116 protein-coding genes, 7 tRNA genes, 2 riboswitches and 1 other annotated feature (1 of these 126 running past the window's edge) are annotated in these 102,690 nt (G+C 45.7%); of the genes, 100 read left to right on the top strand and 23 right to left on the bottom strand.

The annotated features are described in order from the left end of the window. Positions 1 to 82: 82 nt before the first annotated feature. The 7 genes from GJB59_RS03795 to GJB59_RS03765 all read left to right on the top strand — a co-directional run bounded on the left by GJB59_RS03795 (position 83) and on the right by GJB59_RS03765 (position 746). Positions 83 to 155: transfer RNA gene (locus GJB59_RS03795), tRNA-Thr, on the top strand. A 56-nt stretch (positions 156 to 211) separates the two neighbouring features. Continuing rightward, a tRNA-Glu gene (locus GJB59_RS03790) sits at positions 212 to 286 on the top strand. Positions 287 to 294: 8 nt separating this feature from the next. After that, positions 295 to 370: transfer RNA gene (locus tag GJB59_RS03785), tRNA-Val, on the top strand. A gap of 20 nt (positions 371 to 390) precedes the next feature. Then, positions 391 to 474: transfer RNA gene (locus GJB59_RS03780), tRNA-Tyr, on the top strand. 11 nt (positions 475 to 485) lie between these two features. Continuing rightward, positions 486 to 560: transfer RNA gene (locus GJB59_RS03775), tRNA-Gln, on the top strand. Between the two features lie 10 nt (positions 561 to 570). Continuing rightward, positions 571 to 643, top strand: a tRNA-Lys gene (locus tag GJB59_RS03770). A gap of 30 nt (positions 644 to 673) precedes the next feature. Then, positions 674 to 746 (top strand) — tRNA-Ala (locus tag GJB59_RS03765). A 69-nt stretch (positions 747 to 815) separates the two neighbouring features. On the opposite strand, the gene GJB59_RS03760 is transcribed toward GJB59_RS03765, so the two are convergent. Beyond that, positions 816 to 1,895 carry a citrate synthase/methylcitrate synthase gene (locus GJB59_RS03760; protein ID WP_142827628.1) on the bottom strand — a complete coding sequence of 360 codons (1,080 nt, stop codon included), beginning with the start codon at positions 1,893 to 1,895 and terminating at the stop codon, positions 816 to 818. A gap of 103 nt (positions 1,896 to 1,998) precedes the next feature. On the opposite strand from GJB59_RS03760, the gene GJB59_RS03755 reads away from it, so the two are divergent. The 32 genes from GJB59_RS03755 (at position 1,999) to flgL (ending at position 31,217) form a co-directional block, all read left to right on the top strand. Further along, positions 1,999 to 2,880 carry a LysR family transcriptional regulator gene (locus GJB59_RS03755; protein ID WP_142827627.1) on the top strand — a complete coding sequence of 294 codons (882 nt, stop codon included), beginning with the start codon at positions 1,999 to 2,001 and terminating at the stop codon, positions 2,878 to 2,880. A gap of 15 nt (positions 2,881 to 2,895) precedes the next feature. After that, positions 2,896 to 3,459 carry a GNAT family N-acetyltransferase gene (locus GJB59_RS03750; RefSeq protein WP_142827626.1) on the top strand — a complete coding sequence of 188 codons (564 nt, stop codon included), beginning with the start codon at positions 2,896 to 2,898 and terminating at the stop codon, positions 3,457 to 3,459. A 70-nt stretch (positions 3,460 to 3,529) separates the two neighbouring features. Continuing rightward, complete coding sequence (rocF, locus tag GJB59_RS03745) at positions 3,530 to 4,438, top strand: arginase (RefSeq protein WP_142827625.1); 909 nt, start codon at positions 3,530 to 3,532, stop codon at positions 4,436 to 4,438. 193 nt (positions 4,439 to 4,631) lie between these two features. Continuing rightward, positions 4,632 to 5,195, top strand: a complete 564-nt coding sequence (sigW, locus tag GJB59_RS03740) for an RNA polymerase sigma factor SigW (protein ID WP_142827624.1) — start codon at positions 4,632 to 4,634, stop codon at positions 5,193 to 5,195. Positions 5,196 to 5,207: 12 nt separating this feature from the next. Further along, positions 5,208 to 5,843 (top strand): anti-sigma factor family protein, encoded by a 636-nt coding sequence (locus tag GJB59_RS03735; RefSeq protein ID WP_142827623.1) that lies wholly within the window; start codon positions 5,208 to 5,210, stop codon positions 5,841 to 5,843. Positions 5,844 to 5,945: 102 nt separating this feature from the next. Next, positions 5,946 to 6,782: a diadenylate cyclase CdaA gene (gene cdaA, locus GJB59_RS03730; protein WP_142827622.1), complete on the top strand. Its 837-nt coding sequence runs from the start codon at positions 5,946 to 5,948 to the stop codon at positions 6,780 to 6,782. Then, on the top strand, positions 6,775 to 7,752 hold the full coding sequence (locus GJB59_RS03725) for a CdaR family protein (RefSeq protein ID WP_142827621.1): 978 nt from the start codon (positions 6,775 to 6,777) through the stop codon (positions 7,750 to 7,752). Before cdaA ends, GJB59_RS03725 begins: the two co-directional genes overlap by 8 nt. 98 nt (positions 7,753 to 7,850) lie before the next feature. After that, positions 7,851 to 9,200 carry a phosphoglucosamine mutase gene (gene glmM / locus GJB59_RS03720; RefSeq protein ID WP_142827620.1) on the top strand — a complete coding sequence of 450 codons (1,350 nt, stop codon included), beginning with the start codon at positions 7,851 to 7,853 and terminating at the stop codon, positions 9,198 to 9,200. Between the two features lie 886 nt (positions 9,201 to 10,086). Further along, positions 10,087 to 11,889, top strand: coding sequence for a glutamine--fructose-6-phosphate transaminase (isomerizing) (gene glmS, locus GJB59_RS03715; RefSeq protein ID WP_142827619.1), 1,803 nt, complete (start codon positions 10,087 to 10,089; stop codon positions 11,887 to 11,889). 286 nt (positions 11,890 to 12,175) lie between these two features. Further along, positions 12,176 to 12,994 (top strand): STAS domain-containing protein, encoded by an 819-nt coding sequence (locus GJB59_RS03710; protein WP_142827618.1) that lies wholly within the window; start codon positions 12,176 to 12,178, stop codon positions 12,992 to 12,994. Positions 12,995 to 13,376: 382 nt separating this feature from the next. Continuing rightward, a complete protein-coding gene (locus tag GJB59_RS03705; RefSeq protein ID WP_142827617.1) occupies positions 13,377 to 14,795 on the top strand; it encodes a purine-cytosine permease family protein in 1,419 nt (472 codons plus the stop codon). 70 nt (positions 14,796 to 14,865) lie between these two features. After that, complete coding sequence (locus GJB59_RS03700) at positions 14,866 to 15,342, top strand: SRPBCC family protein (RefSeq protein ID WP_425325250.1); 477 nt, start codon at positions 14,866 to 14,868, stop codon at positions 15,340 to 15,342. 200 nt (positions 15,343 to 15,542) lie between these two features. Continuing rightward, entirely contained in the window at positions 15,543 to 16,694 is a 1,152-nt protein-coding gene (locus GJB59_RS03695; RefSeq protein WP_142827615.1) for a GAF and HD-GYP domain-containing protein, read from the top strand. Then, positions 16,691 to 17,035 (top strand): DUF3307 domain-containing protein, encoded by a 345-nt coding sequence (locus GJB59_RS03690; RefSeq protein ID WP_142827614.1) that lies wholly within the window; start codon positions 16,691 to 16,693, stop codon positions 17,033 to 17,035. The genes GJB59_RS03695 and GJB59_RS03690 overlap by 4 nt, the downstream gene beginning before the upstream one ends. A gap of 11 nt (positions 17,036 to 17,046) precedes the next feature. Further along, positions 17,047 to 18,870, top strand: coding sequence for an adenylate/guanylate cyclase domain-containing protein (locus GJB59_RS03685; protein WP_142827613.1), 1,824 nt, complete (start codon positions 17,047 to 17,049; stop codon positions 18,868 to 18,870). Between the two features lie 106 nt (positions 18,871 to 18,976). After that, positions 18,977 to 19,432, top strand: a complete 456-nt coding sequence (gene fliW, locus GJB59_RS03680) for a flagellar assembly protein FliW (protein WP_142827612.1) — start codon at positions 18,977 to 18,979, stop codon at positions 19,430 to 19,432. 3 nt (positions 19,433 to 19,435) lie between these two features. Beyond that, the gene (gene csrA, locus GJB59_RS03675; RefSeq protein ID WP_142827611.1) at positions 19,436 to 19,660 is read left to right on the top strand and encodes a carbon storage regulator CsrA; all 225 of its coding nucleotides are present in this window, start codon (positions 19,436 to 19,438) and stop codon (positions 19,658 to 19,660) included. A 173-nt stretch (positions 19,661 to 19,833) separates the two neighbouring features. Next, on the top strand, positions 19,834 to 20,979 hold the full coding sequence (locus tag GJB59_RS03670) for a flagellin N-terminal helical domain-containing protein (protein WP_142827610.1): 1,146 nt from the start codon (positions 19,834 to 19,836) through the stop codon (positions 20,977 to 20,979). 429 nt (positions 20,980 to 21,408) lie between these two features. Continuing rightward, positions 21,409 to 21,585 (top strand): YjfB family protein, encoded by a 177-nt coding sequence (locus GJB59_RS03665; RefSeq protein ID WP_142827609.1) that lies wholly within the window; start codon positions 21,409 to 21,411, stop codon positions 21,583 to 21,585. A 153-nt stretch (positions 21,586 to 21,738) separates the two neighbouring features. Continuing rightward, on the top strand, positions 21,739 to 22,479 hold the full coding sequence (locus GJB59_RS03660) for a glucosaminidase domain-containing protein (RefSeq protein WP_142827608.1): 741 nt from the start codon (positions 21,739 to 21,741) through the stop codon (positions 22,477 to 22,479). Between the two features lie 129 nt (positions 22,480 to 22,608). Next, the gene (gene flaG / locus GJB59_RS03655) at positions 22,609 to 22,953 is read left to right on the top strand and encodes a flagellar protein FlaG (RefSeq protein ID WP_142827607.1); all 345 of its coding nucleotides are present in this window, start codon (positions 22,609 to 22,611) and stop codon (positions 22,951 to 22,953) included. Positions 22,954 to 22,971: 18 nt separating this feature from the next. Then, on the top strand, positions 22,972 to 24,453 hold the full coding sequence (fliD, locus tag GJB59_RS03650; protein ID WP_142827606.1) for a flagellar filament capping protein FliD: 1,482 nt from the start codon (positions 22,972 to 22,974) through the stop codon (positions 24,451 to 24,453). Continuing rightward, positions 24,453 to 24,839, top strand: coding sequence for a flagellar protein FliT (locus GJB59_RS03645; protein ID WP_142827605.1), 387 nt, complete (start codon positions 24,453 to 24,455; stop codon positions 24,837 to 24,839). The genes fliD and GJB59_RS03645 overlap by 1 nt, the downstream gene beginning before the upstream one ends. Before the next feature lie 21 nt (positions 24,840 to 24,860). After that, entirely contained in the window at positions 24,861 to 25,238 is a 378-nt protein-coding gene (fliS, locus tag GJB59_RS03640; protein ID WP_142827604.1) for a flagellar export chaperone FliS, read from the top strand. Positions 25,239 to 25,669: 431 nt separating this feature from the next. Further along, positions 25,670 to 26,467 (top strand): flagellar motor stator protein MotA, encoded by a 798-nt coding sequence (gene motA / locus GJB59_RS03635; RefSeq protein WP_142827603.1) that lies wholly within the window; start codon positions 25,670 to 25,672, stop codon positions 26,465 to 26,467. Beyond that, complete coding sequence (gene motB / locus GJB59_RS03630) at positions 26,457 to 27,221, top strand: flagellar motor protein MotB (RefSeq protein WP_142827602.1); 765 nt, start codon at positions 26,457 to 26,459, stop codon at positions 27,219 to 27,221. Before motA ends, motB begins: the two co-directional genes overlap by 11 nt. 10 nt (positions 27,222 to 27,231) lie before the next feature. Beyond that, positions 27,232 to 27,657, top strand: a complete 426-nt coding sequence (locus GJB59_RS03625; RefSeq protein ID WP_142827601.1) for a flagellar basal body-associated FliL family protein — start codon at positions 27,232 to 27,234, stop codon at positions 27,655 to 27,657. 112 nt (positions 27,658 to 27,769) lie between these two features. After that, entirely contained in the window at positions 27,770 to 28,195 is a 426-nt protein-coding gene (locus GJB59_RS03620) for a flagellar protein (RefSeq protein ID WP_185960025.1), read from the top strand. A 33-nt stretch (positions 28,196 to 28,228) separates the two neighbouring features. Further along, complete coding sequence (gene flgM, locus GJB59_RS03615; protein ID WP_142827599.1) at positions 28,229 to 28,498, top strand: flagellar biosynthesis anti-sigma factor FlgM; 270 nt, start codon at positions 28,229 to 28,231, stop codon at positions 28,496 to 28,498. 30 nt (positions 28,499 to 28,528) lie between these two features. Continuing rightward, a complete protein-coding gene (locus GJB59_RS03610; protein ID WP_142827598.1) occupies positions 28,529 to 29,014 on the top strand; it encodes a flagellar protein FlgN in 486 nt (161 codons plus the stop codon). Positions 29,015 to 29,039: 25 nt separating this feature from the next. Then, on the top strand, positions 29,040 to 30,308 hold the full coding sequence (flgK, locus tag GJB59_RS03605; protein WP_142827597.1) for a flagellar hook-associated protein FlgK: 1,269 nt from the start codon (positions 29,040 to 29,042) through the stop codon (positions 30,306 to 30,308). 27 nt (positions 30,309 to 30,335) lie between these two features. Continuing rightward, complete coding sequence (gene flgL / locus GJB59_RS03600; RefSeq protein WP_142827596.1) at positions 30,336 to 31,217, top strand: flagellar hook-associated protein FlgL; 882 nt, start codon at positions 30,336 to 30,338, stop codon at positions 31,215 to 31,217. A 362-nt stretch (positions 31,218 to 31,579) separates the two neighbouring features. Here the strand turns inward: flgL and GJB59_RS03595 are convergent, their stop codons facing one another. Continuing rightward, entirely contained in the window at positions 31,580 to 32,422 is an 843-nt protein-coding gene (locus tag GJB59_RS03595; RefSeq protein ID WP_142827595.1) for a flagellar hook-basal body protein, read from the bottom strand. Between the two features lie 14 nt (positions 32,423 to 32,436). After that, positions 32,437 to 33,273, bottom strand: a complete 837-nt coding sequence (locus GJB59_RS03590) for a flagellar hook-basal body protein (protein WP_142827594.1) — start codon at positions 33,271 to 33,273, stop codon at positions 32,437 to 32,439. A 223-nt stretch (positions 33,274 to 33,496) separates the two neighbouring features. Beyond that, positions 33,497 to 33,583, top strand: a riboswitch (cyclic di-GMP riboswitch). Positions 33,584 to 33,663: 80 nt separating this feature from the next. On the opposite strand from GJB59_RS03590, the gene flgB reads away from it, so the two are divergent. From flgB to GJB59_RS03440, 30 genes are all read left to right on the top strand, one after another. Beyond that, positions 33,664 to 34,065, top strand: coding sequence for a flagellar basal body rod protein FlgB (flgB, locus tag GJB59_RS03585; RefSeq protein ID WP_142827593.1), 402 nt, complete (start codon positions 33,664 to 33,666; stop codon positions 34,063 to 34,065). A 5-nt stretch (positions 34,066 to 34,070) separates the two neighbouring features. Continuing rightward, positions 34,071 to 34,526 (top strand): flagellar basal body rod protein FlgC, encoded by a 456-nt coding sequence (flgC, locus tag GJB59_RS03580; protein WP_142827592.1) that lies wholly within the window; start codon positions 34,071 to 34,073, stop codon positions 34,524 to 34,526. A 49-nt stretch (positions 34,527 to 34,575) separates the two neighbouring features. Then, positions 34,576 to 34,872 (top strand): flagellar hook-basal body complex protein FliE, encoded by a 297-nt coding sequence (gene fliE, locus GJB59_RS03575; RefSeq protein WP_142827591.1) that lies wholly within the window; start codon positions 34,576 to 34,578, stop codon positions 34,870 to 34,872. A gap of 7 nt (positions 34,873 to 34,879) precedes the next feature. Continuing rightward, positions 34,880 to 36,520: a flagellar basal-body MS-ring/collar protein FliF gene (gene fliF, locus GJB59_RS03570; RefSeq protein WP_142827590.1), complete on the top strand. Its 1,641-nt coding sequence runs from the start codon at positions 34,880 to 34,882 to the stop codon at positions 36,518 to 36,520. A gap of 11 nt (positions 36,521 to 36,531) precedes the next feature. Continuing rightward, a complete protein-coding gene (gene fliG / locus GJB59_RS03565; RefSeq protein ID WP_142827589.1) occupies positions 36,532 to 37,545 on the top strand; it encodes a flagellar motor switch protein FliG in 1,014 nt (337 codons plus the stop codon). Beyond that, complete coding sequence (locus GJB59_RS03560; RefSeq protein WP_142827588.1) at positions 37,538 to 38,335, top strand: FliH/SctL family protein; 798 nt, start codon at positions 37,538 to 37,540, stop codon at positions 38,333 to 38,335. Before fliG ends, GJB59_RS03560 begins: the two co-directional genes overlap by 8 nt. Next, positions 38,316 to 39,632, top strand: coding sequence for a flagellar protein export ATPase FliI (gene fliI, locus GJB59_RS03555; protein ID WP_142827587.1), 1,317 nt, complete (start codon positions 38,316 to 38,318; stop codon positions 39,630 to 39,632). Before GJB59_RS03560 ends, fliI begins: the two co-directional genes overlap by 20 nt. Beyond that, a complete protein-coding gene (gene fliJ / locus GJB59_RS03550; protein ID WP_142827586.1) occupies positions 39,619 to 40,104 on the top strand; it encodes a flagellar export protein FliJ in 486 nt (161 codons plus the stop codon). Before fliI ends, fliJ begins: the two co-directional genes overlap by 14 nt. A gap of 4 nt (positions 40,105 to 40,108) precedes the next feature. Then, complete coding sequence (locus tag GJB59_RS03545) at positions 40,109 to 41,464, top strand: flagellar hook-length control protein FliK (protein WP_142827585.1); 1,356 nt, start codon at positions 40,109 to 40,111, stop codon at positions 41,462 to 41,464. Positions 41,465 to 41,480: 16 nt separating this feature from the next. Beyond that, complete coding sequence (gene flgD, locus GJB59_RS03540) at positions 41,481 to 41,936, top strand: flagellar hook assembly protein FlgD (RefSeq protein ID WP_142827584.1); 456 nt, start codon at positions 41,481 to 41,483, stop codon at positions 41,934 to 41,936. Positions 41,937 to 41,978: 42 nt separating this feature from the next. Further along, positions 41,979 to 42,761: a flagellar hook-basal body complex protein gene (locus GJB59_RS03535; RefSeq protein WP_142827583.1), complete on the top strand. Its 783-nt coding sequence runs from the start codon at positions 41,979 to 41,981 to the stop codon at positions 42,759 to 42,761. Positions 42,762 to 42,809: 48 nt separating this feature from the next. Beyond that, entirely contained in the window at positions 42,810 to 43,025 is a 216-nt protein-coding gene (locus GJB59_RS03530) for a flagellar FlbD family protein (protein ID WP_142827582.1), read from the top strand. 13 nt (positions 43,026 to 43,038) lie between these two features. After that, positions 43,039 to 44,022: a flagellar motor switch protein FliM gene (gene fliM, locus GJB59_RS03525; protein ID WP_142827581.1), complete on the top strand. Its 984-nt coding sequence runs from the start codon at positions 43,039 to 43,041 to the stop codon at positions 44,020 to 44,022. Beyond that, complete coding sequence (gene fliY / locus GJB59_RS03520; RefSeq protein WP_142827580.1) at positions 44,012 to 45,067, top strand: flagellar motor switch phosphatase FliY; 1,056 nt, start codon at positions 44,012 to 44,014, stop codon at positions 45,065 to 45,067. The genes fliM and fliY overlap by 11 nt, the downstream gene beginning before the upstream one ends. 26 nt (positions 45,068 to 45,093) lie before the next feature. Further along, positions 45,094 to 45,741 (top strand): flagellar biosynthetic protein FliO, encoded by a 648-nt coding sequence (locus tag GJB59_RS03515; protein ID WP_142827579.1) that lies wholly within the window; start codon positions 45,094 to 45,096, stop codon positions 45,739 to 45,741. Then, positions 45,738 to 46,427: a flagellar type III secretion system pore protein FliP gene (gene fliP, locus GJB59_RS03510; RefSeq protein ID WP_142827578.1), complete on the top strand. Its 690-nt coding sequence runs from the start codon at positions 45,738 to 45,740 to the stop codon at positions 46,425 to 46,427. Before GJB59_RS03515 ends, fliP begins: the two co-directional genes overlap by 4 nt. Before the next feature lie 16 nt (positions 46,428 to 46,443). Beyond that, positions 46,444 to 46,713, top strand: a complete 270-nt coding sequence (gene fliQ, locus GJB59_RS03505; protein ID WP_142827577.1) for a flagellar biosynthesis protein FliQ — start codon at positions 46,444 to 46,446, stop codon at positions 46,711 to 46,713. A 6-nt stretch (positions 46,714 to 46,719) separates the two neighbouring features. Next, positions 46,720 to 47,499 carry a flagellar biosynthetic protein FliR gene (gene fliR / locus GJB59_RS03500; RefSeq protein ID WP_142827576.1) on the top strand — a complete coding sequence of 260 codons (780 nt, stop codon included), beginning with the start codon at positions 46,720 to 46,722 and terminating at the stop codon, positions 47,497 to 47,499. Continuing rightward, entirely contained in the window at positions 47,500 to 48,588 is a 1,089-nt protein-coding gene (gene flhB, locus GJB59_RS03495; RefSeq protein ID WP_142827575.1) for a flagellar biosynthesis protein FlhB, read from the top strand. Between the two features lie 22 nt (positions 48,589 to 48,610). After that, the gene (gene flhA, locus GJB59_RS03490; protein ID WP_142827574.1) at positions 48,611 to 50,650 is read left to right on the top strand and encodes a flagellar biosynthesis protein FlhA; all 2,040 of its coding nucleotides are present in this window, start codon (positions 48,611 to 48,613) and stop codon (positions 50,648 to 50,650) included. Next, positions 50,647 to 51,768: a flagellar biosynthesis GTPase FlhF gene (gene flhF / locus GJB59_RS03485; protein WP_142827573.1), complete on the top strand. Its 1,122-nt coding sequence runs from the start codon at positions 50,647 to 50,649 to the stop codon at positions 51,766 to 51,768. Before flhA ends, flhF begins: the two co-directional genes overlap by 4 nt. Further along, positions 51,761 to 52,630, top strand: coding sequence for a MinD/ParA family protein (locus GJB59_RS03480; RefSeq protein WP_142827572.1), 870 nt, complete (start codon positions 51,761 to 51,763; stop codon positions 52,628 to 52,630). Before flhF ends, GJB59_RS03480 begins: the two co-directional genes overlap by 8 nt. A gap of 36 nt (positions 52,631 to 52,666) precedes the next feature. Then, positions 52,667 to 53,425 (top strand): FliA/WhiG family RNA polymerase sigma factor, encoded by a 759-nt coding sequence (locus GJB59_RS03475; protein ID WP_142827571.1) that lies wholly within the window; start codon positions 52,667 to 52,669, stop codon positions 53,423 to 53,425. Between the two features lie 36 nt (positions 53,426 to 53,461). Next, on the top strand, positions 53,462 to 53,893 hold the full coding sequence (locus GJB59_RS03470; RefSeq protein WP_142827570.1) for a DUF6115 domain-containing protein: 432 nt from the start codon (positions 53,462 to 53,464) through the stop codon (positions 53,891 to 53,893). Continuing rightward, a complete protein-coding gene (locus GJB59_RS03465; protein ID WP_142827569.1) occupies positions 53,894 to 54,331 on the top strand; it encodes a YaaR family protein in 438 nt (145 codons plus the stop codon). It begins immediately after the preceding gene. A 20-nt stretch (positions 54,332 to 54,351) separates the two neighbouring features. After that, the gene (locus tag GJB59_RS03460; protein WP_142827568.1) at positions 54,352 to 54,702 is read left to right on the top strand and encodes a PilZ domain-containing protein; all 351 of its coding nucleotides are present in this window, start codon (positions 54,352 to 54,354) and stop codon (positions 54,700 to 54,702) included. Positions 54,703 to 54,850: 148 nt separating this feature from the next. Further along, positions 54,851 to 55,624, top strand: a complete 774-nt coding sequence (locus tag GJB59_RS03455; RefSeq protein ID WP_142827567.1) for an arylamine N-acetyltransferase family protein — start codon at positions 54,851 to 54,853, stop codon at positions 55,622 to 55,624. Positions 55,625 to 55,642: 18 nt separating this feature from the next. After that, positions 55,643 to 56,314 carry an HAD family hydrolase gene (locus tag GJB59_RS03450; protein WP_142827566.1) on the top strand — a complete coding sequence of 224 codons (672 nt, stop codon included), beginning with the start codon at positions 55,643 to 55,645 and terminating at the stop codon, positions 56,312 to 56,314. Positions 56,315 to 56,348: 34 nt separating this feature from the next. Further along, positions 56,349 to 56,813: a hypothetical protein gene (locus tag GJB59_RS03445; RefSeq protein ID WP_142827565.1), complete on the top strand. Its 465-nt coding sequence runs from the start codon at positions 56,349 to 56,351 to the stop codon at positions 56,811 to 56,813. 86 nt (positions 56,814 to 56,899) lie between these two features. Further along, positions 56,900 to 57,535, top strand: coding sequence for an NUDIX hydrolase (locus GJB59_RS03440; RefSeq protein WP_142827564.1), 636 nt, complete (start codon positions 56,900 to 56,902; stop codon positions 57,533 to 57,535). 64 nt (positions 57,536 to 57,599) lie between these two features. Here the strand turns inward: GJB59_RS03440 and GJB59_RS03435 are convergent, their stop codons facing one another. Further along, complete coding sequence (locus GJB59_RS03435) at positions 57,600 to 57,971, bottom strand: DUF3899 domain-containing protein (RefSeq protein ID WP_142827563.1); 372 nt, start codon at positions 57,969 to 57,971, stop codon at positions 57,600 to 57,602. A gap of 135 nt (positions 57,972 to 58,106) precedes the next feature. Between GJB59_RS03435 and GJB59_RS03430 the strand changes: the two genes are divergently transcribed. The 4 genes from GJB59_RS03430 to GJB59_RS03415 all read left to right on the top strand — a co-directional run bounded on the left by GJB59_RS03430 (position 58,107) and on the right by GJB59_RS03415 (position 63,144). Continuing rightward, positions 58,107 to 59,756 carry a peptide ABC transporter substrate-binding protein gene (locus GJB59_RS03430; protein WP_142827562.1) on the top strand — a complete coding sequence of 550 codons (1,650 nt, stop codon included), beginning with the start codon at positions 58,107 to 58,109 and terminating at the stop codon, positions 59,754 to 59,756. 358 nt (positions 59,757 to 60,114) lie between these two features. Further along, on the top strand, positions 60,115 to 61,044 hold the full coding sequence (locus GJB59_RS03425; protein WP_142827561.1) for an ABC transporter permease: 930 nt from the start codon (positions 60,115 to 60,117) through the stop codon (positions 61,042 to 61,044). After that, complete coding sequence (gene opp3C / locus GJB59_RS03420; protein WP_142827560.1) at positions 61,041 to 62,099, top strand: oligopeptide ABC transporter permease; 1,059 nt, start codon at positions 61,041 to 61,043, stop codon at positions 62,097 to 62,099. Before GJB59_RS03425 ends, opp3C begins: the two co-directional genes overlap by 4 nt. Before the next feature lie 13 nt (positions 62,100 to 62,112). Then, positions 62,113 to 63,144 carry an ABC transporter ATP-binding protein gene (locus GJB59_RS03415; protein ID WP_142827559.1) on the top strand — a complete coding sequence of 344 codons (1,032 nt, stop codon included), beginning with the start codon at positions 62,113 to 62,115 and terminating at the stop codon, positions 63,142 to 63,144. Positions 63,145 to 63,270: 126 nt separating this feature from the next. On the opposite strand, the gene GJB59_RS03410 is transcribed toward GJB59_RS03415, so the two are convergent. From GJB59_RS03410 to GJB59_RS03395, 4 genes are all read right to left on the bottom strand, one after another. After that, the gene (locus GJB59_RS03410; RefSeq protein WP_142827558.1) at positions 63,271 to 64,041 is read right to left on the bottom strand and encodes a LamB/YcsF family protein; all 771 of its coding nucleotides are present in this window, start codon (positions 64,039 to 64,041) and stop codon (positions 63,271 to 63,273) included. Continuing rightward, positions 64,038 to 65,015 (bottom strand): 5-oxoprolinase subunit C family protein, encoded by a 978-nt coding sequence (locus GJB59_RS03405; RefSeq protein WP_142827557.1) that lies wholly within the window; start codon positions 65,013 to 65,015, stop codon positions 64,038 to 64,040. The genes GJB59_RS03410 and GJB59_RS03405 overlap by 4 nt, the downstream gene beginning before the upstream one ends. Next, on the bottom strand, positions 64,999 to 65,697 hold the full coding sequence (gene pxpB / locus GJB59_RS03400) for a 5-oxoprolinase subunit PxpB (RefSeq protein ID WP_142827556.1): 699 nt from the start codon (positions 65,695 to 65,697) through the stop codon (positions 64,999 to 65,001). The genes GJB59_RS03405 and pxpB overlap by 17 nt, the downstream gene beginning before the upstream one ends. A gap of 199 nt (positions 65,698 to 65,896) precedes the next feature. Continuing rightward, positions 65,897 to 66,694, bottom strand: coding sequence for a transporter substrate-binding domain-containing protein (locus GJB59_RS03395; protein ID WP_425325251.1), 798 nt, complete (start codon positions 66,692 to 66,694; stop codon positions 65,897 to 65,899). Between the two features lie 233 nt (positions 66,695 to 66,927). Here GJB59_RS03395 and GJB59_RS03390 point away from each other — a divergent pair, with 233 nt between their 5' ends. From GJB59_RS03390 to GJB59_RS03380, 3 genes are read left to right on the top strand one after another with little or no spacing between them, the layout of a single operon-like run. Further along, positions 66,928 to 67,551, top strand: a complete 624-nt coding sequence (locus GJB59_RS03390) for a TetR/AcrR family transcriptional regulator (protein ID WP_142827554.1) — start codon at positions 66,928 to 66,930, stop codon at positions 67,549 to 67,551. 11 nt (positions 67,552 to 67,562) lie between these two features. Next, positions 67,563 to 68,480, top strand: coding sequence for an ABC transporter ATP-binding protein (locus GJB59_RS03385; RefSeq protein ID WP_142827553.1), 918 nt, complete (start codon positions 67,563 to 67,565; stop codon positions 68,478 to 68,480). Next, positions 68,480 to 70,084: an ABC transporter permease gene (locus GJB59_RS03380; protein WP_142827552.1), complete on the top strand. Its 1,605-nt coding sequence runs from the start codon at positions 68,480 to 68,482 to the stop codon at positions 70,082 to 70,084. The genes GJB59_RS03385 and GJB59_RS03380 overlap by 1 nt, the downstream gene beginning before the upstream one ends. A 55-nt stretch (positions 70,085 to 70,139) precedes the next feature. On the opposite strand, the gene GJB59_RS03375 is transcribed toward GJB59_RS03380, so the two are convergent. After that, positions 70,140 to 70,832: an LrgB family protein gene (locus tag GJB59_RS03375; protein WP_142827551.1), complete on the bottom strand. Its 693-nt coding sequence runs from the start codon at positions 70,830 to 70,832 to the stop codon at positions 70,140 to 70,142. Positions 70,833 to 70,834: 2 nt separating this feature from the next. After that, positions 70,835 to 71,209 (bottom strand): CidA/LrgA family holin-like protein, encoded by a 375-nt coding sequence (locus GJB59_RS03370; RefSeq protein ID WP_142827550.1) that lies wholly within the window; start codon positions 71,207 to 71,209, stop codon positions 70,835 to 70,837. 474 nt (positions 71,210 to 71,683) lie between these two features. Between GJB59_RS03370 and brnQ the strand changes: the two genes are divergently transcribed. Beyond that, positions 71,684 to 73,054, top strand: a complete 1,371-nt coding sequence (brnQ, locus tag GJB59_RS03365) for a branched-chain amino acid transport system II carrier protein (protein ID WP_142827549.1) — start codon at positions 71,684 to 71,686, stop codon at positions 73,052 to 73,054. Between the two features lie 104 nt (positions 73,055 to 73,158). Here brnQ and GJB59_RS03360 read toward each other — a convergent pair whose 3' ends face one another. Further along, positions 73,159 to 73,821, bottom strand: coding sequence for a GntR family transcriptional regulator (locus tag GJB59_RS03360; RefSeq protein ID WP_142827548.1), 663 nt, complete (start codon positions 73,819 to 73,821; stop codon positions 73,159 to 73,161). A gap of 179 nt (positions 73,822 to 74,000) precedes the next feature. Here GJB59_RS03360 and GJB59_RS03355 point away from each other — a divergent pair, with 179 nt between their 5' ends. Together GJB59_RS03355 and GJB59_RS03350 are read left to right on the top strand one after the other, a co-directional pair. Beyond that, positions 74,001 to 74,357, top strand: a complete 357-nt coding sequence (locus GJB59_RS03355; RefSeq protein WP_185960024.1) for a SpoIIAA family protein — start codon at positions 74,001 to 74,003, stop codon at positions 74,355 to 74,357. A gap of 34 nt (positions 74,358 to 74,391) precedes the next feature. Beyond that, entirely contained in the window at positions 74,392 to 74,748 is a 357-nt protein-coding gene (locus GJB59_RS03350; protein WP_142827546.1) for a SpoIIAA family protein, read from the top strand. Positions 74,749 to 74,801: 53 nt separating this feature from the next. Here GJB59_RS03350 and GJB59_RS03345 read toward each other — a convergent pair whose 3' ends face one another. After that, positions 74,802 to 75,002 carry a hypothetical protein gene (locus GJB59_RS03345; protein ID WP_142827545.1) on the bottom strand — a complete coding sequence of 67 codons (201 nt, stop codon included), beginning with the start codon at positions 75,000 to 75,002 and terminating at the stop codon, positions 74,802 to 74,804. A 118-nt stretch (positions 75,003 to 75,120) separates the two neighbouring features. Between GJB59_RS03345 and GJB59_RS03340 the strand changes: the two genes are divergently transcribed. The 7 genes from GJB59_RS03340 (at position 75,121) to GJB59_RS03310 (ending at position 82,681) form a co-directional block, all read left to right on the top strand. After that, on the top strand, positions 75,121 to 76,314 hold the full coding sequence (locus GJB59_RS03340) for a class I SAM-dependent rRNA methyltransferase (RefSeq protein WP_142827544.1): 1,194 nt from the start codon (positions 75,121 to 75,123) through the stop codon (positions 76,312 to 76,314). A gap of 132 nt (positions 76,315 to 76,446) precedes the next feature. Beyond that, on the top strand, positions 76,447 to 76,758 hold the full coding sequence (locus GJB59_RS03335) for a DUF3817 domain-containing protein (protein WP_142827543.1): 312 nt from the start codon (positions 76,447 to 76,449) through the stop codon (positions 76,756 to 76,758). Between the two features lie 134 nt (positions 76,759 to 76,892). After that, positions 76,893 to 78,110, top strand: coding sequence for an MFS transporter (locus GJB59_RS03330; protein WP_185960023.1), 1,218 nt, complete (start codon positions 76,893 to 76,895; stop codon positions 78,108 to 78,110). A gap of 60 nt (positions 78,111 to 78,170) precedes the next feature. Further along, the gene (locus tag GJB59_RS03325) at positions 78,171 to 78,731 is read left to right on the top strand and encodes a GNAT family N-acetyltransferase (RefSeq protein ID WP_142827542.1); all 561 of its coding nucleotides are present in this window, start codon (positions 78,171 to 78,173) and stop codon (positions 78,729 to 78,731) included. A gap of 27 nt (positions 78,732 to 78,758) precedes the next feature. Further along, positions 78,759 to 80,498 (top strand): ABC transporter ATP-binding protein, encoded by a 1,740-nt coding sequence (locus GJB59_RS03320; protein WP_142827541.1) that lies wholly within the window; start codon positions 78,759 to 78,761, stop codon positions 80,496 to 80,498. 62 nt (positions 80,499 to 80,560) lie between these two features. Next, entirely contained in the window at positions 80,561 to 81,322 is a 762-nt protein-coding gene (locus GJB59_RS03315; protein WP_142827540.1) for a MerR family transcriptional regulator, read from the top strand. Between the two features lie 519 nt (positions 81,323 to 81,841). Beyond that, positions 81,842 to 82,681, top strand: a complete 840-nt coding sequence (locus GJB59_RS03310) for an endonuclease/exonuclease/phosphatase family protein (protein ID WP_142827539.1) — start codon at positions 81,842 to 81,844, stop codon at positions 82,679 to 82,681. 45 nt (positions 82,682 to 82,726) lie between these two features. Here GJB59_RS03310 and GJB59_RS03305 read toward each other — a convergent pair whose 3' ends face one another. Together GJB59_RS03305 and queF are read right to left on the bottom strand one after the other, a co-directional pair. Beyond that, the gene (locus GJB59_RS03305; protein WP_142827538.1) at positions 82,727 to 83,377 is read right to left on the bottom strand and encodes a queuosine precursor transporter; all 651 of its coding nucleotides are present in this window, start codon (positions 83,375 to 83,377) and stop codon (positions 82,727 to 82,729) included. A 12-nt stretch (positions 83,378 to 83,389) separates the two neighbouring features. Continuing rightward, on the bottom strand, positions 83,390 to 83,884 hold the full coding sequence (queF, locus tag GJB59_RS03300) for a preQ(1) synthase (protein ID WP_142827537.1): 495 nt from the start codon (positions 83,882 to 83,884) through the stop codon (positions 83,390 to 83,392). A 97-nt stretch (positions 83,885 to 83,981) separates the two neighbouring features. After that, positions 83,982 to 84,029, bottom strand: a riboswitch (PreQ1 riboswitch). A gap of 255 nt (positions 84,030 to 84,284) precedes the next feature. On the opposite strand from queF, the gene GJB59_RS03295 reads away from it, so the two are divergent. From GJB59_RS03295 to GJB59_RS03280, 4 genes are all read left to right on the top strand, one after another. Then, positions 84,285 to 85,220 (top strand): phosphotransferase family protein, encoded by a 936-nt coding sequence (locus tag GJB59_RS03295; protein ID WP_142827536.1) that lies wholly within the window; start codon positions 84,285 to 84,287, stop codon positions 85,218 to 85,220. Between the two features lie 94 nt (positions 85,221 to 85,314). Beyond that, entirely contained in the window at positions 85,315 to 85,842 is a 528-nt protein-coding gene (locus tag GJB59_RS03290) for a TraR/DksA C4-type zinc finger protein (RefSeq protein WP_142827535.1), read from the top strand. An 87-nt stretch (positions 85,843 to 85,929) separates the two neighbouring features. Further along, entirely contained in the window at positions 85,930 to 86,292 is a 363-nt protein-coding gene (locus GJB59_RS03285; RefSeq protein WP_142827534.1) for a nuclear transport factor 2 family protein, read from the top strand. A gap of 56 nt (positions 86,293 to 86,348) precedes the next feature. Continuing rightward, positions 86,349 to 86,747, top strand: coding sequence for a thiol-disulfide oxidoreductase DCC family protein (locus GJB59_RS03280; protein ID WP_142827533.1), 399 nt, complete (start codon positions 86,349 to 86,351; stop codon positions 86,745 to 86,747). 276 nt (positions 86,748 to 87,023) lie between these two features. Here the strand turns inward: GJB59_RS03280 and GJB59_RS03275 are convergent, their stop codons facing one another. Beyond that, positions 87,024 to 88,217 (bottom strand): DUF3238 domain-containing protein, encoded by a 1,194-nt coding sequence (locus GJB59_RS03275; protein WP_142827532.1) that lies wholly within the window; start codon positions 88,215 to 88,217, stop codon positions 87,024 to 87,026. Positions 88,218 to 88,540: 323 nt separating this feature from the next. On the opposite strand from GJB59_RS03275, the gene GJB59_RS03270 reads away from it, so the two are divergent. Next, complete coding sequence (locus tag GJB59_RS03270; RefSeq protein WP_142827531.1) at positions 88,541 to 89,410, top strand: STAS domain-containing protein; 870 nt, start codon at positions 88,541 to 88,543, stop codon at positions 89,408 to 89,410. A 13-nt stretch (positions 89,411 to 89,423) separates the two neighbouring features. On the opposite strand, the gene GJB59_RS03265 is transcribed toward GJB59_RS03270, so the two are convergent. Further along, positions 89,424 to 89,927 (bottom strand): metallophosphoesterase family protein, encoded by a 504-nt coding sequence (locus GJB59_RS03265; protein WP_142827530.1) that lies wholly within the window; start codon positions 89,925 to 89,927, stop codon positions 89,424 to 89,426. 158 nt (positions 89,928 to 90,085) lie between these two features. On the opposite strand from GJB59_RS03265, the gene GJB59_RS03260 reads away from it, so the two are divergent. The 5 genes from GJB59_RS03260 to GJB59_RS03240 all read left to right on the top strand — a co-directional run bounded on the left by GJB59_RS03260 (position 90,086) and on the right by GJB59_RS03240 (position 92,747). Beyond that, positions 90,086 to 90,370, top strand: coding sequence for a hypothetical protein (locus GJB59_RS03260; protein ID WP_236015385.1), 285 nt, complete (start codon positions 90,086 to 90,088; stop codon positions 90,368 to 90,370). Positions 90,371 to 90,434: 64 nt separating this feature from the next. Further along, positions 90,435 to 90,965 carry a dihydrofolate reductase family protein gene (locus GJB59_RS03255; protein WP_142827529.1) on the top strand — a complete coding sequence of 177 codons (531 nt, stop codon included), beginning with the start codon at positions 90,435 to 90,437 and terminating at the stop codon, positions 90,963 to 90,965. Positions 90,966 to 91,236: 271 nt separating this feature from the next. Then, the gene (locus GJB59_RS03250; RefSeq protein WP_142827528.1) at positions 91,237 to 91,860 is read left to right on the top strand and encodes a cell wall hydrolase; all 624 of its coding nucleotides are present in this window, start codon (positions 91,237 to 91,239) and stop codon (positions 91,858 to 91,860) included. Positions 91,861 to 91,960: 100 nt separating this feature from the next. Further along, entirely contained in the window at positions 91,961 to 92,308 is a 348-nt protein-coding gene (locus GJB59_RS03245) for an ASCH domain-containing protein (RefSeq protein ID WP_142827527.1), read from the top strand. Positions 92,309 to 92,315: 7 nt separating this feature from the next. Further along, entirely contained in the window at positions 92,316 to 92,747 is a 432-nt protein-coding gene (locus tag GJB59_RS03240) for a hypothetical protein (RefSeq protein ID WP_142827526.1), read from the top strand. A 604-nt stretch (positions 92,748 to 93,351) separates the two neighbouring features. Here GJB59_RS03240 and GJB59_RS03235 read toward each other — a convergent pair. The 3 genes from GJB59_RS03235 to GJB59_RS03225 all read right to left on the bottom strand — a co-directional run bounded on the left by GJB59_RS03235 (position 93,352) and on the right by GJB59_RS03225 (position 96,382). Further along, on the bottom strand, positions 93,352 to 94,161 hold the full coding sequence (locus GJB59_RS03235; RefSeq protein WP_142827525.1) for a carbohydrate ABC transporter permease: 810 nt from the start codon (positions 94,159 to 94,161) through the stop codon (positions 93,352 to 93,354). 81 nt (positions 94,162 to 94,242) lie between these two features. Then, a complete protein-coding gene (locus tag GJB59_RS03230) occupies positions 94,243 to 95,118 on the bottom strand; it encodes a carbohydrate ABC transporter permease (protein ID WP_142827524.1) in 876 nt (291 codons plus the stop codon). A gap of 4 nt (positions 95,119 to 95,122) precedes the next feature. Next, the gene (locus tag GJB59_RS03225; RefSeq protein WP_142827523.1) at positions 95,123 to 96,382 is read right to left on the bottom strand and encodes an ABC transporter substrate-binding protein; all 1,260 of its coding nucleotides are present in this window, start codon (positions 96,380 to 96,382) and stop codon (positions 95,123 to 95,125) included. 214 nt (positions 96,383 to 96,596) lie between these two features. Continuing rightward, positions 96,597 to 96,807: a binding site (T-box leader), on the top strand. Between the two features lie 120 nt (positions 96,808 to 96,927). On the opposite strand from GJB59_RS03225, the gene trpE reads away from it, so the two are divergent. Further along, positions 96,928 to 98,280, top strand: coding sequence for an anthranilate synthase component I (gene trpE, locus GJB59_RS03220; protein WP_142827522.1), 1,353 nt, complete (start codon positions 96,928 to 96,930; stop codon positions 98,278 to 98,280). Further along, complete coding sequence (locus GJB59_RS03215; protein WP_142827521.1) at positions 98,277 to 98,876, top strand: anthranilate synthase component II; 600 nt, start codon at positions 98,277 to 98,279, stop codon at positions 98,874 to 98,876. The genes trpE and GJB59_RS03215 overlap by 4 nt, the downstream gene beginning before the upstream one ends. 87 nt (positions 98,877 to 98,963) lie before the next feature. Here the strand turns inward: GJB59_RS03215 and GJB59_RS03210 are convergent, their stop codons facing one another. Then, positions 98,964 to 99,818 (bottom strand): dimethylarginine dimethylaminohydrolase family protein, encoded by an 855-nt coding sequence (locus tag GJB59_RS03210; RefSeq protein ID WP_142827520.1) that lies wholly within the window; start codon positions 99,816 to 99,818, stop codon positions 98,964 to 98,966. A gap of 150 nt (positions 99,819 to 99,968) precedes the next feature. Between GJB59_RS03210 and GJB59_RS03205 the strand changes: the two genes are divergently transcribed. Continuing rightward, complete coding sequence (locus tag GJB59_RS03205; RefSeq protein WP_142827519.1) at positions 99,969 to 100,391, top strand: GNAT family N-acetyltransferase; 423 nt, start codon at positions 99,969 to 99,971, stop codon at positions 100,389 to 100,391. A gap of 39 nt (positions 100,392 to 100,430) precedes the next feature. Here GJB59_RS03205 and GJB59_RS03200 read toward each other — a convergent pair whose 3' ends face one another. Next, a complete protein-coding gene (locus tag GJB59_RS03200; RefSeq protein WP_142827518.1) occupies positions 100,431 to 100,814 on the bottom strand; it encodes a nucleotide excision repair endonuclease in 384 nt (127 codons plus the stop codon). Positions 100,815 to 100,908: 94 nt separating this feature from the next. After that, positions 100,909 to 101,556 carry an SDR family oxidoreductase gene (locus GJB59_RS03195; RefSeq protein ID WP_142827517.1) on the bottom strand — a complete coding sequence of 216 codons (648 nt, stop codon included), beginning with the start codon at positions 101,554 to 101,556 and terminating at the stop codon, positions 100,909 to 100,911. A 131-nt stretch (positions 101,557 to 101,687) separates the two neighbouring features. Here GJB59_RS03195 and GJB59_RS03190 point away from each other — a divergent pair, with 131 nt between their 5' ends. Continuing rightward, a complete protein-coding gene (locus GJB59_RS03190) occupies positions 101,688 to 101,969 on the top strand; it encodes a DUF6509 family protein (RefSeq protein ID WP_142827516.1) in 282 nt (93 codons plus the stop codon). 42 nt (positions 101,970 to 102,011) lie between these two features. Here GJB59_RS03190 and GJB59_RS03185 read toward each other — a convergent pair whose 3' ends face one another. Next, positions 102,012 to 102,690, bottom strand: partial view of a SurA N-terminal domain-containing protein gene (locus tag GJB59_RS03185; protein ID WP_142827515.1) — the 3' portion only. 35 nt of this gene lie beyond the right edge of the window; only the last 679 of its 714 coding nucleotides appear in the window; its start codon lies off the right edge, out of view — the gene reads right to left on this strand; the stop codon is at positions 102,012 to 102,014.

Genomic DNA, 102,690 nt, shown 5'->3' with positions numbered 1-102,690 from the left:
TTGGGGGTCTCCCCCTGTGAGAGTAGGACGTCGCTGGGCTATTCTATGTTTATTTTTTTGTCCCTAATGATTCTTTTACCTTGCTTCCATAGCTCAGCAGGTAGAGTGCTTCCATGGTAAGGAAGAGGTCACCGGTTCGAATCCGGTTGGAAGCTTTTGTTTTCTTTTAGGAGTTTCTGAGCAGAAAGTTAAGCATACTTATTTTAATCACGGCCCCTTGGTCAAGCGGTTAAGACACCGCCCTTTCACGGCGGTAACACGGGTTCGAATCCCGTAGGGGTCACCAATTTTCATGGAGGATTAGCTCAGCTGGGAGAGCATCTGCCTTACAAGCAGAGGGTCGGCGGTTCGATCCCGTCATCCTCCACCATTTTTTCGTTAAGTGCATACGGTGGGGTAGCGAAGTGGCTAAACGCGGCGGACTGTAAATCCGCTCCTTCGGGTTCGGCAGTTCGAATCTGCCCCCCACCACCAGTTTTTATTTTTGGGGTATAGCCAAGCGGTAAGGCAACGGGTTTTGATCCCGTCATGCCCTGGTTCGAATCCAGGTACCCCAGCCATTTTTACTATGAGCCATTAGCTCAGCTGGTAGAGCATCTGACTTTTAATCAGAGGGTCGAAGGTTCGAATCCTTCATGGCTCATTTTTCAAATTCCTTGCGCCTGTTCAGCGCGGGGCCTTAGCTCAGCTGGGAGAGCGCGTCGCTGGCAGTGACGAGGTCAGGGGTTCGAGCCCCCTAGGCTCCATTGTTCCATGTGTATTTGTACTATCCATGTGTAAAAAAGCCGTATCCATAACCTGGATACGGCTTTTTTTTAGTTTCCGATATATTCGGACTGAGGTCGGAAAATGACATTGTTCTCTAGCTGCTCCAGCGCATGGGCCGTCCATCCGACTATGCGGGCAATGCTGAATGTCGGGGTAAATAGTTGGGTAGGCATGGCAATTGACCGCATGATGGCAGCGGCATAAAATTCCACATTCGTATAAAGTGCACGTCCCGGTTTGCGTACGGTCAGCTGTTTGATGATGCGGCTCTCGGCAACAGTTGCCAAATCCAGCCATGGATCTTCTCCTTCAAGCTCGAGGCATTTTTTGCGTAGTATGACAGACCGGGGATCTTCTGTCCGGTAGACCCGGTGGCCAAAGCCCATGATTTTCTCTCCACGGTCCAATTTCTCTGTAATGATCGCGTCGATGCGGTCTTCGGTTTTCATGCTATCCAGCAGATCGATGACGCCGGATGGTGCCCCTCCGTGAAGGGGACCTTTCATCGTGCCAAGCGCCGAGGTCACTGCAGAGACAAGATCGGATTCGGTGGAAATGGTAACGCGTGCTGCGAATGTCGAAGCGTTCATGCCATGTTCCATGGTCAACTTCAAATAGGTTTCGAGAGCTTCAATCTGCGCATTGGTCGGTTCCTGTCCGTTGATCATCCAAAGGTAGTTGGCGGTGTGACCAAAATCTTCTCTTGGTTCAATTGGCATCTGTCCGTTTTGAATCCGGTAAAAAAGAGCAGTCATTACTGGCAGTGCAGCTGTCAGTGTAATAGCTTGTTCCGCGGAAGGCAGGGTTTTGAACTTAGCATCTGGATATGCGGATACCAGCGTCCGCATAGCATCCATCAAAGAGCTTTCTTTTGGCAGCAGCTGAGCGATTTTGATTATATGCGCTGGCAGTTTGCGGGAATGGATCAATTGCTGCTGCAAACCTGTCAGTTGCGCAGCAGCGGGCCACTGCCCATGCCAAAGAAAATAGGCAGTTTCTTCAAAAGACTTGCCATGAATTACTTCTTCTACCAGCTGTCCCCGGTAGCGCAGTTCTCCCCGGTCTCCATCTACTGAAGCAATCGCTGTCTGAACCGCGACTACACCTTTTAATCCTTGCTGAAACATAAAAATTCCTCCTTTTCTTCTAGTTTACTCTCCTGATTTGATAAAAAAAATTAAAGATATATAATTGAAGCAATTAAGAATAGTAATTGAAATGGGGGATGTCATGGAAGTCCAGTGGTTAAGAACCTTTGTGGACGCTGCAGAAACCTTAAATTTCAGAATGACTTCGGAACGCTTGATGATGTCACAGCCGAGCGTAACCGTCCATATTCGTTTGCTGGAGGAAAGCCTTGGCCTTTCATTGTTCAAACGCAGCCATAACCGTGTATCGCTGACAGAGGAAGGACGGCATTTTAGAGAACGGGCTGCACACGTGCTGGAACAGCTGGATACTAGTGTCGAAGAGCTTCATTCTTTCGCGCAGGGCTACCGGAAAAAATGGATATTGGCGATTTCTCCTTTGATGGCGGAAACGATTCTGCCTTATGTGCTGAAATCGTTTATAGGAGAGCATCCGGAAGTGGAATTGGTGATTCGCGTAGAAGAATCGGAGCACATCGAAGCGTTGGTCGAATCCGAACAGGTGTCAGCTGGAATCTCAGCCCTGCCTTCAATAGGAAAAGATATCACTCAACACATTGTGTACGAAGATCAGCTGCTGTTCATCCTGCCGCGGGATGCCTACGATGATGAAACCGGCCCGGCTATTTCAGTAGAGTGGGCATTGCGGAATTCGGTCTTGTTTACACACCATCACCCGGTATTCTGGGAGGAACTTTTAGGAAAGCTGCGGCTTCATGTACCGGGTATCCGGACCATGAAAGTGACACAGGCACACATTGCCAAACGGTTTATCCAAGAGGGCTTGGGTGCTTCGTTTTTGCCGAAGTCGATGGTTCGGCGAGAGTTGGTTGAAGGGAGACTTATGGAGGCACATTTCGACTTATTTCCCTTGCCTGTAGTTTCCACTTATTTTTTGGCAAAAACGATGGGCCGTCTTGAGGAAGATTTTCTGCGGCGCATTCAAACGGTATACTTTACTTAAAAAGGAGAGATCGGGATGATTATTGAATCAGATGACATTCGTTTGCGTTTATTGAAGAGGGACGATTTTGAAGCGTTATGGGCTTTGTATACTCCGAAAATATTTGAGCACATGCTCAACAAAGTCGAAGTTTTCGAAGACATGGTTGAATGGTTGGAAGCAGGTTTGAACCAGTCCAATGTACTTATTTTTGCCGTGGAAAACCCTCAAACGGGTGATATTCTTGGAACAACACGCATATATGCAATTGACGAGACCAATAAAAGCTGTGAGATCGGTGCTACTTTTTATGCGCAGTCGGCTCAGCGGACGCATGTCAATACGGCGGTTAAAAGGGCATTGCTAAGTTATTGTTTTGAAGAGCGCGGCATGATCCGGGTCCAATTCAAAACGGATGCTGATAATGTTCCCTCACAGAAGGCCATTGAGCGCATCGGGGCTGTCAAAGAAGGCGTGCTGCGCAATGAACGCATCCGCTCAACAGGTATGCCGCGAGACGCAGTGGTCTATTCAATCATCGACCGGGATTGGCCGAAAGTGAAAAAAGATCTTGCGAAGAAAGTGAATAAATATACCTGATTTTGTGCGGTTGAGCCAAAGAGACCTTAGCGGTTACAATGAATCTATCTTGCTAAGGGGGTATAAAATAATGAATAAATTAAACATATCTATTATTGGGGTTCCAATGGACCACGGGCAAAATCGCCGCGGCGTCGACATGGGGCCAAGTGCTATTCGCTACGCTGGTGTCGTAGACCGCATTGAAGAATTGGGGCACACAGTTTCCGACGAGGGAGATATCCAAATCGGCCAGGCAGACGGCAGTGTCGATACATCGACAAACCTGCGTAATTTGAAAGCGATTACGGAAGCGACAGAAGCACTTGGCGATAAAGTATTCGAAGTGGCAGAAGCGGGCAATTTTCCATTGGTTCTCGGCGGAGACCACAGCATTGCAATCGGCACGCTTTCCGGGATTTCTGAACGCCACGAAAATCTGGGCGTTATCTGGTATGACGCACATGCGGACATGAATACCAGCGATACTTCGCCATCAGGCAATATCCACGGCATGCCGCTTGCAGCAAGCTTTGGGCTCGGCCATGAAAAATTGACGAATATCCGTGGCTATTCACCAAAAGTGAAACCTGAAAACATCGTCATCATCGGTGCGCGTTCAGTAGATCCAGGTGAACGCCAGCTGATCAAAGAATTAGGCATCCGCGTTTACAGCATGCATGAAATCGACAAAATGGGCATGAACGCCGTAATCGAAGATTCAATCCGCTATTTGAAAGAAGAGCGCAAGACGGATGCAGTCCATCTGTCGTTGGATCTTGATGGCATCGATCCAATGTACACACCAGGCGTTGGTACACCGGTCCCGGGCGGCATCAGCTACCGCGAAAGCCATTTGGCGATGGAAATGCTTTTTGATGCAGGCATTATCACTTCTGCTGAATTTGTGGAAGTCAATCCGATTTTGGATGAGAAAAACCGGACAGCTGATGTAGCGGTTGCGTTGATCGGTTCATTATTCGGCGAAAAATTATTGTAATCAAAGACAGGCGAAAGCCTGTTTTTTTTTGTGCTGTTAAACAGGAAACTTTTTCCGGTGAAAAACGTTACAAAATTTAGTTGGATTTATTTGGGTATTGTCTGATACGATAGAATAAGAAAAAATAATTGAAACTTTTAGAGACAAGGGACGTATATAAAGTACAGCCGCATAGGCGGAGGGAAATGAGATCATGGATGCGTTAGTCAATAAACGAATAGCTAAGGTACTAAAAGGCGATCAGAACGCATTCGCCGAAATCGTGGAGCTTTACCAACACCAGTTGTATCAGATCTGCTACCGGATGCTTGGCAACAAGCAGGAAGCGGAAGATATCGCTCAGGAAGCTTTTATGCGCGCTTATGTAAATATCCACACGTTTGATCAGAACCGGAAATTTTCGACATGGCTGTACCGCATCGCCACCAATCTATGCATCGACCGGATCCGCAAGAAAAAGCCGGATTATCACCTGGATGCTGAAGTGCGTGGAACGGAAGGCTTGAACATGTATTCGAAAATTGCCAATGATGATGAGCTTCCAGAAGAAGAATTGATGCGGATGGAAGTTCAGGAGCGGGTACAGTACGAAATCAGCCGCTTGCCAGATAAGTACCGTGCCGCTATTGTATTAAAGTATATTGAAGAATTGCCGCTGGCGGAAATCAGTGAAATCCTGGATTTGCCGCTGGGTACGGTGAAGACGCGTATACACCGAGGGCGAGAAGCTCTTCGCAAGCAATTGAGCAATTTGTAGGAGGCGAGCGCGATGAATGCGTGTCCAGAAAACGTAATTCATCTTATGGACGATTACCTTGATGGGGATATCAGTCCAAGCGATGAAAAAAAGCTAAAAGAACACCTGGAAAGCTGCAGTGATTGCAGAAAGCAGTATCAGGCATTAAGCAAAACCATTGCATTTGTCCAAAGTGCATCACATATACAGGCACCTTCCGATTTTGTCCAAAAGACCATGGCAAGGCTGCCAAAAGAAAGACAGCGGGCAGGTGTCCAGCGCTGGTTTAGAAGACATCCAATGCTGGCAGCTGCAGCCATTTTTTGCATACTGATGAGTGCAGCGTTATTTACAAATTTCAATGACGATCAGCAGTTTTCGTTTACCAAACAGCCCAATTTGATGGTGGAGGGCCAGACAGTTGTGGTGCCTGAAGGCCAGACAGTAGTCGGCGACTTGACTGTACGCAATGGCGATCTGCGTGTGGAAGGCGAGCTTCAAGGAAATGTGACAATCGTCAATGGCCAGTACATGGCATCGAGCGGTGTCATTACCGGTGAAATTGAGGAAATCGACAAAGCATTCGAATGGTTGTGGCACTCCATTAAAAACAGCTTTAAAGATGCAGCCGCTATTTTTGATGGAGACGACAGCCAAACTGCAGAGTAAACCCATCCTCTCCTAAAGGATGGGTTTTTTCTATGAAGGCAAGCCCAATTCACTTATGCTATACTGAATGTATATGCAGATGTAGAAAAGCGAGGGTTGCAGATGCCTTTTTTGGAGAGTTTAACAGACCAAACACCACTCGAACTTCTAGGAAATATTATTGATATTTTATTAGTTTGGTTCGTTATTTATAAATTGATCACCGTCATCAAAGGAACGAAGGCCGTTCAGTTGCTGAAAGGGATCTTTGTTATTATCATTGCCCGCCTCGTGACGCAGGCACTCAACCTGGAAACATTGGGCTGGATCATGCAGCAGGTGCTGGAATGGGGCTTCCTGGCCATCATCATCATCTTCCAGCCCGAATTGCGCCGGGCACTGGAACAGCTCGGCCGCGGCAAACTGTTCTCCAGCAGTACGCTGAATGAAGAGTCTGAACGCAACCGGCTGATTGAGGCCATGTCCAAGTCTGTCAGCTATATGGCGAAACGGCGAATTGGGGCGTTGGTATCGATTGAACGTGAAACCGGTTTGAGCGAATACATCGAGACCGGCATTCCGATGAACTCGGATATTACATCGGAGCTGCTGATCAATTTGTTCATTCCGAATACGCCGCTGCACGATGGAGCGGTAATTGTCCAAAAAAATCGGATTGCGGCAGCGGCCTGCTATTTGCCGCTGTCTGAAAGTCCATTCATTTCAAAAGAGCTGGGAACGCGCCACCGTGCAGCTCTCGGCATCAGTGAAGTGACCGATGCCATCACGATTATCGTATCAGAAGAAACAGGCGCCATCAGCTTGACGGCGAATGGCGATTTGCACCGCAATTTATCACTTGAAGACTTTGAAGTGAAGCTGCGCCGAATCTGGTTTGGGGCGGCACAGCAGGAAGCCGCTCCTTCCTGGTGGAATTGGAGGGGGAAAAAGAATGGATAAGATGATGGACAATCGCTGGTTTTTGCGCATTACAGCGCTGCTGTTAGCCTTTCTTTTATTCTTTTCCGTGCAGGCGGAAGACAGTTCCACGGGGACGACAGACGCCGGCCGGACATCAGAAGTGATCGAAGATGTGGAACTTGAGGTCTATCACGATAACAGCCTGATGGTCAGCGGTGTACCGAGCACGGCAGATCTGCATTTGAACGGTCCTGTCAGCAGTGTGCAGACTGCCCGCCAATTGGAAGACTTTACGCTTTTTGTGGATTTGCGCAATTTGCCGATGGGCGAGCATCAAGTCCCGATTCAAACGGAAAATCTGTCCGAACAATTGAATATTCGGGTCGATCCGGCATTCGTTAACGTTGTGATCGAAGAGCGGGTATCGCAGGAGTTCCGCATCGATCCGGAAATAAATGAACGGATGCTGGCGGATGGTTTTATTCTGGAAAGTGTCGCTGTCGATCCGGAAACCGTGACGGTAACCGGTCCGAAAAGCGTAATCGACGCCATCAGCTTTGTTAAAGCAACGGTTTCTGGGGAGCAGGGAGTGAAGGAATCTTTCACGACCGCAGCCCGGGTCCGCGTCTTAGCAGAAGATTTGACAAAGCTGGAAAATGTAGAAATTGAACCTCAGGAAGTAGAAGTTGATATAGAAGTCGTTGAATACAGTAAGATGGTGCCGGTAAGGCTTGAACCAACGGGTGAAGCCCGCGCAGGCATCACCATTACCGACTGGAGCACCGCAACTGAAGAAATCCGCGTTTTTGGACCGGAAACCGTAGTGGATGAACTGACCGAATATGTGGTCGAAGTGGACGCTTCTACTGTCACGGCTGAGGATACCACGGTGGAAGTGGAGCTGGAAGTTCCTTCTGGTGCTTCTGCAGTATCACCGGGGCAAGTCACAGTGGAAGCTGAAACGATTGTCGATGAATCCGTACAGGTTCCTGAAGATCTTGGAAACTAAAGTACAGTAATTTCAGGCATAATGGCAATGAAATGATAAAAAAGCGAAAGCTTAACTAAAACAATCAGAAGCAAATGATTGAAGGAGCGAAAAGTAGAATGGGAAAATATTTTGGAACAGATGGAGTACGGGGAGTTGCCAATACAGAGCTGACACCTGAACTGGCTTTTAAATTAGGGCGCATTGGCGGATATATTTTAACAAAAAGTGCAAAAGACAAACCGAAAGTGCTGATTGGCCGCGATACACGAATTTCAGGTGAAATGCTGGAAGGCGCTTTAGCTGCCGGACTGCTTTCTGTTGGAGCGGAAGTAATGCGCCTTGGCGTCATCAGCACACCCGGCGTTTCTTATTTGACACGTGTGATGAGTGCTGAAGCAGGCGTTATGATTTCTGCCTCACACAATCCTGTAGAAGACAACGGCATCAAATTCTTCGGTTCAGATGGCTTTAAATTGTCAGATGCGCAGGAAGCTGAAATTGAAGCCTTGCTAGATAGCAATGAAGATTTATTGCCGCGCCCGACCGGCGGCGACCTCGGCAGCATTACGGATTACTTTGAAGGCGGCCAGAAATACTTGCAGTACTTGAAGCAGTCAGTTGATGAAGAATTCGACGGCATCCATGTGGCGCTTGATTGTGCACACGGTGCGACGTCTACACTGGCTACGCATGTATTTGCGGATCTGGATGCAGATATCACCTCAATGGGTGCTTCACCGAATGGCTTGAACATCAATGCTGGAGTAGGTTCGACTCATCCTGAGAAATTGGCGGAGCTGGTAGTTGCCAAAAATGCAGATATCGGATTGGCTTTCGACGGCGATGGCGATCGCTTGATTGCAGTAGATGAAAAAGGCCAAATCGTAGATGGCGACCAAATTATGTATATTTGTGCCAAGCACTTGCATTCAGAAGGCCGCTTGAAAAAAGATACGGTGGTTTCGACTGTCATGAGTAATATGGGCTTCTATAAGGCACTGGAAAACCACGGCATGAAGAGCAACAAGACCGCTGTCGGCGACCGTTATGTAGTGGAAGAAATGAAGAAAAACGGCTATAATCTGGGCGGCGAACAATCTGGCCACATTATTTTCCTTGATTACAATACAACAGGTGACGGCTTACTGACAGGCTTACAGCTTGTTAACATCATGAAAATTACAGGCAAGAAGTTGTCTGAGCTGGCATCTGAAATGACGATTTTCCCGCAAAAACTTGTGAACATTCGCGTGACGGATAAACATGCAGTGACAGACAACGCTAAAGTGGCAGCTGTCATTGCGGATGTCGAGACAGAGATGAACGGCAACGGCCGCGTGCTTGTGCGTCCGTCCGGTACAGAGCCATTGGTGCGTGTTATGGTCGAAGCGGCTTCTGCGGAAGACTGTGAAAACTATGTGGAACGCATCGCAGAAGTTGTGCGCAGTGAAATGGGCTTAAACTAATCAAATACAGCAATCTGAAGGCCGTAAGCATGTTTGCTTGCGGTCTTTTTTATATTGTGAAGAAGTCGGTGTATTCTGCTCTTTCTTCTAAGTGTTGTATAACTTATAATGAATGAAAAAAAGTGTATTTATCAGTAAGATATGCAGCGAAACAGCAGAGGCTCACGAAAGTTTGCAGGAAAGCGCAGCTGTTTTGCGGAATATCCACAATGAAAAATTATTAGTTCAACTTATATAGTTGGTCTTCCTATATATGTTGAACTAAAGAATCTAGCTTTTACCCAACGCTTCGGATGCTTTGGGCATAGCTCCGGCAAGAAGCCGAGCAAAGAGCGCCCGTCTTCTTGCTTCGCCTAGCCCCTGGGCGCGCCGGCGCTAAGAGATAGCGTGAATTCGAAGTGAGCCTCTGTTTTCTCACTGGAATCATAAAGGATTTGTGGAATATCAACAGGCGAAGATCATTAGTTCAACTTATATAATACGAGAAATAAATAATAGTAAAAGGAAAAAGAACCAATTAACGGAAAAATGTGATGATATATACCTAAATAACTATCTGCTTTAATTGACGGGATTGTGTGAAAGCTGTATGATGATAAAGTCGGTTTATGACCGCAGCAAAAGGGGGATAGTAGTGAGTGCGAGGAAAACAATTATAGCGCCTGTACTGAAGAAATCGGACGGACCAGTCATCTTCAGTAGACGAGGAGAAGGATTATCGAGATTTCGGCGGATACCTTCCGGCCGCGAAGCCCGGTCGTTATGTCCATTCTTAAAACAGTCGAGCGATCGATTGGACAACAAGATGGATGGGCTCAAGCAGAAGTGTTTGAGGAATTAAGCAAACACTTATTTTGATTTTTTAAAAAAATGGAGGAATTACATTATGTGTGGAATTGTTGGATATATTGGAGAAAACGACTCGAAGGAAATTTTATTGAAAGGGTTGGAGCGCTTGGAATACCGCGGTTACGATTCAGCAGGAATTGCTGTACGCAACGGCACGGGCGTTACGGTCTTTAAAGAAAAAGGACGCATTGCAGATTTGCGCGGCGTCGTGGAAGAAGAAGTGACAGGCTCTACAGGAATCGGCCATACACGCTGGGCAACTCACGGCAAACCGAACCGCGTCAATGCTCACCCGCATCAGAATACATCTGACCGCTTTACGATCGTTCATAACGGCGTGATTGAAAACTACCATCACATTCAGCGCGATTACTTGGCTGGCGTGGAAATGGAGTCGGACACAGATACGGAAATCATCGTTCAGTTGATCGGCAAATTTGTTGAAGAAGGCCTAACAACACAGGATGCTTTCAGCAAAGCTCTTACCTTACTGAAGGGTTCGTATGCGATTGCATTATTGGACGCGGAAGAAGAACAGACGATTTTCGTAGCAAAAAACAAAAGCCCGTTGCTTGTAGGACTTGGCGAAGATTTCAATGTTGTAGCATCTGATGCAATGGCTATGCTTCAATTGACAGACCAGTTTGTTGAATTGATGGATAAGGAAATTGTCATCGTCCGCAAAGACAGCGTGGAAATTTTGACATTGGATGGACAGACAGTTAGCCGCCTTCCATTCACTGCAGAAATTGACATGAGCGATATTGAAAAAGGGACTTACCCTCACTACATGCTGAAGGAAATTGACGAGCAGCCAGCGGTTGTCCGTAAAATTGTTCAAGCATACCAAAACGAAAATGATAAATTGACCATCAAACCGGAAATCCTGGACGCCATGCAGGCTGCTGACCGCATCCACATCATTGCAGCTGGAACAAGCTATCACGCAGGATTGATCGGCAAAGAGTATATCGAGAAATTAGCTGGTATTCCGGTTGAAGTTCACGTTTCAAGCGAATTCGGCTATAACATGCCATTGCTTTCTGAAAAACCTTTGTTCATCTTCATCTCCCAATCAGGAGAAACAGCGGACAGCCGCCAGGTATTGGTGAAAATCAAAGAGATGGGCCATGCTTCATTGACCATCACAAACGTAGCAGGATCCACGTTGTCACGCGAGTCTGACCATACATTATTGTTGTATGCAGGCCCTGAAATCGCAGTTGCTTCAACGAAAGCCTATACAGCGCAATTGGCTGTATTGTCTATCTTGGGCGCAGTAACTGCAGAAGCACGCGGCATCGACATCGGCTTTGACTTGGTTCAGGAGCTGGGAATCGTTGCGAATGCCATTCAGGCGCAAGTCGATTCGAAAGAGGAAATGGAGCAAATCGCTACAGACTACTTGTCTACAACACGCAACTGCTTCTTTATCGGCCGCGTCATGGATTATTTCGTTGGGCTTGAAGGTTCATTGAAATTGAAAGAGATTTCATACATCCAGGCAGAAGGCTTTGCTGGAGGCGAACTGAAGCACGGAACAATCGCGTTGATCGAAGAAGGCACCCCGGTTATCGCGCTTGCAACGCAAGAGTCGGTTAATTTGAATATCCGCGGAAATGTCAAAGAAGTAGCGGCACGCGGTGCACACACGTGCATCATTTCAATGGAAGGCTTGCAGGAAGAAGGCGATAGCCTGGTCCTTCCGAAAGTCAACGAATTGCTGTCACCGCTTGTATCGGTCATCCCGATGCAGCTGATCAGCTATTACGCAGCGCTTCACCGCGACTGTGACGTTGATAAGCCGCGTAACCTTGCGAAATCGGTAACAGTTGAATAAATAATAAGCCAGCTTCTGGTTTTAAAAAATGCCCCTTTGGATTTTCATCCGAAGGGGCATTTTTATGTCTTAAAATAATTCAAATAAAAGGTCAATGACTAGCCAATTGGCTTTAAAAAGATATGGATAAAATGTTTTTAAAATAGCTGAAGCATTTATTGCTTTTGTTTTGAGTTGTGTAAAAAAACATTTTCATAAAGATTCAGTTGAAATACTTCTTTGGCAGTTATCCTCGCCCATGCCAAATGGTATAATTAATTCAACATAAAGAAAAAGGGTGAAATGGATGTCTTCGTTAAAAGGCTTTTCCCAATACATAAGTGAAAATGCTGACCTCTTGTCGGCAGAAGTGGTCGAATCAGTTGTACAGGAAATGGAACTAAACATTCCCGAGTGGGAAAAAGAGCAGGCTGTCTGCATGTACGTGGAACTTATCGGATTTTTCGGCCAGTCTCTACTCGGGGGAAATCGCATTGAAGTTCCAGAGTCTTTAATTGAGTGGAGCAAAAAGAACGCAGAAATGCAGGTGGCTTCGGGAGGCAAGATTTCTGAAATCGTCATTCGCTATCCGGTGACGCGGCAGATCTTCTCGGAGATTTTCACGCGCCTCAGCCTGCAGTTCGGACTGTCTGTCGTGGAAAGCGCCAAATCCATTAAGGGCATCAACGCATTCTTGGATGTCAGCTTGAATGAAACCTTTTATGCCTTTGAGCGTTTTTCGGAAAGATACCAGGCTGAGAAACAAGTAGAACTGCTCAATCTGTCAGCACCGATTGTGCCGGTACTCGAAGATGTCGTGGTGCTGCCGCTTGTCGGTGTCATTGACAGCTACCGGATTGCCCATATCCTGAACAATGTCATCCCGAGAGTGGCAGAGAAGAATGTCAACCATGTGGTGATTGATTTTTCGGGTGTGCTGACCATTGATGATCACATTGCACAGTCTATCCAGCAGATCGGCGGGACATTCAAATTGATGGGGATTCATGTAGTCATCGCCGGATTGCGTCCGGACCTGGTCCAAACCATTGTTCACAGTGGAATTGATATGCTCGATGCAGACGTCTATGCAACGGTCAAACAGGCGCTTGAAAGCTTAAAGTAGGTTTAGAACTAGAGCCATCCGAGCAGCACACACTGCTCGGATGGCTCTTTTAAGTGGAAATATGGAAGGATATTACCTTCAAAAAATCAATCCATTAAATGGCTGGAAACTGTGTCGTTGGAATGAGTCGACGCAGAATGCAACAGCTCTTTAGAATGTTATGTTAAAATAGGAAAGTATGAGATTCTTTCTATTCAGTTCTATGCATGAATGGAAAAGACCTGCTTTTTTTGTCTTTGGTAAATCGAGTATAAGCTTTTCGCCTCCCTCACATCTTCAGAACGACTTTCTTCTATCTGCCTCAGCAAACGAACGGGAACAGGCCAAGCCTGCAAAGATTCCCAAAGGACAATGAAAACTGAATAGGAAAGGAATTGATCCAATGAGATCTGATATTACTGCAGATCAAGAGTTAATCGAAAAGAAACAAAATCGTGGAGACGAAACAACCGGCGACTACACGTTTGACCGAGTCCCGCGGGAAGAACGAAAAATGGGCTGGCTGAGCATCACCAACATCACCTTCGGCATCGCGACCGCCATTTTCTATTTCCAGATGGGGAGCGTTATGGCGCTGCAGTTCGGGGCCGCCAATGCCATCATTTCAGCCATCTATGCCATTATTGTCGCAGGCATACTTGGCAGCATCGTTGTTTACTTATCGGCCAAGTCCGGTATGAACGTCAATTTACTCTCCCGCGGAGGGTTCGGTTACATCGGAGCCTCATTAACCTCCTTAATCTACGCATCGAACTTTATCATGTACTGCGCATTTGAAGGCATGATCCTGGTCGCTGCTGTCCATGCTTATTTCCCCGCCATCCCCATGTGGCTCCTCATTGTCGTGTTTGGTTCAGTGGTCATTCCATTAAACTGGTTCGGCATTAAACAATTGGATAAACTGCAGAAATGGTCGCTGCCCGTGTTTGCGATTTTCCTGATAGCGGCAATTGTCGTCGCCTTCAACACCACATCAGAATATGACGGCAGCTTCTGGACTTATATGCCGGAAGGCGTCCAAATCGGCGGTACAGCCTTGCTGCTGTGCATCGGTATGCAGCACGGCATCATGGGACTGACTGCGCTGATCGCTTCTGATTACGCGCGTTTCCTGAGGCCGAAAGATTTAAAAGTAGGCTCAATCGCCATCGGGTTTATTCCCCAGATTTTCTGTTTTGGGGTTATGGGCGGCCTCGGCATCTGGTTCGGCGTAACGCTCGGCGAATCAAATCCGGGCATCTACATCGTCGTCCTGCTCGGGCTTGGAGGTGTGCTGTTTACGATGCTGACACAAATCCGCATCAACATCACCAATATCTACAGCAGCTCGCTGTCCCTGTCGAGCTTTTTTGAAAACATGTTCGGCTTTACGCCGGGCCGCCGCTTTTGGGTAGTGGTGGCAGGTGTCGTTGCGATGATTCTCATGCTAGGGGGCATCGTCGACCACCTGGATACGGCGATGACCTTCCAAGGGGTTGCGCTCATGAGCTGGGCATCGATTCTGGTGACGGACGCATTGGTCGTCAAGAAATGGCTGAAGATCGGTCCGGGCTATTACGAATCACGGCAGAAAAACCTGTATAAATGGAATCCGGTCGGTGTTGTGGCATTGATGGTTCCGACTGCCATCGGAACCATCGCAGCACTCGGCTATATGGGCGCGTTCCTGCAAAGTACAGCTGCATTCTTCGCCTTGATTTTGGCATCGATTTTGACCGTTGTTTTGGCAATCGCTACAAAAGGCCGTTACTATATTAGAAAAGAAGCAACCGATATTCCGAAAGAGGATTGGATTGCCTGAGAAAACGTTCTGAGGTAAAGTAAAAGCAACAACAACGTGTACTTCATTCCATTCAGAAAGGATGATCGAGTTGACGACTTCTATAGTAACTTTATCGATGGCGCGGCGTTTCAACGCCAGTGACAAAGCAGTTTACGAAGCGTGGACCAATCCCGAATTGATGAAGAAATGGCTGTTTACGCAAGAAGACACCAACCAGGTGGCAAAGAATGCTTTACGTGTGGGCGGAAGCTGGGAAATCGTCGATCGCCGCGAAGGCGTGGATTACCGGGCACTCGGCGAGTATCTGGAATTAAAGCCGCCGCATAAACTGATGTTCTCTTTTAAGATGCCGCAGTTCAATGACCTGGAAGACCGGGTCACCGTCTGGATTTCTATGGTGCAAAACAGCTGCGAAATGGCGTTTGTCCAGGAAATTGTCGTGCCGCATGAAGAAGGCTGGACGGAAGAAGACATCAAAAAAACCGGCGAAGAATACAGCAGCCAAAGCAAAGAAGGCTGGAGTATGATGTTTGAGAATTTAAAGCAGCTGGTGGAAAAAGAATAACAGGAAAACCGCAATTTCTCGAAATGGGAGAGATTGCGGTTTTTTGTTTGATTAATATGAATGTCAAATTGAGTAAAAAGAAATAAATTAATCTGGGTAATATTGCATAATTTCCTATTCCGAGCTATGATCGACAAGAAACAATAAAACTAGCATAAAAATAAATCATTTTTATTATTATAAGCTATCGGAGGAAGTCCATGACGCAACTAAAGGATTTGGAATCCAAAGTTCAAGAGCTGGTGACCTTACTGGAAGCCTCGAAGCAATTGAATTCAAATTTGGAAATGGGCGAGGTTCTTGAAAGCATCCTGCTGCAGATGGTGCAGGTAGTAGGAGCGGAAGCAGGAACCTTGTGGGTGCTGAACAAAGACCGGCAAACGATCAAAGCGGCTGCGGCATATGGAGCCTCCGCATCGAATATCCTCAACATCGAATTGGGAATGGACGAGGGTATTGTCGGCAAAGTGATCGGAACGGGTGAGGCCCAGCTGATCGAAAACGTAGCGGCCAACCCAGACTGGGCGAACCGGGTCGATCATTCCAGCGGCTTTGTGAGCAAGTCGATGATCACGGTTCCATTGGCGGTTAAAGGAAAGGTGCTTGGTGCGCTTCAGCTGCTCAATAAAAAAGACATCGCCTTTTTCTCGGAACAGGATATCAATCTCGCGGTGGCACTCGCCAATCAATCGGCGTTGGCACTCCACAACAGCCAAATGTACGAGGAACTGCAGCGCATGCTGCTGAGCATGATCCGGACGTTAGCGAAGGTATTGGATGCAAGAGATCCCTATACAGCGGGCCATTCAGAGCGGGTGGCGAAATATTCGCTGTGGATTGCCCAAAAACTTGGGCTCGATGCGCAGGACTGTGAAGAGCTGTATAAAGCGGCATTGCTGCACGATATCGGGAAAATTGGCATACCGGATGCCATACTCCGGAAGCCTTCGGGACTAACAAATGAAGAGTTTGCAGCCATCAAGCAGCACACGGTCATCGGGGCGGACATCCTGTCCAATATGGAACCGAAAGACGCCATGGTACCTGCGATTAGAACTGCCTTGTCCCATCACGAGCGGCTCGACGGCACCGGCTATCCGCATGGTTTGGCCGGCGCAGAAATCCCGTTTTTCGCCCGAATCGTTGGTGTAGCTGATGCGTTTGATGCCATGACCACTGCACGTTCCTACAGCAAAGGATTGTCTTTCGAGCTTGGAGCCGAAGAACTGGTCCGCTGCCGGGAGAAGTTATTCGACGGCAAAGTGGTTGATGCATTCGCAGAAATTCTCGTTGAATGCGATTACCGATTAGATGAATACGAAGAGCAACAAGGAAGAGGCTACAAGTTATGAATCAGTTTGACGTATTATTAATCGGCCATCTAATTGGCGATTTTCTCTTGCAGACGAGTTGGATGGCCAAATACAAGGCAACCAAATGGCTGCCGTTATTGATGCATGTTTCAGTTTACACAGCCGTGATTGCCGTACTTGGCATCCTCTCAGGGGGACTGTCCCTGCCGGCACTGGCCATTATTTTTTTCGGCCATATTATTTTGGACCGCAAAACCTTTGTCATGTTTTGGGTGCAGCGGGTCCAGACAGCTAAAGGACCGGAAAAGGGTTGGCTGTCCATTGTGGCTGACCAGATATTCCATATCATTCTGCTTGCCATTGCCATCGCGATTTCCTAGGAGTGAACAACATGAAAGCTAAGACGTACGTGCTTGAAAAAGAATATGCACTGGACCGTAAAACCGCATGGCAGCTGCTGGCGGACAACAACCGCATGAATTTGTATATCGGCCTGTTCCCGGTAAGCTTCAGCCCGGCTAAACAAGAGGGTGCGGAAGTGTTTTACCGGGAAGCCCATGCCAAAGTGCTGGGACTCGTGCCCATCTCGTGGCAGGAATTCCCGTTCCAGTGGCAGGAAAACGAAAGCTATACCGTTGAACGCCGCTACCTGTCAGGACCGATGAAGCATTACACATTAAAAGTTGAACTGTTTGACAATGGGGAGAGTGGTACGCGGGTCAAGCTGACGGCGGATTTTGTGCCGCTCAATCCATTTGGCTATGCAGCTATCTGGGCAACCGGACTGCCGGCTGTCAAAAAAATTATGCGGTATTTGGACGATTATTTAGCGTCTGGTACAAAGGATATTTTCGAAGCGCCGCAAAAACCGGTGACGTCCAAAATCAATCTGTCGGAACTCGATCGGCTTTCGGGTCTGCTTGCCAAAACGCCTGTTAATGGCGAGTATGTGGAATTGTTGCACCGGTATTTAGCTGACAAAGGCGACCACGACGTCGCACAAATCGAGCCGGTACAGCTTGCTAGACTATGGAATGCTGAGTTGGACGATGCTCTTCGCGTGTTGTTGTACGCAACAAAAGCCGGCTTGCTGAACCTCAGCTGGAACGTCATTTGCCCGAACTGCCGCGTTTCAAAAGTGGAACACAATTCGCTGTCAGAGCTGGAGCAAGAGTTTCACTGTGATCTGTGTGGTGTGAACTACGATGCCAATTTTGATCAGTATGTGGAGCTGAATTTTTCCATCCATCCAAGCGTGCGCCAAGCTTATGCCGAAGTGTATTGCATCGGCGGCCCGATGATCACACCGCATGTCAAAGCGCAGCAGGTCATCCAAAAAGGCAAAACCGTGAGCTTTGCGATTCCTAAGGGTGAAGATGCCCTGCGTTTGCGTGTGCTTCAAGCCAATCATAGAGTCGCAATAGATAAAGAGGCAGAAGCTACCCAGCTCCTGTATTCAGATTTGGGTTGGTCACAGGATGCAGTATCGGGGAATGGCGATGTCGTCATGACAAACTCAAGTAATGCAGACATTGTCGTCGCTTTGGAGCATTCGGACTGGAACAAACAAGCCGTAACAGCAGCTAAAGTTACGGCAATGCAGGAGTTCAGGGATTTGTTTTCGTCTGAAGTGCTGTCGCCGGGCCAGAAAATCGGCATCGATCACGTGACAATTTTGTTTACTGATTTAAAAGGCTCGACGTTGATGTACGAAACGATCGGCGACTCGAGTGCTTATGGCCAGGTCCGCAATCATTTTGATTTTTTGACCGGACATATCAAAACAAATTCCGGCAGCGTCGTGAAAACAATTGGCGACGCCGTTATGGCGGTCTTTCACAAACCGGAAGATGGATTAAAGGCAGCATTGGATATCCAGAAAAACCTGGCGGAATTCAATCGTACGGCCAATGAAGACCTCGTATTGCGGATCGGTTTGTACAGTGGACCGGCCATTGCCGTGAATTCCAACGACCGCCTCGATTATTTTGGGCGGACTGTCAACATTGCGGCGCGCATCCAGGGGCAGGGCGAAGGGGGCGACGTCATCATCAGCCGCGGGGTATTGGCGCAGCCAATGTCAGCGGGATTGCTGACGGACGTGGAGTTGGAACTAGAAGAGTTTGGGGCTGTCTTGAAGGGAATCGATGGCGCTGTAGATTTGGTGCGGATTCGGTTAAGAGAGAACTTAGTGATCGAGAAGAATGCGGGTTGAATAGTTTCCAATAGATGGAGCGAATTAAAAATTGATTGTTAATAAATGCCTGTTGAGATATCTTTATCTTAAGAGGCATTTTTTTGTTAAGGAAAGGGAGTAGGGCATGAAAGTTCAAACAGAGCAATTCGGTGAAGTGGAACTGGGGCAAGAACGTGTCATCACGTTTGATAAAGGAATTCCGGGATTTGAAGAGTATAAGGAATACGTATTGATTCCGGCGGACGCAGAAGGCGAATCTCCATTCTTTTTCCTGCAGTCGGTAGAGGCAGTGGAAGTCAGTTTCTTCCTGGTCGATCCGTTTACGTTTTTCAAGGATTATGACATCAAGCTGGAAGAGCAGATGGTCGAGCGGCTGCAGTTGGAAGATCCGGCAGATGCTATTGTGCTGACGACAGTTTCTGTTAAAGGCGATATCAGCGGAGCGACGACGAACTTGAAAGCGCCGTTGGTCATCAACAATAAGAAGCAAAGCGGCATGCAGATTGTGTTGAACAACAAAGACTACCAGATCAAGCAGGCTTTATTCCAGAGCGGCGACACCGCTGCAAGGCAGGTGTAGAGAATGTTAGTATTGGGACGTAAAAAAGGCGAAACAATCATCGTCAATGACGACATTGAAATCACGGTTACCTCTATAGAAGGCGACATGGTGCGGATCGGCATCAACGCGCCGAAGCAAGTGACCATCCACCGGAAAGAAGTGTACCTGGAGATTCAGGAAGAAAACAAGCAGGCAACGTCGAACGTCATCAACTTGAGTGACTTCCTGAGCATGCGGAAGAAATAGAGCGAAAGCCTGCAGATTTTGCAGGCTTTTTACGTGATTAAAAATAAAAAAGAAAAACTTTCAAAAAACACTAAACATTTGTTAAACCCCTCCGATATAACTTATGTAAGGCAGTTCAAAAGGATTTGGGCGCTTGCAAAAAACAAAAAAACATTACACGGAGGTAATACACAATGATCATCAACCACAATATCGCAGCACTTAACACACACAGACAAATGGGCTCAGCTCAAAGCGCACAAATGGACAGCATGGAGAAATTGTCTTCAGGACTTCGCATCAACAGCGCGAAAGATGATGCAGCAGGTCTTACAATTTCTGAAAAAATGCGCGGACAGATTCGCGGATTAGAGCAAGCTTCAACTAACGCTCAAGACGGTATTTCGTTGATTCAAACTGCAGAGGGTACATTGAATGAAACTCAGGATATTCTTCAGCGTATGCGTGAACTAGCGGTTCAATCTGCCAACGATACAAACACAGATACAGATCGTAACGAGATCCAAAAAGAAGTAACTGAATTGGCTTCTGAAATCACAAGAATTGGCAATGATACTGCATTCAATACTAAGGATTTGTTAAACGGCGATTTTAAAGCTACTTTCCAAATCGGTGCAAACTCTGGTCAAAATCTTTCTATCTCAATCGGTGATATGCGTTCAGAAGCTCTTAAAGTAGGTACGGATTACACAGCTACAAGCGATACGTTGATTGCTTATACAAATGCTGCAGGAGATGCTTCTACAGCAACGTTCATGACAGCTGCTGAAGTTGAAACCGAAACAGCAGCAGCGGCAACCACTGCAAGAACGGCTGCTACTACAGCAAGAGCAGCAGCAGATGCTGATACGGCAGATACTGCTTTAGCAGCAACAGCATTAGCAGCAGAAACAGCGGCAACAGAAGCTGAAGCAACCGCAGCAAAACCTGGAGTAGCTGGTTACTACGATAACACCACTAATGCACTAGCTGTAACAACATCATCAGCTTTCGAAACAGGCGCTAAAGGTGTAATCGGAATTGACGTTTCTTCACAAGAAAATGCAGATGCTGCTATCACAACAATCAACAACGCAATCGAATCAGTTTCTTCTGAGCGTTCTAAACTTGGTGCAAGCCAAAACCGTTTGGATCATACAATCAACAACTTGAACACATCTTCTGAAAACCTAACAGCTGCGGAATCAAGAATCCGTGATGTTGACATGGCGAAAGAAATGATGGAACAAACAAAGAACTCGATTCTTGCACAAGCATCACAAGCAATGCTGGCTCAATCCAATCAAATGACTCAATCAGTGTTACAACTGTTGAGATAATTGATTCTAGGGCGTCTAACCGGGTAACGGGTTAGAGTATAACTGGGTGAATTGCTGGAACTTCCTAAAGCCCCATCAACCACAACGTAACTGGAAACGGTAAGCGTGACGGTCTGAAAATGATGAGGATGCACCAATGGATAATCAGCAGCCAAGCTCCTGTGAGGAAACTCTGGGGAAGGTTCAACGACTAGGATAAACCGTCTAAGGCAGAAGCTATGGCGATGAAATCCGTAGGGCGGCAAGCGCCGTTCGAAGTGCCCAGCCCCTCTAAGCAGAGGGTGAAGATATAGTCTATTCTATGATCGAAAGACATAGCGGCAAAGCAAGCCAACCAAGCACCACAGCAAGTACTACAATTGCTACGTTAATCTTAAGAGTCAAAAGGAGCCTGATTTTGGGCTCCTTTTTTTATAAGGAGGTAATCCAATGGATATCGCTGCGTTATCGATGGCAATGAGCCAAATGAATGTCCGGACAGAAGCGAATGTATCGATCATGAAAAAGACAATCGATCAGGCGGAGACGAATGGTCAAGATGTTGTGAAGATGCTGGAACAGTCTGTTCGGCCTCATGTCGGAAGCCGTTTAGATATTAGAGGATAAAACAATTAGAAAGTCCATGACTGTAAGAGGTCATAGACTTTCTATTTTTTTATTGTAAAAATAGTTTTCTCTCCCACAATTATCCTATTCTTTTTTCAACCATTATCTTGTACACTAAACAAGATTAACTCGAGCAAAGGGTGTGAGAACCGATTGACCAGTCCGATTTCTAATAATTTTCTTTTATATAATACAATCGCCACAATGGCAAAGTCGATGCCTGCTTTAGGCCAAACCGACAGCGCCAGTAGTTCCATTGGCAGTTCGACAAGCCCCAGCACGTTTTTCGCGATGCTGATGAATGCCATGATGGAAAGCATGGAACAAACGAATACCGGAACCCCTCCACAAACCGGCGTTCAGGCTGCATTGCCATCTGTGACTACGCCGCTCACGGCACCGCTAACCAATTCCTATAACCCAGCCTTGACGATCCCGCCGCTCAACACAAAAGAAGTCCCGACCGCAGCCACGGATACAAGCGACCTGAAATTCCGGCCGACCCAATTTATTAAGCTGGATAGTACCTTGGAAGGCAAACTGGAAGGAACGGCCGCCCATTTTATCAATGCCGGGAAAAAATACGACCTGGATCCGAATCTACTGTCAGCCATCGCCATCCACGAAACCGGTAATGGCTCATCGCGCGCGGTAAATGACAAAAACAACGTCGCCGGAATGATGGGCAAGAACGGTTTGCGTAGCTATGCTTCTGTAGAAGACAGTATTTTCGATATGGCCCGCAACTTGCGCCAGAATTATTTGAATGAAGGCAAAGACACCATCGCGAAAATCGGTGCTAAATACGCGCCGGTCGGAGCTGCCAATGATCCAACAGGATTGAATAACCACTGGACGCAAGGAGTCAGCAACTATTATTCCAAGCTCACATAAGCTAAGACAGGTGCTTCACAGGCCTGCCTTATTTTTTTTTTGCTTTTTTACTAAAAAAATCTGCTTTTCTGCCGATAACTATTATATAGATTCTATTTAAGTTTTAAGAAGACGAGGAGTGGTTTTACTATGGAAGTAACAAACTCAACTGCTATTCAATTTCCAAAAATTAGCGAGTCGAACCCGGCAGTTTTCAAGAAGACAGTCACTTCTGAACCATACAACAACGAAAATACCGATCACACCATTACGAAGGAAGCAATCGTAAATAAAGTAGAGAGCATGAACGAATTTTTAGAACCGACATCGACAAATGTGAAATTTCAGCTGCATGAAGAGCTGGAAGTTTATTATGTACAAGTAATTGATTCCAAAACGGATGAAGTATTGCGGGAGATTCCCAATAAGAAATTTTTAGATATGTATGCCTCGATGGCCGATTTAGCGGGCCTGATCGTGGATGAGAAACGATAAGAATGGAGTGAACTTATTATGCGCGTTGGCGGACTAGCATCAGGTATGGATACCGAATCAATCGTCAAAGACATGATGAAGATCCAAAAAATGCCTTTAGATAAATTAATGCAGCAAAAAACCTTTACAGAATGGCAGCAGGAAGCGTTTCGGGATACCAACCTGTCGATGTCGAACTTGCGGACAAGCGCCAGCAATTTGCGTCTGCAGTCGTCGTTTAACTCCTATAGTGCCACTTCGCCCGCTCCAAACAGTTTCACGGTTGCGACAACGGCCAATGCAATGAGCGGTTCATACCAAGTGCAGGTGACGAGTGTGGCGAGTGCAGCAAAGTTGAATTCGACACTCGGAATTACAAATACGGCAGGGACTGCTGCAAAATCAACTGATCAAATTGGTGTAGCCGGAAAAATTAATATAGGCAGTATAAGCATTGATGTAGCGAGCACCGACACGTTTGCGGACGTAGCCAAAAACCTTCAGGATGCGACAGCAGCTTCAGTTCCGGCTTTACGGGCAAGCTTCGACAATACAACATCCCGATTTTTCATAGCGACCAAAGGAATGGGAGCCGATCAGGCTTTTACAATGAACTTTACAGCCGCAGATGGAACAACAGAAAATGGGGCACTGGCTGATAAAATCATCAACAACGGTGCTGCAACAGCAACAGCCACCGGCGCTGCAGATGGATCGATCAAATTCGACGGCATCGATATAGGCGGACTGAAATCCAACCAAACGACCGTCAACGGAATAACAGTTAATATGCTTCAAGCCTCTACTACTGTATCGACAATTAACGTCCAGTCCAACCCTGAAAAACCACTGGCCATGATCAAGGACTTCGTTGATAAGTACAATGAAACAATCGAGAACCTGCAGAAGCAGCTCGTCGAAAAACGCTTTCCCGATTTCCAACCCTTGTCTGATGAACAAAAAAAGGATCTGACGGAAACTGAAATCGAATTATGGGAAGAAAAAGCGCGGAGCGGCTTGCTTCGCAACGACCCGGTATTGAAATCAGCCATGCAAGACCTGCGGAGAGCCTTTATGGACAGCGTAGGCGGACTTGCAGAAGGCAACATCAATCATTTGTCGCAAATTGGCATCAACACTGGATCGTATACAGAAGGCGGCAAGTTGTTTATTGACGAGGCGAAACTAAGCGCAGCACTGACTGACAAACCGGACGAAGTCATGGCGCTGTTCACGACTCGGGATGCAGCAGGGAACGGGGTTGGGGCAAGAGTCTACGACACCTTAAACAACGTCGTCAAAAACCTCAGCGAAAAAGCCGGCAGCTCTTCAAGCTCCATCGACAACAGCACGCTCTCTAAAAAAATCAAACAGATGAATGACGAAATCAGCCGCTGGCAGGACCGCCTGACGCGCGTAGAAGACCGCTACTGGAAGCAGTTCACGGCAATGGAGAAAGCGCTAAGCCAGATGAACTCCCAAAGCACCTGGATGCAGCAGAACATGTTTGGTGGCGCGTAATGAGCTCAAAAACAATTATGTATGCCTTTCTGGAACAGACACAGGAGCTCTACAAAAAAGCCAAGGACATCAATTTACGGATGGAAGCTAATGAAGAAGGCAGCGTTGAATCGCTTGAGACCATCTTCCATCGCCGGCAGCAATCCATAAAGCAGCTGGAAACCTTCATGAAGCAAAAAAACTTCCAGTGGACAGCCGAAGAGCAGTCCATCATTGAGCAAGTAAAGGAAATCGATCAACAGCTTCACCTCTTGCTCAACAATTTGCATCAATCCTTTTTTACACAAATCAATCGCATTGCCCAGACAAAAGAAATATCCAAAAAATACAGCAGCGCTTATCAGACCGTATCCACTGAAGGTTCATTTATCGACAAACGGAACTAAATGCTAGGGGGAAAAGAACACATGGCAACGATCAATCCTTACCAGACTTACCAGCAAAACTCAGCAATGACAGCATCACCCCAGGAACTGACCCTGATGCTGTACAACGGCAGCCTGAAATTCATGAAAATGGCAAAACGCGCACTGGCCGATAAAAAGTTCGAAGAAAAAAACACCAACATCATCAAAGCCCAAAACATCGTCCAGGAACTCCGCGTCACATTAGACTTGAAAATCGAAATGTCAGCCGGGCTGGCCCAAATGTACGAATACATGTACACACGCCTCTTGGACGCCAACATGAAAAACGACACAGCAGCGCTGGAAGAAGTGGAAACACTCATGACAGACATGCGCAACACCTGGAAAGAAGCCATGGCATTGGCGAAAAACAAGTAAGCGAAAAATTTCTAAATCGCTTCGGCCGCTTTGGGCATAGCTCCCGCAAGAAGCCGGGCAAAGTACACCAGTCTTCTTGCTTCGCTTAGCCCGTGAACGCGCCGGCGCTAAGTACTATAGTGAATATAAAGCTAGAGTACTTTTCTCAGTTTTTTATAAACAGATGAATTTAATTAGTTATGCTCTATAAATCAATATATCTTGAAAAATAGGAAGGTTGAGCGGAAGGCGGCGACTCCTGCGGGTACAGCACGAGCTGGAGCCACTGGACTGAGCACAGCGAGGGAAGCGGCAGAAGCCGCGCCAGCTGCATGACCCACATCCTGTGGGCCCGAAAGCGTCCGCCTAGAGCGATTTCTTCCCACCAAATACCGTTTGTTTTGGAGGATTTCAAAAAAAAATTATACATGCAAATGAAATGAGGTATAAACGTGGATAAGACATCATGGATAGGAGTCATATTAGGATTTGTCGTGCTGATTGGCGGAATGATTCTGAAGGGATCAAGCCCGATCGCATTATATAATCCAGCGGCGCTGGTGATCATCTTTGCCGGAACCATCGCCTGTATCCTCGTTGCGTTTCCAATGGACGAAGTAAAAAAGATTCCCAGCTTATTTAAAGTGATATTCAGAGAAGAAAAAAAAGTCTCCATCAAAGAATTGATACCGATGTTCACTGGCTGGGCCATGCTGGCTCGAAAAGAAGGCTTGCTGGCATTGGAAGAAAAGTCGGAAGAAGTAGAAGATCCGTTTTTACAGCGCGGCCTGAAGATGGTCGTTGACGGCCAGTCACAGGAACAGATCCGTGATTTGATGGAAGAGGAAATTGTTGCGATGGAAGAACGCCATGAACTAGGGGCAAAAATCTTTGCGCAGGCAGGTACATATGCCCCTACACTGGGTGTGCTGGGTGCCGTTATCGGGTTGGTTGCCGCACTTGGCCACTTGGACGATGTGGCTTTGCTCGGTAAATCCATATCCGCCGCGTTTATCGCGACCCTGTTCGGGATTTTCTCAGGCTATGTATTATGGCATCCATTTGCCAACAAGCTGAAACGGAAATCCGAAGCAGAAGCCAAAACAAAAATGATTATGCTAGAAGGTTTGCTGGCTGTTCAGGAAGGGCTGCCAGTCCGGACTGTAGAAGAAAAGCTGTTGACTTACTTGCCGGCGAAAGACCGTATGCTTGAATCTCAAGAAGAAAGCGGTGTTCAAGTTGAAGCGTAAAAAAAAGCATGAAGAACATGTCGATGAAGCCTGGCTCTTGCCTTATGCCGATATTTTGACGCTGCTTTTGGCGCTGTTTATCGTGCTGTTCGCTTCCAGTCAAGTGGATGCCGAAAAGTTCAACGCCATCGCCGAATCATTCAACAGCGAGTTGCAGGGCGGCACCGGCATACTGGATGAACAGGCGCCGGTTGAGAGCTTTGACACATCGCCAACTGCCGAATTGAGCGAGGATCCGCCGTCGGGTGAAAGCCCGGAAGAGATTCTTGCTGCGAAAGATCAGCGGGAATTGCAGGATTTCCAGACGAAGATAGAAGCGTATATTGATGAAAAAGGGCTGTCGCCTCGTCTTCAGACGGAGATGACCACGAAAGGCCTGATGATTACGATCAAAGAAGGTGTGCTGTTCGAGTCAGGAAGTGCGGATATGCGAGACGGGTCACAGACCATTGCGAATGAAATTTCGAATTTACTCATTTCGGATCCCCCGCGGATGATTTTCATCGAAGGGCATACAGATAATATTCCAACAGGTACAGAGGAATTTCCATCAAATTGGGAATTGAGTTCTGCACGCGCTATTAATTTCATGAAAATTCTGCTCGAAAATGATGATCTCGACCCGCAGAAATTCAGTGCATCCGGCTATAGCGAGTACCATCCGATTGCTGCAAACGACACACCAGAAGGGCGGGCGGAAAATCGCCGTGTCGAAGTGCTGATTTCACCTTATGAAAAAGAAACTGACGATTAAGAGGTGTACCATGGGAAAACTAAAGAAAATCATTGGTGTTGTCATTATTGCAGTAGTTATGGGTGTAGGTGCCGCATTTTACTTCGTGCAGAAAGACGTCGAAGCTGAAGAGGAAAAACCGCTAAGCGCTGAAGAGTTGGCAGAAATGAGCATCGACACCGACGTGATCACGACAAATCTGGCATCTCCAGGAAACTTTGGGGTTGTTCAGTTTAATATCCTGTTAAGTAATACGGAAACAAAAGAAGAAGCAGAAAAACGTACTGCTGAGGTGCGGGCAGCAGTTATTGCGACCGTTGCAAGCTTTACAAAAGATGAATTGATCGGAGAAAGCGGAATTACATTGATTGAAGAAGAACTTGCGGCACGCTTATCGGAAGTTTTTGAAAAAGGAAAAGTGGATCGTGTCCTGGTGACAGAATTTAAAATGCAGTAAAGAAGAGTATTGGAAAAGCCATGTACTATTAAAGCAGAAAAAATTGAAATTCCGCTAAACATTTTGGCAAAACTGCCGATATAAATCTATAGAGAAGGTCAGGTGAGTGGATATGAAAGCAAATCAGCTAGATAATTGCCGAATTTGCGGTACATTATTCCTTAAGGACTACACTGACTATTGCCTGGACTGCTACAAGGAAATCGAAGAGGAATTCAAGATAGTAAACGAGTTTCTGAAAATCGAAGCCAATCGCTTTGCGAATATTCAAGATGTCAGCTTGTCCACAAATGTCTCTGTAAAACAAATTGCCGATTTTATTCGCGACGGGCGCATTTACGCAGACGACTTGCCGAATTTGGGTTACCCGTGCAAGCATTGTGGTAAAGTAATCAAAAGACAGATCCTGTGCGATGACTGTTTCAAGGATTTTTCGCTGGAGATCGATGCGACACTGAAAAATGATAAGTTTTTAGAGGAAACCGGAAGAAAACGAGTAAGGCCAAAGGTCAACGCGCAATATTGGAAAATACGATAAGAGAACGAAACTAAACTAGAGGGCGGTGAAGGAATGAATATTGACAAAACGAATGGTTCTTCCTTTATTCAAGCTTATCAAAAATTGCAGGTGGCTCCGGCCGCCAAAACAAAGTCGCTGCAAAAAGAAGACGAACTTCAGATTTCAAACCAGGCGAAGGCGATGTTCGAAAAAAATGCCAATGTTGATATTGAAAGACAAGAAAAGATCCAGCTCCTAAAAGCTCAGGTGTCATCAGGTGAATACCAGGTCGATGCGGGCAAGGTAGCAGATAAAGTTCATCAATTCTGGTTCGATAAATAAAGTAGGGCTCTTAAAAGAGGAGGGTATCGGATGCTGAACTTAGTAGTAAACACGCTGGACGAATTGATCAGCATACAAAAACAGCTTATCCGTTATGCCGAACGCAAGCAGACGGTGTTGATCGAACGAAAAGTCGATGAACTGACAGAGCTTGTGAAAGAAGAAACGAAGCTGGTTAAACAGCTTAGCCAATTGGAAGACGAGCGGCAGCAACTTGTAGCCGACGTATTGGAAGAGCATCCTGGCCTGACATTCAGCCAGTTTGCAGAACAGATTCCAGATGAACACGTAAAACAAGAGCTCCACTCACAATTGACAACGTTACAAATGCTTTTAACTGAGCTGCAGGTGAAAAACAAAGTCAACGAAAAAATCCTGGAAGACTCGATGAGCTTTGTTCAACATATGATCACTCAAGTGACAAAAACGAAACAACAGCATTTCAATTACCAATCACCGGCAGGTCAGCAAAAGCCACAAACAAACAATCAAGGTTTTTTTGATACAAGAGCCTAGAAATTGTTAGAGAGCGGGGAAAACCATGGTTTCATCATTTCACGGATTAGAATTAGGAAAGCGCGGATTATCTGTCGGCCAGGCAAGCATTGCGACGACTGGACAGAATATTGCCAACGTCAACACAAAAGGCTATTCACGCCAACAAGTAAACTCAACAGCTTCTCCATCATTGGACGTTTGGACAGGCCAAGGAGCAAATACAGGACAGCTTGGAACCGGCGTTAATCTCGATTCGATTACCCGTGTAAGAGACCGCTTCCTCGATCAGCAATTTCGTGATCATTCCGAAACACTCGGACAGTGGCAGGCAAAACAAACGACATTGGACCGCTTGGAAACAATCGTAAACGAACCAAGCGACAGCGGTTTGAATAGCGCCATGGACGGATTGAACAGTGCCTGGCAGGATCTGGCCAATGAGCCGGGCAGCTTGTCTGCACAGGCTGTGGTCAAAGAACGAGCACAAGCCTTTATCGAAGTAGCGCAATCGATGAACAAATCGATGGATAGCCTGAAAAGCGAATTGACGCAGCAGTCGCAAGCAACTGTTGCTGAAGCGAACGGGTATTTGAAACAAATCGCAGAACTAAACAAAAGCATTGTCCGCGATGGCAGCCAGTCAAATGATTTAAAAGATAAACGCGATGCGCTTGTGGAAGAGCTATCAACGCTGATGTCGATCAAAGTAGATGAAAAATCGAACGGCAGCTACTCGATCAGCCTCTCTTCAAACAACCAGCAACTGGTCAGCGGCGAAGAGGTTTCCGAAATTGACCATAAAACTGGTACTGGTGAAAATGAAATGTACGGCGGCAAATTGGCTGGATTGAGCGAGTCGATGGATACCGCAACAGCTTATCAGGAAAACTTAAACAACGTGGTCAGTGATTTTGCACAAGCGAATAGCATGTCGGCTGCGGGCGGTAAAGATCAAGCTTTATTTATCGGAAACGCCGCAGACTTTAAACTATCTGAGCTAAAAGTCAATTACGAGGCAAGTCCATTAAACCAGCCAGCTGCAACAGGAAAAACAGCTGCAGCAGCGCAAAGTGATTTCCGAAAACTGGTTAGCCAGCTCGGTGCACAAAGCCAGGCTGCAATCAACTCGGTCACGAATCACGGAGCAACGCTGCAAGCAACAGAAAATCGCAGACAGTCAGTGACCGGTGTTTCGCTGGATGAAGAAATGGCTAACTTGATCAAATACCAGCATTCATATAATGCGGCAGCACGTTTAGTATCAATGACGGATCAAATGTTGGATACCATCATCAACCGAATGGGCAACTGATAGCAGAAGGAACGTGGGGGGAAAAACATGAGAGTCACGCAACAGATGCTTAACCAGAATTCCATACGCAATATGAGCCAAAACTTGAGCCGATTCGAAAAAATCAATAACCAAGTATCAAGCGGCAAATTGCTTCACCGCCCATCAGATGATCCGAATGGCGTCAGCAAAGCGATGAACTTAAAAAGCACGCTTGCGGCCAATACCCAATTCGAACGCAATTCGAATGAAGCCAAATTGTGGATGAACGAAACCGGCCAAAATGTCGACTCGATGGTGGATGCGATGCAGCGGGTGCGTGAATTAGCGGTTCAAGGCAATAACGGAACTTATTCGGAGCTGGACCAGACGGCAATGGCTGCTGAAATAGAAGAATTGACAGAGCGGATGCGCCAATTGGCAAATGCTAAAGTTAATGGCCAATCATTGTTCAACGGCCAAAAAACAGGCGAACTTCCTTTTCCTGAAAAAGGAAACTTTACAGTTGATTCTGCAGACCTAATCGCTAAAACGTTCACAATTGGAGATGGCATCAAGATCCAATCAAGTGTACTGCCTGATGAGTTGTTTGGAACTGCAGCAGATGACAACAATATTTTCAAAACACTGCAAAGCATATCCAATGATTTAAAGGCTGGAAATTCCATTGATCTGGATAAAATCGATGCAGGAATCGATCGGTTGTTGACAGTGGGTGCTGAAAACGGCGTCCGGCAGAATCGTGTAGAAGCTGTTGAAAACCGGCTGCTTGATAGCAATCTGGAACTTAAATCGATGTTATCAAAAGTCGAAGACATCGATTACGCAGAAGCGGTCATCAAGCTAACCAGCGAAGAAAGTGTTTACCAAGCGAGCCTCGCTGCATCATCAAAAATAATCCAGCCGAGTTTGATGGACTTTTTGAGATAAGAAGTAAGTAAGTAAGTAAGTAAGTAAGTAAGTAAGTAAGTAAGTAAGTAAGTAAGTAAGTTCCAAATTTGCTACTGATATTCCACAAATCAGCTCCGCTTTCGGGCTCACAGGATGTAGGTCCAAGTGGCGATGCAAAAATAAAAATATCCATTTATGTGGATGATGCTTAGAAAAAAGAGCGGAAGGCGGCGACTCCTAGGGGATTAGGACGAGCTGAAGACACTGGACTGAGCAGAGCGAGGGAAGCGGCTGAAGCCGTACCCCCCGGAAAGCGTCCGCCTGGAGCGATTTCTTCAGTAGAAAAAATTGTATAACAACAAAAAGAGCAGACACCCCGCGGGGTGTCTGCTCTTTTTGCATTATCCTTTAATCGTGTTGACCAAGCCCATCATATCATCTGCATATGAAATGGCTCTTCCTTGTGATTGAAACAAGCGCTGCGTCGCGATCAATTCGGTCATTTCATCAGCCAATTCGACATTGGATGCTTCAAGTACACCTTGTTTGATGGCGATCGATCCATCCTTTTGTTGAGCCAAATTGATAAACTGCAGATTGCCATTGGCAAGTTGTTCCGCTTCAGTGCCAGTCAGGCGGAAAAGATTGCCGCCTGTTTTTTCAAGAGAGTCCGGCCGATCTATTTGGGCGATGCCCATTTGGATTTCAGCCGGTTGTTTATTGGGATCTTTAAAAGAAACTTCCAAAGCGCCATTTCCATTTAATTGGAGGGTGTCGTAATCATTGTCGAAAACAATCGGCTGATTATCGGCTCCGAGAACCGCATCGCCGTTGGCCGTCACCAAGCTGACTTGGTTTGAGTTCGGCACTGGTTGGACTTGGAAAGATCCGTCTTTTGTATACAACGCATTTCCTTCTGACTCAACCCGGAAGTAAGCCGATTCGCCCTGGATCATAAAATCAAGCGGCCGGTCTGTTTGGCGGATAGAGCCTTGTTCGTTGCGAGTTGCAGTTTGTGACAAAATCGCGCCGGCACCGATGCGCAAACCGTAAGGCGTAATTCGCCCAACTTCGTTTTGTGGACCGACTTGTTTTTCGATTGATTGCACAAGGGCGTCTGAAAAACTGGCTTCTTGGCGTTTATAGCCATTGGTGTTTACATTGGCAATGTTATTGCCGATCAAATCGATCTTTTTTTGCAGTTCGCCCATGGTGTTGCTGGCTGTGTTCATTTGAATGTTCAACTAATAACTTCCTCCTAGACGCGCCCGATTTCATTTACTGCTTTTTCCATGCTGCGATCATAAGCCTGAATAACTTTTTGGTTTGATTCGAAGCCTCGGTAAGTTGTCATCATGTCCGTCATCGTCCGGGTCAAATCCACGTTCGATTGTTCAATAAATCCTTGTTTGACAAAACTGCCTGTACCTTCCAGCAACGCTTCATTTTCAATAAATTGAGGAGCGGCTTCAGGAGCGCCTTCCCAGCGCAGAAGATTCTGTCCTTGTTTGACAAATTGTTCGGGGTTTTCCGTATAGCCAATCCATAAGCGATCTCCTTGTGTTCCGTCGTCTAATGTAATTTGGCCATTGTCCTGCACAGTGAAATCAGTGGAACCAACTTGAATCGGCTGCTGATTCTCACCCAGGACAGAAAATCCTTCACTAGTAGTCAGGAAACCTTCAGTATTTACAGTGAGTGAGCCGTTTTTGGTATAGCGCACTTCATCATTCTCTGCAGCTACTGCAAAAACCATCGATCCTTTTTGCTGGGTTTCTGGATTTGTTGGAAGCAATTCATCCATCAGCACCAAATCAGTCAAATTCCCCGTTTCTTTTAACGGACCTTGAAGAAAAGAAGGGATGCCCTCCTGAGCATATACGCCCGTGGTCAAAGTCCCAATATTTTGAGGGACTATTGTACCTTTTTTTCCGTTCTCTATCGCTGTAATGAGTTGATCTGGAAATGCGCGCAAGACAGTTTGGTCACCTTTAAATCCCGGAGTATTGGCGTTTGATAGGTTATTTGTCAATATTTGTTGATTCCTATTATTGGCCATCATCCCTGATGTAGCAGTATATAATCCACGAAACATGGGCTTTTTCTCCTTCTTATTAGCAAAATGGTAGATATCGCGTAGCATAACATTAAGAGATGAATAAAAATAGTGTCTTATTGATTAATATGGAAAAAATATCATTTTATTTTTTTAAAAAGAAAAATATACAAAATTATTGAAACATGATACTATCACTTTGTTATTAATTTTAGAAAATAGTACGAAATGACGAGTTTAATAATAGAATAATAGAATATCATTATGAAAATGGCAAACTTACTCGAAAGGTAAAGACGCAAAGCTACGGGCCTAAATACGCAGTGTACAAGGCAGCCGAGTCACCTAAGTGGTAGATTTGATTAAAATCCACTTTTTTAAAAGTGGATTTTTATTAACCAATTAAATGTAAAAAAAAGGAGTTTTTTGATGAGTATATTCCCTAAGTCACTTGAGTCCATGGAACAAGCTCTCTCAGCATCCACTTTGAGACAGCGAGTCCATTCAGCGAATATCGCCAACGTAGATACTGCTAACTACAAAAGCAAGAAAGTCGATTTTCAAGCAGCCCTAGATACCGCAATGAACAATCAAAGCCTCTCCAGCTATAAAACCAACGATCGGCACCTTTCATTCAGCAACGAATCTTCAGTAGGCAAGACTGAAATCCTTACCAATAGTTCAACAAAATACAACAACAATGGCAACAACGTGGATATGGATGTCGAAATGGCTGAACTAGCAAAAAATCAGCTTTGGTATAACGCTGTTACCGAACGGGTCAACGGCAAGCTCAACAGTCTTAGCTCTGTTATTAGTGGAGGGAGATAAAAAAGATGAGTTTATTCAGTGGGTTTAATATTAGCGCTTCCGGGTTGACAGCCAACCGCATGCGCATGGACGTCGTGTCCGCCAATATCGCAAATGCCAATACAAATCGTGCCGAGCTGGTGGACGGGGAATGGCTCCCGTACCGTCGGAAAACAGTGGAATTGTCGCAAAGCGGCGGATCGCCTTTTGCCAATCAATTGCAGTCGGTGATTAATAGAGGCAATACGGCAGTATCGGGTGTCGAGGTATCGGAAATCCGGGAAGATGACACGCCGTTTAACATGTCTTACGATCCGGAACATCCGGATGCTGGAGAAGACGGCTATGTTCGTACCTCCAATGTTGATCCGCTGAAAGAAATGGTGGATCTGATGTCTGCAACCCGTTCTTATGAAGCGAACGTCACTGCGTTGAATGCTTCAAAAAGCATGTATATGAAAGCTTTGGAGATCGGAAAATAAATCGATGATTATGAAGAACAATCTACTATAGAACATCAAGGAGGCCCCCATGGAAAAAATAGGCCAGATTCAAACCCCATTTATTCAAAATCAATTGTTCGATAAAGTGCAGCCTGAAAACAAAGTTGAAGGATTTGGAGAAATATTCAAAGATGCGCTAAAAGAAGTGAGCAAAGCGCAAAATGAATCAGATAAATTGACCAACCAATTGGTGACAGGAGAAGTACAGGATGTACACGAAGTCATGATTGCTTCGCAAAAGGCCAGTTTGTCATTGCAGATGACGATGCAGGTCCGCAATAAGGTTGTTGAAGCGTATCAAGAAGTAATGAGAATGCAAGTATGATGCGTAAATGAAAGAGAAGGTTTCAGTATATAAAACGAAGTTAAAGGAATCTTGGACCAGTTTTTCTCCTGTGACAAAATGGGCTGTTATTGGTTCCTTTTTTCTTACCTTAATTATTATTATTGTCTTTGTTTTTCTCAATAATCGCACTAACTTCTCAGTGTTGTATTCTGATCTGGCAGCAGCAGAAGCGGGCGAAATCAAGACGGCTATTGAAGAACAGGCTATTCCGGTGGAAGTATCGGCCGATGGCAAAACGATCAGCGTACCTGAAGAGCATTTGGCAGATTTGAAAGTCAGCCTGGCTGCGGAGGGGATACCGAAGAACGGCAATGTGAATTACGGGATATTCAGCGAAAATATGGGGCTTGGAATGACCGATCGCCATTTTGATGTCGTGGAACGGGACGCCATGCAAAATGAGTTGGCGTATTTGATTGAACAAATTGATGGAGTAACAGAAGCGAATGTCATGATTACACTGCCGAAAGAAAATGTTTGGATCACGGATGAAGAGCAGACATCTACAGCTTCTATTGTCATCCAAGGCGATTCGACGCTGCAATTGGATCAAAAGCAGATTAACGGTTTGTATCACTTAATCAGCAAATCAGTTCCAAGTTTGCCGGCTGAACAGGTAGTGATCATGGACCAAAACGGCCAAGTGTTTGAAGTGCAGGATGCCAACGTGGCAAATACCAATCTGTCGGTCTACCAGCAGCATCGTGAAATCCAAAAAGGCATCGAGCAGGATATTCAACGTGAGCTGCAGCAAATGCTCGGCTTATTGCTCGGGCAGGACAAAGTGGTCGTGTCAGTGATGACAAACATCGATTTCACGAAAGAAAAGCGGGAAGAGCAATTGGTTGAACCCGTCGATATTGAAAACAATGAAGGCTTGGATATCAGCGTGGAACGCATCGTCGAAACGTATTCGAGCGAAGGCGTGGTCGTGGAAGATCCAGCAGGAACCGGTGAAACGGAAGTCGCCAATTATCCGGGCTTGGATGGTGCTGGAAACAGCGAGTCAGAGCGTACGGAAGAGCGGATCAACAGTGAAGTCAACCGGATTAACCGGCAAATTGAGATGAGCCCGTATGTGATTGATGACATTACGATCAATGTAGGCGTAGAGCCGCCAGTTCCGGAAAATCCAGCCAGTTTAACACAGGAAAATGTCACAGACATCAGCAATCTATTGAAGAATGCTGTCAGTACGTCATTGAGCATGAATGAATTTGCTGCAACCGAAGTGGAACTGGAAGACCGAATTTCTGTTTTTGCAACTGAATTCCAAGGACGTCCGGATATTGAGGAAGAAGAACAAGCTGAAACATTCCTCGCCGGCGTACCGAACAATCTGCTTCTGGTCATTGCCGCAGCGGTTGTATTAGTGTTGATCATCATTATTGCCTTGTTATTGCTTCGCAGAAAGAAAAAAGAAGAAGTATTTGAAGAAGAGTATGATTTTGGAGGTTTTGAACAGGCGCTAGCCAAGTCAAACCAAGTAAATATTGAAGATGAAGAAGTTGATTTGTCTGAGTTTAGTGCCAGATCGAATCCGAAGCGGAAAACGATTGAAAAGCTTGCCAAAGGAAGACCTGAAGACTTCACTAAATTGTTGCGGTCATGGATGGCAGATGACTAGGAGAGTGGCCAATGGTTAGAGGAATACAAGAGTTGACAGGGATTCAGAAAGTGGCCATCTTATTGGTTGGTTTAGGACCTGAAGTGTCGATTGAGATATTTAAGCAACTGACGGAGCCGGAAATCGATCAATTAACCATGGAGATTTCCAACGTTCGACAGTTGAAGAACAGCCAAACAGAAAGAGTCATTAATGAATTTTACGAAATGATTCTAGCACAGGATTATATGAATGAAGGTGGTTTGGTTTACGCCCGAAATATCCTTGAACAGGCACTGGGAAAAGATAAGGCGATGGACACGATCAACCGGCTATCAAACCGGCTTCAAGTAAAACCATTTAGTTTTGCTCGAAAAGCCGATCCAAACCAGATTTTAAATGTTCTGCAGCACGAACAGGCACAAACGATTGCATTGGTGCTGTCCTATTTGGATGCTAAGCAATCATCGAAGATTTTGTCCGAGTTGCCGAGTGACAAACAAGCGGAAGTCGCAAGGCGGATCGCTTTGATGGAAAGCACTTCTCCGGATGTCATCCATCAAGTAGAACAGATTTTAGAGCGGAAGCTGACTGCCACAGGATCACAGGATTATACTGCTACCGGTGGTGTTGAAGCGATTGTTCGCGTGTTGAGCAATGTTGATCGCGGTACAGAAAAATCCATATTGACCGAACTCGAAAAAGATAATGTGGAACTGGTTGCGGAAATCAAAAAACGTATGTTTGTCTTCGAAGATATTGTCAATCTGGAAACTCGTTCCGTTCAGCGAATTGTCCGTGAAGTGAGCGATGCTGATCTGACATTTGCACTGAAAGTAGCAAGTGAAGAAGTCAAAGACAGCATTTATCGCAATATGTCAACACGGAGAGCGGAAGCTATTCGTGAAGAAATCGAAGTGATGGGGCCAGTGAAGCTGAAAGATGTAGAGAATGCACAAACAAATATCGTCGGACTGATCCGAAGCATGGAAGAAAAAGGGGAAATTGACGTATCGCGTGGAGAAGGAGAGGAAATGATTGTCTAACATCATTCGTCTTCCACAGTCTCTTTCCAAAGAAAAGAAAATTATCCAGACTCGGAAAATCGAGACTAAAAAAACTGTTTTCAGTAATCAGGAACAGGATCCAAGACAGCAGCGTCAGCAATTGATGCAGGAAATCGCAGATCTGGAAACTCGCCAAGAGCAATTGCAAAAACAAATTTTAATCGATCAGCAAACGGCACAGCAGGAAATCAGCGAATGGTGGCATGACAAGCAGCATGAAGCGTTAGAGCATGCTGAAAAACTGGGGCAAGAAGCACAGCAGCAAGGATTTCAAGCTGGATTTTCAGAAGGCCTCCAACAAGCCGAGCAGGACAGCGTCGAAAAACGACTGGAAATGACTCGCTTGCTGGAAACGGCTTATGACGAAAAAACAAGAATTATCCAGCAGGCTGAACCTTTCTTATTATCATTAAGTGTCAAAGTGGCAGAGAAAATTATTCATAATGAACTCCGCCAGGACACAAAGCAGGTGCTGCACATTATACAGCATGCATTAAAGCAGGTAGAGGAATCGGAAGACGTCACAATGCAGGTTTCTGCCGAAGACTATCCGACCATCATTCCATTTTTGGAAGAACTAAAGACGTATATTAAAGCCGATTCGGAATTGAAACTGGTTCCAGTGGCCAATCTGACGCCAGGCGGCTGCAGGATTCATACGGCGAGTGGATCTTACGACGCCGTGGTCGACAATCAGCTGGATGAAATCAAAAACCAATTGCTCGCTTATTGTGAGGAGAAGACCAACGATGAACCTGTGGGAAGATGAGTATCTGGAATTGCTGAATGATATTGAACCGATACAAAAGCATGGGAAAGTGATTCAGGTCATAGGCTTGACGATTGAATCGAGAGGGCCGAACGCGAAAATTGGCGAGCTTTGCCTGTTATATCCAAACCGCAATGAACCACCGATTGAAGCGGAAGTGGTCGGCTTTAGAGAAAATCGGATTATGCTCATGCCGCTGCAGGATCTTTCGCAAGTCGGTCCGGGATGCTTGGTAGTCGCCACAGGAGGCCCGCTTCAAATCAAAGTCGGTCCCTCCATTTTAGGGAAAATCCTCGATGGTACAGGAATGCCGCTTGATGAAAGTTTATTGCCTAGGGGATTGAAAAAGTATTCAACGAATAACGCACCGCCAAATCCGTTAAAGCGTCCGCGGATTGATAAGCCCCTTGAAGTAGGTGTCCGTGCGATTGATGGATTGCTGACAGTCGGTCAAGGACAGCGCGTTGGCGTATTTGCAGGAAGCGGCGTCGGAAAAAGTACCTTAATGGGCATGATTGCCCGCAATACTGAAGCCGATATCAACGTTATCGCTTTAGTTGGGGAACGCGGACGTGAAGTGCGTGATTTTATTGAACGCGATCTCGGTCCTGAAGGGTTAAAAAAATCGGTAGTTGTAGCAGCAACTTCCGACCAGACACCGATGCAGCGCATTAAAGCAGCACTTACGGCAACAGCGATTGCCGAATATTTCCGGGATCAAGGAAAAAACGTCATGCTGATGATGGATTCTGTTACCCGATTTGCCATGGCACAGCGGGAAGTCGGACTGGCAGTGGGTGAACCGCCGACCAGTAAAGGCTACACACCAAGCGTCTTTGCCTTGCTGCCGAAACTGTTAGAGCGCTCAGGCACTTCAAGCAAAGGTTCCATTACTGCTTTCTACACCGTTTTAGTGGATGGCGACGACATGAATGAACCGATTGCTGATGCGGTGCGTGGAATTTTGGATGGCCATATCGTGTTGGACCGTAAAATTGCCCAAAAAGGCCAATTCCCGGCGATTAACGTCATGGCCAGCGTCAGCCGGGTTATGCACGAAGTCGTCTCGGAAGAACATCAGCTGGCAGCACGGGAATTCAAGCGTTTGTTGGCAGCCTATGAAACTTCTGAAGACCTTATCAATATCGGCGCCTACAAGAGTGGGGCCAACAAAGAGATTGATGATGCGATTCGATCGCATCCACTGATTAAGGAATACTTGCAGCAGGACATATATGAAAAAGCCAAACTGGAAGAAAGTATAGAGCGGCTATCAGCACAATTTGGGGGCGTTTAAACTGACACAATTCAACTTTCGATTTCAAAAAATATTGGATTTAAAAGAAAATGAAAAGGGCTTTGCGCAGATCCAAATGGCTGAAGCCATCAAAAAGCACGAAGTGGGCCATCAACGAAACAAAGCCATTCAAAGCCAAATAAGCGATATCGAGCAATTGAAAAATGCTAAACAGCAAAGCGGCGTCAATATTTCAGAATTGAGAATGCTGGAAAGCTATATTCACCAGCTGCAGGATCAATCGCTTTCTTCTAAAAGAGAATTGGAGTATTTGCAGAAAAATGTCTCGACGTCTCAAGGCTTGCTGCAAAAAAAAGCACAGGAAGAAAAAACCTGGGAAAATTTAAAACAGCAAAAATTGAACCATTTCAAAGAAGAAAGCAAAGCGGCTGAACAAAGCTTTTTTGACGAAATGGCCAGCACCCGATTCTATCGCTTGGCCAAAGCGAACAGTTTAGCGGAAGGAAGTTAAGCAGATGGAAGCTTTAAAACTATCGTTTCCACAAACCATAAGCCCGGCTGCAAAAAAAGCGGCTGCACCAGCTCAACAAGATCAGGCGCTGTTTGCTTCTTTGCTGACTTCACTGGGCACTACTGAAGCGGAGCTTGCTAGTGAAGAACAAGCCCCGGCAGAAGATGTGCTGGAAAGCCTGGAATCTTTGCTTTCGTTCCTGCAGGAAATACCGATTGAAGAACAAACGGCTGAACAGCAGGAACTACAATATGCGATTCTTCAACTGCAGGAGCTTCAGGCGGGAAAAGCACTGCTTAACGTGACGGCACCCAGCCAAACAGGTGGAAGCAACACACAGATGACCGATGCTGCTGCCGAAGTGATCGGGCTGCTTGAGGATATTCAGCAGAAGCTGAAAATTTTGTCCGACGAATTTACTACAAAATTCGAAGACCTTAGCGCCTTTAAGGGGGCAGAAGAAAAAAAGAATGCTTTCAACAATATCAGCTTGCCGCAAATTTCCAAGCAGCTGGAAGAGTTGATCGGCATGCTTGAAGAGGAGCAGCAAGCTGTTTTGGTGGCTCAACAAGGAAAGTCAATTGGACAAGAGCTTCCGGTTGATGGAACCAGAGCAGTAAATGATATTCCAAGGTTTCTAAATGAAAACTTAAAACCAGTCAAAGAACTTCCGAAAGTCCCTGTTGAAACACAAGGAACATCTCAACAAGCAGAAGAAGTTGCACTTCAGCCATCCGTAAAACTTCAGGATGCCGAGGAACTTCAGTCGCCGAAAGTGGCAGCTGACAGCAAAACGGCTCAAGAGACGACTATCCAGCCAACCACTAGCGTGACGGCTGAAGCTGCAAAAGCTGCCGGCAACCAAGTGCGGACAGAAGTAAATCCACCCGCTGCACCATTTGTCCGGCTATCCAACCTTCTTGAGGATTTAGGCGGTATGCTGAAAAGTTCGATGCGCATGGCAGAGACTGCAGAAGGCATGAAAATGCGTGTCAATATTTTTCCGGAACATCTCGGCCACCTGGAAATTCTTCTGACATCAGTGAACGGAAAGCTGGCCGCTCAGATTATGGCAAGCACACCGATGGCAAAAGAAGCACTTGAACTTCAACTCAATCAACTCAGAGCTTCGTTGGTGCAGCAAGGCGTAGCTGTTGAAAAAATCGAAGTGCTGCAGCAAAGTTCGCCGCAGCCTTTCAGCCAACAGCAATCTCATGCCGAACAGCGGTTTTCCCAGCAACAGCATAAGAATGGAACAGCCAATCGAGACAAAAATGGCTATTTCCAGCCCGAAGAAGAAAAGGCGGCTATACGGCAGCCTTCGGTTGGCCAGTTGATGAAAGTGGATTACACAGTATAGAAGAGAGGGTGTTTTGATGAACATCTCGACAGTGACAACCGCAGCAGCTGCTGCACCAGCACCAGCTGCTAAGACGGAAGCTACAAATGCACTCGGGCAAGATGCTTTCTTGAAAATCCTGGTCACTCAAATGAAGCACCAGGATCCGATGGAACCGTTAAAAGACACAGAGTTCATTGGCCAGATGGCTCAGTTTACGAGCCTGGAGCAATTGACCAACTTAAATAAAACCATGACGCAATTTGTCAGCAATCAGGGAAGTTCTTCATTAGCAGACTATGCACATTTAATCGGCACTTCAGTTACATGGGAGTCAGAAACAGGCTCAGGTGAAGGAATTGTTAAAGCGTTGTCCAGCAAGAACGGCGAGTTGCTCGCTGAGCTTGAAGGCTCGGATGTAAAAGTGCCAATCGAATCGATTCAACGGATTGAAAAACAACCAGCCACCACAAATGACCAGGAAATCGTCTGACCCATTACGGTCAAAAGATGATTCTTGAAAGGGGAAAATTAAATGTTGCGTTCAATGTACTCAGGAATTTCAGGTATGAAAGGGTTTCAAACCAAGCTGGATGTAATCGGGAATAACATTTCCAACGTTAATACAATAGGCTACAAAAAAAGTACGATTAACTTTCAAGATCTTCTAAGCCAAAATTTGTCAAGTGGTGGAACAAATCCTATGCAAATCGGTTTAGGTTCATCCATGGCTTCGATCAATGTAAACCATAACGCAGGATCAGCAATGTCTACAGGAGTTGGAACAGATCTTTCGATTATGGGTGACGGATTTTTTGTTGTTCAAGATCCAGAAGCTGCCAACGGAGAAGGGCAATATTTAACGCGTGCAGGAAATTTTACTGTGACAGCAGAAGGCAATTTAGTGACAGCACAGGGATACAATGTTTTAAGCAGTAACGAGCAAGCAATCAATGTCTCAGGGTACGATTCCTTCAGCATCAATCGCTTAGGAGAAGTAATTGGTAAACAAGCTGATGGAACAGAAACAACGATTGCCGAAATTGGGGTTTCAACACCTGAAAATCCATCAGGTCTTCGGAAGTTTGGCGGTTCTTTGTATGAGATGACAGGAATGGCAAGTGCAAACGGTTTAAATATCCAAACAGCTTCAGACAAGAATACAGAAATTGGTTCTGGGATGCTTGAAATGTCCAACGTTGACTTAACGGAAGAGTTTACGGAAATGATTATTGCACAACGCGGATTCCAGGCGAATTCACGCACTATCACGACTTCAGATGAACTTCTGCAGGAAGTAGTCAACTTGAAACGCTAATAGAGGAGGCTCAGGCTGAGCAGGGCTAAGCTTTGAACAGCAATCGACATGATTCAATTAACCAGATTAAATCGCTCTTCTTTTGTATTAAATGCTATTTATATCGAACGGTTGGAATCCACACCGGATACCGTCGTGACTTTAACAACGGGCAAGAAAGTCCATGTATTGGAAACCGTAGAGGAAGTTATGGACAAAGTGACCGATTATTACCGGAAACTGAACATTTTACCTCGTTTGCATGAGCCGAACTTGGACGAATGAGGGGGCAATCAAGTTGACCGATGTTTTAACAGATGAAAATATTGAAACCATCCTTTCAGCAATGGGGAACCAAGAGCCAAAAGTTATCGACAAAAAAAGAAATGTTCAAGCATACGATTTCAAGAAAGCATTGCGTTTCTCACAAGATCAGATCCGTACCTTATCCCGGATTCACGAGAACTTTTCCCGCTTGTTGTCTTCTTATTTCTCAGCACAGCTTCGAGCTTTTGTTCAAGTAAGTGTTGAGGCGGTAGAAGAAGTTTCTTATCAGGAATTTATCCGCAATGTCCAAAAAAAATCGATGTTGGGAGTTTTCGAAGCGGCACCGCTGCAAGGCAGTATGGTTATGGGTTTTTCTCCGGATGTGGTATATGTCATGTTCGACCGGCTTCTTGGGGGACAAGGCAATCTTTTGCAAAAAGACAGTGAGTTGACTGAAATTGAAATCAGCGTTATTGAACGTGTATTTTCAAAATCACTGGATTGCTTCGAGGAAGCTTGGTCCTCTGTAGTGAAACTGACTCCAGAACTCAGAGAGGTTGAAGTGAATCCGCAATTTCTTACTACGTCTCCACCAAATGAAACAGTCATTTTGGTCAAGCTGCAAACAAGAATCGGCAATGTCGAAGGCATCATCAATATCTGTTTGCCTCATGTCGTACTGGAACAAATTTTGCCGAAGCTGTCAGCAAAACATTGGCTTGCCAATCAAAAAAAAGCAATTGAAACACATGAGATGGAAGCTTTGGAGGAAAAACTTCAAAGCACTAAAATGGAAATCAAAGCTGTACTGGGAAAATCGACGATTGAACTTGGGGATTTTCTAAACCTGAAAAACGGAGATGTGATTCGTTTGAATGAGTCGTATGATGCTCCTGTAACGCTCCAGGTAGACAATAAATTGAAATTTTATGCACAGCCTGGTGTTTCAAAAGGTCGAATGGCTGTACAGGTAACAGAAGTGTCAACTCAAGGAATTCTATTTGATGATGATTGATCAACCTTCTTCGGAAGAAACCGCGGGTTTACTGAATTATAAGAATGTGGGAGGAAAGACGATGTCTGAAAGTTCATTATCGAAAATGGAAACAGAAGCAATCATCGAATTGCTGAACGCATCACTCGGCGGTTCAGCCGCTGAACTGACTTCGCTGCTTTCTGAACAGGTTTTCGTGACTTCGCCAACTTTGGCCATCACTAATAGGGATGATGTCTTTGCTTCGGTAAGTGCACCGTTTTATGTTGCACTTGGTGAATATACAGGTGCGGCAAACGGGATGCAAGTTCTTGCCGTATCCAAAAAAGATGTTGATGCTGCATTGAAAGCTGGACTGGAGGATGCAGAAGACGAAACAGCATTTCAAGCTGTTCAAAACATGATTGGGAAGATGTTCGACTCCGTAGCGCAGTCGATGTCAGCTCTATTGGAAAGAGATATTGCCCATTCTCTATCGGGTATAGATGTTGTCGATCAGAATGTAGATTTTCCATTGGCCAATTTCACGAAAGAGCAATGGTTTACCGAATCCCAATTTCAGCTGAATATTAGCGGCAAGCAGAATATCCGTTTTCATCTATGCCTTCCAGTGCCACTAGCGAAACTTTTGGTAGCGATATTAACTGAACCGTTTGACGAAGAAGACACAAAGGAGATAGGTGAAATGCCAAAGCAATCAGAAAGCCATCTAGACAACCAGCTAAATCAACAGACTCAAGAAACACAAACGGTACAAAACGTCCAATTTTCAAGCTTTGATAACACGGAAACAGCACAGTCGGAACCGAATAACCTGAACATGCTTTTGGATATTCCGCTTCAAGTAACCGTAGAACTCGGACGTACAAAGCGTATGGTCAAAGATATACTGGAAATTTCCCAGGGATCTATCATCGAACTGGATAAATTGGCTGGAGAACCCGTCGATATCCTGATCAATAACAAGTTGATCGCAGTTGGAGAAGTCGTGGTCATTGACGAAAATTTTGGAGTGCGCGTAACAGATGTACTAAGTACAGCAGAGCGTATCTCGAAACTGCGTTAATGCCTGATAGAAGGAGTTTGCCGAAATTGAACAAATCAAAGAATGTATACATCGCACTGCTTATGGCAGTCTTGTTTTTCGGTGCACTGTCGGTTCCATTGACTGTTCAGGCAAGCCCGAATGTCGTGGAATGGCTCAACAACGAAGAACCCGAAGAAGAAACACCGGCAGATCCGGTAGAAGCGGCACCGGTGGAAGAAAAAAGTCTGGCTGGCATCATTGTTCAATTGGTGCTTTATACGCTATTAATTGTGGCGATGATTTACGGTTTGATCAAGTTTTTGGCAGCACGCCAGAAAAATCTTCAGCCCAACCAAGCAGTCAAGCTGATGGGTGGTACGCCGCTCGGCAACAACAAATCACTTCAATTGGTGAAAGTTGGCGGGCAAATGTACTTGATCGGGGTCGGTGATGAAGTGACCTTGATCAAGGAGTTCTCGGATGCAGCTGAAATCAGCGGCATTGAAAAAGACTTTGAACAGCAGCAGCCGGCACTTTCCAAAAACCTGCTGGACTTTACGAAAAAGAAAATCGGGGATTTTTCGAAAAATCCGCAAAAAAAAGGTTTTGATCAGCTGTTCAATCAAAGCCTGAACAAGCAGAAAGCCAAACAGCAAGAGCTCCAAAACAAGCTGGGACAAGAACAGACCGACAAGGAAGGGCGTCCGCTATGATTCCGGAAATTTTATCATCCATCAATATTCCGGGCATTGATTTTGGCGGAGAATCGCCTGAAGATGTTTCGACAACACTTCAACTGTTTTTCCTGTTGACGGTCTTGTCGCTGGCCCCGGGAATTCTCATCATGATGACCAGCTTTACGCGGATCATCATCGTGCTGTCATTTGTCCGGACCGGACTGGGTACCCAATCCATGCCGCCGAACCAGGTATTGGTTGGCCTGGCACTGTTCCTGACATTCTTCATCATGTCGCCGATTGCGATGGAAATGAATGAAACAGCCTTGCAGCCCTATTTAGATGGCGACATGGAGCAGCAGGAAGCATTGGATACCGCTATTCTCCCGTTAAAGGAATTCATGGCACAGAACACACGGGAAAAAGACTTGGCCTTATTCTTTAAATACGCAGAGTTGGAAAAGCCTGACAGCATTGAGGAAATCCCCTTGACGTCACTGATTCCGGCATTTGCCATCAGTGAACTGAAAACCGCATTCCAAATCGGCTTTGTTATTTTCATTCCTTTTTTGATCATCGATATGGTGGTTGCCAGTACGCTGATGGCAATGGGGATGATGATGCTGCCGCCGGTGATGATTTCACTGCCTTTTAAAATTTTGCTGTTTGTCCTGGTGGACGGCTGGTACTTAATAATCGAATCGCTGCTTGTCAGCTTTTGACGAAGGGAAGAAAACGATGACTCCAGATATGGTGATCAAACTAGCCGAACAATCGATTTTTACCATTATCCTCATTTCGGCCCCGATGCTGCTGATCGCGCTGGCTGTCGGATTATTGGTCAGCGTCTTCCAGGCAATGACGCAAATCCAGGAGCAGACGTTGGCGTTCATTCCGAAAATACTGGCAGTCTTCATTTCGCTTGTAGTCTTTGGGCCATGGATGCTGACGTTGCTGCTGGATTACACTAGAGACCTGTTTCAGCAGCTGCCAAGAATCATCGGGTAAGCGGGCATGGAAATGATTTTTGACATACTGCCTTATTTTTTGCTGATGCTCATCCGGTTGAGCAGCTTTTTCCTGATCGCCCCCATCTTTTCCATGCGGGGCGTACCGGCGCAATTTAAAATTGGCATCGCTGCTTTTCTGGCGTTTGTCGCTGTTTCGACCTTGCCTATGGGCGATGCGATTCCAATGGACTCTTCTTATATTTTATTGATCATCAAAGAGCTTGGTACGGGATTGGCGCTTGGATTCACAGCGGCACTGCTGTTGTACGCAGTCCAGATTGCCGGCGCCTTCATCGATTTTCAGATGGGTTTTTCCATGGCCAATGTGCTGGATCCGCAAACGGGTGCACAAGTACCGCTTATTGGCCACTTTAAGTACATGATGGCCATCCTGTTCCTGTTGACAGCCAACGGGCACCATTTGATGCTGGACGGCGTCATGCATAGCCTTCGCGTGTTTCCGGTGGAACGTCTGGCGATTTCGGTGAAAGCTGAAGATATCGCTCAATTTATGACCGGCTTGTTCACAGATATGTTCTTAATCGCCCTCCAGATTGCGCTGCCGATCATCGGTGCCTTATTTTTGGTGGATATTGCACTTGGCATTCTGGCAAAAACAGTTCCGCAGCTGAATATTTTTGCTGTTGGCTTGCCGATAAAGATTTTAGTCGGCTTTGTTATGCTGTTTCTGACCATGCCTGTGTTCTTCTTCATCCTGCAGATTCTCTTTGAGAAAATTTTGGTGAGCATGGCTCAGTTGATCAATTTATTAGGAGGAACGTAAGTGGTGAAAAGGTATCCCCTGGACCTGCAGTTTTTTGCCGGTGAAAAAACTGAAAAAGCGACACCGCAAAAACGCCAGGAATCCAAGCGGAAAGGCCAGGTAGCCAAAAGTCCTGAAGTCGCCGCAGCCATGATTTTGTTGGGTGGGATCATGCTGCTGAATTCACTGGGCGGCTGGATGCTGGACCGGATCTTGGCGATCTACCGCGTCCACTTTACTGAATATATTTCCTGGGAAATAACACCCGCGACCATTCGAACATTGTTTGAACAGATGGCTATGAATGCATTTTTGCTCATGCTGCCAATCATGCTGATTGGCGTAGTCTTCGGTTTTTTCGGAAACTTTATTCAGGTCGGTGCAATCTTTTCGACGGATCCGATTATGGCAAAGTTGGAACGGATGGATCCGATTAAAGGCGCAAAACGAATTTTTTCAGCTCGTGCCCTGGTCGAATTGGGAAAATCCTTGCTGAAGATTGCCATTATCGGAGGCGCTGCATTCGGTGTGCTGTGGCTTGGCAAGGAAGAATTGTTTTTACTGTCTCAAAAAAGCATTAGTCATTCCTTATCTTTTATCGGCTCGTTAGTGTTTCAAATGGGGTTGGTTGCAGGCATTATCCTGCTGTGTTTATCCATTCTCGATTACATTTACCAGAAATACGAATTTGAAAAAGGCATACGGATGTCCAAGCAGGACATTAAAGACGAATACAAAAAAGCGGAAGGCGATCCGCTGATCAAATCAAAAATAAAAGACAAGCAGCGGCAAATGAGCATGAATCGGATGATTCAGGATTTGCCGGGCGCGGACGTGCTGATCACTAATCCGACGCATTATGCAATCGCCATCAAGTACGATGCCGAAACGATGGCGGCTCCGGTCATCATCGCGATGGGCAAAGATCATCTGGCCTTAAAAATCAAAGAAAAAGCGAAAGAGCTTGGAATTGTGACGATGGAAAATAAGCCTCTTGCACGTGCGCTGTATGCCCAAGTTGAAATAGGGGACACCGTGCCAGAAGAATTGTTTCTGGCAGTGGCAGAGGTTTTAGCATATATATACCGACTAAAAGGAAAAATCCGATGAATTGGAAAGAGGAGGGGACCGCGTGAAAATCAGAGATTATGCCATTATGGTAGCCGTCATCATGATCGTTGTGATGATGGTCATCCCTCTTCCGCCGCTCTTATTAGATATATTAATCATGATTAATATCAGTATTGCCCTAACCATCCTGTTGGTGGCAATGAATACGAGAGAACCGCTTCAATTTTCTATATTCCCCACACTGATTTTGCTGACTACTTTGTTCCGCTTAGGATTAAACGTATCAACAACCCGTTCCATTTTGACCGAACAGACAGCTGGACAGGTTATCGAGACTTTCGGTTCGTTTGTTGTTGGCGGCAGTGCCATTATCGGGATTTTGGTATTCCTGATTCTGGTCATCATTCAGTTCCTGGTTATCACAAAAGGATCTGAGCGAGTGGCAGAAGTCGCTGCACGATTTACGCTCGACTCGATGCCCGGCAAGCAAATGAGCATCGATGCCGATCTGGGATCCGGAATGATTTCGGATCAGGAAGCCAAAAATCGGCGCGAAAAAGTCAGCTCGGAAGCGGATTTCTACGGAGCAATGGACGGTGCCAGCAAATTCGTCAAAGGTGACGCCATTGCCGGCATCATCATTACCATCATTAACATTATCGGAGGCTTGCTGATCGGCGTGATGGTCCACGGACTGCCATTTGGAGAAGCAGCTCAGCTGTTCACTTTGTTATCTATCGGGGATGGTCTGGTTTCCCAGATTCCAGCGCTGTTGATCTCCACAGCGATGGGTATTGTCGTAACGCGTGCAGTATCGGATGGCAATTTAGGGTCGGATATCACGAAGCAGCTTTTTGCTTATCCTAAAATGCTGTATGTTGTAGCTGCAACCCTTGTAATGTTTGCCGTATTTACACCAATCAGCCCATTGCTAGTGGTGCCGATTGCAGGTGTCATTTCCTATGGTGCTTTCCGGATGCAGCAAGCATTAAACTCTGAGGAAAAGCAGGAAGTGGAAATAGGCAAGGACGAGAAAGAGCTGGAAGGAATGAAAAGTCCGGAAAGCGTTATCGACCTACTTCATGTCGATGCTATTGAATTTGAATTTGGCTATGGGCTGATTCCGATTGCCGACAAAAACCAAGGCGGCGATTTGTTGGACCGTGTCATCATGATTCGCCGGCAATGTGCAATGGAGCTTGGCATCGTGGTACCGGTTATCCGGATCCGCGACAATATCCAGCTGCAGCCGAGCGAATACGTCATCAAGATCAAAGGCAATCGGGTGGCATCCGGAGAAATTATGCTTGACCATTACTTGGCCATGAGCCCAGGAATTGATGACGAAGCGGTGGAGGGAATCGAAACGGTTGAACCCGCTTTCGGAATGCCTGCGCTATGGGTCAATGAAGAAATGAAAGAAGAAGCCGAAATGGCCGGCTACGCCATTGTCGATCCGCCGTCTGTAGTCTCGACGCATTTAACAGAAGTGATCAAGCGCCATGCCCATGAGCTGATCGGCAGACAGGAAGTCAAGTCGCTGATCGAAAATGTGCGCGAAACTGCGCCTGCAGTTGTGGAGGAATTGGTGCCGCAGCTGATGACGATCGGAGAAGTGCAAAAAGTATTGATGAAACTTCTGAAAGAGAAAGTATCAATCCGCAACTTACTGGTCATTTTGGAAACGCTGGCTGATTACTCCTCGCAGACAAAAGATACGGATCTGTTGACGGAATACGTCAGGCAGGCACTATCAAGGCAAATCACGCTGCAATACACGACGCAAAGAGAGCCGCTGCAGGTGATCACAGCCGGAGCGAGCCTCGAGAAGAAATTTGCAGACTCGGTGCATCGGACAGAGCAGGGCAATTTCCTGTCCATCGATCCTGAATCTTCCCAGACCATTTTCCAGAAGATCACGGAACAGGCCGCGCAGCTTCAGCAGACAGGTGTTCAACCGATTTTGCTCACGTCTCCTGCCATCCGTATTTATATGAGACAGTTTGTAGAGCGATTTGCGCCTGATTTGCCGGTGCTTTCGTACAATGAGCTGGAACCGGAAATTGAAATTCAAAGTGTTGGAGTGGTTAACATCTCATGAGGCTGAAAACATACATTGTTGGAAATATGACAGAGGCAATCCCGCTTATCAAACGAGATTTAGGCGCGGACGCTATGATTTTGAATACGAAAAAAGTGAAAACTGGCGGCTTTCTAGGATTTTTCCAAAAAGAAAAACTGGAAGTGACAGCAGCGATTGACCCTATAGCAACACGGGAAAGTGAACGGGAACACGTACCGGCAGAATTTCCGAAAGTACAGCCTGTCAAGCAGCCGGTTGTTCTAAAAGAAACGGCAACCGAACTGATCAGCGAGTTGAAGAACATCAAGCAATTCATGATGCAGCAGATGACTGAAGACCGTCTGCCTGAAACATTTCAGTTATTGAAAAAACACTTAACTGCGCAGGAAGTAGCAGAAGACATCCAAGCGGAATTGATGGCGAAAATCATTTCGAATTTGAATGACGAGACTGACCATACGTTAGAGAAGGTATGGTCTGCTGCTCGGGAAGAAATCCTTGCCATAATTGAAGAAAAACAGCCGCCAAAAGTTGCTCAAGATCCTGAAATCATTTGTTTTATTGGTCCGACAGGTGTAGGGAAGACCACAACAATCGCCAAAATCGCGGCTGATTATATGCTGACTAGAGATAAAAAAGTAGGTTTGATCACTGCCGATACATACCGGATTGCTGCAGTTGAGCAATTGAAGACTTATGGCAGCATCTTAAATCTGCCGGTCAAAGTAGTTGACTCGGCAGCAGAGCTGAAGCATGCGATTGAGGATTTTGCAGAATGTGACATTATTCTGATGGACACTGCCGGGCGCAACTACCAGCAAAAACAGTATATTGTTGAGCTTGAGCGCTTATTGCCGAATGACAACAAAGTCCAGATTAACTTGGTGCTCAGCCTCACTGCCAAATACGAAGACATGAAAAAAATCATCGACAATTTCCAGTCGATTGCCATGGATGAACTGCTGCTAACCAAAAAAGACGAAACAAGCTCTTCGGGAGCCATTCTGAACCTGATTTCCCACTACGATATTCCCATCCGCTACATAGCTAATGGACAAAACGTTCCGGACGATATTTTGACAGTCACTTCTGAATTGGTTGCAGATTTTTTAATGGGGGAAGAAAACCATGCTTGATCAGGCGAATGAATTAAGGGAAAAAATGTTGGCAAAGCAAAAAAAAAAACCTGATCGAAAAACCATCAGAAAGACGCGGGTCCTGGCCATTACAAGCGGCAAAGGCGGGGTCGGGAAATCCAACTTTGCATTAAATTTTGCATTGAGCCTGGTGGAACAAAACAAGAAAGTACTCATATTCGATGTTGACCTCGGTTTTGCGAATATCGATGTGCTGTTGGGCCGGACACCGCAGGAAACGATCGCAACGATGATCGAAAAAGATCTGGCCGCGCAGGATATTATTGAAGAAGGTCCCAATGGCCTGTTATTTATCTCAGGAGGCAACGGATTTAATGACCTGTTTCGGATGGACGACCTTAAATTGGAAAAGTTTTTTAAAGAACTGAGCACGCTGCAGGGAAAAGTGGACTATATCATCTTGGATACGGGAGCAGGTCTATCTTACGAAAATCTCCGCTTTATCCTAGCTGCTGACGACGTCATCCTGGTGACGACTCCTGAACCGACCTCCATTACTGACGCTTACTCAGTCGTTAAGATGGTTCATGGCAAAGACCCGAACGTCCACATGAAGCTGGTGATCAATCAATCTACCAGCTTACGCGAAGGTCAGCAGACGGCAGATAACTTTAAACGGGTAGCGGAGCAGTTTCTCGGCAAAGAAATCGGCACGCTTGGTTTCATTCCAAGCGATGCACGCATTCCGGAAGCGGTGAAAAAACAAACGCCGCTTTTACTGGCATATCCGGACAGCCCATCGGCGACCGCTATCCGAAAAGTGGCCAGTGAATTTCTCCAGCTGCCAGTCCCTTACAAATTAGGCCTCAAAGGATTCATTATGAAGATTCTGTTTAAATAAGAGCGGCTTTTCCGCTTGGAAATGGTGGTGAAGATTATGGTGAATCATAAGTTGTCCAAAGAAGAACTCACCTGCTGGAGCGATTGGCAACAACATCGGGATCCGGAAGCTGGCGAATACTTGGTTGAACAGTATCTTCCTTTGGTCGATTACGTGATTCAACGGTTCATGATCAGTTTGCCTAAAACGGTGGAAAAAGACGATGTCCGCAGCTACGCTTATGAAGGCTTGCTTGATGCCCTAAGCAAATTCAACATCGAACGGGATTTGAAGTTTGAAACATACGCTTCTTGGCGCATTAAAGGAGCTATTATTGACGGGTTGCGCAGCAGTGATTGGCTTCCCCGCTCAGTCCGGGATAAAGTCAAGAAAATTGAAAAAGCCTATCTTCTGCTGGAGCAGCAGAATAGCACCTCTGTTTCCGATGAAGATGTCAGTTCATACTTAGGCATCACCAAAGCCGAGCTGAATAAAACAGTTTCTGAAGCAGCCTTATCGACGATGATATCGATGGATGATGAAAATTTTGAAGAACAAGGAAGGCTCGGAAACTACCATGTCGATTCACCCGAGCGCCACCTGTCAGAGCAGATGACCAAAGAATCGCTTGTACGCGCCATTGAGCGATTGCCCGAAAAGGAAAAAATTACGGTCTCCCTATGTTATTTCGAAGAAATGAAATTAACCGAAATCGCAGAAATCCTGAGTGTCAGCGTATCAAGAGTTTCGCAGCTTCATTCAAAAGCCATGCTGCGTTTGCATGCTTCAATATTATCGGTGCACGACAATTATTGAAATGAAAATAATAAACAGAAGGCCAGGGTGATAATCATGGAATTGCTATTGGTGGCAATCAGTATTGTCCTGTTGCTAATGAATGTCCTGCTGATGCTAACAGTCAAAAAGCAGCGAATGGATGAAGATCCAACTGGAGTCCACGAAAGTATGGCAGAATTCGTGGCGCAGCTTGAAAAAGAAAATGATGAACTTTATGATAAATTAATCGCCTATGTAAAAGAAAGTGAAATCCATCTAACGAAAAGAATCGAAAGTTTGGAAGAGAATTTTGCTCCTAGTTCTAAAGAGGCTGAAATTCCAGAAGAGGCTTCTGTGGAGACAAAGAAAATAATTCAGCTCTCAAGGCAGGGGTTTTCTACCAAACAAATTGCCAAAGTGCTCCAAACCGATCATGGCAAAGTGGAACTCGTTGTTAAACTGAACAACAAACAGCAAGTAAATTTTAAAGAAGACGAGGTGCTGTAATTGCGCATTGATAGTCAGAGCAATATCCAGAATGAACGGTTTTCAGTACAAGTTGCGGGAAACAAAACGAGTGAAATTTTTTCAAACGCCATGAAAAAATCCCAATCTAAGCTGCAAAATGATTCTTTAAACCAATTAATGGGACGAGTGGACGAACAAGGACAGAAACTCTCCAATCAACGCACGCTTGAGAATGTATTAAATTATAAGCACGCGGTAAAGCAATTTGTTGGGGAGTCAATCCGTTTTGGCTTGCTTTTATCTGACGAGCAAAGCCAGCATCCAGCCGGGGAAATGAAATCCCAGCAAATCATTAAAGTGATTGATAAAAAAATGATTGAAATTCAAGATCAAGTATTGAATAATGAAGAAGAAGGAATTGGTACTTTGGATCTAGTTGGAGAAATCAAGGGATTGCTTATCAATTTATATATGTAAAGAAGGATGGAGAGGGCGAAATGTCAGAAAATCGTCGTGAATTTTTTCGGGTTTTTTTCAATCAAGCTTTGAATGGAAAGATTTCAATTTATGGAGGCAATTTTTTCCCGGTCGACATTTATGATGTCAGCGCCGGAGGGCTAGTGTTTTCTTCTGCACTGGATATCCCTTTGGGGGAAAGTGTGCGTTGCAGCTTTGAAATATTAGACAGCGCTTTCTTACTAGAGGGGTCTATTGTTCGGAAAGCAACAGGAGTAGATGTGGTGGAATGTGGAGTTGAATTTACTGTAGATCAAGGAACATCTTCAGAGTTATTCAAGCAACTGAACCATTACCAAATCCGTCAACGAAAAAGTTTTTTATTTGAATAGATTTATGACTTCATGAAAAAGAGCAGGCCCTGGGGCCTGCTCTTTTTCTGCCTAAAGAAGTTAAATAACTTAAGTTCATTTTTATATGAAGGACTTTCTAAAGAAAAAAGAGAAGTAATAGCCATACGAAAAAAGAGAAGGTGGAAAAATGGAAGCACCGGAAGAAATACTTTCCATATGGCGGCAGTTTGATGATTTTCCGATGGAGACCTTAACGAAAGCTTGGTACTATCAACGGTCAGGTGAAAAGAAGCAGCGCAGTGTGGAACTGATGAAACAGCATCATGACCAATACGGCATCACCGGCAATTGTTTTGATTTGGCCATTTGGCTGCTGGCAGCTTTTGATGGAGCCGGCGTCAGAGCCTACCCGGTGGGAAGCGAACTGGGCACGGAACAGGCCCATGCAGCGATCATGGCCGAAGACCGGGATGGCCGCAGATTTCTATGTGATTTGGGCGACCAGTGGATTCAGCCAATCCTGGTGGATGCAGATCGACCGGAGTTCCAAGGCGGCAGACTGTCAGGGTTTTTCCCTGGAGCGGAAGTTCAAGTAAAGCAAGCGGGTAAAGGGGTAGAAGTCATTTATTATCGGCCTAACGGCAAACAGTCCAATCAGATCTATGAAATGGAACCTGTTGAACGGGCAGATTTCCTAGAGGCCGCTGAATATTCCCAGCACCATATCCATCCGGAACCGCTGGTGGAAGTTCGGCTGTGGGAAAGTAGCGAAACCGTCCACTGGGAATTCGATAATTGGAAAAGTTTTATGAGTACAAGCACTGGGCTCCATCCCGACAGCGCGATTGAAACACTGGAGGAATGGGTAGAACGAATACATGAAAAAACGCATTACGACAAAGAGTTTCTGAAAGAATCGCTGGGATTTTACCAGCGGCTGAATCTGGGAAGCAGCGAATGATGGGATAGGAGAATTGGAATGATTAAAGCCGTTATTTTTGATTTGGATGGGACCTTATTAGATCGGGACAGCTCCTTGGCTGCATTTGTAGAGGATCAGTACAACAGGTTAGCCGAGCATGTGCAGCATATACCGAAAGATCTTTTTATCGACCGGTTTATCGAGTTGGATGCCAAAGGCTATGTCTGGAAAGACCGGGTTTATCAACAGTTAACCAAAGAGTTGGATATTAGAGGTGTAGACTGGCAAACTTTGCTGGCTGACTACGTATCCAACTTTAAGTATCATTGCGTACCGTATCCGGAGTTGGACAGCATGCTCGAGAACCTGTCCCGGCAAACTCTCCGCTTAGGGATGATCACTAACGGCAGAGGCCAATTTCAGCTGGATAATATTCAGGCTTTGGGAATCGAAGGCCATTTTGAAGAAATACTTATTTCTGAATGGGAAGGATTGGCAAAACCGGATGCCGCTATTTTCTTTAAAGCGCTGGCAAGCTTGGGCGTTTCACCGGACGAGGCAGTGTATGTCGGAGATCATCCGAAAAATGATATTGAGGCTGCAAAAGCAGTTGGTATGAAAGCCATCTGGAAAAAAGATCATCACTGGAGATGTCTGGAGGCTGATGGAGAAATTGACGGCTTACACGAAGTCACTGGGTGGATAGAGCGCTTAAACGCAGAGCCGTAATGAGCTAAAGGGAGAAAAGGGCAGGTGAAGGAGCATGGAACTTAAAACACAATTGCAGTTTGAACTTACCGAATTTCTGGGCGAACGAGAAACGGATCGGATGCCGGCTATCGGGAACTATGATTACTGGCTCCTGCTGATGGAATATTTCCTGGCTAAATCTGATCTTTTTGAAATTCATTGCTTCAATGAAGAAACGGAAACAATTGAAGATCTGACATCCCACTTGCCTGGGTTATTCGATACCAACGAAAAGCAGGGCATGACGATTTTTTCTGGTCTTCTGACGCTGGACATCGCTGAATTCCTGATGACCCAACACGTCAGCAGAAAGAAAAAACTCAAGTGGTTTTCAGTTTTCCTGAGCAAAGAAGAGCAGCACATTTTCTCATCGGAGCATTGGGGTACTGAATTTTTCGTTCCGGACATTACGGAAGAAGATTTGTTGTTTATCAAGCACGTGGCACCAGATGATGCCCGCTTTAATCAATATACGTAGTTGAAAGAAACTTAATTGGAATGAACGGAAGCCAGCAGGAGGACCGGCTGGTTTTTTGCTAGGCTAAAAGAAAAAGGGGCATGAAAATGGAGACTGAGAAACTTTGCATTTACGATGAACAGGGAACGCCTAAGGGCATCGCTGACCGCCAGACTGTCCATGAAAAAGGCTATTGGCATGAAACTTTCCATTGCTGGGTTGCGGGACGGCAAGGCGGCAGAAATGTTGTCTATCTGCAGCTGCGGAGTGATGGAAAGAAAGATTTTCCAGGGCTGTTCGATATCACGGCAGCGGGCCATTTATTGGCGGACGAAACAGTCGAAGATGGGATCCGCGAAGTCCAAGAAGAGCTCGGAATTGGAGTGGGTTTTGAAGAACTGACTCCGATGGGGATCATTAAGGATCAAATAGCGTTGTCCGGTTTTATCGATAATGAACGCTGCCACTGTTTCTTATATAAGGATTTGGAGAACATTGACCTAAGGTTTGAGTTGCAGCTGGAAGAAGTGTCCGGCATGGCAAAGGCGGACTTTGAGGCATTAGCGGCATTATTTACGGGAACAAAAGAAAAAGTGAACGTTGAAGGCTTTGAAATAACTTCGGATGGCAGAAAAAAGTTGTTTGAAAGGGCAATTGGTTTAAAAGACTTGGTGCCGCACAGTACCGGTTATTTAGAAAAAATTGTAGAGTCGATTGGGCGGCAGTTAAGAGGCCTAGCGTGATTTTGCATAAAAACGGCAATGCCCGGAGAAGGGGCATTGCCGTTTTTTGTCGGTTTTAATTTTTCTAATTCAAATAATACATGACAGAGGAAATCAGCAAACTGCCAATGCAAAAAAACAGGCCTATCTGAAGAAACGATTTTCTGTTTGGGAATTCTTTTCGATAATCTACCGAATCAGAAGTGCGTTTTTCACTTTCCCGAATCAAACTATCTTTTTTATTTATTTTTGCAAAAAAGTTTTGAGTGCTTTTGAAAAACGCTGTGAAAAACTGGCCTTCGATCAATACCATGGCAAAATAGGCCATAATCAGCAAAAGCCCAATCAAAAATAAAGCATCAAACCAGTTTGCAACGGACCACTCCTTGTATAGGAAGAAAGGCAAAATAAACGAGCTGCCTAATGAAATCGACAATAAAATATTTCTGAAATTCATGAAAATCGATCCTTTCCATATGTATTTCAAGGTTACCATGAAATATATATGTTTGAAAATTTAAACATCTTGTTGCCAAATTTTACAATAACAATTATGATTATAAAGAATAATCAAAAAATTGGGGGTAGGAAAATGGGGAGAAAGAGAAGTACACAGATTTTAATGATTATGATCGCATTTATTTTATTTTTATCAGGATGTAATTTCAATTCTTCGGAAAGCTCGAGCGAAGAAGGCGCAGCAGCAGAAGGGGAAGGGGAAACTGGGCAAGTATTGAACATTTCAACCACAGCTGATATCCCTACTTTAGATTCGACAAAAGCTCATGACGGCATTGCCTTTACGGTATTGAACAACGTCAACGAAGGGCTTTACCGCCAAGATGAGAACCATGAGCCAATTGAAGCTTTAGTAACAGAGCATACAGAAAGTGAAGACCAGATCGTCCACACGTTTACATTGCGCGATTCCAACTGGAGCAATGGAGATCCGGTTACGGCACAGGATTTTGAATACGCATGGAAACGCGTCATGAAAGATGCAAGCCCGTATAATTTCATGTTTGTTACAGCAGGCATCAAAAACGCTGAAGCGGTCATGAACGAAGAAATGGACGCAGAAGACCTGGGTGTTAAAGCAATTGACGAAAAAACACTGGAAGTTACGTTGGAAGCAGCGAACCCATTGTTCCAGTCATTGCTGACATTCCCGACTTTCCTTCCTCAAAACCAGAAGTTTGTTGAAGAGCAAGGCGACCAGTATGCGCTGGAAGCAGAGAACATCCTATTCAACGGACCATTCACATTGGTTGACTGGACGCACGAACAAGGATGGAAATACGAGAAGAACGAAGATTACTGGGATGCGGAATCCGTTCAACTGGATGCGATCAATGCCTATGTAGTCAAAGATCCGGCAGCGGGCATCAATTTGTATGAAACAAACAAAGTGGACCGCATTGTTTTAAGTTCAGAGGCTGTTGACCAGAACAAAGACGATGAAAACTTTGAAACGATTTTAGAGCCGGAAATCATTTTCCTTCGCTTTAACCATAACCATCCGGTATTGGGCAATAAAAACATTCGCCAGGCAGTCAACATGGCGATCGATAAAGAAAGCTTAACGGATGTTATTCTGAAGAACGGTTCTACAGCATTAAACGGTGTGGTTCCGAAAGGATTCTTCAACTCGCCATCAGGTGAAGATTTCCGGGACTTGAACGGAGACTTTAACACAGGCACACTCGAAGAAGCACAGGCGCTTTGGGAAACGGGCTTACAGGAAACTGGCGAAACTGAAGTTACTGTATCCATCAACATTGCAGATTCAGAAGACCATAAAAAAGTGGCCGAGTATATTCAGGCACAATTGGAAGACAATCTTCCAGGATTTAAATTAGAAATCAAAGCCGTTCCTTTTGCTCAGCGTTTGGAAATTGAAAAAGCGATCGATTACGATTTGTCTCTATCTTCATGGGGACCGGATTACAGCGATCCGATGACTTATTTGGATATGTGGCTTGAAGGCGGATCGGCTAACCGCATGGATTACTCGAATGCCGAATTGGAAGAGTTGGTAGCATCAGCTCGAACTGAAACAGATCTTGAAGCTCGCTATCAAATGCTGCTAGACATTGAGAAAATCCTGCTGGAAGAAGATGCAGCCATCGTACCGCTTTACCAGGAAGGCGCAGCAGTCTTAATGAGAAGCAAAATTAAAGATCTATTGGTGCATCCAACAGGAGCTTCGTTCTCTTATAAATGGGTGACGATCGAAGAATAGAAGACAGGTTTACAGCTTATAGATACGAGGGTGTAGCCGGTTTCCGGATGCCCTCGTATTTTTGATAGCTTGCGCTTTTCTATATTGTCCAGGCTCCAGCACCCAGCTCTTCGGGTCATAAGCCAACCCGTTGTCCAGTTGCAGTGCCTAGCTCTTCGGGATGTAAGCCAATCTGGCTGTGCGGCTGAAAACACGCCGCTTCGCCAGGTCGTCTTACACCTGTCAGAGCTGAACAGGCACTTTCACTTTTCGTGTTGTGCGGCTGAAAACACGCCACTTCGCTGGTCTGTCTTATGCCCGTCAGAGCTACCCGGGCGCTTGCGCTTTTCTCATCACCCTACAGAACTGAGGTGTTCGCATGAAACGTTATTTATTGCAGCGGATCGGCTTTATGCTTATTACGCTTTTCATTATTGTAACAGCGACTTTTTTCCTGATGCAGCTGCTGCCAGGAACGCCGTTTACTAACCCGGAAAAATTGACCGAAAGCCAACTGGCGATCTTGAATGCCAAATACGGACTGGATCAGCCAGTCGCCATCCAATACATACAGTATATTGGCAATTTGGTGCAGGGTGATTTGGGTTATTCGTTCCAACATGAAGGCCGTACCGTCACAAGCATGATCAGCGACCGGATCGGCCCATCTGCATTCATCGGGCTGCAGGCTTTGGTTATCGGGGCAATTATCGGCCTTGTTTTGGGGATCGTTTCTGCCCTGAGGCACAATTCGATCTTAGATTATGGCTCTGTAACTTTAGCTGTTTTAGGGATGTCAATTCCGTCATTTGTCTTTGCGGCATTGCTGCAATATTATGTTGGCGTTAAGTTGGAATGGCTGCCAGTCGCTTTATGGGAAGGCTATTCCAGTACGCTGTTGCCGTCCATTGCCCTATCAGTGACAGTGACGGCTACAGTTGCCCGTTTTATCCGCAGTGAAATGCTCGAAGTGATCGGCCAGGACTATATCATTACGGCCAGAGCAAAGGGACTGAAAGAAAACCAGGTCATCGTCAAGCACGTCATCCGCAATGCGCTGATCCCGGTTGTCACTATGCTTGGGCCGCTCGCCGTGTCTATTATGACCGGAACTTTGGTCATCGAAAAAATATTTGCGGTACCAGGACTTGGTGAGCAATTCACATTATCAATTCTTGTATTGGATTACAGCGTCATCATGGGAATTACCATTTTCTACAGTGCCTTGTTCATTTTAGTGGTATTTGTCGTAGATATTATCTACAGCTTCCTGGATCCACGCATCAATTATAAGGGGGAATCAGCATGACAGGAAATACGCCGCACCTTCCCCCTCATCAGGACCTGCAGGCGCAAAATCAATATGCCTATGACGAAATTCCATCAGACTTGTTTGTAAAAGCACCGCTCGATCAACGAAAAAGCGAGGAAATCGGTACGCCTTCGGTATCTTTCTGGAAAGAAGCTTTTCAGCGTCTCGTCAAAAATAAAGGTGCGATGATCTCGTTGATCATGCTCGTTCTGTTGATTGCTTTAGCGTTGATCGGACCCAGCATGAATGAATTTTCCTATCGCGAACAGAATTTGGTCCATTCCAATATGCCGCCAAAAGTACAAGGCATGGAATGGCTCGGTTTTAATGGCCAGGATTCGCAGGGAGTGGATCAATACGCAGAACGGGATGTCCAAATTAATTATTGGTTTGGTACGGATGAATTCGGCCGTGATCTTTGGACGCGGGTTTGGAAAGGCACGCAGATTTCCCTGTTCATCGCTTTAGTGGCAGCTTTTCTCGATTTGGTAATCGGAGTCATTTACGGCGGCATCTCTTCCTTCTACGGAGGGCGCATTGACAATGTCATGCAGCGGATCATTGAAATTCTCATGGGGATTCCAAATTTGATTGTTATCATCCTATTCATACTGGTGCTGGAACCCGGCATTACCTCTATTATTCTCGCAATGGTCATCACCGGATGGGTTGGCATGGCGCGTGTAGTACGGGGGCAGGTGCTGCAGCTGAAAGGTCAGGAATTTGTGCTGGCTTCACGGACGCTCGGCGCTTCGAATCCACGGCTGATTTCCAAGCATCTCTTGCCGAATGTCATGGGACCGATTATCGTGACGGTCATGTTCACCATCCCGACCGCTATTTTCTTTGAAGCGTTCCTTAGCTTTATAGGCCTCGGTTTGCAGGCGCCTTTGGCCTCGCTTGGTGTATTGATCGAAGATGGCTATAAATCAATGCGGTATTTCCCGTATAAACTGATTTTCCCGGCTTTGGTCATCAGCATCATCATGATTTCTTTCAATTTGCTTGGCGACGGACTGCGTGATGCATTAGATCCGAAAATGAGAAAATAGGGGAGGGTTCACCATGAGCAACACCATTTTGACAGTCGATAACCTGCATGTAGCATTTAAAACCCAAACCGGCAAACTGACAGCGGTGCGGGGTGTAAGCTTTGATTTGAAAAAAGGGGAGACACTGGCCATCGTCGGAGAGTCGGGATCGGGCAAATCGGTCACTGCCAAATCCATCATGCAGCTATTGCCGACAGCTACTACTGAAGTAACCAAAGGCGATATTGTCTATAACGGCGAAAGTTTGCTGAAGATGACCAAGCGCCAAGTCACCAATTTACGGGGGTCAGAAATCTCGATGGTCTTCCAGGATCCGATGACTTCCTTGAATCCGACGATGAAAGTCGGCAAACAGATCATGGAAGGCGTTCAGCGTCATGAGCAGGTGACGAAAGCGCAAGCTCGTGAACGGGCGCTGGACATGCTCAAACTGGTCGGGATTCCGCAGGCAGAAAACCGCCTCGACAATTACCCCCATCAGTTTTCAGGAGGCATGAGGCAGCGCGTCGTCATCGCATTGGCGCTTGCCTGCAACCCGAAGGTGCTGATTGCGGATGAACCGACGACAGCGCTTGACGTCACAATCCAGGCACAGATTCTGGATTTAATGAAAGATCTGCAAAAGAAAACCGATACTGCAATTATTTTGATCACCCATGATCTTGGCGTAGTCGCCAACATGGCTGACCGCGTAGCCGTGATGTACGGCGGAAAAATTGTGGAGCAGGGAACTTTGGATGAAATTTTTTATAATCCTCAGCATCCGTACACGTTGGGTCTGCTGCAATCGATGCCCAAGCTTAACGAAGACCGCTCGCAGCCGCTGCTCCCGATTGCCGGCTCCCCACCCAATTTGGCGACGCTTGGGGAAGGCTGCGCATTTGCGGCCAGGTGTCCGCATACGATGACGGTATGCCACACGTATACACCACGTGATACGGTATCTGAAACTGGGCATTCTGTTGCTTGCTGGCTTCAAGATCCCCGAATCGCACCATCGGAGGAGGCGGCTGAGCTTGTGGAAACGGGCAACTCTTCGCTCTGAATATTATTTTCTCTAAAAAACCAGTAAGGCCAAAATCGGCTTTACTGGTTTTTTGCGTGAGCAAAAACATCAAACAAGGCATTGCGATTATAGATATTACTTCTTCATTTTTTCCAATCGCTCGTATTAAACGAATTCGCTCACTTTTACAATCTCGATACCGGCTCTTTTCAATGATTTTGAAATCTGGATGGCAAAATCAAGAGCGTGAATGCCATCTCCGTGGATGCAGATGGTCTCTGCCTGAAGTTCGGCATCCCCACCTTTAACAGTTGCCACTTTATTTTCCTTGACCATTCGGATTACCTGCTCGATGGCGATCTGGGGTTCGGTGATCAACGCATTGCTTTGGGTTCGCGGCGTCAATGATCCGTCCGGTTGATATGTACGATCTGAAAACACTTCATTGGCTGTCCGCAGCCCTATTTTTTCGCCGGCTGTGATAATTTCACTGCCTGACAAGCCGAAGAGCACCAGTTCTGGGTCGATCTTATAAACCGCTTCTGCAATGGCTTCGGATAAGGCTGCATCTCTCACCGCCATATTGTACAAAGCGCCATGTGCTTTCACATGCTGCAGGTGGCCGCCTTCAGCTTTGACAAATCCGGATAGGGCTCCAATCTGATAGATGGTGAGGTCATAAGCTTCCTGTGGGGACAAGGCAATATTCCGCCGGCCAAAGCCGACCAAATCCTGAAGTCCGGGATGAGCCCCGATGCCGACATTTTTTTCGAGCGCCAATTTGACTGTTTTGCGCATGGTCGCTGGATCTCCGGCGTGAAAGCCGCAGGCGATATTCGCTGATGTCACGTAATCCAGTATTTCTTCATCATTGCCCATCTTATAAGCACCGAAACTTTCTCCCATATCGCAGTTCAAATCCACTTTATGCTTCATGTCCATTCCTCCCACTTTAGTTGAATAGCTGCTTTTATTCGGTGAATGGATTGTTCCTGTTCGATCCAACGCTGTTGAGCGTCTGCCACGGAGATTTCTTTAAAACGCAGCTGCTGCCCTTGTTTTAATTGGCTGATGAGCGGCAAGTCGACAGAGGCAACCTGTCCAATTTTCGGGTAGCCGCCGGTTGTTTGCCGATCAGCCAGCAGAACAATCGGATTGCCGTCCGCAGGAACCTGGACAGAGCCGAAAGCCACCGCTTCCGAAATCAATTCCGCGGGAGTTTTCAAGGCAAGGCCGGAACCCTCCAACCGGTAGCCCATTCGGTCAGAGTTGGCGGAAACGGTATAGGCTTCGCTGAAAATCCGTTTTTTGCTGTCTTCATCGAATAAATTGAATTGCCTGCCCGGCATCATCCGGATGACTGGCTCCTCAAAATAACGTGCAGGCGCCAGCTGCCAATCAAAGTCGTTTTCACCGTGCTGCTGCAATGCTTTCTGTTGCTGGGTGGCATCTCCTATAGGAAGCTCGTCGCCTTTTTCCAAGGCGCGCCCTTGGAACCCGCCGATTCTGGCACGCAGGTAAGTCGACCGGCTGCCCATCACTGCCGGTACATCAATGCCTCCTGCGATGGCCAAATAACAGCGTGCACCGATGCGAGGCTCACCAAACGTCAAGGTGCTGCCTTTAGCTACGGCAAGGGTTCGCCACGTTCCCACGGCTTCGCCATCCAACTGGGGGCTCAAGTCTCCGCCGCATAAAGCAATGAGTACATCTTCTGTAAATTCAATCACAGGTCCGGCCAATGTGATTTCAAGAGCTGCGGCCTGTTCGTTATTGCCGACCAGTAAATTGGCCAGCCGGTGTGCGTAAGGATCCATGGCGCCGCTGGCAATAACACCGTATTTTTGGAAGCCAGTCCGGCCCAAGTCCTGGACCGTCGTCTGCAGTCCGCTTTTAAGGATTTTCAGCATCTGGATCTTCCTCCCATGCGTGATAGTCGTCTTCTGAGATTTCCTTGAAAATCACCTTGTCTCCTGCCTGCAGCAGAGTCGGGGGATCATTTTCAGGCCGGAACAGGCGGAGCGGTGTCTTGCCGATCAGCTGCCAGCCTCCCGGAGTTTCGATCGGATAAACCCCGGTCTGCATGCCGGCAATGCCGACGGTCCGTTCCGGAATGCGAATCCGTGGGGAATCGCGCCGCGGTGCTGCGATCTTTTCAGACATGCCCCCGATAAATGGAAAGCCTGGTGCGAAGCCGATCATATGCACCGAGTAATTGCCGGCGGTATGGATGTCGATGACTTCGCGGGGCGTCAGCTTGTTGTGCTGCGCCACAAATTCCAGGTCAGGGCCAAATTTTCCGCCATAGCAAACAGGAATTTCAACGGTTCTGGATTCAGCAGGGATGTCCTCTCCAAGATGTGCCAGCAGACGCTCGAGTTCAATTTTCACTTTATCGTATAGGGCCAGGCAGGGATCGTAAAAGACGGATACCGTAACAAAGGCAGGAACAAATTCAGTCATCCATTCGGGCTGTCGGCTTTCCAATAGAGCCGCCACTTTTCTGATCTGCTGCTCCGTCTGTTCATTGATTTCATTGCCAAGCTCAATGACGATTGCTTGGTCACCGAGCGGAGAAAAAGAAATGTTCATCCAAACCCCTCCATACACAGACTATTCTTACTTATTTTTTATTAGTATAAAGCTTTTGAAGATTTAGGGAAAGGCAGTCAGCAGCCGTTTTCGAATGCCTCTTTAAAATCGTTGGAAAGTATCTCCAATTAACTGGGGATTATCGTTGGAACAGCTCAAATAAAAAGAAGCAACTCAGTCGAGAGCGGCTTCTTTTGGTTTATTCTTTAATATCGACTTGTTCTGTAGCATCGGCACCGTTGAAAAACTCAGCAGAGATTTCAGCGATCGTGCCGTCTTCCAGCATTTCTTCAATGGCACGGTTGACGTTCTCGGCCAATTCTTCGTTGTCCTTGTTCATGACCACACCAACTTCAGAAGGACTGTATTTCAAGTTCGGATGAATGGTGATCTCCAATTCGGGAAATGCAGCAATCGCCAAAGTCTGCAGATAGTAGTCATTTAAAATGACGTCCGTCCGCCCGATAGCGACATCGCGCAAGTAGGTTTCGTTGGTGGCATTGTCGTAAACCACTTCTTCAGCGCCGTATTCACGGGCCGTTTCCATGTAGACAGAAGTGGAAGCACCTGCAGCTTTCTTGCCTTCCAGATCTTCCAATGTCTCGATGCCTGATAAATCATCAGAACGGACAATTGCTGTTCCGTAAGAGTACTTGAATGGCGTAGAGAAGATGAAGTTCTCTGCGCGGTCTTCCGTTATTTCAATATCGTTGGCTGCAAGGTCGACTTGACCCGTTTGGACAGATGTCAGCATTTCATCAAAGCCAAGCTCCGTGAATTCGATTTCCAACTCAAGGCGTTCTCCTAATTCACGAACTACTTCCACTTCAAAGCCCGTCAATTCGTCCGAACCTTCTTCGCGATAAGATGTGGGAAATAATGTACCAGATGTTGCAACAGTCAAACTGCCTTCTTCCTGTATTTCATCCCAAGCAGTGGTGGTTTCTTCAGAAGCCGTATCGTCCTCATTACCACAGGCACTTAAAAGCGACAGCATTACCAGGCCGGCAACGATGGGTCCTTTTTTTCCAAAAGATATTTTTTTCAATTGCTATTCCTCCTATAACTATTATGGCAATTAAAACATAGCATTATCGCGGGTTGTGGGCAACGGTTTGGCTTGAAATTTGAAATAATAGAAAATTGAATAAAATTCATTGACCAATGTGGTCGAAAGTTGTATTCTGAAGTCGACCAATGAGGTCTAAAGAACAGGAAGAGGGGATGAGCATGGAGAAATTTGAGAGCCTCGACCCTGATAAGCAGAAGAAAATCTTGGATTCGGCATTGATGGAGTTTGCTGAAAAAGGTTATGGGCAAGCTTCGACCAATCGCATTGTCAAGCAGGCCGGCATCGGAAAAGGCATGCTGTTTTATTATTTCAAAAACAAAAAGGATTTGTACGAGTATCTGATTGAGTACAGCTTGAATTTCATCATCGATAGCTATTTGAGTTTGGTTGATAAGAACGAGGCAGATTTTATTAAACGGCTTAAAGGTGCATGCCAAATAAAAATGAAGGCGCAGATGGAGAACGAGCATGTCTTTAATTTTATGGGGACGGTCATGCTGACAAAAGATCTTGATCTGCCTCCGCATCTGCAGAAACGCTACGAGCAGTTGCAGCAGCAAGGATACGAATTGTTGTATGAAGGCATTGATAAGACACTTTTTCGAAAAGATGTGGATGTTGACAAGGCCTTCAATTTAATTCGCTGGGGGGTAGACGGCTATCAGCAGGATCTTTTGCAAAGGCTCCAAGGAAAAAAGATGACAGAACTGGATTTTGATCCTTACTGGGATGAGTTTTATGCATACATTGAGATTCTCAAAAAAAGCTTCTATACGACTTAGGAGGGAGATCCATGACAGTTTTGCGAACGATCGGCCTGACGAAGAAATTCGGGGACTTTGCGGCATTGGACGGAGTAAACATTGAGGTGGGAGAAGGAGAGGTCTATGGGTTTATCGGACCCAATGGATCAGGGAAGTCTACGACATTGCGCATTCTTCTCGGCATTTTAAAGGCAACGGAAGGGCGTGCTGAAATTTTCGGTAAGGATTCCTGGAAAGATGCCGTGGAAATCCACAAACGTGTTGCCTATGTTCCGGGAGATGTCAATTTATGGCCAAACCTGACCGGCGGTGAAGTCATCGATTTGTTCATCAAGCTGCGCGGCGGCAATAATTTGGAGCGGCGCCAGGAATTGATCCGCAAATTCGACTTGGACCCGACCAAAAAATGCCGTACCTATTCCAAAGGAAACCGGCAAAAAGTGGCTTTAATCGCGGCACTGTCGTCAGACGTTGATCTGTATATATTGGACGAACCGACTTCCGGACTGGATCCTTTGATGGAACGGGTTTTTCAGGAATACGTCATCGAAGCAAAAAAACAGGGGAAAAGCATTCTCCTTTCCAGCCACATTTTATCTGAAGTTGAAAAGCTTTGTGACAAAGTAGCCATCATTCGCGAAGGAAGAATCATTGAGACAGGTACACTGAAAGAACTGCGCCATTTAACGGGTACAATTTTACTGGTGGAAACGAGAGAGCCGATTCCAGCCCTGGAAGGATTTAAAGGAGTCAGTGGCATCCAGCAGAAAGGCCAGGCCTTGTCTTTTCAGGTAGATGCAGGAGAAGTGGATCAAGTCATCCGCTATGTCAGCCAGTTCGGAGTGACCCGCATTGAAAGCTCCCCACCAACTTTGGAAGAGCTGTTCATGCGCCATTACGAAGGAACGGACCAAGCGGTGGAATCAGGAGCAGGAGGCGAATCCTAATGGCCCGACATCTTTTTGACGGTACAGGAACGTTGATGCGTTTTGTTTTGCGCCGCGACCGTTTGCGCCTGCCGATTTGGCTGGTGTCTTTTGCCGCCATTTCTGCCATCATCGCTCTGGCTTTTGTTGGATTGTATCAGAATGCAGAAGAACGGCAGGCAATGGCTGAAACTATGCGCAATCCAGCAATGACAGCGATGGTTGGACCGGGGTACGGCCTGGACAATTATACGGTCGGAGCCATGACCGCGCACGAAATGCTGCTGATGACAGCGGTAGTGGTCGGCTTGATGAGCATTTTGCTGGTGACGCGCCACACCCGTACAGATGAAGAAGATGGACGCATTGAAATGATCCGCTCTTTGCCGGTAGGGCGTCTGTCGAATCTATTATCGATTTTACTGGTATTGATTGGTGCCAATATCGTTCTGGCGCTGCTGACCGCTTTTTCATTGACTGTTTTGGGCATTGAAAGTATGGATTTCGAAGGATCACTGGTGTATGGTTCTGCCCTGGGCGCCAGCGGCATGATTTTTGCGGGTGTTGCTGCGGTCTGTGCCCAGCTGTCGCCAAATTCCAGAAATACACTGGGCTTATCGATTGCGGTTTTGCTGTTTGCTTATATGATCCGGGCCATCGGGGATGTAACAAATGAAGCACTGTCTTGGATTTCCCCGCTCAATTGGATTTTGCGGTCTGAAGCTTACGTCAATAATTATTGGTGGCCGATTTTGATAACGGTGGCGGGAGCGCTCGTGTTGATGGTTTTGGCTTTGTATCTCAATTCCATCCGGGACCTGGGATCTGGTTTTCTGCCTTCGCGTCCAGGGAAAGGCAAGGCTTCAAAATCACTTCTTAGTCCGTTTGGGCTTGCTTTGAGGCTTCAGCGAACTGGATTAATCGCTTGGGGAGCTGGAATCCTGCTGATCGGTGCTTCCTATGGTTCCGTTCTCGGAGATCTGGAATCGTTTTTTGAAGATATCGATCTGATGCAGCAAATGATTGCTCAAGCAGAGGGTTTTTCGCTGACAGAACAATTCATTCCCGTCCTGATGGCGGTAATGGCGATACTCGGAACGATTCCCGTCCTGATGGCAATTCTAAAGTTGAAAACGGAAGAAAAAAATGGGCGGCTCGAACATATCTTGAGCCGGGCTGTTTCCAGAAATAGACTGATGGGCAGCTATCTCGCGATGGCCATTGTCACTGGGTTTATCATGCTGTCCTTAGCAGCACTGGGTCTGGGCTTAGTAGGGAATGCCATGATGGAAGAGCAGCTTCCGCTTGGCATGTTCTATAGTGCCGGGCTGGCTTATTTGCCGGCAATGCTGGCCATGATTGGGGTAGCAATGTTGCTGATTGGCTGGGCTCCAAATGCAGCAAGTATGGTATGGCTGTATTTAGCCTTTTCATTTTTCGTGATTTATTTAGGGGGGTTGTTCCAGTTTCCGGAATGGGTAGCAAAACTGACTCCGTATGGTTATGTCTCTGAAATTCCGATTGAGGAAATAGATTTTCTCAACGCAGGCATCTTGATTGTAGTTGCTGCAGTTCTGATGATGATTGGCATGATTGGATTTAACCGCAGGGATATAGGTAGATAGAAAAGCAGACAAAGAACCCTTTTCCAAGAAAGATGGAAAAGGGTTCTTTGTCTTTTTACAAGAGCAGCAGCCAGGCAGCTACAGGTCCCAATAAGGCACCAAGCACCGCGCTCAAGGTCATCGCCACAGAGCTCATGGACGTTTCCTGCTGTCCATATTCAAAGGCTCTTGCGGTACCCATGCCGTGGGCGGAAGTGCCAAGGGCGATGCCTCGGCCAATCGCCGAGTCAATATGCAGCCATTTCAAAAAGACTGGACCGATGATATAGCCGGTAAAACCCGCCACCATGACAAACACCGCAGCCAGTGATGGGATGCCGCCGAGGTTACTGGCGACTTGCATGGCAACCGGTGTCGTCAATGATTTCGGCAATACTGTCAGGATCAGCTCTTCTGAAAAGCGGAACAGCTGCGTAAACAGAATTCCGCTTGCCATGCCAACTGCGACGCCTGTAGCGATACCGGAAATGATAGGAAGCAGGTTAGCGAAAAGCAGGTCTTTCTGTTTGTAGAGAGGAATTGCCAATGCGACAACTGCCGGTCCCAAGAATGTGCCAATCCAACTCCCGCCTTCCATATAGGTATCGTAAGGGATGTTGCCAAGCACTAAAATAGAAGAAAGGATGGCTGTGGAAGCAAGTACTGGATTCAATAAGGTCTTTCGATACCTTAAATACATAAAGTTGGTCAATAAATATACAGCAACAGTCAATACAGCGAAAAAAACGGCAGCAAGAGTGAATTCCATGATTACGACCGCTCCTTTCGTTCAGCGCGGGCTTTGGCCGCAAATTGGCTGACCCAGCCCGAAGCAGCCATGGCGAGAAAGGTACTGGCCATGACAATGGGGATCAGTAAAATGCCTTTTCCGGAAAACAGCTCCCCGTATTCAACAATGCCGACAGTAGCGGGAATAAAGAAAAGGGATAAAAAAGCAAGCAGAAAATGGGCACCTGAATCAATCCACTTTAACGGATAGATTTTCAGGAAGAGTGCAACAAAAAGCAACAGGAAGCCGATAATGCTGCCGGGCAGTGGAATATTGAAAAAATCCTGTAATGCTTCACCTAATAGATAAAAGCCGGTGATGGCGATGAGCTGGAGAAGGATATGAATAACTTTCAAAATGAACGCCGCCTTCCGGTTAGTAATAAGATAAAACCCTGTTCTTTCCATAATAAGCTATTTTACAGCATTTTATTTGAAAAGCGAGAGCAGATTCTTCACTCCTCCAACGAAAAAATAAATATTGATGAGAAGATTTGGAATGTATTTTCGGTGGATAGAATATTAATTGTAGATGACGTACGATTGGCGGAATAACGTTAGTATAGAGCAGTTTGTAATTATAGCGGTATGATTATTTATACAGCTAAAAGCATAGATACTATATTGAGAAAACAACATGGAAATGGAAGTTCATGAAATAGCCAGAATTTAAAAAAATCTTGTTTTAGAAAGCTTGCATTTTAAAGTAAATGTTGTATTATTACTTTATGCAATATATCGCATACATTTTTCATTAAAAAATGTATTATATTAAAATTGTACATCAGAAAGAAAAAATCAGTGGTTTTTATTTTATAGGAGGAAACAGAAATGGATAGTAAGTTGTCATTTAAGTCATACGCGGTAGTAGGGATGATGTTGTTTGCGCTGTTTTTTGGAGCAGGAAACTTAATCTTTCCGGCTCAGCTGGGACAATATGCAGGAACGAATGTATGGATAGCGATATTCGGGTTTTTGATTACAGGTGTCGGCTTGCCTTTGCTTGGAATCCTGGCAATCGGTTATTCGAAAAGCAACGATCTGCAGGATTTATCAAGCCGTGTGCATCCGGTTTACGGTTTAGTCTTTACGGCGCTGCTGTACTTAACAATTGGGCCCTTCTTCGCGTTACCAAGAACTGGTGCGGTTTCGTATGAAGTAGGCGTGGCTCCGTTTATTGGAACCGCGAATGCAACGATTGGTTTACTGGTGTTTTCACTCCTGTTTTTCGGGATTTCTTTGTTAGTATCATTGAATCCGACAAAATTGGTCGACAGTATCGGAAAGATCCTGTCACCAGCTATTCTGGTAACCTTGGGCGTATTATTGGTCGCGGCTTTTGTGAATCCAATGGGCGGCCAGGAAGCGCCGCAGCCGGCTTACACAAGCGGTGCATTCTTTACAGGATTTACGGAAGGCTATAACACCATGGACGCGCTCGCGTCTCTAGTTTTCGGGATCATCGTAATTTCCGCTGTCCGCAAACTGGGTGTGAATTCACCTAAAGGCGTCTTGATGGCTACCTTGAAAAGTGGCGTGGTAGCTGCAGCTTTGCTGGCTATTGTTTATACAGGAATTGCCTATCTTGGCTCGACCAGTACAGGCGCACTGGGTCTTATGGAAACAGGCGGTCCTGTCTTGAGTGGAGCTTCCGAGTATTATTTCGGAACGTTTGGTGCGACCTTGCTTGCAGTCATCATTATTCTCGCGTGTTTGACAACGGCCATCGGTTTAACGGTTGCCAATGCCGAGTTTTTCCATAAACTGACGCCGAAAATCAGTTACAAGACATACGTCGTTATTTTCTCTGTCTTTTCGTTGGTTGTCACCAATGCAGGGCTTGCGAATATTATTACTTATTCAATTCCTGTTTTGATGTTCCTGTATCCATTGGCTATCGTATTGATCATGCTGGCATTTTTGTCTCCGTTATTTAGACATGCACAGCTGGTTTATGTGTCTACGATCATCGTGACATTCTTTATCAGCATCATTGATGGATTGAAAACCCTCACTTCTTCATTAGGTGTCGAAAATCCGGCATGGCTGCAATCGATTATCGATTTTTACTCAACTATTCTGCCGCTTTATAGCAACGGACTTGGATGGCTCTTGCCAGCGTTGATCGTCATTGCCATTACAACAGTCATTGCCCGCAGCAAAAAGAACGTAAAGGTTCAGACTGCACAGCACAACGTATAAACGCAGTGGCTTTGGGCTGGTTTCTTGAAAACTGGGCCAGCCTCCCAAATAAAAAAAGCTGCATCAAAAGCCCCCTCGCTTTTGATGCAGCTTTTTTTGTTAGCCTACAGACTCTTTTCGGCTGACAGTTCTTCTATCGTGCGGACCCAATTGGATTTCATAAGTCCTGTGACTTTCTCTGGATCTTTTTCTTTTAAAGTTTGGATAATCTGTACATGTTCATCGTAAGAACTCTTCGTCAACATGAGTGAATGATGGAAAAATTGTCTTCTCACATGAGACTGAAGGCTGCTGAGGATTGAATGGATATATGGGTTATGTGCGGCATCGACGATAATTTGATGGAATTCCTGATCGATTTTAAGTGCGGAAAAACCGTCGCGTCTATCGATAGCTTCGATGAATCGTTGATTGGTTTCTTCCAGCAACCCAAAAATATGTTCATCGAGGTTGGGGATGGCAAGTTCTGCTGAAAGAGCCTGCAAAACAGCAAGCGGCGGCAGCAGATGCTTGAGATCATCTGGTTTTATGGTCGTCACACGTGTTGCTTTGCCAGGAAACATTTCAACAAATCCCTGGACTTCCAATAATTGAAGTGCTTCACGAATCGGGGTTCTGCTCAAGCTCAATGCTTGTGCCAGTTCCGTATCGACTAATTTTTCTTCAGGCTGTAATGTGCCGTCAATAATCCACTGCTGTAATTGTAGATAAGCACTTTCTTTAGCTGAGACACGGACAGGCTTTGAGTGATTGATGGGAATTGGCATTGCAAGCGCTCCTTTTTTACTGCAAGTTTAATGCCATTATACATCAATTCAGACAGCTAATAAAATATTTCATGCAATATATCAGTGAACAACTTAAAAAGCTTGCTACGTGGCTGTTTGCTGAAAGTCAAATAGGGAATAAGGAGTGTAATACTAAATTTGGAGGGGGGAAGAGCCTCATGCTGTCATTTATTCGGAGTCAGGATTCGCAAACAATCGCTTTTAAAATCACTGAAACAGTGACAAAAGAAGACTTGCTTCAACTGAAAGAGGCAGTTGAGGAACAATTCCCCAAAGATCAGCAATTCAATGCTTTAGCCATTGTGGAGCAGGCAAAGATGCCAACGGCCGGAGCACTGCTGGAAGAGGCCAAAATCGATATAAAGCACTGGGGCCAATACAATAAGTTGGCCGTCATTAGTGAAAAGAGCTTTCTCGAAACGATGACGGACCTGGCTAATTTTCTTCCCGGCATCCAAGCTCGGCATTTTTTTATGGATGAAATAGAGCTGGCATGGAGCTGGGTAAAAGAATGAACCGTTTTAGTAACTAAATCAGAGGAGGAAAATTATGCTATCATTTGTGCCAAGTAAGGATACGGAAACGATTGCAATGGAATTTGAAGGAACCGCGACAAAAGAAGATGCAGTAAAAATCAATAAAATCATCCAGGATAAATTTGCGGACAAAGGCAAGTTCAATATTTATGCTGTGATAAACGAAGTGGAAGGTTCTGCTTTTACTGGTCTTGGAGAAAGCATGCAAGTGAATATGGATGCCTGGAACCAGTTTCATAAATTCGCGGTGGTCAGCTCTACTCATTTGACAGGGCAATTGGCAGAAATGGAAAAATTGCTGCCAAAACTCAAGGTCAAGCATTTCCAAATGGAAGAAATGAACGAAGCTTGGGAATGGATTCTGGAATAAAGGGAAAGCGCTTTGCATGATGGATGCAAAGCGCTTTTTTTCTGGCAACCATTTTATTCTTCTACTGAAATCAAATCCGCTTTGACGATATGAAAAATACTCAAGACCATGGTTTTCCCGTCAACGTCCTTTACGGGAAACAGGCTGACGGCAACTCCTGAGAAATGGTCTTCCAAAGGTCCTTCGATGCGTATATTCTCCAGGTATTCCCCCGTGGTCAGAAGGATATTGTAGACATGGAATTTCTGTCTCATGGCAAAGCCTCCTAAAGTAGTCTTGGAAATATTCATATGGCAAGGCTGGGAATCGGATCAGCTATCGTATACACTAATTATAAAGCAAAATGGTGTTTTACAGATAGGATGAGAACTGATGAAATCGGAAATTTCAATTAAAATAAACGATAAATACAAAGCGGAATATGCCAAGGGCTATCCATTGGTTGTTAAAGAAGCTTTGGAAAATCCGGAAGTTTTAAAAAGCGAAGGAAGCATTTTGAGACTGGTCGATAAGCAGGGCCGCTTTTTGGCAAAAGGCTATTACGGACTGCAAAATAAGGGATACGGTTGGGTATTGACGCGCGAGGAAAACGATATTGTCGACCAGGGCTTTATTGAGCGCAAACTGGCAGCAGCTATCGGCCGTAGACAATCTTTTTTCAGCAATTTAGAGACGACTGCTTTCCGAGTCTTTAATGGTGAAGGCGATGGCTTCGGCGGCTTGATTATCGATTATTACAATGGATTCTATTTGATCAGCTGGTATAGCGAAGGAGTCTATACCTTTAAAGACCATGTAATTGCGGCGTTGCAGAATGTGGCCGATTGCAAAGGCATTTACCAGAAAAAACGCTTTGACACAAAAGGCCAGTATATCGAAGAAGATGATTTCGTTACGGGTGAGCGCGGGGAATTTCCAATGATCGTCAAAGAAAATGGCGTGAACTTTGCTGTTTACTTGAACGACGGGGCAATGACGGGAATCTTCCTGGATCAGCGGGATGTCCGGAATGCCATCAAGCAGAAATATGCCAAAGGCAAAACCGTGCTCAACACCTTTTCCTATACAGGCGCTTTTTCGGTAGCGGCAGTACTCGGTGGAGCGGTTAAAACGACGAGTGTCGATTTGGCAAAAAGAAGCTCCAGCAAGACGATCGAGCAATTCAGCGTCAATGGCATCGATTTCGAAACTCAGGACATCCTCGTCATGGATGTGTTCAACTATTTCAAATACGCCAAGCGGAAAGAATTGAAATTCGACGTAGTCATATTGGATCCACCAAGCTTTGCGCGTTCAAAAAAATACACGTTCAGCACATCAAAGGATTACACGAACTTGATGAAGGAAGCGATTGCCATCACGGAAAAAAATGGCGTCATTGTTGCTTCGACAAACAGCGCCTCTTTTGGAATGAAGAAATTCAAAGGGTTTATCGACAAGGCCTTTAAAGAGCTTGGCGGAAAATACAGCATTGTGGAAGAATTTACATTGCCGAGTGACTTCCGCGTGCAAAAAGAATTTAAAGAAGGCGATTACCTCAAAGTTCTTTTGGTGAAATTGGGCTAAGAAAACATGATGGATTCAAGTTTGTGTCGGAAATTTGTGCGCTGCTATGAAACCGATGTCGATTTTTCGGGTAATCCCTGTACAGTGTTCGGCCCTGCTTTTATAATGGAAGCAGATTGTGAGGGATAGTCGATGTTTAAGAATGCGTTGGGAACATTTCGTTTTATGGGCTTGCTTGAAGGCGGCTCATTATTGATTTTGCTCTTTATTGCGATGCCGTTGAAATATTTCTTTGGGTTTCCGGAAGCGGTCAGCGTTGTTGGGCCTATTCACGGAGCCTTGTTCAGTATCTATATTTTAATAACCATCTATATGACATTTATCTACAAATGGCCGTTCCGCTTCTCGGTTGGTGCCGTTATTTCGGCATTCGTGCCGTTCGGCAACTTTATTTTAGACAGACGCCTGGAAAACTGGCAGCAGCTGAAACCTTCAGCTGCGTAATAGCCGTATAAAAAACTGTTAGTCAGTCACCTGTGGGAATTCCCGCAGGTGTTTTTATTTTTGTTAACGAAAGATAGCCAACTCCTCTATAATGAAATTATTGTAAGTTATAGACCCGTATCGGAGGTTATACCATGGCGAAAGCGATAAGTTCTTCTTCACTGGCCGGAAATCCGGTTTATCCTGTAATGTTCGCGATTGGCGGCTGCCATTTGCTGAACGATTCTTTGCAGTCGGTGATTCCGGCAATGTTTCCAATTCTCGAAGCGGATCTCGGCTTAACGTTTACGCAATTGGGCTTGATCGCTTTTGTGCTGAATATCGTAGCGTCCGTGCTGCAGCCAGTCGTGGGATTTATCAGCGATAAAAAGCCGATGCCTTTTGCGCTTCCGCTTGGCATGACCAGCTCATTTATCGGAATTGCCGGACTGGCGTTTGCTCCGGAATATTGGATGATTCTTGTGTCGGTCATTTTCCTTGGCCTGGGTTCTGCTGTATTCCATCCCGAAGGCTCGCGTGTTTCCTATATGGCAGCTGGGTCCAAACGCGGTTTGTCCCAGTCGATTTACCAGGTCGGCGGAAACTCCGGACAGGCGCTTGCGCCATTGATCAGTGCCTTCATTTTAGTGCCGCTGGGACAAATCGGAGCAGCGTTGTTCCTGTTTGTAGCCGCTCTCGGTATTTTTATTCTGTCGAGAATTTCTATTTGGTATAAGCAGCAGCTGGAGCAGGAAAAGCTTCAAAAAGTCAAAAAGGTGCTGCTGTCTTCATTGCCTGAAATGACGAAAAAACAGGTGGGAATCGCTTTGGCGCTCTTGATGATCATTATTTTTGCCCGTTCTTTCTATGTGACCAATATGACAAGCTTTTATATTTTTCATTTGATTGAATCCTATGGCCTGACAATTCAGCAAGGGCAGCTGTATGTCTTCTTGTTTCTCGGTGTCGGTGCTGCAGGTACATTTTTCGGGGGACCGATGGCGGATAAGATCGGACGCAAGAATGTTATTCTGCTGTCAATCATTGTTCCGATTCCGCTGGCCGCTTTGTTGCCATACTTGCCGCTTTACGCCGTTTTGTTTTTCCTGGCATTGATCGGTTTTTTCATCATGCTGAGTTTTTCCGTTACGGTCGTCTACGCACAGGAACTCGTACCCAGTAAAATTGGCACGATGGCCGGTTTGACCGTTGGCTTGGCTTTTGGCATGGGTGCCATCGGAGCTGTCGTGATCGGGATTTTGATGGATTCCATCGGTGTCTACGAGACCATGGTGGTCGTTTCATTCCTGCCGATTATTGCCTTAGTCGGCCTGTGGCTGCCGCGTGACCGAAAAATAGTTGCTGCTTCGTAATCTCTAGTAAAATTAGAAACTGAAAAAAGTCCAATATACCTGAGTAAAGGGGAATGCCATATGACGATTGAATTGCCGGAAGTACCGACCGAACTAAAAACAAAGCGTTTGCTGCTGCGGATGCCGATGCCTGGGGATGGGAAAATTGTTAATGAGGCCATTCACGCTTCTCTTGATGACTTAAAACCGTGGCTTGGATTTGCGCAGGAAGAGCCGTCTCCGCAAGATACGGAAATCAATCAGTTGGAATCGCATTTAAGTTTTATGAAAAAGGAAGTTTTGCGCTACTTGGTTTTTGATAAAGAGACAGGTAGTTTTATCGGCAGCACCGGCTTTCACAGCATCGAATGGGACGTGCCGAAAATGGAAATTGGCTACTGGCTGGATTCCAGAATGACTGGAAAAGGCTATATGGCGGAGGCTGTTTCGGCATTGACCGAGCTGGCATTTGCGACGCTGAAGTGCAATCGCCTGGAAATCCAATGCGATGCAGAAAACCTCAAAAGCCGTGCAATTCCCGAAAAGCTTGGATTTGCATTGGAAGGGATCTTGAGGAATGATGAACGATCAGTAGATGGCAAGCGGTTGACGGATACATGCATTTACGCCAAATTCGCTTAATGCGATTCATAGAACAGGAGCTTTACGATGAAAAAGAAAAACAAGGAAACGGGTCTTAAGCCGTTTGTTTCGCTGCTATTATCGCTGAAGATTCCAAAGCTGGCGCTGGCTGTCGGTCTGCTTGCCAGTTTGATTACCACACTTGTAGGGCTAGTAGTTCCGCTATTGACGAAAAACCTGGTCGATGGGTTTTCCTTTGACTCGTTAAGTGCTCCTTTGATAGCTGGAATCGGCGCTGCTTTTATTGTCCAAGCCGTCATCAATGGCGTTTCGATTTATTTGTTGAGCATGGTTGGACAGCGGGTAGTCGCGGGTTTAAGAGAACGGATGTGGGCCCAGTTGATCCGGCTGCGCGTCAGTTATTTCGATCAGCATTCGAGCGGGGAAACGGTGAGCCGGGTCGTCAATGATACTGGGATCGTCCGCAATTTAATAACGGATCATTTTCCATCATTCGTCACAGGCATCATTTCTATTGTGGGTGCAGTGATCATCTTGGTCATTTTGGATTGGAAGATGACTTTGGTCATGATGTTGGCGGTGCCTTTGACGATTGCAGTGATGATTCCCCTTGGACGCCAGATGGCCAAGATTTCACGGAACCTGCAGGATGAGACTGCTCATTTTACAGGCCACGTTCAGCAGACACTGGGTGAAATCCGTTTAATGAAATCATCGACAGCAGAAGCTACGGAAGAAGCGAGAGGCACACAAGGAATTCACAAGTTATTTACGCTTGGCATGAAAGAAGCGAAAATTTACGCGTTGATTGCCCCTTTGATGTACTTGGTAGTCATGGTGGTGATTGTGTCGATTATTGGCTATGGCGGAATTCGGGTGGCAAATGGTGAGATGTCGACAGGTTCGCTCGTTGCTTTTCTCTTGTATTTATTCCAGATTATTGTCCCAATGGCAACGTTCGCCCGATTTTTTACAGAGCTTCAAAAAGCCAAAGGCGCAACAGAACGCATTATTGGCATACTCGATCTGCCGCTGGAAGAACAGCAGCAAAAGCCTGATATGGATATTGCAGGTAAAGCGTTGCGGTTGGACGGGTTGAGCTTTGCTTATGACAAAGGGGAGCCGGTCTTAACGGATGTATCATTCGAAGCGCAGCCCGGTGAAATGATTGCGTTTGCGGGACCCAGCGGTGGTGGGAAAACGACCGTTTTTGGTTTGATCGAGCGATTTTATGAGCCGTTATCCGGCAACATTACAATCGGAAATATCCCAATCAATGAGATCTCAATCGCTTCATGGCGGGATCAAATCGGTTATGTTTCACAGGAAAGTGCCGTGATGGGCGGAACCATTCGTGAAAACCTGACTTATGGTTTGCCGGATTCGGAAACGATTTCAGCTGAAGAGCTTTGGCGGGTGGCGCGTATGGCTTACGCGGAAGATTTCATCCGAGGCTTTGCCGACGGGCTGGATACGGAAGTTGGAGAGCGGGGCGTCAAATTATCAGGCGGCCAGCGTCAGCGCATCGCTATTGCACGAGCCTTTTTGCGCGATCCCAAAATTTTAATGATGGATGAAGCGACCGCAAGCCTGGACAGTCAGTCAGAGGGCATTGTTCAGCAGGCGTTAAGCCGGTTGATGGAAGGGCGCACAACCTTAGTGATTGCCCATCGGCTGTCAACGATCGTTGATGCGGACAAAATTGTTTTTATTGAAAAAGGGCACGTGACCGGAATCGGGACGCACCGGGAGTTGACTGTCTCCCACTCCCTTTACCGTGAGTTTGCCGAACAGCAATTAACTTGATGATACCGCTTGACCTTGACGCTACGTCAAGGTATATAGTGGGTTTATCAGGAGGTGGAGATATGGAATATACGATTCAAAAACTGGGGAACTTGGCCGGAATCAGCACGCGGACCCTGCGCTACTACGATGAAATCGATTTGTTAAAGCCGGCAAGAAAAAGTTCAGCGGGTTATCGGATCTATGGTCAGCGGGAAGTGGACAAGCTGCAGCACATTCTGTTTTACCGCGAACTTGGACTGGAGCTGGAACAAATAAAAACCATCGTTAATGATTCCGATTTCGACTATGCCGAAGCTTTAGAAGAACATCGAAAAAAACTAATCATCAAACGCATGCAACTAGACCTCCTGATTACCAATGTGGAAAAAACCATTTCTGCAAAAAAAGGAGAGAGTAAGATGGCTAATAAAGAAAAATTCGAGGGCTTTAAACAAAAGCTGGTGGATGACAACGAACAGCAGTATGGCAGTGAAATACGAAGCAAATATGGCGATGAATTGGTTGACCAGTCCAATGCCAAAATGTTGAATATGAGTGAAGAGCAATACCAGGAATTCACACGCCTGGAACAACGGGTATTGGCCAGTTTGGCAGATGCTGTGAAAACAGGAGATCCATCAAGCGATGCAGCTCAACAGACTGCTGATCTGCATCGCCAATGGCTGGGCTTTACATGGCCATCCTACAGCAAAGAAGCGCACCAGGGACTCGCCGAAATGTATGTGGCTGATGAGCGGTTTGCTGCGTATTACGACAAAGCACACCCCGGAGCTGCACAATTCCTGCGCGATGCGATTGTCATTTATACACAGCAGGAATAATGATAAAGAAAATGCAGACTTCCCATTTCGGGGTGTCTGCATTTTTTTTATGATCGAATCTGGAAGAAGGTGTGCAAGAGGGCCAAACGTGCATAAAATCTAGTGAACGTTCATAAATTTTCGCGAGCGTGCGTAAATTTTGCTGAGCGTGCATAAATTCAATTGAGCGTGCATAAAATCTCTGGAACGTGCAAAAAGCCATATTGCCCCCAGTTATATGAATCGAAAAAGACGTTTGTCTTCATTTTTAACTTGATCTGCTTCCGCTTTTCTTAATGTCCAGCTTCACCGGCCAACTCCTCGGGACATAAGCCAGTCTGTCTGTGCGGCTGAAGAGATGCCGCACAGCCAAACCGTCTTATGCCTGTCGGAGCTGAGCGGCCGGATCCGCTTTTCGTGTTTACAAATCATTAACAATTGTTTACACCTCTGTTATGGCATATTCCTGTCAGCTTGGTATACTGAAACCAATTAAAGCAGCTGCCAACGATTCGTTTTAATCGAAAAGGAGAGGTTTGCATGCACGGGAAGAACAAGAAGGCACCGATTGTAAAAGTCATGTCGTTTAATATTGCTCATGGTTTAGGGATGGATGGAATAGTTGATTTGGAAAAGACCGCTGAAGTCATTGAGGATTCCTGTGCTACCATCGTTGCCCTGCAGGAGGTTGACCGCTATTTTTCTGACCGTAGTTCGTTTGTTGACCAAGTGGAGTGGCTGAGCGAAAGACTTGGCATGTACGCTGCCTATGGCGCCAATATGAATTTTGCGCCTGAAGATTCGGAACGGCCGAATCGACAATATGGCAACATGATTTTAAGCAAGTATCCGATCAAGTATGTAGAAAACCATTTGTTGACACAGGTGCATTGCCCTTTTGGCAACAATGAACAGCGCGGAATTTTAGAAACCGTCATTGAAGTGGATGGCATTTACTTAAGTGTCTTCAATACCCACTTGGCATTGAAAGATGAAGAGCTGGCCGTCAGTGTTGAGGAAATTCTGGCGATTACAGGGAAAAGCCATTTCCCGCGGATTATTGCCGGTGATTTCAACGCCTCGGCTTCGAATGTCCACATGCAAAAGTTGAACAAACATTTCCGGGATGCATTCCTGAAAATGAAAAGAGGAGACGCATACACATACCCATCTCCTTACGTGAACAAAGAAACAGATGAAGTTTTCTGGCCTGCGACGCGAATCGACTACATTTTGGCTGATAATGAAGTGGATGTCGTTCAAGTAGCAGTTATTGAAACATCGGTTTCCGATCATTTGCCGATTGTAGCGGATATGGTCTTGGCTGATGCGAAGGTAGGCGTAAAAGACCGCGTACAAAAAGCACGAGCCAAGGTCTAAGCAATTGTCCTCATCATCTAAATAATAAAAAAACCGGAAGCTCTACTAGAGAGCTTCCGGTTTTTGGTTTCCGTAAATCTGTTTGCCTGACAATTGTTCGCGTCTGCATAACTTGACCAGCAAATAAACAAATGGCGTATCAGCTGCGGCCACCAGCAGTTTAAATACATACTGGGTCGCAATCATGCCAAGCAATGCGCCGATTGGCATCGTGCCATAAAAAGCGATGGTAATAAAAATACTCGTGTCGACTAATTGGCTGGTCATCGTCGAGGCATTATTGCGCAGCCATAAACGAGATTCGCCATGCCGCTGTTTGAGACTATGGAAAATGGTGACATCCAAGTTTTGGCTGATGAAGTAAGAGACAAGGCTTGCCAGGGTGACCCGGAAACCTGCGGAAAAAATAGCTTCAAAAGATTCCTGATTGGCGAAAAACGGAGCAGCCGGCAAATGGATGGCGAAAAAAATAAAAGCCAATGCGCAAAGCTGTGTGATAAAACCTGCCGTGACGGTTTGCCGTGCAGCTTCTTTGCCGTATACTTCCGCAATTGTATCGGTAATCGGGAACGTAAAGACGTAAACAATGACAGCAGCCGGCAAAACAGCCCATTCATTGATGCTGAACAATTTCACTGCCAAAACATTTGATAGGATCAACAGGCCGACAAATGCGCCATTCAGATAAAGTAACATCGGCTCTGCTCCTTATCGGTTGGTGATCGTTTCCGGATTCAAGTCGTGATTCATCATCCGGTAAGATGCCATTTCTTCATATTTGGTTCCAGGTTTGCCATGGTTTGTGTAAGGATCAATCGACAAACCGCCGCGTGGTGTGAATTTCCCCCACACTTCGATATAGCGGGGATCCATCAATTTGATCAAATCATTCATGATAATGTTCACAACGTCTTCATGGAAATCTCCGTGATTTCGGAAACTGAACAAATAAAGCTTCAGTGATTTGCTTTCCACGAGTTTTTTGTCAGGGATGAAGCTAAGGTAAATAGTGGCGAAATCAGGCTGTCCTGTCTGCGGGCAAAGTGATGTGAATTCAGGGCAATTAAACTTTACGAAATAATCGCGGCTGTGGAGATTGTCAATCGGCTCCAAAATCTCCGGATCGTATTCAAATTTATACTTGGTATTCTGGTTGCCAAGCAATGATAAATGGTCTAGCGTTTCTTCGTTTCTTCCTGCCATGAAAAACGGCCTCCTTTAGATGGCCGGCTTGGAAGAGGGCTATAAAAAATGGACAAAAGAAAAAGCCAAATCGCATGTGGATTTGGCGGAGTTTCGGCAATCCATAGTTTTTTATAGAGGGTGAAATGCTATGAACCTCTCCCGTTGCCGGGTTATTTACTTTTCCTCATCTATCGTATAAGACTTGCTATTCGTTGTCAATCAGTCAATTGCGGTAAAATAGCAGCAATAATTATAGAAATTGAATGTGTGGAAGCAATTGATGGTTCGGCTTTAATGAGGTTTTATGCAGAAGACAAGCGGCCGTATTGCAGATTATTTGTCTTACTCCTAAATTATGGAGCGCTCATTTGTTCATGGTACACTGAAACTAAAAGATAGGCAGAAAGGAGCGGCAAGGATGGCTGAAAACAAATGGGACGGATTGCCGGCGCAATCATTGGAATGGCTGCAAGAACAATTTGGAGCTGCAGCAGAGCTGACAAGCATCAAGCCGCTGACTGGAGGGACCTCCTCAACTTTGTTTGAATTGGATGTCCGGGAAAAAGACGAGATCCGGTCTTATGTACTGCGGCTTTTTTATAAAGCTGATTGGTTGGAGAAAGAACCTGATTTGGCGAGGCATGAAGCGGATAGCCTTCAATTCGCTGAACAGGCGGGCCTCCCTGTCCCTCATTTGATCGCATATGATGAGACGGGAGAGGCGAGCGGGATGCCTGCGGTATTGATGACTAAATTGTCCGGATCGGTCGTGCTTCAGCCAGCCAATGACGAAAACTGGCTGGAAGGTTTGGCTGCCTCTCTGGCACAGCTGCATAAAACCAAGCCCGGAAGCTTTCCTTATGAGTATTTCTCCTACAACAACGCGTTCTTATTGGAAAAACCGACATGGTCCAAGGTGCAGAATGACTGGATGCGTGCTTTTTATATCGTCGCTGGAAGCCGTCCCGAAGCTCCTGAATGTTTTATTCACCGGGATTTTCACCCTGCCAATGTGTTGTGGGAAAACGGCAGGCTCAGCGCCATCGTAGACTGGGTAAATGCCTGCCGGGGACCTGCGGGAATTGATGTCGGGCATTGCCGTGTCAATCTGGCCCAGCTTTATGGAACTTCTGTTGCCAATGATTTCTTAGCGGCTTATGAACGCCATGCTGGAAGCTCATTTACTTATGATCCATATTGGGATCTCGTTTCCTTGACGGATACACTTGATGGTTCGCCTGTTGTTTATCCGGGCTGGAAAGCTTTTGGTATGACTGGGCTGTCCAATGAACTGATGCGCCACCGGTTGGACGATTATTTATTGAATTTGTTGGATCGATTTGACGATTTTTGAGCGAAAAGACGACAAAGCTCAATGTACTTCCAGGTTTGATTTCCCCAATAAAGGCAATATAGAGGTTAAGTGAGTTTTTTGAGGAGGAAATTAGATGAAAGCCGAACAAGTAAAGAAGTTGAAAAAACAGTTGGAAGAACAGGTGGAATCACTGGAAGATCGTGTTGAGCATACAGAGGAGTTCGAATCGACTGAGCTCTCAAATTACGACAACCACCCCGCTGACAACGCCACCGATTTATACGATCAGGAGCGCGGCATGGCAATGACCCAGTTTAAAGAAGAAGAGCTCGAAGATGCAAAAATTGCCTTGGCAGCAATCGAGGATGGAACATACGGAACATGTGCCGTGTGCGGCAAAGACATTCCGTTTGAACGATTGGAAGCCTTGCCGACCGCGTTGACTTGCATAGATCATGCTGATCAAAAGCCGGACCTTGAAAGTCGTCCACCGGAAGAAGACGTGCTGCGTGCTTCTACATCACAGCCGGTTGAGAAGGAAGACAGTGCGCTTCGGGATTACCAGGACAGCTTTGAAGATGTCGAGGATTACGGATCATCGGACACTCCACAGGATCAGCCGGATGCAGATCCACAAAAGTTCTTTAAAGACGATAAATAAAACCGAATGTCCCTCCTGCCCTCGGGCAAGGAGGGCTATTTAAAAGAAAAATTTATTTCCCGGGAAATAGAGGCAAGGAGAAAGAGTATGGATAAGTTAACCGAAAAGTTCTACGAGCTCGAATGCAGTCATTTGCAGCCAGAAGTCCGGATTTCGATGGAAAAGTTGGGAGAAGTGCTGGACGATGAGTTTTTTGAATTTGGCAGCTCGGGTGGAGTCATCAAACGTTCGGAGCTTGGTGGAGATCATATTTTAAAACCGGATTCAATGGAAATCCAATGTTTTGCCATGCATGAATTGGGGCCCTCTGCAGTTTTGACCACGTATCAGCTTTATAACCGGAACACAGAAATACTGACAAACCGAAGTTCTGTTTGGAAAAAACGGCGAAACGGCTGGAAACTATTTTTTCATCAAGGAACAGTTTCGACTGAAGAGGTGTTTCAATAAAGGTGAAAGAGGCTATTTACATAACAGAACCATTTTTTCCAAAGGAGGAAATCGATATGGAACATGCCGTTGTATTATTTGATGGAGATTGTAATTTTTGCGATTCGAGCGTTCAGTTTATCATAAACCATGATCCGGCCGGCTATTATCAATTTGCTTCATTGCAAAGCGAGATCGGTCAGGAACTCTCTAAAAAACACAAGGTGCCAGAAGATGTGGACAGCCTTGTATTGATAAAGGATGGACAGGCATATGTAAAATCCGAAGGTGCTTTAATGATTTCGAATCATTTAACAGGCCTTTGGAAGCTGGCATTTTATCTGAAACCATTCCCTCGTGCACTTCGTGATGGTGCATACGATGTCGTAGCTAAAAATCGGTATAAAGTATTCGGCAAACTGGACAGCTGCATGCTGCCGCCGCCTCACATCCGTAAACGTTTTTTAGACAAATAATAAGAAAAGTGAAAGTGCCTGTTCAGCTCTGACTGGTGTAAGACGATCTGGCGAAGCGGCGTGTTTTCAGCCACACAGCCAAAGAGACTTGCATCCCAAAGAGCTAGGCATTGGAACTGTACACCAGGGCGGCTTATGAATCGAAGAGCTGAGCCTTGGAGTCTGGACAATGGATGAAAAGCTGAATGTTGTCCTTTCTTCGATAATTGATAAAGCCCGAATCCGGAATCTGATCCGGTTCGGGCTTTATCAATGGATAAGTAAAATCAGAGAATATCAGTAGAAATTGGATATCCGCCAATAGTGGCTGGCAATGGGGTCTGCCATAAAGGCCAGCCCTTCGCTTTCAGTTTGGTGAATGTCCATCCAATTGCCATCATCACCAAACTTTAAATACACTTCATGGTTTGGTGATTGATCATGGATTCCGATAATGTCATAGCTGCCATCACGATAAAAGGCGGCCGACACATTATAATCAATATTGGGCGAAGTAGTGATTGGGTTGCCGACGCCATGTTTTAATGTAATGGAAACTTTATGGCCGGTTTCATCAATCTTTTCCAACTCAATTCCTTCAGCAGAAGCGACATCTGCTTTACTGAATTTTTTTCTCCAATTATAGCCGATGGTAGGGCCAACATCTTTATCGTAAGAAAATGAAGATTCTTCATCTTTCAAGTCGATCGTGAAATTGACCCGCGTCCGGTAATGGAGTGATTCAGGGTCAAATTTTCTGCCATCCCCCTGGAAATAAGGGAAAGGCGATAGAAGATTTGGATTTTTTAATACCAAATCAGGCAAGAAAGTTTGATAACGGAAATGCCAGACTGGGTATATTTTTGGTTTTTCCTCATCAGACAGCAGAGCATCCAAGGAAGCAATTTTTTTGGTCATCCAAAACTCTTCCATGGCCGCCTTTTCTTTCGAGGAATTCCAACTCAAGGCGCCGAATATCTTGGCCACTGTGAACTTTTCTTCGCTGAAACTTTCTTCAGAGCGGGCTACTGGGCGTTTTCCGCGAATCCAGTAAGTAAATTCCGGGCTCATTGGAACTTGGCGATCAGTATATTGATTGCCTTCAACCGTCTCAATCAGCTGGCCATTTCGATAAATCTCAAATTCTGCAATGCCTTCAATTTCTCCCCATGCCAAAGAAATTCTTTCTTTGGAAACAATGGTGGTGAGAACAATTTCCTCCAGGCGATTGATGCTGTCCGCTTTTGGGTTTTCTGTTCCTGTATGAAGTTTGATTTTATCTGTCCAACGGCCCGAAGCATCCAGCCGCTCGATGGTATACGTATACAATTCGCCTTTTTTCAAACCCGTGTCTTTAACCAGATTCTGCGTGCCGGTATAAATGACTTGTTCATCTCGTTTTACGCGGCAGACATCATCGGTATCTGTCCATCTAAAATAAATCATTGTATCAGATTGTTCCAATACAAGGATATCCAGTTCATTTGTCATTTTTCCACCTCCATAATACTGTTTTTACTCATATACCCTATTCGAATTAAAGATGAACCCTTTGCGTTCCAGTAGATTTGTTTCACAAATTAAATGTAAAAATAATGGATTTAACTGTATAATTAATATAAAACATAGGCAGCTTGCCTTTTAAGAAAATAAAGTGAAATTCAATTCTTATTACAGATACTTGAAATTTGTAAGCTCATGCAGACAAAGTATTTAAGGCCTGATACGATTTGTTGGCTGTCTGGTATTAATTTCTCAACTTTGACACTTCATTATAGATAACAAGGATCACCCAAAAGAACGGGGGACTGACAGTGGAAAGCACTCAAAAGAAACGAAATTTCAGTAACTTTGATGAGGCGGCCGCTTATATCCTGCGGCTGCTGAGCAAACAAATTGGAATCAATTCCATATTCATTGCTAAAAATGATGGACTGACAAATAATATTATTAAAGTGCATAACTCCGGCAAAGAACTGGTTGAAGAAGGCAGTTCGATGCCTCTTCCACAATCTTTTTGCAGCTTAAGCATTAATCATGGCGCTTCTGCATTGGTTATAGAAGATGTTTCTGAAAACGAGCTGACCCGCTCTATGGACATTACTGCGAATTATGGAAGCGGCACATTCGTTGGAGTGCCGGTTTATTACAATGACGGGACTGTTTACGGAACCATTTGCGGATTAGATGATCGATACTACAAGCTTTCTGAAGAACAGCTTACTACTTTCGAAATGATGTCGACGCTGTTGACCTACGTACTGGAACTGGAAAAAGCGAACGATCAAATTCAAACCTTGACGGCACCCATAGTTCCGGTAACTAAAGGCGTAGCTATTGTACCGGTGATAGGCGACATTACGGCGCCGCGGGCACAGGTCATTATCAATCATGTGCTTGATAAATGCAGCAAAGAGTCAATGGATTATTTGATTATTGATGTATCTGGTGTTTTGCAGATCAACTCTGTCGTAGGGGAATACTTGCTGAAGCTTGTCAATATTCTTAAAGTGATCGGCGTAACACCGGTTATTACCGGAATCCAACCCTTCATGGCATTGAGAGTCCCGCATTTTGCGGCTGCACTGAAAGATGTACTGATTGAAGCCAACTTAGAGTCGGCATTAAAACAGCTTGGATTTGTGCTGATAAAAGAGTGCAAAGAAAAAACAGACCTTCATTGAGAAGGTCTGTTTTTCAGCTGCTTTCTTTATCGAAAAAGACATGCTTTAATTCCCATGAATCACCGATTTCCAGCAAGCCAAAGGAAAATTGTGCTTGTCTGCGCTTATCGGTCGGCGAACCGGGGTTAAACAGTGTGACACCGTTAACTTCCCGCATGACAGGGGTATGGGAATGACCGAAAACAATGATGTCCACGCCTTCATCAGCAAAAGTGTCATAAGCCTGCTGTTCAGTGGGTTTCCTGTCGCTGTCTCCATGGACAATACCGATTTTTAACTCCCCGAAAGTAAGGATTTTTTTCCTGCCGAACTTCTCGAGGATTTCCCACGGATCGACATTTCCAGTGACGCCATCGATTTCTGCATAGGCTGCCAGTTCGTGATAAACATCCAATGTCTGCCAGTCTCCAGCGTGGATGATAAAATCAGCCTCTTGGCATGCATCCAATAGTTTTTGAGGCAACTTCTTGGCGCGGAATGGAATGTGTGTGTCTGAAACAATAACAATCTTCTTCATTGGAACGCCTCCAGTCAGTTTCTTTCTTTTCACTTTACCAAATAAACTTCTCTTCGTCGAAACCGAGCCGTCTGACGGACACGGAAAGAGGATTAATTTTCAGGGAAAAGGGAATTGAAGAAGATACAGAAACAATGTAGATAACCGGAGGGATATCAATGAAAAAGAACAATACGAAAAAGTTTATTTACACAGGAGCAGCAATGGCCGGCAGCATTCTTTTGCTGACTGCCTACAAAAAAAACCAAGCTAAAAAAATCTGGGTTTATGAAGACAATGACATGAGAAATAGTACTGAAGTGGATCGTGAAGAAAGTGTCAACGCTGATACGGACGAAGCGGAAATCGGATTGACCCAGCTGGATTCTGCCTATCGTTCCGAATGGCAGGCGAACGGCTTTCCACAAACACATAAAGCGATGGCAGAATTGGAAAGTAAATAAATGAGTGGTCTCAGTTTTATGCTGAGGCCTTTTTTAATGAAAATTCTATAAGGAGGAAGCAATCATGGAGATTAGAAGGAAGATTGTCTGTTATATTGCGGCCAGTCTGGACGGCTATATTGCGACAGAAGACGATTCTCTTGAATGGCTGTTTAGAGTCGAAGGGGAAGGCGACGCAGGCTATGCTGAATTTATGGAGACCATCGATACTGTAGTCATGGGACGCAGAACCTATGATTGGGTAATGGATGCGGAAGATGGCCCGTTTCCCTATCAAGGATTGGCCAGTTACGTTTTTACATCTGCGGCTCATCAGGACGATCCGTTTGTAAAGTTTACGAGTCAAGACATCTCCAGCTTCGCGAAAGACCTTAAGGCCCAACCGGGAAAAGACATTTGGGTGATTGGCGGCAGCAGCCTGCTTCACGGGTTTTTAAAAGAAGACTTAATCGATGAATGGATCATTTCCATTGCGCCTACTTTGATTGGAAAAGGGATCCCATTGTTTCGGGAACTTGATTTTGAAATCCCTTTAAAGCTTAAGTCGGTAAAGTCGTATGGACAATTTGCGCAGCTGCATTACGAGAGAAAATAAATTCCATCTTTCAGGCTATCGAGCATTGCTCGATGGCCTTTTAGGTATGGCGCAAAGTGGATACTTGCTGTTTTTAAAATTTTCTAAGCGAAAATGCCTAATTTATCCGAAGAATTGTTCTTCTTTTTTTACTTAAAATCAACAAACTATTACTTTTGGTCATTCAATCATCAGAATTTAAGTAGTCCGAGGGATTGAATTCTTGCAATTCCAATTATATACTGTTAAGAAGAATCTTTTGTTGATTCTTGGAATAGAAGGGAGAGAAAGCATGAAAAATTTAAAAGTATTGGTATTTGCCTTATTTACAGTTCTATTCATAGGTTTTTCTCAAAACTCTGCAGAAGCGCATTCTCCAGACTTGCATGAAGGCGTTTCCGGACAAGATGTAACCGAACTTCAGTCAACGCTTAAAAAATTGGGTTATTTCAATACAACAGCTACCGGCTACTATGGCTCTATCACGAAAAATGCAGTTATTCAGTTTCAGCGTGATTTTAATGTTCCCGATACAGGATTTACAGGTTCAATGACGCGCGCGAAACTTTCGGAAGTTGAAATGATGGCACGCGTTGTACACGGAGAAGCACGTGGGGAAAGTTACACAGGACAAGTAGCGGTAGCTGCAGTCATCTTGAACCGTCTAGACTCTTCAGCGTTTCCAAACAATACATACAATGTCATTTTCCAGCGGAATGCGTTTACTGCTATAAATGACGGCCAATACAACTTGAAGCCGAACGCTTCTGCCTACCAGGCAGTGAAAGCAGCTTTTAAGGGTTCAGATCCATCAATGGGTGCGACTTATTACTATAATCCGAGTGGCGTGACGGATACGTGGATTTTCTCACGTACAACCATTACTAAAATCGGCAAACACGTATTTGCAAAATGATTTAAAATTCGTCCTGATACCATCAGGGCTTTTTTTTATGCCGTGAATTAGGAAGCAGAAAAGCTTATACTGAAAAAGAATGATGAGAGGTGGAACTAAAATGCCAGAAAAAAACGGCCAGCAATTGCCGCCAAAAACTTGCACGATCAAAAAGCTTGTAACCAACAAGCGGGATGTGGAAAAAGTTCTGGCCGGCACAAAATCGGCAACACGCAGAAATGGCCGTTACGCAGATATAGGGGAGATCATGGTGCTGGACGACAAGAAATTTGTTGTGGACCAGGTATATCAGCAGACACTGGGTGAGTTAACAGACGAAATGATTCTTCGGGAAGGATATGCGACAGTTGAGGAGTACAAGCAGTCCATTCTATCCTTCCATCCCGGTATGCCTTGGCTGCCCGAAATGACTGTGTGGGTCCACGAATTCCAAATGGCAAAAGAATAGTTAAGCGATGTATACAATCATGCTTTACGCTCATATTTTAAGTGCGGTTTTATCCATCGGCCCATTTTTTGTACTGCTCCCATTAGTCAAACGAATGGAAACAGCTACTGGCGATGTGCTTGTTTCACATATCACAACGTTCAAATCGGCTACTCGTCTGGTTAAACATGCAGGACATGTACTGGTGGCAACGGGAATCCTGCTGATTTGGCAAGGACCATGGGAGTGGGGAACTTCATGGATTGTCTGTACGCTCGCCGTAATGGTTGCTTCTGTTTTTTTCTTGGCGCGCGCTTTTACGCCTATTCTTCGCCAATTTGGCGGTGAAGGTGTTAGCCAACTGCTGCTCGTCAAGAAACTCAGCCGTTCCTTATGGATTTATATTTTATTGCTCTTATTGATGCTTTGGTTTATGGTCGGAAAACCGATGTTTTGGTAATGAAAAAAGGACGGCCTGCTCTTCAATGAGCAGGCCGTCCTTTAAGCTTATAGACAAAAGAGTATTTATGAAATTCAAAGAATGAATACTCATTTTAGCTTGTTTATACGGGATCCTGCGCTCCAGGCGGACGCTTTCCGCGGGCTTGCGCCGAACTAACTCGGACTTGGGTCCGAGTGGATTTCGGCACTTCGCTATCCCGCAGGAAAGACATTGGTCGAAGTTAGCGAGACCAAGTCTTTGCGACGAAGCTAGCGCAGCGATGCAGGAGCACATGTTGGCCCTTCGCCGCCTTGCGCTCCAGATCCTGGAGTGAGGTGATGATCAGGCTTGTCGAAATCAGCGTCATGGAGAAACTGACGAACAGGCTTCTCTCTTTGAATAAAGCCGCATGCTCCCAACCGGGCTGGCCACGAAGACTCCTGTGGCACAGCGAAAGCTGAAGACCCCGCAGGAACGTAAGTAGCGAGGAGGCTGAAGCTGAGCCCACGGAAAGCGAAGTGGCCGGACCGGTTGAGATGTTACACTATTATTCATTTTGGGTAGATTTTATCTACAGTCTGAAAGGACGGCCTGCTCTTTAATGAGCAGGCCGTCCTTTTAGTTATCCTTTTACAGCACCAGCGGTCATGCCTGCAACAAAGTAGCGCTGCAGGAAAACATAGGCGATGACCATAGGCGCCGAAGCAATAATGACGCCTGTAAAGAGCATGGGGTAGTTGGTCGAGTATTCGCCCTGAAACTCCAGCAATGCGAGCGGCAGGGTTTTGTAAGCATTGTCCGTGATAAACAGCAAAGGATAGAGCAAGTCGTTCCAGTGCATCACAAACAGGAAAATAGCGGTAGCCGACAAGGATGGCAGCGACAATGGGATAGCCACCTTGGAGTAGATTTTCCAGTTCCCAGCCCCGTCTATTGTTGAAGCTTCAAATAATTCCCTTGGCAAGGTTTTCATAAATCCGGTCAAGATAAAGACGGCAATTGGCATAGTAGTGGAGATATTAACAAGAATCAATCCAATTAAGCTGTTGGTCAGGCTAAGATCGAGCATCAGCGAGTAAAGCGGTATCATACTGACCTGTGCCGGAACCATCATACCAAGTGTGAACAGGATAAATATGGAATTTCCGATCCAATTATTGAGCCGAATTATGCCGTAGGCGATCAGTGATGCAAAAAACAGCGTTAAAGACACGGAAAACAAAGTGACAATCGCACTGTTCATGAAATAGCCGGACATTGTCTGTTCCTGGAAGATCGCTGTATAATTCCCGAACTGGATGCCAGCCTCCGGCAAGCCCAGCGGATTTCTGAACGTCTCCTGAATCGTTTTCATGGAAGTCAGGACTACAATCAGCAAAGGGACTAAAATCAGCAGTGCATAGATGAGTAAAGAAAACCTTCGGAAGAACAAGCTGTTGCCCACCTTTCTTAAAGCTTGAGAAATTGTAACTTTTTGCTCTTTTATTTTAATGCCCAGTATCATCTGCTTTTGTTAATAAGAAATACGGTCAGAACGCAGGGCTTTGAACTGCAGGAAGGTAATGATGGCGATGATAATCATGAAAATAACCGAAATGGCGCTCGCATAGCCGAATTGATAGCTTCTGAAGGCGATATCGAAAATATAGGTGGCTACAATTTCGGTTGAATTATTCGGCCCTCCTCCTGTCATCGCAAAGACCAGATCGAATGCTTTAAACGACTGGATAGTGGTATAGGCAATGACAATTGTGGCGGAAGGTGCCAGTAAGGGCCACGTCACAGTACGGAACGTCTGCCATTTGTTGGCGCCTTCTATTTTCGCCACTTCATACAGCTCGTCTGGAATCGCCTGTAAGCCTGCTACGAAAATGATGAGCATTTGTCCTGCATGGAACCAAACTTGCGTCACAGCAAGGGAATAGATAGCGATATCAGCGTTTCCAAGCCAGTTTTGAGCAAGGAATCCAAGTCCGACCAGTTCCAACAGCTGGTTCAGGATGCCAAGAGACGGATCGTAAATAAACGACCAGATAAAGGCGACTGAGACCGAAGACAAAATGGTCGGGAAAAAATATAATGCACGCAAAAAGATCGTGGTCTTGTTATTTTTCAGGACAATCAAGGCGAAAGCCAAAGCAACGAGTGTTTGGAAGACCACAACAACAAGCATAAATTTCAGGTTATTGCCGATGCTCTTCCGGAAAATTGTGTCTCCAGTAAAGGCACGTTCATAATTATCGATGCCGACAAATTGAAAACTTTGGCTGAGGCCATCCCAATCGGTAAACGAATAAAACAATGCGCTGACTGTTGGATAAACAAAGAAAAGAGTATAGAGCAGAAGCCCTGGTAAAAAGAATAAGTAGATGGATTTAGAAATTTTCATCTCATTATTCCCTGTTTTCGTCTACGAGCTGCTGCGCTTCTTCAGCGGCCGTCATCGGGTCTGCTCCGCCCAGTACGTTTTCGATGGACCCAAGCACTGCTGCCTCAATTTGGGCGTTGGTGATCAGGAAGCGCGGCTGGAACCGGGTTGTTCTTTCATCGATCCAATAAGCTGTATTCTGCAGCACTTCTGATTCGTATTCCACGTCATTGACCGTCAAATGCTGGCCGGTTTCATTGGCGTATTGGGAAGCAATTTCAGGCTGGCTGAGGAATGCGATAAACTCTTTTGCCTGCTCTTTTTTCTCCGACTGGCTGTTGACAGCCAACATGAAAGTGGCAGTGTTGATGCCTTCATACACAGCTTCACTTTCTTCAACTGTGATCGGTGCCATCAGATCGAGCTGAAGATCAGGGTTCAGTCCAAGCAGAGCGGACATATGGTAAGATCCTGTTGCAAGCATAGCAGCTTCTTCATTGGCGACCATCGCCATTGCGGAATCCTGAGAGGTGCCGAGTGCATCGTCCTGGATATAGCCATTTTGTTCAAGCAGCTGGAAATCCTCCAAGGTCTTGACCCACCATTCGTTGGTAAGTGTTTCTTCGCCATTTTGAAGTTTTTCGAAAATATCTTCATCGGGTGCGTTGTTCATCATCATGCTGTTCATAAATTGGTTAGGGCCGATATCGGCTCCGGGAAAGGCGATGGGCGTAATGTCGTTTTCAAGAAGTGTGTCAGCCATTTCCTGAAACTCGGTCCAGCTTTTCGGTACTTCCAAGCCCAATTCTTCAAACATGCCTTTGTTGTAAACAGGCATATTGAAAACCAACTGATAAGGAAGTGCGAGTTGAGCGTCGTCTTTTTGTCCAACAGTGATCAGTTCTTCGTCAAAATTGGAAACAAAATCCTCTCCACTCAAATCTTCAAATAAGCCGGCACTGGCAATCGCTTCGAATTGTGCACCAGGGAAGGATGTAAAGACATCTCCGGTCGAGCCATCCTGAAGCAGGCGTTGGCCGGTAGACTGGTATTGCTCAGATGGATAAATAGTCATTTCCACTGAAATATCGGGATTCTCTTCTTCAAATTGGGCAATGATATCATCCAATACAGCTTTGTCTTCGCCTCTCCAGTGAATAAAGCTGATCTGGGTGCTGTCTTCTCCGCCTTCGTTGCTTGTATCGCTTGTACTTTCACCAGCGCAGCCGGTAAGCAGCAAACCTAAGGCTAAAATCCCTGGTGTTAAGAATGAATGATTTTTCATCGTCTTGTCCTCCCTCTATTTTAAAAGTTAAAAACGCTTACTTTATTTATACCTTAATCTAGTTGGTAAATACAGAATTATCTAAATAAGTAATGTTTTTAGTTGACAAACAGGCTCAAATTGAATAAGATGGGCACAACCTTTTATGTACGGATTGCGGTTGAAGGGGTCGGAAGCGACACCGCCGAATTCCAGTAGAGCACAGCAGAGCAGAGCTAAATCGATGAGTAAGAAGAGTAGCACAGACCAACCTCTCAAAGAGAGCCAGTGGCAGGTGGAAACTGGCGGGGTGTCTGCGTGAATGGGCTTATGAGTGATTCTTTGAATGACTAGTAGAAGAATCCGTTTCCCCACGTTATCAGGGATCAAGTGAAAGCTTTGTCAGCTTTAACAAGAGGTGGTACCGCGGTCATTCCGTCCTCTGCAAGGAACAGTTCTGTTCCTGCAGGGGGCTTTTTTATTTTTCAGCAAGAAAATAGAACCAATGGTGCGGCGCTGGACACTCTAAACGTCCGCTGCCTTCTAGGAAATGGAGATGAGTCGAGATGAGCAAAGAAATGAAGACGAGAAAAATTGATGGAGATTCCTTGACGCCGATTGCGGTGTTTAACCGGTTGGCAGGAGAACGCAAATGCCTGCTTGAAAGTTCATTGAAGACCAGTGTCACCGGGCGTTATTCTTTTATCGCAGCAAACCCGTCGATCGGCTATATCGGACACGGCCAGCAATTGCGGGAAATCGATTTCCGGACAGGTGCCGAAAAAGTGTATGACGGCAAGCCTTTGGAGCTGATTAAAAATCTGATGCCCCGCTATGAAGCGGAGGTGGAAGGTCTGCCTTTTACAGGCGGTGCCCTCGGCTATATCGGCTATGACGCCATTCAAGTTTATGAACCGATCAAAGCACCTAAGCAAGACAGCCTGCAGATGCCTGATATTCATTTGCAGATATATGAAACCATCGTGGTATTCGACCATGTGAAAAATGATGTGACGATTTTATCGTTTGAAGACAAGCTGGATGACATTGAGCAGCAACTGTCTGTACCGGAACCTTCAACAGCGGCAGCAGACCAAGCATCCCTGCAATTCAATTCCAAAACCAGCGATGCTCTGTTCCGCAAACAGGTGGAGCAGGCAAAAGACCATATCCGTAAAGGCGATGTGTTTCAGCTGGTCTTGTCGCAGCGCTTGTCTGCGAGCTATAAAGGAGATGCGTTTACCCTGTACCGGAAATTGCGCAAACAAAATCCGTCTCCTTATCAATTCTTCATCGATTTCGACGATTATGCCATTGTAGGAGCCTCGCCGGAAAGCTTGTTGACGATCCGGGGGAGTCATATGGTGACCAATCCGATTGCAGGTACCCGTAAACGCGGCAGGACTGCAGACGAAGATGGACAGTTGGCGGAAGAGCTGGCGGGGGATGAAAAAGAGCAGGCGGAACACAAAATGCTGGTGGATCTCAGCCGCAATGATGTAGGGCGGGTCGCGCAAATTGGAACGGTCGAAGTGCCAAAGTATATGGTCATCGAAAAATACCAGCATGTTATGCACCTGGTATCGGAAGTGACAGGTGAGCTCGACAACAAAATGCACCCGTTAGATGCATTGGTATCCTGTTTGCCAGCGGGGACAGTCTCAGGCGCTCCTAAAGTGCGGGCGATGCAATTGATACAGGAATTTGAAGAAGAGCGCAGAGGGGTCTACGGAGGAGCTATCGGCTACTTAGGGTTCAACGGCAACCTGGATGTCGCATTGGCGATCCGCACTTTTGTAGTCAAGGATGAAATGGTCCATGTCCAAGCGGGGGCCGGCATTGTTTTTGATTCGGATCCACAGGCAGAATACGAGGAAACGCTGCATAAGGCGCGTTCTCTTACGGAGGTGTTCGGATGATTTTATTAATCGATCATTACGATTCGTTTACTTATAACATTTATCAGGCTGTTGCTGCTATGGGCGTTGAAGTCGAAGTGGTCCGTTCAGGTGTTCTGACCATCGATGACATCAAAGCGAAAAACCCGCAAGCCATCATCCTGTCACCGGGGCCTGGCCATCCACTGGAATTGCCGGACTCGATTGAGCTGATTCAAGAATTGCATCGATCGGTTCCAATTCTGGGTATTTGTTTAGGTCAGCAGCTGATTGGCGCGGCGTTTGGCGGCAAGGTGGTTCAAGCTCCTTTTATACGCCACGGCAAAGTCTCCGAGGTGGCACACGATCATCAAGGGCTGTTCAGAAATATGCCGCAGCCGCTTCCGGTTATGCGGTATCATTCACTTGTGCTAGAACCGGAAACATTGGCTGACTGTTTAGTTGTCCAATCACGGGCACTCGATGACGATACGATCATGGCTGTGAAACACCGGGACTATCCCGTCTATGGCATCCAATTCCATCCTGAGTCGATAGGGACGCCTGATGGGGTAGAGCTGATGAAAGAATTTATTGAGCAGGTTCAGCAAGGTCAGAAAGCTGTGAGTCGTCTATAGAATACACAGAAAATCCCAAGCCATTGCGGCTTGGGATTTTAATTATGGGTTGAAAGACAATTGGGCAGTTCATATTGGATCAAATACTTATGCACGGATCAACGGCATGGTGCAGCAGCGGAAAGCTCCACCTGATTTGATGATTTCCGAATAATCGACTTCGATTACATGAAAGCCTCGGGCAGTCAATTGCTTATTGACCTGCTGGTTTTGCGGCTGGCTGAAAACTTTTCGGTCGCCGATGGACAGTACATTGGTGCCGAGGGCAAACTGTTCTTTTTCGTTGACACGGATCAGTGTATAGCGTTCTGCAAGCATCTGGACAGTAGCCATGTCGAGCGCTTCCGGAAAAATCAGTGCTTCAGTTGGCGATAGGATATTGAAAACACAGTCAAGGTGAAGATATTTTTCATTAAAAGAAACAGGTATGACTTCAAAATCCGGCAGTTCGAGTTGCAGATCACGGATGGCTTTTTTGGAAGTGCGGCTGCTGACGCCGACAAAGACAGTATCGCGGTCGATAATGACGTCGCCGCCTTCAATGCGATGGCCTGTCAACTGTTTAAAGTTGATGTCATGTGCCTCCATCCACTTTCGAAGTTCCTGTTCTTCTCCTTGGCGGATTTCAGAAGCCATTTCACTGATGAAGACCGTTTCTCCAATGGTGAACCCAATGTCACGTGTGAAAACTTGTTCCGGGTATTCCTCAGACGGTTCGATCAAATCGGTTAGAATACCTTGATCGTTCAATGCGTGGATAAACTCATTGTGCTGATGGAGCGCTTTGTCCACATTGATGTTTTCATCTTTGTATCTTTTCTGTACGTCATTGATGACATCTTTTATCTCCATATAGCGTGGCGGGCATAGCAGCACGCGCCGGAGCGGATCATATTCGCTTTGGCAGCGGGCGGATGTACTTTCTTTTATATAAGACGACATATGGGTTCCTCCAAAAAACGTAGTTATTAACCCTGTATTCCTTTTGGATGGTAAATTAAAACATTGCAGCACAAGAAGATGCACAAAAGAAGTGAACAATGAGAAAATGGAAAAAGGCAGTTGGATCAACTAAGAGGAGGAAGCATTTTAATGAAAATCATTCGGCAGGAAGTGGCAGAGGATCGTGATTTTATTCGGAAAAAGGTCATCGAATACAATAATGCCAGTTTACCGGGAGAAAACAAATCTCAATTTGAACAAATGAGTTTTATCGTCCGCAATGAGTCGGAAGAAATTATAGGTGGATTAACGGCTACCGGATTCTGGCGGCATTTGCACATCGATTTTCTGTGGGTCGATCCAGCCGCCAGAGGCCAGCGCATTGCCGCAAAGCTGATGGCTAAAGCGGAAGTTTATGCACGCAGCAAAGGCCATCGATTGATGATCGTTGATACCTTAAGTTTTCAAGCCCCGGAATTTTATAAAAAGCAGGGCTTTTCGGAATTTGGTGCAATAAAAGATTTTCCGGAAGGGCATAGCCATCATTATTTTGAAAAATGGCTGACAGAGTAACTAAAGAAAAAAACGGAAGCCCAAGGGCCTCCGTTTTTCTTATTCTTGTTCTTGATAAAAGACTTTATCAACATTGTATTTGGCTTTTTGTGTATTGATCAAATACGTTTCGTAAATATCGCGCTCCATTGGGTCTTCCACGATAGAAACGGTGATGCGGTATACTTCTTCGCGATGGTTTTTCAACGGTGAAACCGAATCTTCGAAATGCTTTTTCACACGCTGGCGAAGTTTGCGGGCTTTTCCGACAAACAGCAGCTCTCCGCTGTGGTTGAAAAATTGGATGATGCCGCCTTTATCGCGTGGAATATCGTGCAGATCGATAAAGCCGAATAACGGTTTGATGACAGCTTCGTCACCTGTAATTTCCTGTTTGCGCTGTGTAATCGTCACATCCGCTTTTGGTGGTTGGATATTAATCATGCTTATCACGTCCTCTAGTTATCGTAATGCCTATTTTAACACAAAAAAGAGCGGAAATCCATCCGCTCTTTTTTACTTGCTATTCGACTTTGTTCTATAAAGAATCTAGTTGTCCACTGGCTGGCTGCTCGCCTTGCAGTACTTCAAACACTTTGTTGTAAGTATTGCTGCGGTCAAGCACTTCAACCAGGACGTGTGCAACATCCGCTCTTGGAATGGATCTTCCTTCTAAAGAAGAAAATCCATTGAGAGACACTTCAATCTTCCCGGACTTGTCTTCGTCTGAAAGTGCTCCAGGGCGAACGATCGTGTAATCCAAATCGGTTGCCTGCAGCAAGTCATCCGCTGTCCGTTTGGCTACGAGATAAGGCTTCATTGCCTCGCCGCCGGCATCCGGATCATTTGATCCCACTGAACCTAATTGTACAAAGCGTTTCACGCCTTTATCCTTTGCATACTGGGCTGCTTTGACAGAGCTCCATAAATCGATGGTGAGGGTTTTGTCAGCTCCAGTTGAAGGGCCGGAACCTGCTGCAAAAATGACAGCGTCGACGCCATCAAAGGCCTCGCTGAAATCTTCCTCGAGATCCGCAAGCACTACTTTAGAAGCTCCAAGTTCTTTCATTTTATCTACCTGATCTTCTTTGCGGACCATTGCAGTAGCTTTGTGGTTTGATTCGGCTAATTCTTTGACAACGTTGCGGCCGACTTGACCGTTTGCTCCAATAACTAATACGTTCATTCGATTCCACTCCTTTAATTGTCTTCACCCCATATATGTTCCCTTTTGACAATGCATTAAACGCTTTATTTTGCGATGCAACTGTCCAAAAAGGCGCGGACACGCTAGAATAGAAGAACGGAGGTGTTACAATGCAAATTACAGATTATGTATTCCACAAAATCAACGACCCTACAGGCATCATGGTAGGCGATCGTTACGAGTTTTTGTTGAATGTCGAAGTTGATGAAGATGACGAATTATATACTGAGGGCGGCTTGGAACTGCGCGTCATTATAGCTGCAGAAGAAACCGGTGCCCGCATAGCGCATTACAACTTTATTGACAAGCAAACAAGAGGCGCGCTTGAATTCGGACTCGAAGATGAGGAAGAAGAAGAAATTCTTGCTTACTGTTCAGAAAAACTGGCATAATTTCAAAAACATCCTGCTCAATTTTGAGCAGGATGTTTTTGTTTATATTTTAACTTCCACTTCAGCAGATTCTTTCAGTTCTTCAATGCGGGTGAATACTGCATCTTGTGTGTTCTCCTCTTCAAGAGACTGGCGGATATTCGGTTCCATTTCTTCCAAGGCAGGAACTTCTTCTTCAGAAGTCTCAACAAAACCATCGTAAGCTTCCTGTACTTCTTCATCGGTCACTTCAACTGGTTTGATTTCTTCTGCAACATATTGTTCATATACTAGTTGTTCGCGGAGTTGCACTTCCATATCGTCCAGTGTAAAACCGGTTTGCTCCAGCGCTTCGTTCATAGCTTCTTCCGATTCAAATTGCCCTTTCAAATCTTCGAGGCGTTCTTTAACAGTCTCTTCGTCAGCTTCATAGCCTTTTTCCTCTGCGTCATTCAAAATTACTTTATTGCCCACCAGTACAGACAGCGCTTGTTCCTTCACCATCTCACCAGTGTCTTCTGATGCGGCGTGTCCTTGGGATGCCAATGTCGTTTCCAGCTGGCGTGCTACACTATTGTAGACATTGCCTAAAATTTCTTCCCCGTCCACAATAACCACGACATCTTCCTGAGCGGGCAATTCAAGGGATGATTCTGCAGGGGCTGTCTCGGCTGTTGCTTCTTCTGCAGGAGCTGCCGCCTCTTCATTATCAGAACATGCACCCAATATCAGCAATAGCAGA

The organism is Planococcus soli (assembly GCF_016881065.1).
GTDB classification, from domain to species: domain Bacteria; phylum Bacillota; class Bacilli; order Bacillales_A; family Planococcaceae; genus Planococcus; species Planococcus soli.
Note: the sequence above shows the minus strand (reverse complement) of the source record. Positions and strands in the feature narration are given on the sequence as shown.

What these genes read in the sequence shown, in the direction of transcription:
- fliE (WP_142827591.1), top strand. Translation starts at nt 34,576, where the DNA reads ATGGAAAAAATAGGCCAGATTCAAACCCCATTTATTCAAAATCAATTG.
- GJB59_RS03215 (WP_142827521.1), top strand. Translation starts at nt 98,277, where the DNA reads ATGATTTTATTAATCGATCATTACGATTCGTTTACTTATAACATTTAT.
- GJB59_RS03340 (WP_142827544.1), top strand. Translation starts at nt 75,121, where the DNA reads ATGAAATCGGAAATTTCAATTAAAATAAACGATAAATACAAAGCGGAA.
- GJB59_RS03345 (WP_142827545.1), bottom strand. Translation starts at nt 75,002, where the DNA reads ATGAGACAGAAATTCCATGTCTACAATATCCTTCTGACCACGGGGGAA.
- GJB59_RS03415 (WP_142827559.1), top strand. Translation starts at nt 62,113, where the DNA reads ATGAGCAACACCATTTTGACAGTCGATAACCTGCATGTAGCATTTAAA.
- opp3C (WP_142827560.1), top strand. Translation starts at nt 61,041, where the DNA reads ATGACAGGAAATACGCCGCACCTTCCCCCTCATCAGGACCTGCAGGCG.
- fliG (WP_142827589.1), top strand. Translation starts at nt 36,532, where the DNA reads ATGGTTAGAGGAATACAAGAGTTGACAGGGATTCAGAAAGTGGCCATC.
- fliW (WP_142827612.1), top strand. Translation starts at nt 18,977, where the DNA reads ATGAAAGTTCAAACAGAGCAATTCGGTGAAGTGGAACTGGGGCAAGAA.
- GJB59_RS03350 (WP_142827546.1), top strand. Translation starts at nt 74,392, where the DNA reads ATGCTATCATTTGTGCCAAGTAAGGATACGGAAACGATTGCAATGGAA.
- flgB (WP_142827593.1), top strand. Translation starts at nt 33,664, where the DNA reads ATGAGTATATTCCCTAAGTCACTTGAGTCCATGGAACAAGCTCTCTCA.
- GJB59_RS03645 (WP_142827605.1), top strand. Translation starts at nt 24,453, where the DNA reads ATGAGCTCAAAAACAATTATGTATGCCTTTCTGGAACAGACACAGGAG.
- fliP (WP_142827578.1), top strand. Translation starts at nt 45,738, where the DNA reads ATGATTCCGGAAATTTTATCATCCATCAATATTCCGGGCATTGATTTT.
- GJB59_RS03705 (WP_142827617.1), top strand. Translation starts at nt 13,377, where the DNA reads ATGAGATCTGATATTACTGCAGATCAAGAGTTAATCGAAAAGAAACAA.
- flhF (WP_142827573.1), top strand. Translation starts at nt 50,647, where the DNA reads ATGAGGCTGAAAACATACATTGTTGGAAATATGACAGAGGCAATCCCG.
- GJB59_RS03480 (WP_142827572.1), top strand. Translation starts at nt 51,761, where the DNA reads ATGCTTGATCAGGCGAATGAATTAAGGGAAAAAATGTTGGCAAAGCAA.
- GJB59_RS03710 (WP_142827618.1), top strand. Translation starts at nt 12,176, where the DNA reads ATGTCTTCGTTAAAAGGCTTTTCCCAATACATAAGTGAAAATGCTGAC.
- GJB59_RS03255 (WP_142827529.1), top strand. Translation starts at nt 90,435, where the DNA reads ATGGAGATTAGAAGGAAGATTGTCTGTTATATTGCGGCCAGTCTGGAC.
- GJB59_RS03295 (WP_142827536.1), top strand. Translation starts at nt 84,285, where the DNA reads ATGGCTGAAAACAAATGGGACGGATTGCCGGCGCAATCATTGGAATGG.
- glmS (WP_142827619.1), top strand. Translation starts at nt 10,087, where the DNA reads ATGTGTGGAATTGTTGGATATATTGGAGAAAACGACTCGAAGGAAATT.
- GJB59_RS03425 (WP_142827561.1), top strand. Translation starts at nt 60,115, where the DNA reads ATGAAACGTTATTTATTGCAGCGGATCGGCTTTATGCTTATTACGCTT.
- GJB59_RS03445 (WP_142827565.1), top strand. Translation starts at nt 56,349, where the DNA reads ATGGAACTTAAAACACAATTGCAGTTTGAACTTACCGAATTTCTGGGC.
- GJB59_RS03430 (WP_142827562.1), top strand. Translation starts at nt 58,107, where the DNA reads ATGGGGAGAAAGAGAAGTACACAGATTTTAATGATTATGATCGCATTT.
- GJB59_RS03250 (WP_142827528.1), top strand. Translation starts at nt 91,237, where the DNA reads ATGAAAAATTTAAAAGTATTGGTATTTGCCTTATTTACAGTTCTATTC.
- GJB59_RS03390 (WP_142827554.1), top strand. Translation starts at nt 66,928, where the DNA reads ATGGAGAAATTTGAGAGCCTCGACCCTGATAAGCAGAAGAAAATCTTG.
- GJB59_RS03335 (WP_142827543.1), top strand. Translation starts at nt 76,447, where the DNA reads ATGTTTAAGAATGCGTTGGGAACATTTCGTTTTATGGGCTTGCTTGAA.
- GJB59_RS03610 (WP_142827598.1), top strand. Translation starts at nt 28,529, where the DNA reads ATGCTGAACTTAGTAGTAAACACGCTGGACGAATTGATCAGCATACAA.
- GJB59_RS03375 (WP_142827551.1), bottom strand. Translation starts at nt 70,832, where the DNA reads ATGGAATTCACTCTTGCTGCCGTTTTTTTCGCTGTATTGACTGTTGCT.
- GJB59_RS03260 (WP_236015385.1), top strand. Translation starts at nt 90,086, where the DNA reads ATGAAAAAGAACAATACGAAAAAGTTTATTTACACAGGAGCAGCAATG.
- GJB59_RS03190 (WP_142827516.1), top strand. Translation starts at nt 101,688, where the DNA reads ATGCAAATTACAGATTATGTATTCCACAAAATCAACGACCCTACAGGC.
- GJB59_RS03395 (WP_425325251.1), bottom strand. Translation starts at nt 66,694, where the DNA reads ATGCTGTCGCTTTTAAGTGCCTGTGGTAATGAGGACGATACGGCTTCT.
- GJB59_RS03695 (WP_142827615.1), top strand. Translation starts at nt 15,543, where the DNA reads ATGACGCAACTAAAGGATTTGGAATCCAAAGTTCAAGAGCTGGTGACC.
- GJB59_RS03225 (WP_142827523.1), bottom strand. Translation starts at nt 96,382, where the DNA reads ATGAAAAATCATTCATTCTTAACACCAGGGATTTTAGCCTTAGGTTTG.
- GJB59_RS03620 (WP_185960025.1), top strand. Translation starts at nt 27,770, where the DNA reads ATGAAAGCAAATCAGCTAGATAATTGCCGAATTTGCGGTACATTATTC.
- GJB59_RS03310 (WP_142827539.1), top strand. Translation starts at nt 81,842, where the DNA reads ATGCACGGGAAGAACAAGAAGGCACCGATTGTAAAAGTCATGTCGTTT.
- GJB59_RS03665 (WP_142827609.1), top strand. Translation starts at nt 21,409, where the DNA reads ATGGATATCGCTGCGTTATCGATGGCAATGAGCCAAATGAATGTCCGG.
- GJB59_RS03205 (WP_142827519.1), top strand. Translation starts at nt 99,969, where the DNA reads ATGAAAATCATTCGGCAGGAAGTGGCAGAGGATCGTGATTTTATTCGG.
- GJB59_RS03470 (WP_142827570.1), top strand. Translation starts at nt 53,462, where the DNA reads ATGGAATTGCTATTGGTGGCAATCAGTATTGTCCTGTTGCTAATGAAT.
- fliI (WP_142827587.1), top strand. Translation starts at nt 38,316, where the DNA reads ATGAACCTGTGGGAAGATGAGTATCTGGAATTGCTGAATGATATTGAA.
- GJB59_RS03200 (WP_142827518.1), bottom strand. Translation starts at nt 100,814, where the DNA reads ATGATTAATATCCAACCACCAAAAGCGGATGTGACGATTACACAGCGC.
- GJB59_RS03380 (WP_142827552.1), top strand. Translation starts at nt 68,480, where the DNA reads ATGGCCCGACATCTTTTTGACGGTACAGGAACGTTGATGCGTTTTGTT.
- GJB59_RS03355 (WP_185960024.1), top strand. Translation starts at nt 74,001, where the DNA reads ATGCTGTCATTTATTCGGAGTCAGGATTCGCAAACAATCGCTTTTAAA.
- GJB59_RS03405 (WP_142827557.1), bottom strand. Translation starts at nt 65,015, where the DNA reads ATGCTGAAAATCCTTAAAAGCGGACTGCAGACGACGGTCCAGGACTTG.
- GJB59_RS03230 (WP_142827524.1), bottom strand. Translation starts at nt 95,118, where the DNA reads ATGAAAATTTCTAAATCCATCTACTTATTCTTTTTACCAGGGCTTCTG.
- GJB59_RS03450 (WP_142827566.1), top strand. Translation starts at nt 55,643, where the DNA reads ATGATTAAAGCCGTTATTTTTGATTTGGATGGGACCTTATTAGATCGG.
- queF (WP_142827537.1), bottom strand. Translation starts at nt 83,884, where the DNA reads ATGGCAGGAAGAAACGAAGAAACGCTAGACCATTTATCATTGCTTGGC.
- GJB59_RS03290 (WP_142827535.1), top strand. Translation starts at nt 85,315, where the DNA reads ATGAAAGCCGAACAAGTAAAGAAGTTGAAAAAACAGTTGGAAGAACAG.
- cdaA (WP_142827622.1), top strand. Translation starts at nt 5,946, where the DNA reads ATGCCTTTTTTGGAGAGTTTAACAGACCAAACACCACTCGAACTTCTA.
- flgC (WP_142827592.1), top strand. Translation starts at nt 34,071, where the DNA reads ATGAGTTTATTCAGTGGGTTTAATATTAGCGCTTCCGGGTTGACAGCC.
- GJB59_RS03760 (WP_142827628.1), bottom strand. Translation starts at nt 1,895, where the DNA reads ATGTTTCAGCAAGGATTAAAAGGTGTAGTCGCGGTTCAGACAGCGATT.
- GJB59_RS03210 (WP_142827520.1), bottom strand. Translation starts at nt 99,818, where the DNA reads ATGTCGTCTTATATAAAAGAAAGTACATCCGCCCGCTGCCAAAGCGAA.
- flaG (WP_142827607.1), top strand. Translation starts at nt 22,609, where the DNA reads ATGGAAGTAACAAACTCAACTGCTATTCAATTTCCAAAAATTAGCGAG.
- GJB59_RS03410 (WP_142827558.1), bottom strand. Translation starts at nt 64,041, where the DNA reads ATGAAGCATAAAGTGGATTTGAACTGCGATATGGGAGAAAGTTTCGGT.
- GJB59_RS03670 (WP_142827610.1), top strand. Translation starts at nt 19,834, where the DNA reads ATGATCATCAACCACAATATCGCAGCACTTAACACACACAGACAAATG.
- GJB59_RS03455 (WP_142827567.1), top strand. Translation starts at nt 54,851, where the DNA reads ATGGAAGCACCGGAAGAAATACTTTCCATATGGCGGCAGTTTGATGAT.
- flgD (WP_142827584.1), top strand. Translation starts at nt 41,481, where the DNA reads ATGAACATCTCGACAGTGACAACCGCAGCAGCTGCTGCACCAGCACCA.
- GJB59_RS03240 (WP_142827526.1), top strand. Translation starts at nt 92,316, where the DNA reads ATGTATACAATCATGCTTTACGCTCATATTTTAAGTGCGGTTTTATCC.
- flgM (WP_142827599.1), top strand. Translation starts at nt 28,229, where the DNA reads ATGAATATTGACAAAACGAATGGTTCTTCCTTTATTCAAGCTTATCAA.
- GJB59_RS03195 (WP_142827517.1), bottom strand. Translation starts at nt 101,556, where the DNA reads ATGAACGTATTAGTTATTGGAGCAAACGGTCAAGTCGGCCGCAACGTT.
- sigW (WP_142827624.1), top strand. Translation starts at nt 4,632, where the DNA reads ATGGATGCGTTAGTCAATAAACGAATAGCTAAGGTACTAAAAGGCGAT.
- GJB59_RS03315 (WP_142827540.1), top strand. Translation starts at nt 80,561, where the DNA reads ATGGAATATACGATTCAAAAACTGGGGAACTTGGCCGGAATCAGCACG.
- GJB59_RS03360 (WP_142827548.1), bottom strand. Translation starts at nt 73,821, where the DNA reads ATGCCAATTCCCATCAATCACTCAAAGCCTGTCCGTGTCTCAGCTAAA.
- GJB59_RS03305 (WP_142827538.1), bottom strand. Translation starts at nt 83,377, where the DNA reads ATGTTACTTTATCTGAATGGCGCATTTGTCGGCCTGTTGATCCTATCA.
- GJB59_RS03320 (WP_142827541.1), top strand. Translation starts at nt 78,759, where the DNA reads ATGAAAAAGAAAAACAAGGAAACGGGTCTTAAGCCGTTTGTTTCGCTG.
- GJB59_RS03440 (WP_142827564.1), top strand. Translation starts at nt 56,900, where the DNA reads ATGGAGACTGAGAAACTTTGCATTTACGATGAACAGGGAACGCCTAAG.
- fliR (WP_142827576.1), top strand. Translation starts at nt 46,720, where the DNA reads ATGGAAATGATTTTTGACATACTGCCTTATTTTTTGCTGATGCTCATC.
- fliY (WP_142827580.1), top strand. Translation starts at nt 44,012, where the DNA reads ATGATGATTGATCAACCTTCTTCGGAAGAAACCGCGGGTTTACTGAAT.
- fliQ (WP_142827577.1), top strand. Translation starts at nt 46,444, where the DNA reads ATGACTCCAGATATGGTGATCAAACTAGCCGAACAATCGATTTTTACC.
- rocF (WP_142827625.1), top strand. Translation starts at nt 3,530, where the DNA reads ATGAATAAATTAAACATATCTATTATTGGGGTTCCAATGGACCACGGG.
- GJB59_RS03685 (WP_142827613.1), top strand. Translation starts at nt 17,047, where the DNA reads ATGAAAGCTAAGACGTACGTGCTTGAAAAAGAATATGCACTGGACCGT.
- csrA (WP_142827611.1), top strand. Translation starts at nt 19,436, where the DNA reads ATGTTAGTATTGGGACGTAAAAAAGGCGAAACAATCATCGTCAATGAC.
- GJB59_RS03265 (WP_142827530.1), bottom strand. Translation starts at nt 89,927, where the DNA reads ATGAAGAAGATTGTTATTGTTTCAGACACACACATTCCATTCCGCGCC.
- GJB59_RS03755 (WP_142827627.1), top strand. Translation starts at nt 1,999, where the DNA reads ATGGAAGTCCAGTGGTTAAGAACCTTTGTGGACGCTGCAGAAACCTTA.
- GJB59_RS03385 (WP_142827553.1), top strand. Translation starts at nt 67,563, where the DNA reads ATGACAGTTTTGCGAACGATCGGCCTGACGAAGAAATTCGGGGACTTT.
- GJB59_RS03545 (WP_142827585.1), top strand. Translation starts at nt 40,109, where the DNA reads ATGGAAGCTTTAAAACTATCGTTTCCACAAACCATAAGCCCGGCTGCA.
- GJB59_RS03285 (WP_142827534.1), top strand. Translation starts at nt 85,930, where the DNA reads ATGGATAAGTTAACCGAAAAGTTCTACGAGCTCGAATGCAGTCATTTG.
- fliD (WP_142827606.1), top strand. Translation starts at nt 22,972, where the DNA reads ATGCGCGTTGGCGGACTAGCATCAGGTATGGATACCGAATCAATCGTC.
- GJB59_RS03460 (WP_142827568.1), top strand. Translation starts at nt 54,352, where the DNA reads ATGTCAGAAAATCGTCGTGAATTTTTTCGGGTTTTTTTCAATCAAGCT.
- GJB59_RS03590 (WP_142827594.1), bottom strand. Translation starts at nt 33,273, where the DNA reads ATGTTTCGTGGATTATATACTGCTACATCAGGGATGATGGCCAATAAT.
- GJB59_RS03725 (WP_142827621.1), top strand. Translation starts at nt 6,775, where the DNA reads ATGGATAAGATGATGGACAATCGCTGGTTTTTGCGCATTACAGCGCTG.
- GJB59_RS03325 (WP_142827542.1), top strand. Translation starts at nt 78,171, where the DNA reads ATGACGATTGAATTGCCGGAAGTACCGACCGAACTAAAAACAAAGCGT.
- GJB59_RS03475 (WP_142827571.1), top strand. Translation starts at nt 52,667, where the DNA reads ATGGTGAATCATAAGTTGTCCAAAGAAGAACTCACCTGCTGGAGCGAT.
- pxpB (WP_142827556.1), bottom strand. Translation starts at nt 65,697, where the DNA reads ATGAACATTTCTTTTTCTCCGCTCGGTGACCAAGCAATCGTCATTGAG.
- GJB59_RS03750 (WP_142827626.1), top strand. Translation starts at nt 2,896, where the DNA reads ATGATTATTGAATCAGATGACATTCGTTTGCGTTTATTGAAGAGGGAC.
- GJB59_RS03625 (WP_142827601.1), top strand. Translation starts at nt 27,232, where the DNA reads ATGGGAAAACTAAAGAAAATCATTGGTGTTGTCATTATTGCAGTAGTT.
- brnQ (WP_142827549.1), top strand. Translation starts at nt 71,684, where the DNA reads ATGGATAGTAAGTTGTCATTTAAGTCATACGCGGTAGTAGGGATGATG.
- GJB59_RS03280 (WP_142827533.1), top strand. Translation starts at nt 86,349, where the DNA reads ATGGAACATGCCGTTGTATTATTTGATGGAGATTGTAATTTTTGCGAT.
- trpE (WP_142827522.1), top strand. Translation starts at nt 96,928, where the DNA reads ATGAGCAAAGAAATGAAGACGAGAAAAATTGATGGAGATTCCTTGACG.
- GJB59_RS03690 (WP_142827614.1), top strand. Translation starts at nt 16,691, where the DNA reads ATGAATCAGTTTGACGTATTATTAATCGGCCATCTAATTGGCGATTTT.
- fliF (WP_142827590.1), top strand. Translation starts at nt 34,880, where the DNA reads ATGAAAGAGAAGGTTTCAGTATATAAAACGAAGTTAAAGGAATCTTGG.
- GJB59_RS03330 (WP_185960023.1), top strand. Translation starts at nt 76,893, where the DNA reads ATGGCGAAAGCGATAAGTTCTTCTTCACTGGCCGGAAATCCGGTTTAT.
- glmM (WP_142827620.1), top strand. Translation starts at nt 7,851, where the DNA reads ATGGGAAAATATTTTGGAACAGATGGAGTACGGGGAGTTGCCAATACA.
- GJB59_RS03245 (WP_142827527.1), top strand. Translation starts at nt 91,961, where the DNA reads ATGCCAGAAAAAAACGGCCAGCAATTGCCGCCAAAAACTTGCACGATC.
- GJB59_RS03435 (WP_142827563.1), bottom strand. Translation starts at nt 57,971, where the DNA reads ATGAATTTCAGAAATATTTTATTGTCGATTTCATTAGGCAGCTCGTTT.
- flgL (WP_142827596.1), top strand. Translation starts at nt 30,336, where the DNA reads ATGAGAGTCACGCAACAGATGCTTAACCAGAATTCCATACGCAATATG.
- fliS (WP_142827604.1), top strand. Translation starts at nt 24,861, where the DNA reads ATGGCAACGATCAATCCTTACCAGACTTACCAGCAAAACTCAGCAATG.
- GJB59_RS03535 (WP_142827583.1), top strand. Translation starts at nt 41,979, where the DNA reads ATGTTGCGTTCAATGTACTCAGGAATTTCAGGTATGAAAGGGTTTCAA.
- GJB59_RS03735 (WP_142827623.1), top strand. Translation starts at nt 5,208, where the DNA reads ATGAATGCGTGTCCAGAAAACGTAATTCATCTTATGGACGATTACCTT.
- GJB59_RS03275 (WP_142827532.1), bottom strand. Translation starts at nt 88,217, where the DNA reads ATGACAAATGAACTGGATATCCTTGTATTGGAACAATCTGATACAATG.
- GJB59_RS03530 (WP_142827582.1), top strand. Translation starts at nt 42,810, where the DNA reads ATGATTCAATTAACCAGATTAAATCGCTCTTCTTTTGTATTAAATGCT.
- flgK (WP_142827597.1), top strand. Translation starts at nt 29,040, where the DNA reads ATGGTTTCATCATTTCACGGATTAGAATTAGGAAAGCGCGGATTATCT.